The sequence below is a fragment of the Streptomyces sp. DvalAA-43 genome, assembly GCF_900091725.1.
Taxonomy (GTDB): Bacteria; Actinomycetota; Actinomycetes; order Streptomycetales; family Streptomycetaceae; genus Streptomyces; species Streptomyces pulveraceus.
Map to the genome: position 1 here is coordinate 1 of NZ_FMBW01000019.1, position 115,343 is coordinate 115,343.

The 115,343-nt window shown below is 71.0% G+C and carries 90 protein-coding genes, 5 pseudogenes and 1 riboswitch (1 of these 96 running past the window's edge); of the genes and pseudogenes, 46 read left to right on the forward strand and 49 right to left on the reverse strand.

Annotated features, from left to right (window positions below):
- On the reverse strand, window positions 1–2,924 hold a 2,924-nt coding region (locus GA0115234_RS03870; RefSeq protein WP_161275564.1), incomplete at its 3' end, for a non-ribosomal peptide synthetase.
- A 301-nt stretch (window positions 2,925–3,225) separates the two neighbouring features.
- A complete protein-coding gene (locus GA0115234_RS03875) occupies window positions 3,226–4,167 on the reverse strand; it encodes an amidohydrolase family protein (protein ID WP_093539417.1) in 942 nt (313 codons plus the stop codon).
- Between the two features lie 262 nt (window positions 4,168–4,429).
- Between GA0115234_RS03875 and GA0115234_RS03880 the strand changes: the two genes are divergently transcribed.
- The 9 genes from GA0115234_RS03880 to GA0115234_RS03920 all read left to right on the forward strand — a co-directional run bounded on the left by GA0115234_RS03880 (window position 4,430) and on the right by GA0115234_RS03920 (window position 16,547).
- Window positions 4,430–4,816, forward strand: a complete 387-nt coding sequence (locus GA0115234_RS03880; RefSeq protein ID WP_093539418.1) for a 2Fe-2S iron-sulfur cluster-binding protein — start codon at window positions 4,430–4,432, stop codon at window positions 4,814–4,816.
- Window positions 4,817–4,872: 56 nt separating this feature from the next.
- Entirely contained in the window at window positions 4,873–5,784 is a 912-nt protein-coding gene (locus tag GA0115234_RS03885) for a catechol 2,3-dioxygenase (protein ID WP_093539419.1), read from the forward strand.
- A 40-nt stretch (window positions 5,785–5,824) separates the two neighbouring features.
- A complete protein-coding gene (locus tag GA0115234_RS03890; protein ID WP_256088595.1) occupies window positions 5,825–11,194 on the forward strand; it encodes a type I polyketide synthase in 5,370 nt (1,789 codons plus the stop codon).
- Window positions 11,191–11,682, forward strand: a complete 492-nt coding sequence (locus GA0115234_RS03895; RefSeq protein WP_093539420.1) for a flavin reductase family protein — start codon at window positions 11,191–11,193, stop codon at window positions 11,680–11,682. The genes GA0115234_RS03890 and GA0115234_RS03895 overlap by 4 nt, the downstream gene beginning before the upstream one ends.
- 47 nt (window positions 11,683–11,729) lie before the next feature.
- Window positions 11,730–13,310: a 4-hydroxyphenylacetate 3-hydroxylase family protein gene (locus tag GA0115234_RS03900; protein WP_093539421.1), complete on the forward strand. Its 1,581-nt coding sequence runs from the start codon at window positions 11,730–11,732 to the stop codon at window positions 13,308–13,310.
- Entirely contained in the window at window positions 13,303–14,121 is an 819-nt protein-coding gene (locus GA0115234_RS03905) for a 2-keto-4-pentenoate hydratase (RefSeq protein ID WP_093539422.1), read from the forward strand. The genes GA0115234_RS03900 and GA0115234_RS03905 overlap by 8 nt, the downstream gene beginning before the upstream one ends.
- A 1-nt stretch (window position 14,122) precedes the next feature.
- The gene (locus GA0115234_RS03910) at window positions 14,123–14,356 is read left to right on the forward strand and encodes a tautomerase family protein (RefSeq protein WP_093539423.1); all 234 of its coding nucleotides are present in this window, start codon (window positions 14,123–14,125) and stop codon (window positions 14,354–14,356) included.
- Window positions 14,356–15,804 carry an aldehyde dehydrogenase gene (locus GA0115234_RS03915; protein ID WP_093539424.1) on the forward strand — a complete coding sequence of 483 codons (1,449 nt, stop codon included), beginning with the start codon at window positions 14,356–14,358 and terminating at the stop codon, window positions 15,802–15,804. Before GA0115234_RS03910 ends, GA0115234_RS03915 begins: the two co-directional genes overlap by 1 nt.
- 143 nt (window positions 15,805–15,947) lie before the next feature.
- On the forward strand, window positions 15,948–16,547 hold the full coding sequence (locus tag GA0115234_RS03920; protein ID WP_202553336.1) for a winged helix-turn-helix domain-containing protein: 600 nt from the start codon (window positions 15,948–15,950) through the stop codon (window positions 16,545–16,547).
- Between the two features lie 7 nt (window positions 16,548–16,554).
- Here the strand turns inward: GA0115234_RS03920 and GA0115234_RS03925 are convergent, their stop codons facing one another.
- Complete coding sequence (locus GA0115234_RS03925; protein WP_093539425.1) at window positions 16,555–20,418, reverse strand: non-ribosomal peptide synthetase; 3,864 nt, start codon at window positions 20,416–20,418, stop codon at window positions 16,555–16,557.
- A gap of 539 nt (window positions 20,419–20,957) precedes the next feature.
- On the opposite strand from GA0115234_RS03925, the gene GA0115234_RS03930 reads away from it, so the two are divergent.
- The 20 genes from GA0115234_RS03930 (at window position 20,958) to GA0115234_RS04025 (ending at window position 44,712) form a co-directional block, all read left to right on the forward strand.
- The gene (locus tag GA0115234_RS03930; RefSeq protein WP_161275565.1) at window positions 20,958–21,611 is read left to right on the forward strand and encodes an O-methyltransferase; all 654 of its coding nucleotides are present in this window, start codon (window positions 20,958–20,960) and stop codon (window positions 21,609–21,611) included.
- 7 nt (window positions 21,612–21,618) lie between these two features.
- Window positions 21,619–22,935, forward strand: coding sequence for an aminotransferase-like domain-containing protein (locus GA0115234_RS03935; RefSeq protein WP_093539427.1), 1,317 nt, complete (start codon window positions 21,619–21,621; stop codon window positions 22,933–22,935).
- A 6-nt stretch (window positions 22,936–22,941) separates the two neighbouring features.
- A complete protein-coding gene (locus GA0115234_RS03940) occupies window positions 22,942–24,486 on the forward strand; it encodes a 4-hydroxyphenylacetate 3-hydroxylase N-terminal domain-containing protein (RefSeq protein WP_093539428.1) in 1,545 nt (514 codons plus the stop codon).
- Between the two features lie 149 nt (window positions 24,487–24,635).
- Window positions 24,636–25,571 (forward strand): ArsR/SmtB family transcription factor, encoded by a 936-nt coding sequence (locus GA0115234_RS03945; RefSeq protein WP_093539429.1) that lies wholly within the window; start codon window positions 24,636–24,638, stop codon window positions 25,569–25,571.
- A gap of 128 nt (window positions 25,572–25,699) precedes the next feature.
- The gene (locus GA0115234_RS03950) at window positions 25,700–27,010 is read left to right on the forward strand and encodes an MFS transporter (RefSeq protein WP_093539430.1); all 1,311 of its coding nucleotides are present in this window, start codon (window positions 25,700–25,702) and stop codon (window positions 27,008–27,010) included.
- A 532-nt stretch (window positions 27,011–27,542) separates the two neighbouring features.
- Window positions 27,543–29,570, forward strand: a complete 2,028-nt coding sequence (locus GA0115234_RS03955) for a beta-ketoacyl synthase N-terminal-like domain-containing protein (protein ID WP_093539431.1) — start codon at window positions 27,543–27,545, stop codon at window positions 29,568–29,570.
- Window positions 29,567–30,322 (forward strand): thioesterase II family protein, encoded by a 756-nt coding sequence (locus GA0115234_RS03960; protein ID WP_161275566.1) that lies wholly within the window; start codon window positions 29,567–29,569, stop codon window positions 30,320–30,322. Before GA0115234_RS03955 ends, GA0115234_RS03960 begins: the two co-directional genes overlap by 4 nt.
- Window positions 30,310–31,179 (forward strand): 3-hydroxyacyl-CoA dehydrogenase family protein, encoded by an 870-nt coding sequence (locus GA0115234_RS03965; RefSeq protein WP_218107174.1) that lies wholly within the window; start codon window positions 30,310–30,312, stop codon window positions 31,177–31,179. Before GA0115234_RS03960 ends, GA0115234_RS03965 begins: the two co-directional genes overlap by 13 nt.
- Entirely contained in the window at window positions 31,172–31,441 is a 270-nt protein-coding gene (locus GA0115234_RS03970; protein ID WP_093539433.1) for a phosphopantetheine-binding protein, read from the forward strand. Before GA0115234_RS03965 ends, GA0115234_RS03970 begins: the two co-directional genes overlap by 8 nt.
- Complete coding sequence (locus GA0115234_RS03975) at window positions 31,438–32,622, forward strand: acyl-CoA dehydrogenase family protein (RefSeq protein ID WP_093539434.1); 1,185 nt, start codon at window positions 31,438–31,440, stop codon at window positions 32,620–32,622. The genes GA0115234_RS03970 and GA0115234_RS03975 overlap by 4 nt, the downstream gene beginning before the upstream one ends.
- Entirely contained in the window at window positions 32,619–33,821 is a 1,203-nt protein-coding gene (locus tag GA0115234_RS03980; protein WP_093539435.1) for a hypothetical protein, read from the forward strand. Before GA0115234_RS03975 ends, GA0115234_RS03980 begins: the two co-directional genes overlap by 4 nt.
- Window positions 33,818–35,200: an acyltransferase domain-containing protein gene (locus tag GA0115234_RS03985; protein WP_093539436.1), complete on the forward strand. Its 1,383-nt coding sequence runs from the start codon at window positions 33,818–33,820 to the stop codon at window positions 35,198–35,200. The genes GA0115234_RS03980 and GA0115234_RS03985 overlap by 4 nt, the downstream gene beginning before the upstream one ends.
- The gene (locus tag GA0115234_RS03990; protein WP_093539437.1) at window positions 35,197–36,606 is read left to right on the forward strand and encodes a condensation domain-containing protein; all 1,410 of its coding nucleotides are present in this window, start codon (window positions 35,197–35,199) and stop codon (window positions 36,604–36,606) included. Before GA0115234_RS03985 ends, GA0115234_RS03990 begins: the two co-directional genes overlap by 4 nt.
- The gene (locus tag GA0115234_RS42185) at window positions 36,603–36,842 is read left to right on the forward strand and encodes an acyl carrier protein (RefSeq protein ID WP_093539438.1); all 240 of its coding nucleotides are present in this window, start codon (window positions 36,603–36,605) and stop codon (window positions 36,840–36,842) included. The genes GA0115234_RS03990 and GA0115234_RS42185 overlap by 4 nt, the downstream gene beginning before the upstream one ends.
- Window positions 36,839–38,335 carry an AMP-binding protein gene (locus GA0115234_RS04000; RefSeq protein WP_093539439.1) on the forward strand — a complete coding sequence of 499 codons (1,497 nt, stop codon included), beginning with the start codon at window positions 36,839–36,841 and terminating at the stop codon, window positions 38,333–38,335. The genes GA0115234_RS42185 and GA0115234_RS04000 overlap by 4 nt, the downstream gene beginning before the upstream one ends.
- A 52-nt stretch (window positions 38,336–38,387) precedes the next feature.
- Window positions 38,388–39,416, forward strand: a complete 1,029-nt coding sequence (locus GA0115234_RS04005; RefSeq protein ID WP_093539514.1) for a MupA/Atu3671 family FMN-dependent luciferase-like monooxygenase — start codon at window positions 38,388–38,390, stop codon at window positions 39,414–39,416.
- Window positions 39,409–40,269, forward strand: a complete 861-nt coding sequence (locus GA0115234_RS04010; RefSeq protein ID WP_093539440.1) for a class I SAM-dependent methyltransferase — start codon at window positions 39,409–39,411, stop codon at window positions 40,267–40,269. The genes GA0115234_RS04005 and GA0115234_RS04010 overlap by 8 nt, the downstream gene beginning before the upstream one ends.
- Entirely contained in the window at window positions 40,266–42,053 is a 1,788-nt protein-coding gene (locus tag GA0115234_RS04015) for a non-ribosomal peptide synthetase (protein ID WP_093539441.1), read from the forward strand. Before GA0115234_RS04010 ends, GA0115234_RS04015 begins: the two co-directional genes overlap by 4 nt.
- Window positions 42,050–43,360, forward strand: a complete 1,311-nt coding sequence (locus GA0115234_RS04020; RefSeq protein ID WP_161275567.1) for a condensation domain-containing protein — start codon at window positions 42,050–42,052, stop codon at window positions 43,358–43,360. The genes GA0115234_RS04015 and GA0115234_RS04020 overlap by 4 nt, the downstream gene beginning before the upstream one ends.
- Entirely contained in the window at window positions 43,357–44,712 is a 1,356-nt protein-coding gene (locus GA0115234_RS04025; protein WP_093539443.1) for an MFS transporter, read from the forward strand. The genes GA0115234_RS04020 and GA0115234_RS04025 overlap by 4 nt, the downstream gene beginning before the upstream one ends.
- A gap of 207 nt (window positions 44,713–44,919) precedes the next feature.
- Here GA0115234_RS04025 and GA0115234_RS44265 read toward each other — a convergent pair.
- The 6 genes and pseudogenes from GA0115234_RS44265 to GA0115234_RS04055 form a co-directional block, all read right to left on the reverse strand.
- Window positions 44,920–45,693, reverse strand: a pseudogene (locus GA0115234_RS44265) (MFS transporter); the annotation flags it as partial.
- Complete coding sequence (locus GA0115234_RS04035) at window positions 45,687–46,001, reverse strand: MFS transporter (protein ID WP_141718387.1); 315 nt, start codon at window positions 45,999–46,001, stop codon at window positions 45,687–45,689. The gene GA0115234_RS04035 and the pseudogene GA0115234_RS44265, both read right to left, overlap by 7 nt.
- Window positions 46,002–46,274: 273 nt before the next feature.
- Window positions 46,275–47,780: a sensor histidine kinase gene (locus tag GA0115234_RS04040; RefSeq protein WP_343335930.1), complete on the reverse strand. Its 1,506-nt coding sequence runs from the start codon at window positions 47,778–47,780 to the stop codon at window positions 46,275–46,277.
- Between the two features lie 35 nt (window positions 47,781–47,815).
- Window positions 47,816–48,550, reverse strand: a complete 735-nt coding sequence (locus GA0115234_RS04045) for a response regulator transcription factor (RefSeq protein ID WP_176729064.1) — start codon at window positions 48,548–48,550, stop codon at window positions 47,816–47,818.
- A 31-nt stretch (window positions 48,551–48,581) separates the two neighbouring features.
- On the reverse strand, window positions 48,582–50,129 hold the full coding sequence (locus GA0115234_RS04050) for a streptophobe family protein (RefSeq protein WP_141718388.1): 1,548 nt from the start codon (window positions 50,127–50,129) through the stop codon (window positions 48,582–48,584).
- 91 nt (window positions 50,130–50,220) lie between these two features.
- Complete coding sequence (locus GA0115234_RS04055; protein ID WP_093539448.1) at window positions 50,221–52,440, reverse strand: MMPL family transporter; 2,220 nt, start codon at window positions 52,438–52,440, stop codon at window positions 50,221–50,223.
- Window positions 52,441–52,819: 379 nt separating this feature from the next.
- Here GA0115234_RS04055 and GA0115234_RS04060 point away from each other — a divergent pair, with 379 nt between their 5' ends.
- Window positions 52,820–54,307, forward strand: coding sequence for a sulfatase family protein (locus tag GA0115234_RS04060; RefSeq protein ID WP_370803777.1), 1,488 nt, complete (start codon window positions 52,820–52,822; stop codon window positions 54,305–54,307).
- Between the two features lie 524 nt (window positions 54,308–54,831).
- Here the strand turns inward: GA0115234_RS04060 and GA0115234_RS04065 are convergent.
- The gene (locus tag GA0115234_RS04065) at window positions 54,832–55,203 is read right to left on the reverse strand and encodes a hypothetical protein (RefSeq protein WP_343335931.1); all 372 of its coding nucleotides are present in this window, start codon (window positions 55,201–55,203) and stop codon (window positions 54,832–54,834) included.
- Between the two features lie 84 nt (window positions 55,204–55,287).
- On the opposite strand from GA0115234_RS04065, the pseudogene GA0115234_RS04070 reads away from it, so the two are divergent.
- The 4 genes and pseudogenes from GA0115234_RS04070 to GA0115234_RS04085 form a co-directional block, all read left to right on the forward strand.
- Window positions 55,288–55,645 (forward strand): annotated as a pseudogene (locus GA0115234_RS04070) (transposase family protein); the annotation flags it as partial.
- Between the two features lie 4 nt (window positions 55,646–55,649).
- Window positions 55,650–56,291 carry an RNase A-like domain-containing protein gene (locus GA0115234_RS04075; protein ID WP_237541073.1) on the forward strand — a complete coding sequence of 214 codons (642 nt, stop codon included), beginning with the start codon at window positions 55,650–55,652 and terminating at the stop codon, window positions 56,289–56,291.
- 403 nt (window positions 56,292–56,694) lie between these two features.
- Entirely contained in the window at window positions 56,695–56,898 is a 204-nt protein-coding gene (locus tag GA0115234_RS43215) for a hypothetical protein (RefSeq protein WP_237541074.1), read from the forward strand.
- 58 nt (window positions 56,899–56,956) lie between these two features.
- A pseudogene (locus GA0115234_RS04085) lies at window positions 56,957–57,136 on the forward strand (hypothetical protein); the annotation flags it as partial.
- 566 nt (window positions 57,137–57,702) lie between these two features.
- Here GA0115234_RS04085 and GA0115234_RS42190 read toward each other — a convergent pair.
- The 10 genes and pseudogenes from GA0115234_RS42190 to GA0115234_RS04135 all read right to left on the reverse strand — a co-directional run bounded on the left by GA0115234_RS42190 (window position 57,703) and on the right by GA0115234_RS04135 (window position 70,938).
- Window positions 57,703–57,843 carry a hypothetical protein gene (locus GA0115234_RS42190; protein WP_176729065.1) on the reverse strand — a complete coding sequence of 47 codons (141 nt, stop codon included), beginning with the start codon at window positions 57,841–57,843 and terminating at the stop codon, window positions 57,703–57,705.
- 123 nt (window positions 57,844–57,966) lie between these two features.
- Window positions 57,967–58,366: pseudogene (locus GA0115234_RS04095) on the reverse strand (transposase); the annotation flags it as partial.
- Window positions 58,367–58,520: 154 nt separating this feature from the next.
- Window positions 58,521–58,841 carry a hypothetical protein gene (locus GA0115234_RS04100; protein ID WP_093539453.1) on the reverse strand — a complete coding sequence of 107 codons (321 nt, stop codon included), beginning with the start codon at window positions 58,839–58,841 and terminating at the stop codon, window positions 58,521–58,523.
- Between the two features lie 17 nt (window positions 58,842–58,858).
- Entirely contained in the window at window positions 58,859–63,535 is a 4,677-nt protein-coding gene (locus GA0115234_RS04105; RefSeq protein ID WP_176729066.1) for a putative T7SS-secreted protein, read from the reverse strand.
- On the reverse strand, window positions 63,535–64,137 hold the full coding sequence (locus GA0115234_RS04110; RefSeq protein ID WP_093539454.1) for a hypothetical protein: 603 nt from the start codon (window positions 64,135–64,137) through the stop codon (window positions 63,535–63,537). Before GA0115234_RS04110 ends, GA0115234_RS04105 begins: the two co-directional genes overlap by 1 nt.
- Window positions 64,134–64,640, reverse strand: coding sequence for an SseB family protein (locus GA0115234_RS04115; protein ID WP_176729067.1), 507 nt, complete (start codon window positions 64,638–64,640; stop codon window positions 64,134–64,136). The genes GA0115234_RS04110 and GA0115234_RS04115 overlap by 4 nt, the downstream gene beginning before the upstream one ends.
- A gap of 748 nt (window positions 64,641–65,388) precedes the next feature.
- Window positions 65,389–66,717 carry a class I SAM-dependent RNA methyltransferase gene (locus GA0115234_RS04120; protein WP_093539455.1) on the reverse strand — a complete coding sequence of 443 codons (1,329 nt, stop codon included), beginning with the start codon at window positions 66,715–66,717 and terminating at the stop codon, window positions 65,389–65,391.
- A 120-nt stretch (window positions 66,718–66,837) separates the two neighbouring features.
- A complete protein-coding gene (locus GA0115234_RS04125; RefSeq protein WP_093539456.1) occupies window positions 66,838–68,886 on the reverse strand; it encodes an APC family permease in 2,049 nt (682 codons plus the stop codon).
- A 134-nt stretch (window positions 68,887–69,020) separates the two neighbouring features.
- Window positions 69,021–70,070: a 1-aminocyclopropane-1-carboxylate deaminase gene (locus tag GA0115234_RS04130; RefSeq protein ID WP_093539457.1), complete on the reverse strand. Its 1,050-nt coding sequence runs from the start codon at window positions 70,068–70,070 to the stop codon at window positions 69,021–69,023.
- 127 nt (window positions 70,071–70,197) lie between these two features.
- The gene (locus GA0115234_RS04135; protein ID WP_093539458.1) at window positions 70,198–70,938 is read right to left on the reverse strand and encodes a GntR family transcriptional regulator; all 741 of its coding nucleotides are present in this window, start codon (window positions 70,936–70,938) and stop codon (window positions 70,198–70,200) included.
- Window positions 70,939–71,234: 296 nt separating this feature from the next.
- Between GA0115234_RS04135 and GA0115234_RS04140 the strand changes: the two genes are divergently transcribed.
- Together GA0115234_RS04140 and GA0115234_RS04145 are read left to right on the forward strand one after the other, a co-directional pair.
- The gene (locus tag GA0115234_RS04140; RefSeq protein ID WP_093539459.1) at window positions 71,235–71,903 is read left to right on the forward strand and encodes a potassium channel family protein; all 669 of its coding nucleotides are present in this window, start codon (window positions 71,235–71,237) and stop codon (window positions 71,901–71,903) included.
- On the forward strand, window positions 71,903–72,580 hold the full coding sequence (locus tag GA0115234_RS04145; protein ID WP_093539460.1) for a potassium channel family protein: 678 nt from the start codon (window positions 71,903–71,905) through the stop codon (window positions 72,578–72,580). The genes GA0115234_RS04140 and GA0115234_RS04145 overlap by 1 nt, the downstream gene beginning before the upstream one ends.
- A 123-nt stretch (window positions 72,581–72,703) precedes the next feature.
- Here GA0115234_RS04145 and GA0115234_RS04150 read toward each other — a convergent pair whose 3' ends face one another.
- The 5 genes from GA0115234_RS04150 to GA0115234_RS04170 form a co-directional block, all read right to left on the reverse strand.
- Window positions 72,704–73,465, reverse strand: a complete 762-nt coding sequence (locus tag GA0115234_RS04150; RefSeq protein WP_093539461.1) for a DUF3159 domain-containing protein — start codon at window positions 73,463–73,465, stop codon at window positions 72,704–72,706.
- Window positions 73,466–73,468: 3 nt separating this feature from the next.
- A complete protein-coding gene (locus GA0115234_RS04155) occupies window positions 73,469–73,885 on the reverse strand; it encodes an OB-fold nucleic acid binding domain-containing protein (RefSeq protein WP_093539462.1) in 417 nt (138 codons plus the stop codon).
- Window positions 73,886–73,983: 98 nt separating this feature from the next.
- A complete protein-coding gene (locus GA0115234_RS04160; RefSeq protein ID WP_093539517.1) occupies window positions 73,984–74,676 on the reverse strand; it encodes a response regulator in 693 nt (230 codons plus the stop codon).
- Between the two features lie 136 nt (window positions 74,677–74,812).
- On the reverse strand, window positions 74,813–77,356 hold the full coding sequence (locus GA0115234_RS04165; protein ID WP_093539463.1) for a sensor histidine kinase: 2,544 nt from the start codon (window positions 77,354–77,356) through the stop codon (window positions 74,813–74,815).
- 199 nt (window positions 77,357–77,555) lie between these two features.
- A complete protein-coding gene (locus GA0115234_RS04170) occupies window positions 77,556–78,305 on the reverse strand; it encodes an ABC transporter ATP-binding protein (RefSeq protein ID WP_093539464.1) in 750 nt (249 codons plus the stop codon).
- 275 nt (window positions 78,306–78,580) lie between these two features.
- Between GA0115234_RS04170 and GA0115234_RS04175 the strand changes: the two genes are divergently transcribed.
- Together GA0115234_RS04175 and GA0115234_RS04180 are read left to right on the forward strand one after the other, a co-directional pair.
- Entirely contained in the window at window positions 78,581–79,489 is a 909-nt protein-coding gene (locus GA0115234_RS04175) for a M20/M25/M40 family metallo-hydrolase (protein WP_093539465.1), read from the forward strand.
- A gap of 23 nt (window positions 79,490–79,512) precedes the next feature.
- The gene (locus GA0115234_RS04180) at window positions 79,513–80,943 is read left to right on the forward strand and encodes a M1 family metallopeptidase (protein ID WP_093539466.1); all 1,431 of its coding nucleotides are present in this window, start codon (window positions 79,513–79,515) and stop codon (window positions 80,941–80,943) included.
- Window positions 80,944–81,007: 64 nt separating this feature from the next.
- Here GA0115234_RS04180 and GA0115234_RS04185 read toward each other — a convergent pair whose 3' ends face one another.
- From GA0115234_RS04185 to GA0115234_RS04215, 7 genes are all read right to left on the reverse strand, one after another.
- On the reverse strand, window positions 81,008–81,670 hold the full coding sequence (locus GA0115234_RS04185; RefSeq protein WP_093539467.1) for a potassium-transporting ATPase subunit C: 663 nt from the start codon (window positions 81,668–81,670) through the stop codon (window positions 81,008–81,010).
- A 23-nt stretch (window positions 81,671–81,693) separates the two neighbouring features.
- Window positions 81,694–83,790 carry a potassium-transporting ATPase subunit KdpB gene (kdpB, locus tag GA0115234_RS04190; protein WP_093539468.1) on the reverse strand — a complete coding sequence of 699 codons (2,097 nt, stop codon included), beginning with the start codon at window positions 83,788–83,790 and terminating at the stop codon, window positions 81,694–81,696.
- Window positions 83,791–83,816: 26 nt separating this feature from the next.
- Window positions 83,817–85,481 (reverse strand): potassium-transporting ATPase subunit KdpA, encoded by a 1,665-nt coding sequence (gene kdpA, locus GA0115234_RS04195; protein WP_093539469.1) that lies wholly within the window; start codon window positions 85,479–85,481, stop codon window positions 83,817–83,819.
- A gap of 7 nt (window positions 85,482–85,488) precedes the next feature.
- On the reverse strand, window positions 85,489–85,578 hold the full coding sequence (kdpF, locus tag GA0115234_RS04200) for a K(+)-transporting ATPase subunit F (RefSeq protein ID WP_078075662.1): 90 nt from the start codon (window positions 85,576–85,578) through the stop codon (window positions 85,489–85,491).
- 384 nt (window positions 85,579–85,962) lie between these two features.
- Window positions 85,963–86,736 carry a DUF3710 domain-containing protein gene (locus GA0115234_RS04205; protein ID WP_093539470.1) on the reverse strand — a complete coding sequence of 258 codons (774 nt, stop codon included), beginning with the start codon at window positions 86,734–86,736 and terminating at the stop codon, window positions 85,963–85,965.
- 1 nt (window position 86,737) lies between these two features.
- Window positions 86,738–87,271 (reverse strand): dUTP diphosphatase, encoded by a 534-nt coding sequence (dut, locus tag GA0115234_RS04210; protein ID WP_093539471.1) that lies wholly within the window; start codon window positions 87,269–87,271, stop codon window positions 86,738–86,740.
- Window positions 87,271–87,855, reverse strand: coding sequence for a PaaI family thioesterase (locus tag GA0115234_RS04215; protein WP_093539472.1), 585 nt, complete (start codon window positions 87,853–87,855; stop codon window positions 87,271–87,273). Before GA0115234_RS04215 ends, dut begins: the two co-directional genes overlap by 1 nt.
- Before the next feature lie 58 nt (window positions 87,856–87,913).
- Here GA0115234_RS04215 and GA0115234_RS04220 point away from each other — a divergent pair, with 58 nt between their 5' ends.
- Window positions 87,914–88,390, forward strand: a complete 477-nt coding sequence (locus GA0115234_RS04220; RefSeq protein WP_093539473.1) for a DUF3093 domain-containing protein — start codon at window positions 87,914–87,916, stop codon at window positions 88,388–88,390.
- 7 nt (window positions 88,391–88,397) lie between these two features.
- On the opposite strand, the gene GA0115234_RS04225 is transcribed toward GA0115234_RS04220, so the two are convergent.
- The 4 genes from GA0115234_RS04225 to GA0115234_RS04240 all read right to left on the reverse strand — a co-directional run bounded on the left by GA0115234_RS04225 (window position 88,398) and on the right by GA0115234_RS04240 (window position 91,958).
- Window positions 88,398–89,354: a hypothetical protein gene (locus tag GA0115234_RS04225; protein WP_093539474.1), complete on the reverse strand. Its 957-nt coding sequence runs from the start codon at window positions 89,352–89,354 to the stop codon at window positions 88,398–88,400.
- 12 nt (window positions 89,355–89,366) lie between these two features.
- Entirely contained in the window at window positions 89,367–89,663 is a 297-nt protein-coding gene (locus GA0115234_RS04230; protein WP_003965732.1) for a DUF4193 domain-containing protein, read from the reverse strand.
- 405 nt (window positions 89,664–90,068) lie between these two features.
- A complete protein-coding gene (locus GA0115234_RS04235) occupies window positions 90,069–91,298 on the reverse strand; it encodes a sensor histidine kinase (protein ID WP_093539475.1) in 1,230 nt (409 codons plus the stop codon).
- Window positions 91,299–91,304: 6 nt separating this feature from the next.
- Window positions 91,305–91,958, reverse strand: a complete 654-nt coding sequence (locus tag GA0115234_RS04240) for a response regulator transcription factor (RefSeq protein ID WP_093539476.1) — start codon at window positions 91,956–91,958, stop codon at window positions 91,305–91,307.
- 360 nt (window positions 91,959–92,318) lie between these two features.
- Here GA0115234_RS04240 and GA0115234_RS42195 point away from each other — a divergent pair, with 360 nt between their 5' ends.
- A complete protein-coding gene (locus GA0115234_RS42195; protein ID WP_176729069.1) occupies window positions 92,319–92,492 on the forward strand; it encodes a hypothetical protein in 174 nt (57 codons plus the stop codon).
- Between the two features lie 76 nt (window positions 92,493–92,568).
- Here GA0115234_RS42195 and GA0115234_RS04245 read toward each other — a convergent pair whose 3' ends face one another.
- Together GA0115234_RS04245 and GA0115234_RS04250 are read right to left on the reverse strand one after the other, a co-directional pair.
- Window positions 92,569–93,387 carry an inositol monophosphatase family protein gene (locus GA0115234_RS04245; protein ID WP_093539477.1) on the reverse strand — a complete coding sequence of 273 codons (819 nt, stop codon included), beginning with the start codon at window positions 93,385–93,387 and terminating at the stop codon, window positions 92,569–92,571.
- 37 nt (window positions 93,388–93,424) lie between these two features.
- Window positions 93,425–94,552, reverse strand: coding sequence for a ferrochelatase (locus GA0115234_RS04250; RefSeq protein ID WP_093539478.1), 1,128 nt, complete (start codon window positions 94,550–94,552; stop codon window positions 93,425–93,427).
- Window positions 94,553–94,705: 153 nt separating this feature from the next.
- On the opposite strand from GA0115234_RS04250, the gene GA0115234_RS04255 reads away from it, so the two are divergent.
- Together GA0115234_RS04255 and GA0115234_RS04260 are read left to right on the forward strand one after the other, a co-directional pair.
- Window positions 94,706–95,953 (forward strand): MFS transporter, encoded by a 1,248-nt coding sequence (locus GA0115234_RS04255; RefSeq protein ID WP_093539479.1) that lies wholly within the window; start codon window positions 94,706–94,708, stop codon window positions 95,951–95,953.
- On the forward strand, window positions 95,910–97,232 hold the full coding sequence (locus GA0115234_RS04260) for a D-arabinono-1,4-lactone oxidase (protein ID WP_093539480.1): 1,323 nt from the start codon (window positions 95,910–95,912) through the stop codon (window positions 97,230–97,232). The genes GA0115234_RS04255 and GA0115234_RS04260 overlap by 44 nt, the downstream gene beginning before the upstream one ends.
- A 79-nt stretch (window positions 97,233–97,311) precedes the next feature.
- Here GA0115234_RS04260 and GA0115234_RS04265 read toward each other — a convergent pair whose 3' ends face one another.
- Entirely contained in the window at window positions 97,312–98,328 is a 1,017-nt protein-coding gene (locus tag GA0115234_RS04265; protein ID WP_093539481.1) for a hypothetical protein, read from the reverse strand.
- A gap of 497 nt (window positions 98,329–98,825) precedes the next feature.
- Here GA0115234_RS04265 and sepH point away from each other — a divergent pair, with 497 nt between their 5' ends.
- Window positions 98,826–99,884: a septation protein SepH gene (gene sepH, locus GA0115234_RS04270; protein ID WP_093539482.1), complete on the forward strand. Its 1,059-nt coding sequence runs from the start codon at window positions 98,826–98,828 to the stop codon at window positions 99,882–99,884.
- Between the two features lie 124 nt (window positions 99,885–100,008).
- On the opposite strand, the gene GA0115234_RS04275 is transcribed toward sepH, so the two are convergent.
- On the reverse strand, window positions 100,009–100,836 hold the full coding sequence (locus tag GA0115234_RS04275) for a sulfurtransferase (protein ID WP_093539483.1): 828 nt from the start codon (window positions 100,834–100,836) through the stop codon (window positions 100,009–100,011).
- 233 nt (window positions 100,837–101,069) lie between these two features.
- On the opposite strand from GA0115234_RS04275, the gene GA0115234_RS04280 reads away from it, so the two are divergent.
- On the forward strand, window positions 101,070–101,846 hold the full coding sequence (locus GA0115234_RS04280) for a VOC family protein (RefSeq protein ID WP_093539484.1): 777 nt from the start codon (window positions 101,070–101,072) through the stop codon (window positions 101,844–101,846).
- A 4-nt stretch (window positions 101,847–101,850) separates the two neighbouring features.
- On the opposite strand, the gene GA0115234_RS04285 is transcribed toward GA0115234_RS04280, so the two are convergent.
- From GA0115234_RS04285 to GA0115234_RS44270, 5 genes and pseudogenes are all read right to left on the reverse strand, one after another.
- Window positions 101,851–102,723: a PaaX family transcriptional regulator gene (locus GA0115234_RS04285; RefSeq protein ID WP_256088599.1), complete on the reverse strand. Its 873-nt coding sequence runs from the start codon at window positions 102,721–102,723 to the stop codon at window positions 101,851–101,853.
- A gap of 43 nt (window positions 102,724–102,766) precedes the next feature.
- Window positions 102,767–103,417 carry a thymidine kinase gene (locus GA0115234_RS04290; RefSeq protein ID WP_093539485.1) on the reverse strand — a complete coding sequence of 217 codons (651 nt, stop codon included), beginning with the start codon at window positions 103,415–103,417 and terminating at the stop codon, window positions 102,767–102,769.
- Between the two features lie 54 nt (window positions 103,418–103,471).
- Window positions 103,472–104,659 carry an alkaline phosphatase family protein gene (locus GA0115234_RS04295; protein WP_093539486.1) on the reverse strand — a complete coding sequence of 396 codons (1,188 nt, stop codon included), beginning with the start codon at window positions 104,657–104,659 and terminating at the stop codon, window positions 103,472–103,474.
- Window positions 104,659–105,255, reverse strand: coding sequence for a DUF5998 family protein (locus tag GA0115234_RS04300; RefSeq protein ID WP_093539487.1), 597 nt, complete (start codon window positions 105,253–105,255; stop codon window positions 104,659–104,661). The genes GA0115234_RS04295 and GA0115234_RS04300 overlap by 1 nt, the downstream gene beginning before the upstream one ends.
- 103 nt (window positions 105,256–105,358) lie before the next feature.
- Window positions 105,359–108,308 (reverse strand): annotated as a pseudogene (locus GA0115234_RS44270) (GNAT family N-acetyltransferase).
- 172 nt (window positions 108,309–108,480) lie between these two features.
- On the opposite strand from GA0115234_RS44270, the gene GA0115234_RS04310 reads away from it, so the two are divergent.
- On the forward strand, window positions 108,481–108,762 hold the full coding sequence (locus GA0115234_RS04310; RefSeq protein WP_093539488.1) for an HPr family phosphocarrier protein: 282 nt from the start codon (window positions 108,481–108,483) through the stop codon (window positions 108,760–108,762).
- Window positions 108,763–108,962: 200 nt separating this feature from the next.
- Here the strand turns inward: GA0115234_RS04310 and GA0115234_RS04315 are convergent, their stop codons facing one another.
- The 4 genes from GA0115234_RS04315 to GA0115234_RS04330 all read right to left on the reverse strand — a co-directional run bounded on the left by GA0115234_RS04315 (window position 108,963) and on the right by GA0115234_RS04330 (window position 113,908).
- Window positions 108,963–109,658, reverse strand: a complete 696-nt coding sequence (locus tag GA0115234_RS04315; protein ID WP_093539489.1) for a GntR family transcriptional regulator — start codon at window positions 109,656–109,658, stop codon at window positions 108,963–108,965.
- A 223-nt stretch (window positions 109,659–109,881) separates the two neighbouring features.
- Window positions 109,882–110,685 carry a M23 family metallopeptidase gene (locus GA0115234_RS04320; protein ID WP_093539490.1) on the reverse strand — a complete coding sequence of 268 codons (804 nt, stop codon included), beginning with the start codon at window positions 110,683–110,685 and terminating at the stop codon, window positions 109,882–109,884.
- 12 nt (window positions 110,686–110,697) lie between these two features.
- Window positions 110,698–110,865, reverse strand: a riboswitch (cyclic di-AMP (ydaO/yuaA leader).
- A 251-nt stretch (window positions 110,866–111,116) separates the two neighbouring features.
- The gene (locus tag GA0115234_RS04325) at window positions 111,117–112,499 is read right to left on the reverse strand and encodes a M16 family metallopeptidase (protein ID WP_093539491.1); all 1,383 of its coding nucleotides are present in this window, start codon (window positions 112,497–112,499) and stop codon (window positions 111,117–111,119) included.
- 26 nt (window positions 112,500–112,525) lie between these two features.
- Entirely contained in the window at window positions 112,526–113,908 is a 1,383-nt protein-coding gene (locus tag GA0115234_RS04330; RefSeq protein ID WP_093539492.1) for a M16 family metallopeptidase, read from the reverse strand.
- A gap of 270 nt (window positions 113,909–114,178) precedes the next feature.
- Here GA0115234_RS04330 and GA0115234_RS04335 point away from each other — a divergent pair, with 270 nt between their 5' ends.
- Window positions 114,179–115,343, forward strand: partial view of a DNA gyrase/topoisomerase IV subunit A gene (locus GA0115234_RS04335; protein WP_093539493.1) — the beginning only. The gene runs 1,286 nt beyond the window's last position; 1,165 of the gene's 2,451 nt are visible here — the first part of the coding sequence; it begins with the start codon at window positions 114,179–114,181; its stop codon lies beyond the right edge, outside the window.

A 115,343-nucleotide genomic window follows, 5' to 3' on the forward strand; every position in this document is an offset into this window, starting at 1 on the left:
AACACCACGAACGCCGACGGCACCATGTACTCCGGCAACACCCCCGCCACCACCGACCGCAGCACCGCCGGATCCACAACCGCGTCCCCGTCCGGCACCACATACGCCACCAACCGCCGGTCACCCGGCACATCCTCACGCACCAGCACCGCCACCTGACCCACCCCAGGCACCGCCGAGACCCCCGCCTCCACCTCACCCAACTCAATACGGAAACCCCGCACCTTCACCTGGTCATCCACCCGGCCCACGAACTCCAACACCCCACCCGAAACCCAACGCACCAGATCACCCGTCCGGTACATCCGCTCACCCACCCCGAACGGACACGCCACAAACCGCCCAGCCGTCAACCCCGAACGCCCCAAATACCCACGCGCCAAACCCACCCCGGCCACATACAACTCCCCCACCACACCCACCGCCACCCGCGACAACCCACCATCCAGCACGAACACCCGCACATTCCCCACCGGACCACCGATGGGAGTGCGCTCGGCGGGATCGGCCGCAGCGGTGGCCGGGTCGGGGAAGTAGGCCGTGGAGTAGACGGTGGCCTCGGTCGGTCCGTAGATGTTCGCGAACCGTGTGCCGGGCGAGATGCGCCGCAGGCTGCGGACGAGCGTCCCGTTGAGTGCCTCGCCGGCGATCGCGAGGAAGGGGACATCGAGCGGTCGGCCCTGGGCGAGCAGCGCGGAGAGCGCGGACGGGACGATGCAGGCGAGCGTCGCCTCGCTGCCGACGGGGCGGTCCGCCAACGCCAGCGAGTTCTGGACCAGTTCGACCCGGCCGCCGACGAGCAGCGGCACGATCGTCTCGAAGACGGAGACGTCGAAGGTCAGCGCGGTGCCGGCGACGACCCGGTGCAGCCGGTCGGCGCCCAGTGTCTCCACCGCCCAGGCGGTGAGGCTGACGACGCCGGTGTGCGCGACGACGACGCCCTTGGGCTCTCCGGTGGAGCCCGAGGTGTAGATGACGTACGCGGGGTGGTCGGGAGTGAGCGGGCGGGTCCGCTCGGCCTGGTCCACCTCGTTGCCGGGGATGCGGGCCAGCCGGTCGGCGGTTTCTCCGGCGTCGAGGTCGATGCGGCCGAGGTCCTGCGGCAGACCGGTCACGGTGGTGTGGGTGAGGACGGTCCGCGGTCGGCTGTCGGCCGCCACCCGGGCGATGCGCTCCGGCGGGTGGCCGAGGTCGACGGGGACGTAAGCGGCGCCGGACTTCAGCACCGCCCAGACGGATATGAGCAGGTCCTCGGTACGCGGCAGCGCGAGCATCACCCGGTCCTCCGGGCCGATACCCTCGGCGATCAGCAGGCGGGCGAGCCGGTTCGCGCGGCCGTTGAGCTCGGCGTAGGTCAGCGTGGTGTCGCCGGCCAGTACGGCGGGCGCGTCCGGGGTGTCCCGTACCTGGCGGGCGATGGCGGCGGGCAGGGTCTGCGCGGTGACCGGCAGCCCGGTGGCGTTCCAGGAGTCCAGTAGCTTCCGCTCGGCCTCGGGAAGCAGGTCGAGGGTGCCGATGCGGCTGTCCGGGGCGGCGCAGGCGGCGGCCAGCAGGGCGGCGTAGAGGCCGGCCAGGCGCTCGGCGGTGGCGGGGTCGAAGAGATCGAGGGCGTACTCCAGTTCGCCGCGCAGGCACTCCACCGCGCTGTCGGCCGTGTCGGGGCCGTCGGCGCCCGCAGGGTCCGCGCTCAGCCGCAGGCAGAGGTCGAGTTCGCTCTCGCCGAGGCGGAGCCGTTCGACCGGGACCGGAGTACCGGTCAGATCGACGGTGGGCCGTGGGCCGTCGGACACGTCCAGCCCCACCTGGAAGAGCGGGTGGTGGGTGAGGGAGCGGGCCGGGTTGACCAGTTCGGCGATCCGCTCGAACGGCGCGTGTGCGTGGTCGTCGGCCTCGTCGGCCACCTCGGCCGCGTGCCGCACGAGATCGGTGAACCGCGGGTCGTCGCTGCTGCGGGTGCGCAGCACCACGGTGCGCCGCACGGGGCCCACCAGGTCCTGCTCGTCGGCGGTACGGCCGGAGTCCCAGGTGCCGATCAGTACATCGGGGTTACCGCCGACCCGGGTGAGCAGTGCGGCCAGGGCGGCGTGGGCGAGGGCCCGGGTACCGGTGCCGAGCCGGGCCGCGAGGGCGTGGAACCGTGCGGTGTCGGAGGCGGTCAGTGCGAAGGCTGCGCTGCCGGTGCGGTAGCTCGGGGTGGCCGCGAGGGCGCGGTCGCGGGGGAGTTCGGACAGCAGCGGGGCGTCCGAGAGGGCGCGGGCCCAGTGGTCGAGGTCGCGCCGGAGCGGTGTGCCGGGGTCGGACGGGTCGCCGAGCGACCGGAGGCGGTCCGTCAGGTGCTGGGGGAACTGGGCGGGCGGGTCGCCGAAGTCGGGGGCCCGGCCGGCTTCCCGGGCGCGGTAGGCGGTGGCGAGGTCGGCGGCCACCGTGTCCAGCGACGGGGCGTCGCAGAGGATTCCGGGGGCCGTGAGCAGGATCAGGCGCTCGTCGGTGCCGAGCGCGAACAGTGTCACGGCCAGGGGGTGTTCGTGGGCCGGGTCGAAGCGGTGGCGCGCGGCGGCGCGGACCTGGTCGGGGACGCCGTCGGCGTCGGTGGGGTCCGGTGTGCCGAGCGGTTCGTCGGTGAGGTCGGTGAAGGAGGGCCGGGCCTCGTCGTCGGCCGACTGCCGTGGGCCGTCGTCCGTCTCGACGATACGGGAGCGCAGCGCCTGGTGGCGTCCGGCGACGTCCGCCACCGCCGCGCGCAGCGCGCCCGGGTCCACCGGGGCGGGCACGCGGAGGACGGCCGCGGTGTTGGCGACCGGCCGGGCGCCTTCGAACTGCCCCAGCACGTGGACGCGGTACTGCGCGGCCGAGAGGGGGAGACTCGCGGCGGACCCGTCGGCCGCGAAGTCCGACGCGGTCGCGGATTCGGGGGACGTCGACACGTGGCACTCCCTTGACGAGACGGGCGAGGTCGTGGATCGGAGGTACGGGCCGGGGTGGCGTACCGGCCGGATGCACCGGGCCCGGATCCGGCCGGTGCTTTCACCGCGGAAATGTGCACGCGAATTCGCGGTCCACGGAAAAGAAAAGGAGCTGCGGGGTCGGAGGGATTCACCCGGACGACCTGGAAGGCCGCCCGGGTTTTCCGCACCGGACGGGCCGGGCGCAATCCCATTTGATCCGCGGTGGAGTCTTACAGAGGCTCCCCGGGGCTGGCAATGCATTTGATGCCGTTCAAAGCCTTTACGGTCGAAGGTCCTTCAGCCGGGGCAGGACGGCCTCGGCGTTGCCGTGATCCACCGCGGCGCGCGCGGCGGGGTCGATGGCCTGTTCGGCGTCCCAGGAGGCGGCGAAGTGGCGGACGGTGCGCACCGGGGCGTAGGGCCAGTCGCTGCCGAAGAGGACCCGGTCCGGCCGGGCGAACGCGCGCAGGCTGGGCAGTGCGGTGGGGCTGGTGGACAGGGCGGTGTCGAACCAGAAGCTCCGCAGCCCCTCCAGCACCCGCTCGGGTGCCGGGTCGTCGCCGGTCCGGGTGTAGGCGATGCGGTGGGCCGCGTAGGGCACGATGCCGCCGCCGTGCGACAGGATGATCTTCAGGTCCGGCCAGCGCTGCGGCGCGTCGGCGTGGACCAGGTTGATCGCGGCCCGCGTGGTGTCGAGGAGGAAGTCGGCGAGGAAGGGCGGGATGCCTTCCACCGGCGGGGCGTTGAGGTGCGAGGGGTGGACGAACACCACGGCTGAGCGCCGGTTCAGCTCGTCCATCAGTGGGTCGAAGCGGGCGTCGCCGAGGTAGTGGCCGGCGGAGTTGGCGAGCAGGACCACCCCGTCCGCGCCCAGGACGTCGAAGGCGTACGCGGCCTCGGCGAGCGCGCCGTCCACGTCCGGCAGGGTGAGGGTGGCGAACAGGCCGAAGCGCTCCGGGCGGTCCTTGACCTGTTCGGCGGCGAACTCGTTCACCTCACGGGCCATCCGGCGCGCGTCGGCGTCGTCGCCGAGGTGCACCCCCGGGGTGGACACGGACAGCACCGCGGTGCGGACCGCGAGCTCGTCCATCAGGGCCAGTGCGCCGGCCTGGGTCCAGGTGGGCAGCGGCATGCCGCCCGCGGTGATTCCGCGGGCACCGAGCCACTCGGCGTACTTCGGCGGAACGATGTGGTGGTGGGTGTCGACGCGATACTCGGACATGCCGTCTCCCGACTTTTTGAAGGATTTCGAATTACCCTCGGGCCGCCGCCCGGAACCCGGGGCGAAAGGACTTCGGCAAGGAAAGCCCGGACGGAAAGCCTAGACGGAAACCCTGGACAATGGCACGGCGCATTCATTACAGTCCCCTGGCATTACCCGACCAGGTGTGCGGGCCGAATCGCCGCCCCGTCGGACCGATTTTTTGATTTCCCTGAAATCCTCTACCGTCCTTCGAGGTCCGGCATGAACGCTGAGGTCCGGCATGAACGCTGAGGACTCGTCGTCGGTCACGGCCTCCCCCGACGACCCGTCGTCCGTCACGGCCTCCCCCGACGACTCGCCCACCGTCACGGTCTCCCCCGACCAGGTGGTGGTCCGCGCCGCTCCCGGGCAGACCATCATGAGCGCGCTCTCCACCGCCGGATTCGGCTACCGGGTCGGCTGCCGCCGCGGCGGCTGCGGCGTCTGCAAGATGGACGTGCTGTCCGGCCGGGTCGAGTACCGGACGCCCATCGCGGCGACCGTGCTGGACGACACCGAGATCGCCGCGGGCACCTGCCTGAGCTGCCGCGCCGTCCCCATCGGCGACGTGGTCGTCCGCCTGCGAAACCACCGGCTGCGCCGCCTCCACCACCTCTTCGGGCCCTGACCTTCCACCCGCCCCGACCCACCACGCGGCGATCCCGCGAGATCGAGGAGTGACCCATGGCTGTCATGCGGCTCGGGTACGTGCACGCACGCGTCACCGATCTGGACGCGTCCCGGTCGCACTACGCGCAGACCCTCGGGATGCGCGTGGTGCACGAGGGCGACGGCCGTCTGTACCTCAAGTCCTGGGACGAGTGGGACCACCACTCGGTCGTCCTGGAGGAGGGCGGCGTCGGCCTGGTGAAGCTCGGCTACAAGGTGGAAAGCCCCGCCGACCTGGATGTGTTCGAGCGGCGCGCCGAGCGGTTCGGCTGCACGACGAAGCGAATGAGCCGGGGCGACAACCTGGCGGTGGGCGACGGAGTACGGATCGTGCTGCCGTCGGAGCACGTCGTGGAGCTGTACCACGAGATCGAGTTCGCCGGCACCGAGACCGGCGCCCTCAACCCCGCGCCCTTCCCCCGCCACCTGGTGGGCGTCGGGGTGCCCCGGATCGACCACGCGCTGATCACCGCCGAGGAACCGGCACTGCTGGAGCGGTTCTTCGCCGAGTGCCTGGACTTCCGCCCCGCGGAGCGCCTGATCACCGACCACAGCACGGAGGAGCTGATCGGCTCCTGGATGTTCTGCGGCAACTCACCGCACGACATCGCCTTCATCAAGGGCCCTAACAGCAAACTGCACCACTTCGCGTACCAGTTGGAGGACTGGAACGCGATCCGGCACGCGGGGGACCTGTTCGCCATGGACGACGTGTCGGTGGACATCGGGCCGACCCGACACGGCATCACCCGCGGTCAGACCATCTACTTCTTCGACCCGTCGGGCAACCGCAACGAGGTGTTCTCCGGCGGCTACACCACCTTCCCGGACTTCCCCACGATCACCTGGACGGCCGACCAGCTCGCCACCGGGATCTTCTACATCGGGCGCGAGGTCAACGAGCGCTTCACCTCGGTTCTCACCTGAGCCGATTCGTCCCCAACCTGAACGCGGAGAGGAGAGACCGGTGACGGAGACTGACGGAGCGGGGCAGCACGACCCCGGCATGCCGGTGCCCCCGGAAGCCATCGCCATCGTCGGGATGAGCTGCCGGTTCGCCGGGGAGGTCAACTCGCCCGAAGAGTTCTGGCAGTTCCTCACGGACGGCGGCACCGCGGTCGGCGACCTGCCGGCGGACCGCTGGAAGGAGTACGAGACGGCGGGGGCCGACACCCGCCGGGCTCTGGCGGGCGCCACCCGCCGGGGCTCGTTCCGGTCCGACATCAAGGGCTTCGACGCCGCCTTCTTCGGGATATCCCCGCGCGAGGCCGAACTCATGGACCCCCAGCAGCGGATGATCCTGGAGCTCTCCTGGGAGGCCCTCGAACACGCCGGCATACCGCCGCACACCCTGGCCGGCACGGACGCCGGGGTGTACATCGGCGTCGGCGCGGACGACTACGGCCGCCTGATGCTGGAGGACCTTCCCGGCGTCGAGGCGCGCAGCGGCATCGGCGGGGCCTTCTGCGCGGTCGCCAACCGGGTGTCGTACACCCTGGACCTGCGCGGCCCCAGCATGGCCCTGGACACCGCCTGCTCGTCGTCGCTGGTGGCCCTGCACCACGCGTGCCAGGCCCTGCGGCTCGGTGAGGCCCCGCTGGCCCTGGCCGGTGGCGTCCTGCTGGTGGCCGCCCCTGGGCTGACCCTGGTGCTGGACTCGGCCGGGGCCACCTCGCCGGACGGCCGCTCCAAGTCCTTCGACGCCTCCGCCGACGGGTACGGACGCGGCGAGGGCGGCGGCGTCCTCGTCCTCAAGCGGCTCTCCGACGCGCAGCGGGACGGCGACCGCGTCCTCGCTCTGATCCGCGGCTCGGCCGTGCACCAGGACGGGAAGACCGAAGGGATCATGGCGCCCAGCGAGGAGGCGCAGCGGCACCTGCTGCGGCGGACCTACGCCCTGAACGGGATCGACCCGCTCTCGGTCGACTACGTGGAGGCCCACGGCACGGGCACCCGGGTCGGCGACCCGATCGAGGCCGGTGCGATGAGCAGCGTCCTCGGAGCGGGCCGCGAGCCCGGCCGGCCGTGCCTGATCGGATCGGTGAAGGCCAACATCGGGCACCTCGAAGCAGGCGCCGGGGTGGCCGGTGTGATCAAGACGGTGCTCGCGCTGACCCGCGAGCACCTGCCTCCGAGCGTGAACCTCACCACCCCCAACCCCGCTGTCCCGTGGGAGACTTCGGGCCTCGAACTGGTCACGGAGGCGCGCCCCTGGCTGGCCGGCGGACGGCTGCGCCGCGCAGGTGTGTCCGGCTACGGCTACGGCGGCACGCTCGCCCACGTCATCCTGGAGGAGGCGCCCGCCGGGCCCGACGCGAACTTCCCCGGGCCCGGCACCGACGCCGACCAGGCCGCCCCGGACACCCTCGTCCCCCTGTCGGCGCGCAGCGCGGCCGGGCTGGCCGCGGCCGCGGCGCGGCTGGCGGACTGGCTGGAGGGCGACGGCGCCGCGGTCCCCGTGGCCGCGGTGGGCCACACGCTCGCGCACCGCCGTTCCCACCTCACCCACCGCGCGGCCGTGGTGGCCGCCGACCGCGCCCGACTGGCGTCCCGGCTGCGGTCCTTGGCGGCCGGTGAGGGGGCGGACGGGGTCGTCACCGGGACGCCGGTGCCCGACGCCGCGCGCGGGCCGGTGTGGGTCTTCTCCGGACACGGCTCCCAATGGGCCGGCATGGGCCAGGACCTGCTGCGCACCGAACCGGTCTTCGGCAAGGTCCTCGACGAACTGCACGACACGTTCACCGCCGAGCTCGGCCTCTCCCCCCGGCAGGCCCTCCAGGACGGCGAGCTCGGCGGCGTCGACACCGTCCAGCCGCTGATCTTCGCCGTACAGGTGGCGCTCGCCGAGTGCTGGCGCTCCTACGGCGTCGAACCCGCCGCGGTCATCGGACACTCGGTGGGCGAGATCGCCGCGAACGTCACGGCGGGCGTGCTCACCCTGGACGAGGGCGCGCAGCTGGTCTGCCGACGCTCCCGGCTGCTGCGCCGGGTCGCGGGCGCCGGGGCGATGGCCATGGTCGGGCTCCCGTTCGCGGAGGCGGAGGAACGGCTGCGCGGCCGGACCGGCCTGGCCGCCGCGATCTGCGCCTCGCCCGGGAGTTCCGTGGTCGCGGGCGGTCCCGCCGCGATTGACGCCCTGGTGGCCGAGTGGCAGGCCGAGGGGATCATGGTGCGCCGGGTCGACAGCGATGTGGCCTTCCACAGCCCGCAGATGGACCCGCTCCTGGACGAACTGGCGGCGGCCGCCGCCGAACTGCGCCCGCGCCCCCCGCGGATCCCGGTCTACTCCACCGCGCTGGCCGACCCGCGCTCCGACGCCCCTCGGGACGGGACCTACTGGGCGGCCAATCTGCGCAACCCGGTGCGTCTGACCGCCGCGGTCGGTGCCGCGCTGGAGGACGGCCACCGGCTGTTCACGGAGATCTCCGCACACCCGGTGGTGGTCCACTCGGTGAACGAGACCATGGAGTCCGCCGGGGTCCGCGGCTGCGCGGTGACGGCGACCCTGCGCCGGAACCGGCCCGAGCAGCGGCTCCTGCTGGAGAACCTCGCCGCGGTGCACTGTGCCGGTGCCCGGGTGGCCTGGCACGCCCTCCAGCCCGACGGCGAGCTGGCCGACCTGCCGACCACGGCGTGGCAGCACGTCGGCTACTGGCTGGACGCGCCCCGGCGGTCCGGCGACGCCCAGGAACCGCACGACCCGCGGACCCACACCCTGCTCGGCGGCCGGTCCTCGGTCACCGCGGACACCACGATCGACCTGTGGCACACCACCCTGGACGAGGTCAGCCGCCCCTACCCGGGCCGGCACCCGGTCCGCGGGGTGGAGATCGTGCCCGCCGCCGTCCTCCTCAACACCTTCCTGACGGCGGCCCACGGCGACCCGTCCGTCGGTGGCCCGCACGCGCTGGCCGATGTCGATCTGCGGACACCGGTCACCGTCTCCGAGCCCAGCGAGGTACAGATCCTCCGGCAGTCGGGCACCCTTCGCCTCAACTCCCGCCCCCCGCAGGAGCGGGAGCCCGGCTCCGGCCGTTTCTGGCTCACCCACACCATGGCCCGGACGCCCGGCGACCACACGCCCACCGCCGCCCGGCGCGACCCCCGCGCGCTGTGGGCCGCCCATCCGCAGCCGCTGGACGCCGGTTTCCCGGTCGAGCGGCTGGCCGGCATCGGCGTGGCCGCCATGGGCTTCCCGTGGCACGTCGAGCGGCTGTCGGGTGGCGAAGGCGCGTCGCTCGCCGAGGTCACCGTCCCCGACGGTGCGGACGGCACCTGGGCGGCGCTGCTGGACGCGGCCCTCTCGATCGCCTCCGTGGTCTTCCCCGGCGAGGCGCTGCTGCGGATGCCCGCCGGTATCCGGCGCGTCGCCGTGACGGGCCCGCCGCCCGCCACCGCCCTGATCAGCACCCGTACGTCGGCGGGCCCGGCCGGTTCGGACACGGTGGACGTCGAGATCATCGCCCCGGACGGCACGGTCGTCGCCGAGCTGACCGGCCTGCGCTACGGCAGGCTGGACGGCGACCCCGGCGCACGGACCAGCCCCCGGCGGCTCGTCCACGAGCTGGGGTGGCGCCCGCTCGGCCCGGCCCGCCGTCCCGCCGCCGAGGTCACCACCGTGGCCGTACTGGGCGATCCCGAACTGGCCGGGCGCCTCGCGGACGCATGGCACACGGCCGCCGTCCGCGTCGTCGCGGCGACCGTCCCGGCGGACCTGGAGGACCACCGCAACGCCCTGGGCAGCGGCGGCGCCGTCCTGGTCTCCCCCGCCGTGCCCGCCGACGGCCGTCCGGACCCCGCGTCCGCGGCCTGGCTGCTCACCGAGGCGGCCGGCCGGCTGGCGGCCTGGGAGGAGGACTCCGTACCGCCCCGGCTGTGGGCGGTCACCCGTGGCGTGCGGGAGGCGAGCGGTCCGGCCGCGCTCCACCACGCACCCCTGTGGGGCCTGGGCCGGGTGTTCGGCACCGAGTACGCCGACACCTTCGGTGGCATCCTGGACCTCCCGGCCCAACAGCCGCACGCGGTCGCGGACGAGTTGCTGACCGTGCTCCGCGAACGGCACGGCGAGGACGTCCTCGCGCTGCGCCCCGGCGGGGCCGAGGTCGCCCGGCTCGCACTCGTCGAAGGCGGGGGCCGGGACGGGGGCGGCGAGCGCGACGCCCTGCAGTGCCGTCCGGACGGCACCTACCTGGTGACCGGTGGCCTCGGCGTCCTCGGTCTGCTGACGGCCGAATGGCTGGTCGGCCGGGGAGCACGGCGCATCCTGCTGGCCGGCCGCCGGCCGCTGCCGCCGCGCGCGGAGTGGCCGTCCGTCACCGATCCCGGTGACCTGGAGCGGATCGACGCGGTGCGGCGCATGGAGGAGGGCGGCGCGACCGTGTGGTCGGTCGGCCTGGACATCGCCGACCCCGCCGAGGCCCGGCGGGCGCTGGACACCGTGGCCCTGGGGCTGCCGCCCATCCGTGGCGTGGTGCACGCGGCCGGCGTGGTGGACAACAGGCCGGCCCGCGACACCGGCGAGGAGTCCCTGCGCCGGGTGATGCGGCCGAAGGCCGACGGTGCCCTGGTGCTCCACGAGCTGTTCCCGCCCGGCACCCTCGACTTCCTGGTGCTGTTCTCCTCGGCCGGCTATCTGTTCGGCCTGCCGGGGCAGACCAGTTACGCCGCGGGCAACGCCTTCCTCGACGCGCTGGCCGGTCACCGCCGGACCGACGGCCACCGGGACACCGTGAGCCTGGCCTGGACGTCCTGGCGGGGGCTCGGCATGTCGACCTCCTCCGAGGTGATCGACGGTGAACTGGCCGCCCGTGGCACCGGCGACATCACGGCCGCCGAGGCGTTCGGCGCCTGGGACGCCGCCGGGCGGCAGGGCCTCGGCCACGCGGCGGTGTTCCGTACGCTGCCGGCCGCGCCGGGGGTCGTCCGGCCGCCACTGCTTGCGGACCTCACCCCTCCCGAGCCGGACACCGACGGCCCGGGAGCCGCCGAACAGGTACTGCCGTGGGCGGCGCTGGCGCCGGACGAGCGGCCCGCCTACTTCGTCGGACAGGTACGCGAGCAGGCCGCCCAGGAGATGCGGCTGCCCGCGGACCAGCTGGACATCGACCGGCCGCTGGTCGAGCTGGGCCTCGACTCGATCATGACGGTGGCGATCCGGCTCCGGCTGCAGAAGCGGCTGGGCATGCCGCTCCCTTCCACGCTGTTGTGGAAACACCCGACGGTGGCCGCGATCGGCGGCTATCTGACCGAGCTGGCGAGCACGGCGGAGGCCGCCGAACCGGCCGGCCCGGACACCGGACCTTCGTCCGTCGCCGAGCAGCCCGTGGTGATGGCATGAGTGTCGACGGTCGCGCGCTGCGCGAGTGCCTCGCCCGCTTCACCAGCGGGGTCACGGTCGTCACCACCCGCACGCCCGACGGACCGCACGGGCTGACGGTGAGCGCCTTCACCTCGGTCTCCCTGGAGCCGCCGCTCGTCCTGGTCTCGGTCAACCGCACCAGCCGCGCCGCCGCCCATCTCGAGAACGAGCCGTTCTGCGTCAACATCCTCGGCGCCTCCCAGCTCGACACCGCACTGCACTTCGCCGGGCAGCGTCACGACGCGACCGCCGCGCTGTCCTGGGAGGAGCCCGGTGACGGCCCGCCGAGGCTGCGGGACTGCCTGGGGTACCTGTCCTGCACCCCGTGGGCCCGCTACGACGGCGGTGACCACCTGCTCTACCTCGGGGAGGTCCGGCGCCTGGACTTCCGTGACGACGACCCGCTGGTGCTCCACCGGCGGCAGTTCCACCGGCTCGACGACATCTCCCGCGTGACGCACATCTGACCGCCGCCCGGCCGGCTCCCACCCCTTCCACGGACGGACCACGCCACATGACCATCCCTCAGGAATCCACCCCCGCCGGGACCGGCTCCGCCGCCACCCGCCCGCTGACCGGCGACGAGTACCTGGAGAGTCTCCGGGACGACCGGCAGATCTACCTCTACGGCGAGCGGGTCAAGGACGTCACCCGGCATCCCGCCTTCGCCAACGCCGCCCGGATGGTGGCGCGCCTCTACGACGCACTGCACGACCCGGCCCGTCAGGCCGTCCTCACCGCCCCCACCGACGCGGGCACCGGTCTGACCCACAAGTTCTTCCGCACCCCCCGCACCGTCGAGGACATGGTGGGCGACCGCGAGGCGATCGCCGAATGGGCCCGCATGACGTACGGGTGGATGGGCCGCAGCCCCGACTACAAGGCCGCGTTCCTCGGCACGCTCGGCGCCAACTCGGACTTCTACGCGCCGTTCCAGGACAACGCCAAGCGCTGGTACCGGGAGTCGCAGGAGAAGGTCCTGTACTGGAACCACGCGATCGTCCACCCGCCGGTGGACCGGCACCGGCCCTCGGACGAGGTCGAGGACGTGTTCGTGCACGTCGAGAAGGAGACCGACGCCGGTCTGGTGGTGAGCGGCGCCAAGGTGGTCGCGACCGGTTCGGCGCTGACCCACTTCAACTTCGTCTCGCACTACGGGCTTCCGCTGAAGAAGAAGCGGTTCGCCCTGGTCGCCACGGTGCCGATGGCCTCTCCCGGGCTGAAACTGATCTGCCGCCCCTCCTACTCCGCCATGGCCACGGCCATGGGTTCGCCGTTCGACTACCCGCTCTCCAGCCGCCTCGACGAGAACGACACCATGTTCGTGATGGACAAGGTGTTCATCCCCTGGGAGAACGTCTTCCTCTACGGGGACCCGGAGCGGGTGAGCAACTTCGTGCCGCAGTCCGGGTTCCTGGAGCGGCTCACCTTCCAGGGCTCGATCCGGCTCGCCGTGAAGATCGACTTCATCGCCGGTCTGCTGCTGAAGGCGCTGGAGGTCACCGGCAGCAAGGACTTCCGCGGTGTCCAGGCCCGCGTCGGAGAGGTGCTGGCCTGGCGGAACATGTTCTGGGCGCTCAGCGACGCGGCGGCCCGCAACCCCCAGCCGTGGCACGACGGTTCCCTGCTGCCCCGGCTCGACTACGGCCTCGCGTACCGCTGGTTCATGACCATCGGCTATCCGCGGATCCAGGAGATCATCGAGCAGGACGTGGCGAGCGGCCTGATCTACGTCAACTCCGGCAGCGCGGACTTCTCCAACCCGGAGATCCGCCCCTACCTCGACAAGTACGTGCGCGGCTCCAACGGCTACCAGGCCGTCGACCGGGTGAAGCTGATGAAGCTGCTGTGGGACGCGGTGGGCACCGAGTTCGCCGGCCGCCACCGCCTCTACGAACGCAACTACGCGGGCAACCACGAGTCGGTGCGCACCGAGATCCTGATGATCCAGGGCGCCACCGGCCAGCTGGACGAGTACAAGGGCTTCGCGGAACGCTGCCTGGCCGAGTACGACCTGGACGGCTGGCGCGCCCCCGACATGCAGTCCTTCGAGCCGTTGCGCGGGGCCTTCGACGGCTGGACCCACCATGGCTGAACCGGACCTGGCGACCACCGCCCCGGCCGGTGCACCGGATGCCGGGCGGATCGACCGGGCGGCCGGCACCCTGCTCGACGCCGAGCGGCGGCGCACCGCCGTACGACAGCTCACCGAGGAGTGGCCGGACCTCGATCTGCCCACCGCGTACGCCGTCCAGGACGCCGCCCTGCGTCGCCGGACGGCCGACGGGGCGCGGCTCGTCGGCGTCAAGCTCGGTCTGACCTCGGTGGCGAAGCAGCGCAGTATCGGGATCGACGCCCCGGTCACGGCGTGGCTCACCGACGCGATGCGGTGGCCCGGGGACCGGCCGGTGCCGTACGGCCGGCTGATCCAGCCCCGGGCCGAACCGGAACTGGTGCTCGTGCTGGGCGAGCGGCTGCGCGGCCCCGGTGTGACGGCCGCGGCGGCGCTGGCCGCGGTGCGTGGCATCCGGGCCGGGATCGAGATCATCGACAGCCGCTACACCGGGTTCCGCTTCTCGCTGCCGGACGTGGTCGCCGACAACGCCTCCGCCGCGCTCTTCGTCCTCGGCGAGCGCGAACTCGCGCCCGACGCGATGGACCTGGTCGCCGAGGAGTGCCGACTGGAGGTCGACGGGGAGCCGGTCGCCGCTGCGACCGGTGCGGACGTGCTGGGCTCGCCCGCCGAGGCGCTGGCTCGGGCCGCCAATGAGCTGGCGGCCCGCGGGCTGGCCGTCGAAGCGGGGTCGTTGGTGCTGACCGGTGGTATGACGGCGGCGGTGCCGCTGCTCCCCGGCCGCCCGGTGACCGCGCGGTTCGGCCGGCTCGGGACCGTGGAGGTGAGGTGACATGCCACTCGTCGAGATCACCCTCGTGGAGGGCCGTCCGCCGCAGCTGTTGCGCGGTCTCATCCATGAGGTGCACGCCGCCGTCGAGCGGTCGTTGGGAGTACCGGCCGGTGCCGTCCGGGTCGTGGTCCGGGAGGTTCCGGCGACCCTGTGGGCCGCCGGTGACGTGACGATCGCGGAACGCGAGGCCGCGCGGAACGCCGCGCCCGCCGACGGACCCGGGGAGGCGTCCTGATGGAGTTCTTCGGCCATGTCGTCGACGGGCGGGAGTCGACGGAGGACGAGTGCGGGGCCTTCGCCGACTCGGTGGATCCGTGGACGCGCCGTCCGTGGGCGCGCTTCCCGCTCGGCGGGGAGGCGGATGCCGGGCGGGCGGTGGCCGCGGCCCGCAGGGCGTTCGACACCGGGCCGTGGCCCCGGATGGGTTTCGCCGAGCGCGGCGCGGCGCTGCACCGCCTCGCCGGCCTGATCGAGGCGCACGGGCAGGAACTCGGCCTGGCCGACACCCACGACATGGGCAAGCCGCTCACCCAGAGCCGGGATGCCGATGTGCCCAGGGCGGCGGCCAACTTCCGGTTCTTCGCCGACCACGCCCGACTGGCCACCGCCGAGGTGTTGCCGATGGACTCGGGCCACCACTGTTACGGCCGGTTCGAGGCGGCCGGTGTGGTGGCGGCGGTCGCCCCGTGGAATTTCCCGCTGATGCTGGCGAGTTGGAAGGTGGCCCCGGCGCTGGCCTGGGGGAACACCGTGGTGCTGAAACCGGCGGAGGGGTCACCGGCCTCGGCGACGCTGCTGGCCCGGCTGGCCCTGGAGGCCGGTCTGCCGGCCGGGGTGCTCAACGTCCTGCAAGGGCTCGGACCGGACGCCGGCGCCGCGCTGACCCGCGACCCGCGGGTGGACCGGATCACCTTCACCGGCTCGTCGCGGACCGGGCGCTCGGTGGCCGCCGCGGCGGCCTCCCATCTCGCGCCGGTCAGCCTGGAGTTGGGCGGGAAGGGCGCCAACCTCGTCTTCGCGGACGCCGATCTGGACCTGGCCGTCGACTGGGCGGTGAAGGCGGCCTTCTCCAACGCGGGCCAGATCTGCCTGGCCGGCAGCCGGGTCCTGGTGCAGCGCCCGGTGTACGAGGAGTTCACCGCGCGCTTCGTCCGGGCCGCCGAGGCGATGTCCGTCGGGGACCCGCTCGCCCCGGAGACGCAGATCGGTCCGCTCGCCTCCGAACAGCACTTCCGCAAGGTCTCCGGTCATCTGGCGGAGGCCGGGCCCGGCAGGGCGGCGACGCTGGCCACCGGTGGGCTGGGCGAGGGGTGGTCGGTCCGGCCGACGGTCCTGACCGAGGTGTCGGCCGACTCCCCGCTCTGGCGGGAGGAGATCTTCGGCCCGGTGGTGGCGGTGGCGCCCTTCGACGACGAGAAGCAGGCCGTCGTGGCGGCGAACGACACCCCGTACGGCCTCAACGCGATGCTGTTCACCGCCGATCTGGACCGCGCCCACCGGGTCTCGGCGGCCCTGCGCGCCGGGACGGTCTGGGTGAACTGTTTCTTCGTCCGCGATCTGCGCGCGCCGTTCGGCGGCGCCGGGGACTCCGGGATCGGCCGGGAGGGCGGGGCGTTCAGCCGCGAGTTCTTCACCGAGCCGAAGGCCGTGGTGATGCGGATCGGCGCGGAGCCACGGGACTGACCGGGAATCCCGGCCGGACGGAGCACCCCGCCGAACCGGCCGACGGACGCGGTGCGTGAGCCAGGGGCCGGCCTGCCCGCCAGGCCGGCCCACCGCCGTCCCTGCCTTTACGAAGGCATTTGCGTACGGGTAGCGTCCCGCCCATGGAGGACAGACCGACCGAGGCCATGATGCGACTCGACGCCCACTCCCTGCGCGGCCTCGCCCACCCCTTGCGGGTCCGCGTCCTCGAGGTGCTGCGCTCCGACGGTCCCGCCACCGCGACCATGCTGGCCAACCGGCTCGGCGAGGACAGCGGGAACATGAGCTGGCATCTGCGCCAGCTGGCCACGCACGGCTTCATCGCCGAGGACAAGGAACGCGGCACCAAGCGGGAACGCTGGTGGTTCGCGCTGCACAAGTACATCGGGGTGGAGCAGTCGGACTTCCTCTCCGAGCAGGAGCTGAGGGGGCTGCTCTCCACCCTCAAGAAGGCCGTCATCACCGAGCAGTTCCGCCGCGCCGAGGAGTTCACCGACCAGGACTGGCCGACGCGGTGGCAGGAGGCCGCAGCCGTGGGGTACTGGCGGTTCCGGCTGAGCTCCGCCGAACTCGGCGATCTGCGCACCGAGTTGGCCGCCCTCTTCGAACGCTGGGAGGCCCGGCGCGCCGAGGCCCCCGAGGGGTCGGACGGCGAGGACGTACAGGACGTGGAGGACGTCGTGCTCCAGTTCCAGGGATTCCCCTACCGCCCGGTCCCCTGATCCGGCCTCAGCCGCCCGTGGGCCGGTGCAGCGTCCGGTCGACCAGCGGGCCGAGCAGCCGTGCGGCGTCGGCGGAGACGATGCCCGCGTGATCGGTCGCCAGGGTGTGTGCCTCGACCGGCCCGGTCAGCAGCGGCGCCCAGGCGGCCGCGAGGCCCATCGGCTCGTGGCCCGGCGGGACGGCCTCCACGATCAGCGTCGGCGCCCCGACCCGCCCGGCACCGGCCTGTCCCCCGAGGCGCAGCGCGGCCCGGGTGGCCGCGGCCACCCGCTCGCGCCCCTGCCCGTCCAGTACCGAGGCGGGCTGACCGGCCAGCGCCAACTCCAGCAGTTCGTCCTCCTGTTCGGGAGCCTCGCGCGCAGGCCGGGCCACCGGTGCTTCCGGCAGCGCGTCGAGCAGGACCAGTCCGCTCACCCGCTCACCGGCGGCCTCCAGCCGGGCCGCCACGGCATGGGCGAGCGTCCCGCCGAGCGACCAGCCCAGGAGTGCGAGGGGGCCGGGGGGCCGGGCCTGCCGGATGCGCTCCGTGTAGACCTCGGCCAGTTCCTCGACCGTGCCGGGGGCCGGTGCGCCCAGCAGGACGGGCGACTGCAGGCCGTGCACCCTGGTCCCGGGGGCGAGGCGGTGCGCCAGCGGTGCGTAGCACCAGCTCAGGCCGCCCACCGGGTGGACACAGAACAGGTCGGTCCCGCCGGGCGGGGCCTCCCTCAGAAGCAGCAGCGGGTCCAGGTCGCGGCCGGCGTGCGCCGTGTCCCGGCCCGCGGCGGCCAGCCCTGCGGGGCTGGGGTGGGCGAACAGGTGACGGATGCCCAGGGCCGGGAACATGTCGCGGGCCCGGCCCACCACCCGGGCGGCGAGCAGTGAGTGGCCGCCCAGCAGGAAGAAGTCGTCGTCCGGGCCCACCTCGGGCAGCCCGAGGGCGTCCGCGAAGACTTCGCAGAGGAAGCGCTCGCCCGGCCCGTCGGCGGCCCGTCCGCCGACGGGGCGGGGCGCGTCGGCGATGTCCGGGGCGGGCAGCGCCTTCCGGTCGACCTTGCCGTTGGCGCTCAGCGGCAGCCGGTCCAGCACGGTGAACGCGGACGGCACCATGTATCCCGGCAGTCTCATCCGCGCGGCGTCGCGCAGCGCGGACACGTCCAGCGGCCCGGCGGCGCCCACATAGGCGACGAGCCGCTGGTCGCCCGGGTGGTCCTCGCGGACCAGTACGGCCGCCTCGGCCACCCCGGGCACCGCCGACAGAACGGCCTCGATCTCGCCCGCCTCGATGCGCAGTCCGCGCAGCTTCACCTGGGTGTCGGCGCGGCCGGCGAACTGGAGCTGACCGTCCGGCCGGATCCGTACGAGATCACCGGAGCGGTACATCCGGCGTCCGGGGTCGAAGGGGCACGCGACGAAGCGCTCTGCGGTCAGCCCCGGGCGGCGCAGGTACCCCCGTGCCAGACCGGCCCCCGTGATGTACAGCTCCCCCACGGTTCCGGCCGGTACGTGCCGGAGCGTCTCGTCCAGCACGTGCACGCCCACGTGGTCGAGGGCCCGGCCGATGGGCGGGCGTTCGGCGGAGGCGGTCAGCGGTGCGGTCAGCGTCGTGGTGACCGTGGCCTCGGTGGGCCCGTAGCAGTTGAGGAGCTCGGCCCGGTCCGCCCAGCGGGCGACGAAGTCGGGAGGGCACTCCTCGCCGCCGACCAGCATGCGGCGCAGCTCGGGGAGGGGGCCGTCCGGCATGCTCCGGAAGACCGCGGCCGGTGCCGAGGCATCGGTGATCCGCTCCGCGCGCAGCAGTTCGTGGAGGGCGTCGCCGAGCAGTGGGCCTTCGGGGGGCAGGACCAGGGCGGCTCCGGAGAGCAGGGCCATGCACAGTTCGGAGACGAACACGTCGAAGCCGGGCGGGACCAGCTGGAGCACCCGTCGCCCCGGCCCCGCGGCCAGCCGCCCGGCGAGGTTCCGCACGCCCGCGTGGGTGACCACCACGCCCTTGGGCGTGCCGGTGGAGCCGGAGGTGTAGATGACGTAGGCGGGGTGGGCGGGTGTCAGTGGCCGGAGCCGGTCGGCGTCGGTGAGGGCGGCGGACCGGGGGTCGTCGGCGGCCCCGTCCGGGTCCGGTGCCGGGTCGTCCACCCGTAGCACGGTGGGCGCGAGGGTGGTGATCCCGTCGGGCGGGTCGCCGGCGGTGAGCACCAGCCGTACTCCGGCGTCGTCGATCATGTGGCGGATGCGTGCGCGCGGGTGTGTGAGGTCGAGCGGCAGGTAGGCGGCTCCGGCCTTCTGCACCGCGAGGACGGCGATCACCAGCGCCGGAGAGCGGGGCAGCGCCAGCGCCACGGTGTCCTCCGGGCCCGCGCCGGCCGCGACGATCCGGCGGGCGAGCCGGTTCGCCCGCCGGTCGAGCTCCGCGTACTCCAGGGACACCGCACCGTGCACCAGGGCGGTCGCCGTGGGCGCGTGGCGGACCCGGGCCTCGAAGAGTTCGGGCAGGGTGCGGGGTTCGTAGCCGTCGGTGGAGGCCCGGCGGGCCTCGTCCGCCAGCCGGGCCCGTTCGGTGCCGGTGAGGACCCCGACCCGGCTGACGCGCAGCTCGGGCGTCGTGGCCAGCGCGGTGAGCACGTGGACGAGGCGTTCCCCGAGGGCCGCGCCGGTCCCCGGGGTGAACAGGTCGGTGGAGAACTCGACTTCGCCGCTCATTCCGGCGGGGCCGCGCTCGTCGGTGTGTTCCAGGAGGCTGAAGGAGAGGTCGCACTTGGCGGTGGTGACGGGAGGCGCTTCCGGGGTGGCTCCGAGCGCGGCGAAGGCGTTCTCCTCGCCGGGGTCGGGCTCGACGGACAGGGCGACCTGGAAGAGCGGGCCGTGGCCGAGTGAACGGCGCGGGTTGAGTACGCCGACGAGCCGGTCGAAGGGGATGTCCCGGTGATCGAGCGCGGCGAGGCTGCCGTCCCGCGCCCGGACGACCATCTCCTCCAGTGTCGGGTCGCCCGAGGTGTCGGTGCGCAGGACGAGCGTGTTGACGAAGAAGCCGATCAGGCCGTCCAGCGCCTCGTCGTCCCGGCCGGAGACCGCCATGCCGATCGGGATGTCCGTCCCGGAGCCGAGCCGTGTCAGCAGCACCGCCAGGGCCGCCTGGGCGAGCATGGACATCGACGCGCGGTGGCGGCGGGCCAGCGCGACCAGCCCGGTGTGCACGCTCCGGTCCACCGTGAACGGGGCCGAGCCGCCGTGCGGGGTGCGCCGGGCGGGGCGCGGGTGGTCGGCCGGCAGGGGCAGTGGCTCCGGGATCCCGTCCAGTACCCGTCGCCAGTGGGCGAGTTGGCTGCTCATCAGGCTGCCGGGGTCGGCCTCGCTGCCCAGCACCTTGCGCTGCCACGCCGCGTAGTCGGCGTACTGGACGGGCAGGGGCTCCCACGCGGGCGGGTGTCCGGCGGTCCGGGCCCGGTAGGCCGTGTCCAGATCACGAGCCAGTGGGCCCATCGACCAGGCATCGGTGGCGATGTGATGCAGGATCAGTACGAGGGTGTCGCTGCCCCCTTGTTCCCGGAGCAGCGTGGCCCGCAGCGGGGGTTCCCGGGTGAGGTCGAATCCCCGGGCCAGCAGCGTCTCCAGGGCCGCCTCCCGGCCACCGGCCGGTACCTCCCGGACGGTCATGCCCAGGGCTGCCGATCCAGGGTCCAGGACCCGGGTGCGCGGCTCGCCCCCCTCGTCGGGACAGACGGTGCGCAGTACCTCGTGGCGGCCGGTCAGATCGGTCAGGGCCGCGGCCAGGGCGGCGGCGTCCGGCCGGCGGGAGAAGCGCAGCACAAGCGGAACGTTGTATGCCGGGCCGACGTCCTCCAGCCGGTTCAGAAACCACAGCCGGAGTTGCGCGAACGACAGCGGAACCATGGTTCGGGGCCTCCACACGATCGGGCGGGATCCTCGCCGGCCAGGTGCGCGTACATTCTGGTCCGGCACGCCATGACCATCGCCGAGATTGTCCCAGGCATTGGGTATGCGCAATATTTTTGACAGTTTTCAAAGCGTTGGCGGAACGCATTTAGAGGAATGCACTCCGCAGTCGCCCCAGGCGAGCGGGAGGGTACGTGGGCGCCCCTTATCCAGCTACGGCGCTTCACCCGATCCGGCCCGGTCAACATGGGTCAAACACCCGCGAATGGCATCTGGACGCGCACCGACGAGGGCCGCCGTACGCCTGCCGACCGCTCGGCGGACGATGCTTGACGAAGGAGTCTTCGGGGTACTACGCTCCCGGCAAATAATTTCAAACAATCGGTCGCACAGAAAACTGCTAATCGGCCGGATAAAAAGCATCAATTGCACGAAGCGCTTCTCTTGTTCGCGCCCGATTCCGCACCTCCTTCATCCCGACTGCCGCATTCCGCATTCCGCTCCGGCCGGCCTGTATCGAACGAGGGGAATTCACTGTGCCTGCTCCCATCCCGCTCACCGCTCCGGGTGTCGAGGAGTACATCCTCGAACACACGACACCGGACACCGAGGAACTCCTGGAACTCGCCGAGGAAACGATCCACCGCTCCGACCGGCCCCACATGATGGTCGGCCCGGTGGAGGCCCGCTTCCTCCAGTTCCTGCTCTTCGCCCACCAGCCGAAGCGCGTGCTGGAGATCGGCACCTTCACCGGCTACTCGGCGCTCTCCATGGCCAAGGTGCTGCCCGGTGATGCCCGGATCACCACCTGCGAGCTCGACGAGGAATACGCGGCCATCGCACGCAAGCACATCGCCGCCGGCCCGTACCACGACCGCATCGACGTCCGGACCGGACCCGCCCTGGACACCCTCGAACGTCTCGACGGGCCATACGACTTCATCCTGCTCGACGCCGACCAGCCGCATTTCCCGGACTACCTGGACCCGCTCGTCGCACTGCTCTCCGAGCGCGGAATCCTCGCCGCGGACAACACCCTCTGGAGCGGCTCCGTACTGGACCCCACGGACGACCGCCCCGGCGCGGCGGGGATGCGCCGCTTCAACGACCTGGTGAGCGCACGGACGGACCTGGAATCCGTCCTGCTCTCCGTACGCGACGGTCTGCGTCTCATCCGCCGAAAGTCGTGAGCCGGACATGTATCTCTCCCACGACGAGCTGAGCCCCGCGCTCGGCCACCCCGTCATGCGGTCGGCGGTCTTCCTCAACGAGATCGCCGCGCGCCACCCCAAGGCGCTCAGCCTCGCGGCGGGCAGGCCCTTCGACGACTTCTTCGACCCCGCCGACATCACCGGCCACCTCGCCGCGTTCGAGCAGTACCTGACCGCGGAGGGCCTGGACCGGAGCGAGATCACCCGTCGGCTCTTCCAGTACGGACGCACCGCGGGCCACATCCACGAACTGATCGCCCGGCTGCTCCTCAACGACGAGTCCATGGAAGTCGATCCGGCCGCCGTCGTGGTGACCGTCGGCGCGCAGGAGGGCATGTTCATCACGCTGCGCGCCCTGTGCCACCGGCCCGAGGACGTCCTGCTCGTCACGGCGCCGTGCTACATCGGCATGCTCGGCGTCGCCGAACTCCTGGGCGTCACCGTCGTGCCGGTCCCCGAGGGCGAGCACGGCCTCGACCCGGCCGAGGTCGCGCGGGTGGCCGCCGAGGTCCGGGCGGACGGCCGTACGCCCCGTGCGCTGTACGTCGTCCCCACCGCGTCCAACCCGTCCGGTCTGACCATGCCCGAACACCAGCGGCGCCGGCTGCTCGATGTCGCCGAAGCCGCCGATTTCCTGGTGATCGAGGACGACCCCTACGGATTCCTGGCCGACGGCCCGGACCGGGTGCCGACCCTGAAGACGCTGGACACCCGCCGACGGGTGATCCACATCGGCACGTTCGCCAAGACCTGCTTCCCCGGTGCGCGCGTCGGATACGTCGTCGCCGACCAGGAGGTACGCCATCCGGACGGCCGGCGCAGTCTGCTCGCCGACGAACTGGCCCTGATCCGCAGCATGATCACGGTCAACACCTCCGCGGTCTCGCAGGCCGTGATCGGCGGGATGCTGGTGCGGTGCGACTGCCGGCTCAGACAGGCCAACGCCGAACGGATCGCGCACTACCGGGACAACCTCGCCCTTCTCCTGTCGTGCCTCGACCACGGTCTGCCCGAGGCCCGGCGCCGCGCCCTGGGCATCTCCTGGAACACCCCGGACACCGGCTTCTTCGTCGTCGTCCGCGTCCCGTTCGCCGCGGACGAGGCGCTGCTGGCACGCTCCGCCGAGGAGTACGGCGTGCTCTGGACGCCGATGTCGTACTTCCACCCCGGCCAGGGCGGCACCAACGAGCTGCGGGTGTGCTGCAGTTCGCTCGCGCCGGCCGATCTGGAGGAAGCGACGCGACGGCTCCTGCTCCTCCTCACGGACACCGCTTCAGCTTCCAGTGCCGCAACGAAGGGATGACCCACCGTGCCCACCCACGACAGCGACGCCACCCTGCCCTTCACGGGGTCCGAGTACCTGAACAGCCTGCGCGACGGCCGGTCCGTATGGATCTACGGCGAGCAGGTCAAGGACGTCACCGAGCACCCGGCCTTCCGTAACAGCGCCCGTTCCATCGCCGGGCTCTACGACGCCCTCTGGGACTCCCCGGAGCGGGATCAGCTGATCACCGGGACGGACACCGGCAACGGCGGCTTCACCCACCGGTTCTTCCGCGCCCCGCGGGACCGGGAGGACCTGGCCGCCTCCCGCGACGCCATCGCGGCCTGGCAGCGCCGCTGCTACGGCTGGCTGGGACGCTCCCCCGACTACAAGGCATCCTTCATGGCCACGCTCGGGGCCAACGCCGAGTTCTACGAGCCCTTCGCGGACAACGCCCGCAGCTGGTACCGCCGCGCCCAGGAACGGGTGCTGCACATCAACCACGCCCTGGTGCACCCGCCCATCGACCGGCAGCGGCCGATCGAGGACTCCTCGGACGTCTTCGTCCACGTCGAACGGGAGACGGACGCCGGCATCGTGGTCAGCGGCGCCAAGATGGTGGCCACGGGCTCCGCCCTGACGCACTACAACTTCATCGCCCACCACGGAGTGCCGGTGAAGGACCGGCGGTTCGGCGTGGTCTTCATGACCCCGATGGACGCCCCGGGCGTGAAGCTGTTCTGCCGTACCTCCTACGAGATGGCCACGGCGCGGGTCGGATCACCGTTCGACTACCCGCTCAGCAGCCGCTTCGACGAGAACGACGCCATCATCGTCTTCGACCAGGCCTTCATCCCGTGGGAGAACGTCCTGGTCTACGGCGACACCGAGAAGGCGAACACCTTCTTCCACGAATCGGGTTTCCTCCCCCGCTTCGCCCTGCACGGGGTGACCCGTCTGGCCGTGAAGCTCGACTTCATCTGCGGACTGATGCTGAAGGCCGCCGAGATCAGCGGGATCGACGAGTTTCGCAGCGTCCAGGCGAACGTCGGTGAACTCATGGTCTGGCGCCACCTGCTCTGGGCCCTCTCCGACGGCATGGTCCAGTCCGCACGGCCCTGGCGGCACGAGTACGTCCAGCCCTGCGAGGAGTACGCGCTCACCTACCGCGTCATCGCCCCGATGGTCTACGGGAAGATGAAGGAGCTGGTCCAGCACACCGCGGGCGGCAGCCTCATCTACCTCAACTCCGGTGCTGCCGACTGGCGGAGCGAGGACGTCCGCCCCTATCTCGAACGCTATCTGCGTGGCTCGAACGGCCAGAGCGCCGAGCAGCGGGTGAAGATCATGAAGCTGCTCTGGGACGCGGTCGGCACGGAGTTCGGCGGCCGGCACGAGCTGTACGAACGCAGCTACGCCGGCAACGCCGAGGGAAACCGCGTCCAAACCCTCGCGAAAGCACGGACGTCCGGCGTCGCGGCGTCGATGCTGGACCTCGTGGACAACTGTCTCGCAGAGTACGACCTGGACGGCTGGGTCACACCGAACCTGGTGGATCCCGGGGAGTTCTCGCTCTTCAACGCGCGCTGAGACCCGGGCGGTGCCGGACCGGCAGGTCCGTCCGCCCGATCGGGGTCTCGGCTCGACGGCCCACCGCAACAAGTTCATACAACGGGGGAGTCAGATTGGAATCGCATTCAGACGTGGACCTTGGAAAACTCGGGGCCCTACACATCCGCGTGCTCAAGAATCCCGGCGCGACCGTCCTGTCTCTCGTGGCCGATGCCCTGGGCGGACGCTTCCAGGGCGTTCCCGCACCGACCCGCGCCTTGATCCAGGCCGCAGCGCCCTCGAACTGCACCGCCCTGCTGCGACCGCTCTTCAACCATCCGTACGCGCTGGTCCCGGACTGCCTCGCGCCGCCCGTGGCCGCCTCCGACAATTCGGCCGACGCCTATGTGGAGCAGCTGTCCGACATCAGGCCCGACGACCTCCTGACCGAGCTGGAAGCGGAGTTCCCGCAGCACGTCCCGTCGGCCTGGCAGCCGGTGGTCAGCCAGCCCCGGGCCTGGGCCCGGTCCTACGCGCACGTGATGCGGAGCGTCTGGGAAGCGATCCGTCCCACCTGGCACCGCCACGACACGCTCTTCGAGCGCGAGTACGAGCGCATCGGCGCTTCCACGGTCAACGGCACACTCGATCTGGCGCTCGCCCAGCTCGGCCCGCGCTTCCAGCTCGCCGGGAACTCGCTGCGGATTCCCGACCGGCGGCCGGGCTCGTACCGGCTGGACGAGAGCCGCCCGCTCACGCTCATCCCGGTCGCCTCGGGCATCGGGGCCTCCATGTTCTCGCACCAGGGCGACACCGTGGAGTGGATCGCCTATCCGCTGTCCAGCCTGTCACCGGCCGGGGAGCGCGAGGACCGCACCCGCGACAAGGACCGCGATCCGCTCGCGCTGGTGCTCGGCGAACCCCGGGCGGCTGTCCTCCGGGCGCTGCGACGTCCTCTCACCATGGGCGAGTTGTCGAGCCTGCTCCAGTGCTCGCCCGGCACCACGACCCACCACTGCAGCCGGCTGGAGGCGGCCGGGCTGCTCAACCGGAACAGACAGGGGCAGCATGTGCGCATCGCGCTGACCGACCGGGGCAACGAGCTGGTCGGCTTACTCGTCTGAGCACCGCCTCGCGCGGGCCGGATCCCGCCAACTCCCGTCAGCTTACGAAGAGTTCTTCGGAAGAGGCCTTTCCGAAGGACTCTTCGGAAGTTAGTCTGACCGGACCTTCCCCTGCCTATGAGGTGACCATGAGCAGCGATCAGGACACCGCACCCCCCGCACCCCGCCCGGGTGGGAACCTGCTGCGCCATCACGACTTCCGGTTGTTGTGGGTCGGCGAGACCGCCAGCAAGGTGGGCACCGCGATCACCACCGTCGCGCTGCCGATGGTCGCGGTGAACGTCCTGCACGCCGGAACGTTCGCCGTCGCCGCCCTCTCCGCCGCGGTCTGGCTGCCCTGGCTGGTGCTCGGCCTGCCGGCCGGGGCCTGGGTGGACCGGCTGCCGCACCGGCGCCTGATGATCGCCTGCGACCTGGTGTCCGCCGCACTGCTGCTGAGCGTCCCCGCGGCCTACGCACTCGACGTCCTGACCATCCAGTACCTGCTCGGAGCCGCGATGGGGATCGGCGCGGTCAGCGTCTTCTTCACCACCGCCTGCCAGGTCCTCCTCCCGGCCGTGGTGCCGCGCGACGACGTCCCGGAGGGCAATGCGAAGCTCCAAGGCAGCGAATCCACCGCACAGTTGGTCGGACCGAGCCTCGGCGGCCTGCTGGCGCAGTGGTTCGGAGCGGTGTTCGGACTGCTCCTCGACGGGGCGAGCTTCCTGGTCTCCGCGGTCTGCCTGGCACGGATGCGGCCCACCGGGAAGCCCGGGGACGAACCCGGGAAGGCGCCCGGCCCACCGCAACCGCGCAGCAGCAGCCTCGCCCAGGAGATCGCCACCGGCCTGCGCTTCCTGTTCACCAACCCGTATCTCCGACCGCTCACCCTCTACACCGCGGTCGCCAACCTCGCGGCGGGCGGATTCGAGGCGATCATCGTCCTCTTCCTGCTGCGCGATGTCGGCGCCACCCCTGGTGCGGTCGGCATCATGATCGGCGTCACCAGCGCCGGCGGCCTGCTCGGCGCACTCGTCACCACCCGCTTCGCCCGGCGCTTCGGCACCGCACGCGGCACCCTGATCTCCGAGTTCGTGGCCATGCCCTTCGCTCTTCTCATCCCCCTGACCACCCACGGATACGGCCTCGCCCTCTTCCTGGTCGGCGGGCTCGTCATCAATGCCGGAACGGTGGTCTCCTCCATTCTCACCATGGGTTTCCGGCAGACCTACTGCCCGCCCGAACTCCTCGGCCGGGTCACCTCCGCGTCACGCTTCCTGGCCTTCGGCACGCTGCCCGTCGGGGCGTTTCTGGCCGGTATCGTCGCCAGTTCCATGTCGACCCGCTCGGCCATCTGGATTTCCTGCATCACGCTCGCCCTGTCCGGGCTGATCCTGTTGGCCAGCCCCTTGCGGAAATGCCGGGACTTCCCCACGGAAACCGCCCGTTACGTCGCCTGACGGCGCACCGGCAGCCCACTCTCGATAGTTATCAAAATGTCCGGCCGCTATTGATGGCGCACCCTCGCGGAACTATGGTCGAAGCACCGAATCGCCGATGGAATCCGACCACGGCGAAAGGTGTATCAGGAGAGGGGAATTCCGATGCAGTCCTCCGCTGAGGAAATGGTCGCTTTCGAGGAGCTCGACCTGGACGAGTACGCCGTCACCCAGGCCTGTCAGATCCCCCCGACCGCCCGCTGACGTACCCGCCCCTTCCACTCCAGGGACTCCGGCAGCGCACGGCGGGGTCCCTGGAGTTCGGCATGGGCGCCGCAGGGAATCGACGGAATGGAACGCCACCGATCCCGGAAGAGGAATCGGAACACACCATTCCCTGATCGCGCGATTCATCGGCACCCTTCGCCGGTGATCCGTGGCGAAAGGATTCGTCCTCGGTGTGGAAAAACCGCTCTCTTCTCTTTCCCTCGCTGGTCCGGGCGGCGCGGCCGCCCGTTGATCACGCATCGAAACGGGGGCTTTCGTGACAGCGATGGACAGACGTGTCGCCGTAGTCGGTCTGGCTTGCCGGTTTCCCGGCGCGGAGAATCCCGACGAATTCTGGCGGAATCTGCTCGACGGAAAGGACTCGATCACTCGGGTCACCGGCCCCGACGGCGTCGCCGCGCGCGGGCTGATGGACTCCCCCGAGTGGTTCGACGCGGGCTATTTCGGCATCTCGCCACGCGAGGCCAGGCTGATCAATCCTCAGCACCGGGTGTTCCTGGAGTGCGCCGTGGCCGCGTTCGAGGACGCCGGTTTCGAACCGACGCGTCGGACCGGTGCCGTCGGCGTGTACGCGGGCAGTGGTGAGAACACGTACGCCCAGCTGCTCAAGGCGAACCGGGCATCGCTGCCATCGGTGTCCGACTGGGAGATACGGGTCGCGAACGGGCCCGACTTCCTGTGCGGCCGGGTCGCCCACCGGCTGGGACTGCGCGGCCCGACGGTGACGGTGCAGGCCGCCTGCGCCACCTCGCTGGTCGCCGTGCACCTCGCGGTCCAGGGGCTGTTGACCGGCGACTGCGACCTGGCCCTGGCCGGGGGTGTCAGCGTGCGGGTCCCGGCCGGGGTGGGCGGGCCCGACGAGGTGGGGATCCAGGCGCCGGACGGGGTGCTGCGGGCCTTCGACGCCGGCGCCCGTGGTCTGGTCGGCGGGGACGGCGTCGGCGTCGTGGTGCTGAAACGATGCGCGGACGCGGTGGCCGACGGCGACCGGATCGACGCCGTGATCCTCGGCTCCGCCGTCAACAACGACGGCGCCGACCGCATGGGGTTCACCGCCCCGGGCATCGCGGGGCAGGCCGCGGTCGTCGAACGGGCGCAGCGGGTGGCGGGCATCGCGCCGGAGTCGTGCACCTACGTGGAGACCCACGGCACCGGCACCCGGCTCGGCGACCCGGTCGAGATCGCCGCGCTCACCAAGGCGTTCCGCCGGGACGACCGCGACAACCGCGACGACGGCCACGGCGCCGGGCGCCGGGGCTTCTGCGGGATCGGCTCGGTGAAGACCAACATCGGGCACACGGACGCGGCGGCGAGCGTGGCCGGTCTGATCAAGACCGTCCTGGCGCTGAAGCACGGCATCATCCCGCCGAGCCTGCACTTCACGGAACCCAATCCGGAGATCGACTTCGAGGCGAGCCCGTTCCGGGTGGTCGCCCGGGTGGAGGACTGGCAGCCGGACGGGATTCCGCGGCGTGCCGGAGTGAGCTCCTTCAGCATCGGCGGGACCAACGCCCATGTCGTGCTCGAAGAGCCGCCGTCGGAGCAGGAGCCGGGCGACGCGCCGAGCGCGGGCGGCCCGTACGCGCTGCCGCTGTCGGCGAAGACCCCGGCGGCCCTGGAGGCCGTCACCGCGCGGCTCGCCGAGCACCTGCGCCGGGCGCCGGGAACGCCGCTCGCCGATGTGGCCTGGACGCTCCAGACCGGTCGGTGGGAGCACCCGTACCGGCGGTTCGCGCTCGTGCGGGACACCGCGGACGCCGTGCGCGTGCTGACCGGCGAGGAGCCGGACCGACTGGTCACCGCGGTCGGCGCGGTCCGGGCTCCGGCACAGGACTCAGGGGCGCCGCAGGACGGTCCCGAGGCCGCGGGCAGGCTCTGGCTGAGCGGCGCCGCCGTCGACTGGGGAGCGCTGCACCGGGGCCGGCGGCCGCGCCGGGTCGCCCTGCCCACCTACCCCTTCGAACGCCGGCTGTTCACCGTGGAGCCGTCCGTCAGCAGCGCCCCGGCGCCCGTGCCCGCCGCGCCCGCCGAGCCGCCGCCACCGCCGACAGGGCTTGCCACGTACGACCTGGTCGCGAAGCTCTTCGCCGAGATCCTCGATCTGCCCGAGGTCGAGCCGGACGAGAGCTTCTTCGACCTCGGCGGCGATTCCCTCACCGCGACCCGGCTGGTCGCCTGGGTCCGCGAGCGCTATCCGGTGGAGCTCTCCCCCAAGGAGCTGTTCGCGGCGCCCACCGCCGAGGAGTTCGCCGCGCTGATCGACGTGCGGCTCGCCCAGGGCCGTACGCCGTGACGGGGTGGACCGTCCGCCGGCGCCGCCGCCCGGACGCCGCCGCCTCCCTCTACTGTTTCCCGCACGCCGGCGGGCTGCCGGGCGAGTACCTGCGCTGGTCCGACGACCTGCCCGGGATCCAGGTCTGGGGCGTGCACCTGCCCGGCCGGACCACCCGCCGGGCGGAGCCCCCGTACACCCGGATGGACGAGCTGGTGGACGCCCTGGTGTCGGCGGTCGACTTCGGCCGGGACCGGCCGTTCGCGTTCTTCGGGCACAGCCTCGGCGCCCTGGTGGCCTTCGAGGTGGCGAAGGAACTGCGCGGCAGGGGCCGGGAGGTGCCGGGGCGGCTGCTGGTGTCCTCGTGCCCGGCCCCGCCCCTGCCGCCCGCCGTGCGGCGGGTGCACGAGCTGTCGGACGACGAGCTGCTCGACGCGATCGAGCGGGGCACCGGCGAGCCCCTGGCCCATCTGCGGGAGGACGTCGGGCTCCGGGAGCACGCGCTCGCGAGCTTCCGGGCCGACTACACCCTGCTCGACCAGTACCGCCCCCGGCGGGCCGAGCCGCTGGACTGTCCGGTCACCGTCCTCGCCGGCAGCGAGGAGCCGTGGTCGTCCTGGCGGGACGGCTGGGCCGCGCACACGCGCGCGGGGACCGAGCTGCGGGTGGTGCCCGGGGGCCACTTCCACTTCCGCGAGAGAAAGGCCGAAGTCCTGTGTGTGCTGCGGGATTCCGTACCGACGACGAGGGGAGAGTGCGGGTGGACCGCATAGGGGTGGTGGGCGCGGGCACGATGGGGCGCGGGGTGGCGCAGCTGTTCGCGGAGCACGGGCACGAGGTCGTGCTGGTGGACGTGGCGGAACGCGCCTTGTCGTCCGCGCGGGACGAGATCGCCAGGAACGTACGGTTCGCTCCGCTGGTCCGCCCGGGGACGCCCGCGCGGGACCCGGGGGAGGTGACCGGCCGGATCGAGTTCACCGTGGACCCGGAGCGGCTGCGCCGGGTGGACTTCCTGGTCGAGAACGTCACCGAGGACTGGGAGATCAAGCGGCCGCTGTACGGCGAGCTGGATGCCGTCTGCCGCCCCGGGGTCCCCTTCGGCGTGAACACGTCCGCGATCCCGATCACCCGGGTCGCCGCGCTCACCGGCCGGGCCGGGCACGTCATCGGGATGCACTTCATGAACCCGGCGCACCTCAAGCCCACCGTCGAGCTGATCCGCGGCCACCACACCTCGGACGGGACCATCGCCCGCACCCGCGCGCTGCTCGACGGCGTCGGCAAGGGACATGTCCTGGTGGAGGACTCCTCGGGCTTCGTGACCAACCGCGTCGCGATGCTCACCATCAACGAGGCGGTCTTCCTGCTCCACGAGGGGGTCTCCACCGCGGCGGACGTGGACCGCCTGTTCAAGGAGTGCTTCGGGCACGCGATGGGGCCGCTGGAGACCGCGGACCTCATCGGCCTGGACACCGTCCTGCTGTCCCTGAAGGTGCTGTCCGACCACTTCGGCGATCCCAAGTACCGGCCCTGTCCGCTCCTCACCCGCCTGGTCGACGCCGGTCTGCACGGGCGCAAGACGGGACAGGGCTTCCATTCCTACGAGTCGGGAGAACGACGCAATGGCTGACGCGCCGACTGACGAAGACAAGGTTCTGATCCGGGATTTCCTCGACGGGCATGTGCACGGCGTGGTGGTGGAGGACGACGAGGACCTGTTCGCCTCGGGTCTGGTGAACTCGCTGTTCGCCGTGCAGCTGGTGATGTGGGTCGAGCGGACCTATGGACTGCGGGCCTCGGGCGAGGACCTCGACTTCGCCAACTTCCGGTCGATCGACGCCATCGCGGGGTTCGTGGCACGCAAGAAGGCCCTCGTCGGAGGCGACGCGTGATCGTCGAGCCCTCCCCCGAGCAGCTCGCGCTGCGCCGGGAGATCATCGCGTTCGCCCGGACGGAGCTCGGCCGTGACGCGGCCGGGGCCGACCGCGAGGCCCGCTTCCCCCGGGAGGACTGGCGACGCTGCGCCGACTTCGGTGTGCTGGGGTGGCCGGTGCCCGAGGAGTACGGCGGACGCGGCTTCGATCCGCTGACCACCGTCATGGCCCTGGAGGCACTGGGCTACGCCTGCCCGGACAACGGCCTGGTGTTCGCGGTCGACAACCACCTCTGGGGTTGTGTGATCTATCTGCTGCTGCACGGCACCGAGGAGCAGAAGCGGCGCTTCCTGCCCGGTCTGTGCGACGGCACACTGGTCGGCGCCCACGCCCTGTCGGAGCCGGAGGCGGGCTCCGACGTCCTCGGCATGACCACCACCGCGGAGCGCGACGGCGACGGCTACCGGCTGACCGGCACCAAGTGCTTCATCAGCAACGGTCCGGTGGCGGACGTCTTCGTCACCCTCGCCCGGACCGGTACGGCCACGGACCCGGGTCGGCAGGACCGGCTGTCGGCGTTCCTGGTCACCGCCGATCTGCCCGGCGTGATCAAGAAGCGCGAGCTGCCGAAGATGGGGCTGCGGACCACCCCGATGGGCGTAGTCGAGTTCGACGGCACCCCGGTGCCCGCGGCGAATCTGCTCGGCCGGGAGGGGACCGGCTACCCGGTCTTCTCCTCGACCATCGAGTGGGAGCGGTCCTTCATGTTCGCCTCGAAGGTGGGCGCCATGGAACGGCTCCTGGAGACCTGTGTCCGGCATGCCAACACCCGTCGCCAGTTCGGCCGGACGCTCGGTTCCCACCAGGCGGTGTCGCACCCGATCGCCGACATGAAGATCCGCCTCGATCTGGCGAAGCTGCTGCTCTACCGCGTGGGCTGGCTGAAGCGGGAGGGGCGGATCGCCCTCCAGGAGGCCACCATGGCCAAGATCTTCATCAGCGAGGGCCTGGTCGACACGGCGAGGGCCGCCGTGGAACTGCACGGAGCCCGGGGCTATCTGGAGGAGTACGGCATCGAACGCGAGCTGCGCGACGCCCTCGGAGGCCCGATCTACGCCGGGGCGAACGCGGTACAGCGCGGCATCCTCGCCGAACTCATCGGCGTGCGCGGGGCGTTGTCGGGGGGCGAGCCGCGATGACCACGAGGACCACCACGGTCAGGCTCCCGCTGGAACCGGCGCTGCCCGTCGAGCTCGCCCAGGAGCTCTCCCAGCGGGTCTACTTCGTCTCGGACACGATCACCGGCTTCTCGCTCGTCCGCTCGGCGGACGGGATCACGGCGGTGGACGTCGACGTCGACACGGAGACGGCGGTCGATCCGGCCGGACTCGCGCGCCGGATCAATCTGATGACGGCGAACGACCTGATCGGCCAGCGGATCACGGAGCCCAAGGTGGTCTGGCGCGCCGCCGGCTCCGGGCCGGTGACGGACGCGTTCGACGAGCTGGTGGCCCGGGGTGGCGCCGTGGAGGCGGGCGAGGGCCTGATCGGCGTCGGTGAGCCCGTGCTGTCGCTGATGGACCACCTGGACTCGCTCCTGCGCGCCCTGGTCGTCGAGGAGTTCGGCGCCCGGGAGTACCGCTACCCGACGCTGGTCTCCGCCGATGTGCTGCGGCGCACCGGCTACTTCGAGTCCTTCCCGCAGATGGTGATGTCGGTGTCCCGGCTGCACGGCGACATCGACAGCTACCGCGGCTTCCTCGACGCCCTCGCGGACGGCGGTGACCTCCAGGAGGCGCTGAGCGCGCACAGCGGCGGCTTCGATCACTGTCTGCCGCCCACCATGTGCTTCCACACGTACCACCAGTTCGCGGACGGCCCGCTGCCGGCGCCGTCGATGGTGGTGACCGCGCGGGGGAAGTCGTTCCGCAACGAGTCCCGCTACCGGCGCTCCCTGGAGCGGCTGTGGGACTTCACCATCCGCGAGATCGTCTTCCTGGGGACGCCGGAGTTCGTGCTCGACGCACGCGGGCGCCTGATGGAGCGGGCGTACGAGCTGGTGGACGCGCTCGGTCTGGGCGGGCGGTGCGAGGTGGCCGGTGATCCGTTCTTCCTCAACGACACGACCGCGGCGCGCGCCTGGTCGCAGCGGCTGCTGGAGCTGAAGTACGAGCTCCGGCTTCCGCTGGACGGGGAGCGCGATGTGTCCGTCGGCTCGTTCAACTACCACGAGCAGTTCTTCGGCAGGTCCTTCGGGATCGGCGGCGCGAAGGGCGAGCCCGTCTTCACGGGGTGCGCCGGGTTCGGGCTGGAGCGTTTCGCCTACGCGTTCCTGTGCCGCCACGGCCTGGACCCCGCGCACTGGCCGGATGCCGTACGGACGGCGGTGGCGCCGTGACCGTACGCGTACCCGGCCCCGTGTCCGTACCCCCTCGTCTTCTGACGCTCTCCGCGCCGACCCCGGACCTGCTCGAACGGGCCACGGACGACCTCGCGGACCGGCTCGACGCGATGGGCGGGGCGGGCTTCGCACGGCTGCCCGCCGTACCCGATCCGCCGGTGACGCCGGGCGCGGTACGGCGTGCCGTGCTCGCCGACTCGGCGGAACGCGCGGCACGTTGGCTGCGCAGAAGGGATGTCCGGCGGGTCTTCACCGGTGGCCCCGAGGACGGGGCCTCCCGGGTCTTCCTCTTCTCCGGGGTGGGCGACCAGTACCCGGGGCTCGGCGCGGGTCTGTACCGGTGCCTGCCGGTGTTCCGCGAGGAACTGGACCGCTGCTTCCGGATGCTCGCCGACGAGCACGGCCTGGACCTGCGCCCCGTCCTCTTCCCGCCGGAGGTCCCCGAGGGCTCCTGCGGCACTCCGGGCCCCGGCCCGGCGGAGGTCTTCGACCGGCGCCCGGAGCCGCAGGGGATCCACCGCACGGTCGTGGCACAGCCCCTGCTGTTCGCGCTCCAGTACGCGCTGGCCCGCGCCCTGACGGGGCTGGGCGCCGGGCCGTCCGCCCTGGCGGGCTACAGCGTCGGCGAGTACACGGCCGCCTGTGTCGCCGGGGTGTTCCCGCTGGGGCACGCCCTGCGTCTGGTGACCGAGCGGGCAGGGCTCGTCGGCGAACTGCCGCCGGGCGCGATGCTCGCGGTCGCGGCCGGACCGGAGGCGCTGGACGTACCGCTGGGCCCGGCTCCGGGCCGGGCGCTGTCGCTCGCCGCGCTCAACGGTCCGCAGCAGACCGTGCTGTCCGGGTCCGTCGAGGCGGTCGAGGAGGCCGCCGCGCTGCTGACCGAGGCGGGTGTGCCCTGCCGGCGGCTCGCCACCGCGCACGCCTACCACTCGGCCATGACCCGGGCGCTGACCGGTCCGCTGGAAGAGCTGCTCGCCACCGTGCCGCTCGCCGCACCGGCCGTCCCCCTCCTGTCGAACGTGACCGGCACCTGGCTGCGGGACGAGGAGGCGACGAGCCCGGCCCACTGGGCGCGGCAGCTGTCCCGGACCATCCGGTTCTCGGACGAGCTGGCGGAGATCTGGCGCCTGCCCGATCCGCTGCTCATCGAGTTCGGCCCCGGCCAGGCACTCGCCCGGCTCGCCCTGGGGCACCCGGACCGTCCGGCGGACGCGGTGGCATCGGTCGTCCAGACCCTGCCGGGCCGTCTGGAGACCCGTACGGAACGGGAGGTGCTGCTCGCCGCGGCCGGGCGGCTGTGGGCGGCGGGCGCGGCGGTCGACTGGGCCGCCCTGGCCGGGGAGCCGGCCGACGCACTCACCGAGGAGCTCGGATGAACGATGTCACCGCCATCCGTCCGGTACCCCGCGACGGTTCCGTACCGCTGCCGCTGTCCAGCGCACAGGAGCGGCTCTGGTTCATGCAGCGGCTGCACCCCGGCATGCTCGCCTACCAGTTCCAGGCGGTGCTCGACCTCACCGGGACGCTCGACCCCGGGGTGCTCGCCGCCGCCCTGACCGAGGTGGTCCGGCGGCACGAGGTCTACCGCACGACCTTCGCCGACGGCCCGGACGGCCCGGTCCAGGTGGTGCACCCGCCGTTCGCGGTGGACCTGCCGGTCGAGGACCTGCGCGGGACGGGGCGGGACGCCGCGGAGGTGGTACGCGAGGCGGTGCGGGCCGAGATCCCGGTCGACCGGCTGCCGCTGGTGTGCTGGCGGCTGCTGCGGACCGCCGACGACCGCTGGACCCTGCTCCACCGGGAACACCATCTCGTCCACGACGGCTGGGCGTTCAACCTCTTCGTCGACGAACTCTGCGCCCTGTACCGGGCATACGCCGCGGGCGAGCCGTCGCCGCTTCCCGAACCGGCCGTCCAGTTCGCCGACTTCGCGGTCTGGCAGCGGTCCTGGCTGGACGGTCCGGCCGCCGAGGCGCAGCTCGCGTACTGGCGCGAACAGCTCGACGGCGTGCCGTACTGCCTCGATCTGGCCACCGACCGGCCGCGCACCCCGGTGCGCCGGTTCGCCGGTGACGCGCCGCGCTTCACGGTCCCGGCCGAACTGGCCACCGCCGTACGCGCGTTGGCCGCGCGCGAGCGGGTGCCCCTGTTCACGGTGATGCTCGCCGCGTTCGAGGTGCTGCTCACCGGCTGGTCGGGCCAGGACGACTTCTGCGTCGCCACGGGCATGGCGGCCCGCACCCGGCCCGAGGCCGACGGTCTGTTCGGCATGCTGGTCAACACCGTGGCGCTCCGGGCCGATCTGCGCGGCGACCCGTCGTTCCGGGAGCTGCTCGGGCGGGTGCGGACGACGACCTTCGGCGCTCTGGAGAACCAGGAGCTGCCCTTCGACCGGGTGGTCGCGGCGCTGCGCCCGCCCCGGGTACGGGGGCGCCAGCCGCTGTGCGAGGTGCTGTTCGCCTTCCACGACTCGCCGTCGCGCACGGCCAGGATCCCCGGGCTCGACGTCCGGGTGACGCCCGGCGTCACCAATGGCAGCGCCAAGTTCGATCTCAATGTCATCGCGATCCCCCGGGCCGAGCAGACGATCGGGCAGGGGGACCGGGCGGAGACCCGGGCGATCGAGTTCATCTGGGAGTACGACCAGGACCTCTTCGACGCGGCGACCGTGGCCCGCGCCGCCGGACGGTACGAGGAGTTGCTCACCGCGGTGACCGCGGATCCGGAAACCAGGATCTCAGCACTGACCGGCGACGGCCGGCAGGGGGAGGACATGACGTGAGCGACGAGGACGAGCTGATCGGCCCGATCCGGGACCTGTGGGCCGAGACCCTGGGCGCCGACGCCGAGGAGATCCCGCTCGACGTGGGCTTCTTCGACGCCGGTGGCAACTCGCTGCTGCTGCTGTTGCTGTGGGAGCAGCTCAACGAACTGACGCCCGGCGAGCTGCGCGCCACCGACCTCTTCGAGCACCCGACCGTACGGGGGCAGGCGGCGTTCCTGCGGAGCGGCGCATGACCCGCGGACTGTGGGAGGTGTTCGCGGCCTCCGCGGAGCGGTACCCGGACAACGCCGCCGTCGAGTTCCCGGACGGGCCGGGCGGCGGCACGGTCGGCTACCGCGAGCTGCGACGGGGCGCGGAGGCGGTCGCGGAGCGGATCGCCGCCGCGCACGGCCCGGTGGCGCGGGTCGGGCTCCTCGCCGCCCGCGGCCGGGTCGCGTACACCGGCTATCTCGCGGCGCTGCGGCTCGGCGCCGCGGTCGTGCCGCTGGGCCCCGACTACCCCGCGGCGCGGAACCGGGGCATCTGCGAGGCGGCCGGGGTCGACGTGGTGGTGGCCGACGCCGCCGTCGGGCGCGGCGGGACCGGGTGGGCCGCAGGCCGTCCCGTACTGCGGTTCACGGACGACGAGATCCGGGTGGCCGAGCCGGACGGGCGGCTCGCGCCGCACGAGGCCGATCCGGAACGGCTCGCCTATCTGCTGTTCACCTCGGGCACGACCGGCAGGCCCAAGGGCATCCCGATCCGCCACCGCCAGGTGCTGCCGTTCCTCGCGCACAACATCGCGCGTTACGGGGTCGGCCCGGACTGCCGGATGTCGCACACCTTCGAGCTGACCTTCGATCTGTCGGTGTACGACCTCTTCGTCACCTGGGGCGGCGGGGCGACGCTGGTGGTGCCGTCCCGCACCGAGCTGTTCGCCCCGGTCGACTATCTGACCGGCCGGGGGCTCACCCACTGGTTCTCGGTGCCCTCGGCCGTCTCGGTGGGCGCGGGCTTCGGGCGGCTCACCACCGGGCGGCCCTCGGCGCTGCGCCACAGCGTCTTCTGCGGCGAGCAGCTCACCCTGGACCAGGCGCGGGCATGGCACGCCGTGGCACCGGAATCGACGCTCGACAATCTCTACGGCCCCACCGAACTGACCATCGCCTGCAGCGAGTTCAGGCTGCCCGAGGTCACCGCACGGTGGCCGGTGACGTCCAACGGGACCGTTCCGATCGGCCGGGTGTACGAGGGTCTGGAGTACCGGATCGCCGGGGAGACGGGTGAGCTCCTGGTACGCGGGGCCCAGCGGTTCGACGGCTATCTGGCCCCGGGCGACGACGAGGGCCGGTTCACGGACGACGGGTACTTCCGCACCGGTGACCGGGTCCGGGCCGAGGGCGGGCAGCTGGTCCACCTGGGCCGGCTCGACGACCAGGTGAAGATCCGCGGGTACCGGGTCGAGCCGGGCGAGGTGGAGGCCGCGCTGCGCCGTCTGGACGCGGTGGCCGAGGCCGTGGTGCTCGGCGTCGCACGGGACGGCGTCACCGACCTGGTGGCCTGCTACACGGGGCGGGCGACCGGCCGGCTCGAACTGATCCGCGCGCTGCGCGGGACGCTGCCGATCCATCTGGTGCCCCGCCGCTTCGAACACCTCGACTCCCTGCCCCGCAACGCCAACGGCAAGGTGGACCGGGGCGCGCTCCGCAGAATCGTCAGTGAGGTCAACGATGACGCACTCGCCTGAGCCCGGAACCCGGCCCCTTCAGCCCGCCGCCGGGCCCTTTCCGTCCCGCGGCATGGACTTCGGCCTCTTCTACTTCGCCAGCGACAGCGCGGAGATCACCGGGCCCCGGTACCGGCTCCTGCTGGACGGGGCGCGGTTCGCCGACGCCCACGGCCTGGCCGCGGTGTGGACGCCGGAACGGCACTTCCACCCCTTCGGCGGCCTGTACCCGAACCCGGCGGTGACCGGGGCGGCGGTCGCCGCCGTCACGGAACGCGTGGCGATCCGCGCGGGCAGCGTCGTGGCGCCGCTGCACCATCCGCTGCGCATCGCCGAGGAGTGGGCCGTCGTGGACAACCTCTCCGCCGGGCGGGTCGGGGTGTCCTTCGCGTCCGGCTGGCACGCGGCGGACTTCGCGCTGCGCCCGGAGGCGTACGCGGACCGCAGGAAGCTGATGACGGACCAGGTGCGGCTGGTGCGGGAGCTGTGGCGGGGCGCGTCGCTCACCCTGCCGGACGGGACCGGAACCGAGCGGAAGGTGTCCGTCCATCCCCGGCCGGTGCAGCCGGAGCTGCCGACCTGGATCACCAGCGCGGGCGGTGTGGAGACCTTCCGGGCCGCCGGGGCCATGGGGGCGGGCATCCTGACCCACCTCCTCGGCCAGGACCTGGACGACCTCGCGTACAAGATCGGCGAGTACCGCGCGGCGGGCGGCCGCCATGTGGCCCTGATGGTGCACACCTATCTGGACGACGACGAGGAGCAGGTCAGGGAGCTGGTGCGGGAACCGCTGCTGCGCTATCTGCGCGGCTCGCTCGGGCTGTTGCTCGGCTCGGGGCTGGACGGCAGACGCCGGATCGATCCCGCGAAGCTGCACCCGGCCGACCTGGAGTTCCTGGTACAGCGCTCCTTCGACCGCTACGTGGACGACTGCGGCCTGCTCGGCTCACCGGCGACGGCGGCGCGCGGGATCGAGCGGCTGCGCGGGATCGGGGTGGACGAGATCGCCTGTCTGATCGACTTCGGGCTGCCGGCCGGGACCGTCCTGAAGGGTCTCGAACGGATAGCCGACCTCAACGCCCGGGAGCAGGCCCATGGCTGACCACGTCGAGAAGACCGTGCGGCTGGACGACCCCGGCTTCGCCGCGGCGGTCGGCCGGCTGCGGGTGCCGGGCATGGGCACCGAGGCGGTCGCCCCCTTCCTCGCCGGACTGATCAGGATGACGCGGCCCCGCCGGGTCCTGGAGGTCGGGATGGGCTACACCACCCCGTTCCTGGCGGCGGCGCTGGCCGGGGCCCGGGAGGAGGCCGACCAGGAGTCACGGCTGCTCGCCGCCAAGACCCGGCCGTATCTGAGCGGTGGAACACCGCTGGACGACGACTGGCTGCGCGCCGAGCCGGCGCTCGCGGCCCCGGCCGCCCATCTGGAGCCGTACCGGCCGCGGTTCGTGGCGGTGGACGACCGGTCGATCCCCGAGTCCTCCGCGGACCGGGTCGAGGACGTGCTGGACGGACTCGGGCTCGCCGGGCAGGTCACCGTCGTGGACGCGCCGCTGCGCGAGGCGGACGCCGCGCTGCCGCCGGACTTCGAGCCGATCGACCTGGCGTGGGTCGACGCGTGGGACTGCCTGTACTTCCTGGACCACTTCCTCGACCGGATCGATCCGGCGGGCGGGGTCGTGGTGCTGCACTACCTGATGACCTATCCGGAGGGCGAGGCGATCCTGCGCTATCTCGCCGGACTCCAGCGGGCACGGCCGGGCGAGCTGGAGGTCATGAACCTCCTGGAGTCGCACAAGCTCCGGCAGAACAGCGTCACGATGATCCGCCGGACCGCCGTCGCCGCACCGCGGCTGGCCGGTCCCGGCGGCCGGATCCGGTACGACGGCGAGCTGCGCGCGTGCGCCGCGGCGCACGCCGAGTCCCTCGACAGAGAAGCGGAGAACGACGAATGAGCATCCTGCGCGGCGCCACGACCCCCTATCCGCACGACGCCTCCATCCCCGCGGTCTTCGCCGAACAGGTGCGGGCCCGGCCGGACGCACCGGCCGTCGTGGACGGCGACCACAGCCTCACGTACGCGGAGCTCGACGTCCGGTCCGACCGGCTGGCGCGGCTGCTGCGCGGCCGGGGTGTGACCGACGGCGCCCCGGTGGGCGTGCGGCTGGAACGCGGGCACGGCCTCGTCACGGCGGTGCTCGGGATCCTGAAGGCCGGCGGCGCCTACGTACCCGTCGGCCCCGGCCACCCCCGGGAGCGCCAGGAAGGCATGCTGGCCGCCGCCGGGGCGGCCGTGGTGGTCACGGCCGACGAACTGTCCCTGGCGGAGCGGGCGGACACGGGGGCCGCGGCCGGCCCGCCGCGGCCCGCGACGGGCTCCCGCCTTGCCGCGTACGTCCTGTTCACCTCCGGCTCCACCGGCCGGCCCAAGGGCGTCGTCGTCGAGCACCGCTCGGTGCTGCGTCTGGTCCGCGGCGCCGACTACATGGAGTTCGGCCCGGACGAGCGCATCGCCCAGGTGGCCGACTCCTCCTTCGACGCCTTCACCTTCGAGGTGTGGGGAGCGCTCCTGAACGGCGGCACGGTCGTCGTGATCCCGACCGCGACGGTGCTGACACCAGGAGCACTGGGCAAGGCCCTCGCGGAGCACCGGATCAGCTCGATGTTCCTCACCTCAGCCCTCTTCACCACCGTGATGGCCGACCGGCCCGACAGCTTCGCCGGCCTGCGCAACCTCCTGGTCGGCGGCGATGTCCTGAACGTCGCCGCGGTGCGCCGCCTGCTCGACGCGGAACCGTCCGCCCGCCCGGCCCGGTTCGTCAACGCCTACGGTCCGACCGAGACCACCACCTTCGCCGTCTGCGGCAGCGTGACCACGCTTCCCGAGGACGCCCGCTCGGTGCCGATCGGCCGGCCCGTCGCCCATGCCGACTGCTACGTCCTCGGCGAGGACCTGGAGCCGGTCGAGGAGGGGTCGACCGGCGAGCTGTTCATCGGCGGGCCGGGCGTGGCCCGGGGCTACACGGGCCGGCCGGAGCAGACCGAGGAACGTTTCCTGCCGGATCCGTACGCGACGGAGGACGGCGCCCGCATGTACCGCACCGGGGACCTGGTGCGCGTCCTGGCGGACGGGCGGCTCGACTTCCTCGGGCGGGTCGACGACCAGGTGAAGATCCGCGGCTACCGGGTCGAGCCGGGCGAGGTGACGGCGGCCCTGAGCCTGCACCCGGAGGTCCGCGAGGTGGCGGTGGTCGCCGACGACTCGGCGGGCGAACGGCGGCTCGTGGCCCATCTGGCCCCGGCCGTCCCCGGCGGGTCACCGACCGGGCTGCGGGAGTTCCTGGCCGGCCGGCTCCCGGAGTGGATGATCCCGTCCGCCTTCGTGGTCGTCCCCGCGCTGCCGCTGACGACCAGCGGCAAGGTGGACCGGGCGGCGCTGGCGGCGGTCCCGGCGGGCGGCGAGGGCGGGGCCGCGGTGTCGCCCCGGAGCGGTCTGGAGCGGGACCTGGCGGCGCTCGCCGCCGAACTGCTCGGCCTGGCCTCGGTCGGCGTGACCGACGACTTCTTCGCGCTGGGCGGCCACTCGCTGCTCGCGATGCGGCTGCTGTCCCGGACCAACGACGCCTTCGGGGTGCAGGTGGGGCTGGGCGAGTTCCTCTACGACCCGACGGTCGTCCGGCTCGCGGCCGAGGTGTCCGCGCAGCTCCCGGCCGGGGCCTGCGACGGGGTGTCCCCGTGACCGGTGACCACCCGGTCTCCTGCGCGCAGAAACGGCTGTGGATCCTGGACCGGCTCCATCCGGACTGCCCGGCCTACACCGTTCCGCTCGTCTACCGGATCAGCGGGCGGCCGGACGTCCGGGCCCTGGAGGGGGCGCTGACCGAGCTGGTCCGGCGGCACGAGGTGCTGCGGACCGGCTACCGCACGGCCCGGGGCGCCGTGCGCCAGACCGTCCGGCCCGCGGAGCCGGTGGCGGTCCCCCTCGTGGACCTGACCGGACACGAGGACCCGGCGGCCGAGGCGGAACGGCTCGGCGGAGGCGAAGCCCTCCGGCCGTTCGACCTGAGCGACGGCCCGGTGCTCCGGCCCCTGCTCCTCACAACGGCCCCCGACCGTCACACACTCCTTCTGACACTCCATCACATCGCCTGCGACGGCTGGTCGCTCGCCGTGCTGGAGAACGAGCTCTCGACCTGCTACGAGGCTCTCACGACAAACCGGACCCCCGAACTGCCGCCGCTGACCGAGCAGTACACGGACTTCGCCCGGTGGCAGACGGACCGGGTCGCGGGCAACGCCCTGAACCGCTCCCGCGACCACTGGAGCAAGCACCTCGACGGCATCCCGGCGTCGGCGGGCCTGCCGTCCGACCACCCCCGCCCGGCGGTGTGGAGCTTCGCCGGCGCCCATGTGCCGTTCACGGTCGGCCCGGAGGTGGTCGAGCAGGTCGCTCTGCTGGCCCGCGCCTGCGGCACCACCCCGTACGCCGTGCTGCTCGCCACGTTCGCCGCCCTGGTCCGCGAGGAGGGCGGTGGTCCGGAGGCCGTGGTCGGCGCTCCGGTGGCCCTGCGGGAACGGGAGAGCCACTTCTCGCTCATCGGCATGTTCGGCAACACGGTCGTCCACCGGCTGGCGGTGCCGGACGGGACGGCCTTCCGCGACCTGGTACTGCGGGCGCGCGACGAGAGCCGCGGCGCCCTCGCCCACCAGGCGCTGCCGTTCGAGCTCCTGGTGGAGGAGCTGAACCCGGCACGGGACCCCGGCGCCAATCCGCTGTTCCAGCTGATGTTCAGCTACCAGCCGGCGGCGCCGCCCGGCCTGCGGCTCGCAGACTGCCGGGTCACCCGCCGGTTCGGGGACACCCGGACCGCCAAGGTCGACCTGTCCCTGTCGCTCACCCGGGAAGGCGCGGGCTGCACCGGACGCCTGGAGTACAGCACCGACCTGTTCGAGGAAACCACCGCGCGACGCCTCGCCGCGCGATACCTCACCCTGCTCACCGAGTTCACCTCCCAGCCCCTACGAGCCATCGGATCGATACTGTGACCGCGACCCCACCCGACACCGGGCCCCCGTCCCTGCTGCGCCACCGCGACTTCATGCTGCTGTGGAGCGGCCAGACGGTCAGCGAGATCGGCTCGACGATCACCCCGTTCGCGCTGCCGTTCATCGCCGTCACCGCGCTCGACGCCTCGAACTTCCAGGCCGGTCTGCTCACGGCGCTCGGTTCACTGGCGTTCCTGCTCGTCGCGCTGCCCGCGGGCGTGGTGGTGGACCGGGTCGCCCGGCACCGGCTGATGATGTGGTGCGACGTACTGCGCGCCGTGGTCATCGCGACGGTGCCGGTGGCCTGGTACCTGGACACACTGACGCTGACCCACCTCTGTGCGGTGGCGCTCGTCACGGGCTCCCTGACGGTGTTCTTCGACGTGGCGTACCAGAGCTATCTGCCCGTCCTGGTCGAAACGGATTCACTGATCGACGCCAACGGCAAACTGGGCACGACCAGTTCGTCGGCGGCCACGCTCGGCCCCACCGTGGCGGGCGTCCTGGTGGCGGCCTTCGGCGGGGCCCGAGCGCTGGCCGCCGACGCGGTGTCGTTCCTCGTCAGCGCGGTGTCGCTGTTCCTGATCCGGACACCGGAACCGAAACCGGCCCGCCCGGAGGGCCCGCGGCCGTCGTTCCGTCAGGACATGGGCGAGGGACTCGGGTTCGTACTCCACCATCCGGTGCTGCGCCGGATCGTCGCCTGCACCGGAACGGTGAACCTGTTCGCACACATGGCCCTGGCGATGGAGATGCCGTTCCTGATCAGAGTCCTCGGGCTCTCCCCCGGCCGGGCCGGTCTGCTCCTCGCCCTCGGGCCCGTCGGCGGCGTGGTGGGCGGACTGCTCGCGGGCCGGCTCGCCCGCGCCGTCGGCTCGGCCCGGATCATCTGGCTGGCACCACTGGCACTCGGCCTGCCCTCCTTCCTCACCCCGCTCGCGTACCCGGGTTGGCGGGTGGTCCTGTACGGGATCGGCTGGTTCTCCTTCACCTTCGGCGCCGTCGTCTACAACACCGCGCAGGTCACCTACCGCCAGCGAATCTGCCCGCCGGAGCTGCTCGGCCGGATGAACGCGGCGGTGCGCTGGATCGTCTGGGGCACCATCCCGCTGGGCGCCCTCCTCGGCGGCACGTTCGCGACCTGGTACGGCCTGCGCGCCACCCTGTGGATCGGCCTCATCGGTTCGAGCCTCGGCGGACTCTGGGTGCTCTTCTCCCCCCTGCGCAACCTGCGCGATGTGGAGCCCGCTCCGGCCGGGGCGGAGACCAATACCGAGGCCGACACCGAGATCGAAGCCGGGACCGAGGCCGGGTCCGAGTCCACGGCCGGGTCCGGAACCGAGGCCGGTTGACCCCACCACGCCCCACAGCTGGACCGGGCGGGGTCGCTCCGCCCATCGGACCGTGCGGGGTACCACCAGCCCGACACAGAGGAAGAGCCCTCCCAGCGGAAGCCAGCCAGGTGTGCCCGCCTTGAGGCAGGCCCAGGCCAGAAGCGAGGGTGCGGCAACACTCGTCAGTCCACTGCCGAAGCGGAAGACACCCGAGTACTGCCCCTGGGCATGCGCGGGGGCCAGGTTGTAGCGCGGCTCGAACGAGCCTGCCGGGTACAGGAGTTCACCCAGGGTGTGGACGCCCACTCCGAGCAGGATCAGCAGCACCGCACCCCACGCGGGCAGGCCGGAGGCGAAGCCGATCAGGGCCAGCCCGGCCAGGAAGGCCCAGCCCGCACGGCGCCAGGCGCGTGCGGCGGAAGCGTTGCTGTCGACGTCCCGGCTCGCCCTGACCTGAAGGACGACCACCATGATGGTGTTGACCAGGACACTGGTTCCGACGAACCAGCGGGGCGCGTGGGTGTGTCCGACGATCCACAGGGGCAGGGCGAAGACCAGGACGGAGCCGTGCATCGCCATGATGCCGTCCAGTGCGGTGACCGCCATGTAGCGGTAGTCCTTCAACGCCGACCAGCGTCCGGCACCGGCAGGGGTCGGAACAGGAGGCAGGAAAGGAAGACGGGCCACGACGAAAGCCGTTGCCAGAAAGCTCAGGGCGTTGCCCAGGACCAGGCACAGATACGCGGCATGCGTATCCAACTGCACGACCAGCGCGGCCGGCAGGGCGCCGATGCTGGAGGCCAGGTTCACGGCAGAGCGCAGATAGGCGCGGAACCGGGCGGGTCGCTCACCGGCCAGGCCCCGCACAATGGGCCCGCGGGCCGCCTGGCCGGCCGAACTGGCGAGTTCGGTCAGGCAGACCACCGCCGTGAACAGCCAGAAGGTGTGGACGAGCACCAGCACCGCCATGGCGACGGCCCGCGCGGTCAGGGTCAGCATGTAGATCTCACGCGGCCCGCGACGATCGGCGATCCCCCGACCGGGACCCCGGACAGCAGTCCCACCAGGGCGCCCAGGCCCATGCCCAGGCCGACTTGGGACACCGGCAGTCCGACGGAGCGGGTGAAGAACACCGCCGCACTGAGCGTGAACACACCACTGCCGAGCATATTGATGAAGCTGGCGGTCGCCAGCGTGCGCCGCGGACCACGCTCAAGCAGAACGCCATGCGCAACGAGCCAGGACGCCTTGTCTCCCCGGCTTTCGTCGGACGGTTCCTCGGACACACGATTCGCCGCATCTGCCATCGGCATTCCCCCAACGCCCGATCACCGTCTCCTGCAACACGTGGGCAGCGCACACGACTTCTGCAAACCGACACCGCCACCGACGAGCGAGTACGAAAAGGCGAGGACATTCAGGGAAAGGCTTCAGGCCCCGGGGAAGAGTCACACGAAGACCGGGAACAACCCCCACGGCAAACGGCGTTCACATTGATGAGAACGTCACCGAGAACAGGTCGCAACCAGCACGATTACCCCCAGCCCGCAGCCTCGGACACGCGTGCGACCCACATCAGGTCAGGGTCCGATGCGCAGCTGGGGCAGCAGCACTCTGAAACGGCAGCCTTCGCCCGGTGCTGAGCGCAGTTCTATCCGGCCGCCGTGCGCGGTGACGAGCGCGTAGACGATGGCGAGCCCGAGCCCGGAGCCCCCGCCGGCCACGCGGCTTCGGGAGTTGTCCGCCCGGTAGAAGCGCTCGAAGACTCGCTCCTGTTCGTCCGGCGTCAGGCCCGGTCCACCGTCCTCGATCTCCAGTACGGCATGGCCGTCGAGGGAGCCGACGCCGATGCGTATGTCGCTGTCGGGCGGTGTGTGGTTCAGCGCGTTGCCGACCAGGTTGCTGACCACTTGGCGCAGCCGCGCCTCGTCCGCGAGCGCCGGAGCCGAGGTGGCCTTCCCCGCGTCGGGACCGGTCAGACCGACGGACCGGTTCGGGGCCATGGCCCGGATGTCGTGCAGGGCGTCGACGGCGAGGGTGCGCAGGTCCATGGGGGCCAGGTCCAGCGGGTACGGAGTGGGGGTTCGCGGTGCCGACCGCGTCAGGAAGTTGCTCTCGTCGAGTTTCGCGAGCAGCAGCATGTCCTGGACGAGCCTGCCCAGGCGTTCGGACTCCCGGGCGATGCGTTCCATGGTCTCGTCGACATTCTTCCGGGTGGGCAGGGCGCCCATGCGGTAGAGGTCCGTGTAGCCCTTGATACCGACCAGCGGGGTGCGCATTTCGTGACTGGCGTCGGCCACGAACCGACGCATCCGCGCCTCCGCTTCCTCCCTGGCCTGAAAGGCGGTCTCGATCTGGACGAGCATCCCGTTGAGCGAGGCCGTGAGCCGTCCCGTTTCCGTACGCGGTCCGGCCAGTGCGGGCACGCGGCGGGACAGGTCGCCGTGGGCGATGGCCGTGGCGGTCTCCTCGATACGGGTGAGGGGGCGGAGTCCCGATCGCACGGCGAGCCAGCCGACCGCCGTGAGGAGGCAGACCAGGACGCTGCCGACCGTGGCGGAGATGCTCCGGATCTCGTTCACGGTGTCGTCCACTTGGCTGAGAGAGGCCGCCACGATCACATTGCCGGGTCCTTCGTAGGCGTCGGAGGGGCCGTTGGGAGCCCGGTGAGGCACCGCGATGGCCCGCCACCGCCCCGAACCGTCCTGGGAGTCGACGGTGAACGGTCTGCCCTGGCGCGCGACCACGGCATCGGTGTCGAGAACCGGCAGATCAGGACCACCGCCGGGCGGCGCCTTCTCCGGGCGGAGCGTGTCCAGGGCTTCCCCCTGATCGTCCGCGTACAGGACCACGAGGCCACTGAACTGATTCCACTGCGAGGGGAGCGGTTGGCCCTCCAGGGGTTCCAGGGCGGTGGCGGGGAGCCGGGCGCAGATCTCCGTGGTGATCCTGAGCCGGGAATCGGCCTGCTTCATCAGGTAGCCGTCCAGCGCGTTGATCACGAAGAAACTGTTGGTCAGCAGGCCGACGGCGAGCAGCGTCGCCGAGAGGAACAACAGGCGGGCACGGAGGGAATACCGATTCACGGCCAGACGGACCCTGGAACTCGCCATACGCAGGATCACGCGCGAGGGCCGCGCATGACGTAGCCGATCCCGTGGACCGTGTGGATGAGCTTCGGACCCCCGTTGTCGATCTTGCGCCGCAGATAGCTGATGTAGTTGTCCACGATGCTGGGGTCTCCGCCGAAGTCGTAGCGCCAGACGTGTTCCAGAATCTGCGGCTTGGTCACGGTGCTCCCCGGGTTCGAGAGGAGGAAGTGCAGGAGCCGGAATTCGGTGGGAGAAAGCCGGATCGGGACTCCCGCTCTGGTGACCTGATGCCCCTCCGGGTCGAGTTCGAGGTCGGCGATCATCAAGGTCGCCCGGGGGTTTCCCTTGGTTCTGCGCAGGATGGCCTGGATGCGGGCGATCAGCTCTTCGAGGTCGAACGGCTTGGTGACGTAGTCGTCGCCACCCAGGAGGAGTCCGTTGACCTTGTCCTGGGTGGCTTCCCGGGCGGTGAGGAAGATGACGGGAATGGGGCCGAGGCGGTCGGTGGCCGCCGGGTTCGGCTGCTCCCGCAGGCGCCGGATGACTTCGAAGCCGTCCATGTCGGGCAGCATGACATCGAGCAGCACCAGGTCCGGCGGGTGCTGCGCCGCTCTGTCCAGGGCCTGCTCGCCGTTGGCGGCGGTGTCCACGGTGAAGCCCGCGTAGCGCAGGGCGGTCGGCAGCAGCTCGCGGACGGTCTGTTCGTCGTCGACGACGAGCAGATTCCCGCCGGTGGCCGGAAGGGGAGTGGTCATCCTCGGCATCCTGGACAGCAGTGGTCGCCTCGCGGCGCGGTCATGAGTTCTTGGCTGCGGCGTCCCGGGGCCGTGGACGCTCCGGATCCGATGACGGACCCGGACGGTTCTTCGCCCCGGATACCGCGGGGGATCGCCGCATCCGGCGGAGCCGGCAAAGACGGTGGAGATGGCTTCCGGCGTACCCCGCGGCGCCGCCGAGGATGCTGCCGGTGAGACAGGCCAAGAGCCAGTCCCCGCCCAGGTCTGCCTCGGCACCGCCCATCTGCATGCCCATGATACTGATGCCGAAGGTGCCGGAGGCTGTGGTGAGCCAGGAGAACAGCACGGTGCACAGGGATGTGATGACCCCGATGCGCATCGCGATCCGCAGATGGAAGCCGAGCAGGGCGTTCGCCGCCGCGCGTGCGGTGGGGACAGGCGTGCGGGCTGTGGTCCGGTAGCCGCAGACGAGCAGCACGGTGAGCAGCAGGGCAAGGCCGATGGCCCACAGGGGAATGCCCGCGACCGCGATGTCCATGACGTTCTTGACGCGGGGCGGGGGCGAGGGGGCGGCCCCGCCCTGGCCGAACATGGCCCCCATTCCCCCACCCTGGCCTTGTTGCCTCTGCATGGTGCCCTGCCAGGCGGAACCTGCCCCGGCGGTCAGGAGGACGGTCAGGAGGTTGGGCGCGAGGAGCAGGAGCGCTCCGCCGGCCTTCGCAGCGGCGCCCGGCATCTCGCGGCCGGTGAGCGGCAGGGCGACCAGCACGGCGGACAGCGCCGACGGGATGAGAACCAGGACCAGGAGGACTCCGGAGACCGCCGAGGTGGCGGGGTTCCATCTGCGCCGGATCCCGGACATCGCCAAGGAGCGCGGCAGGCAGGTGCGGCGGGCGGCGACGCAGCCGATGCCCAGGACGGCGAGCATCCAGACGAGCCCCTGGACGGCCACCGTGGCGGTGTCGACATCGACGGCGATGTCCTTGATGGCGTCGCTGAGGACCTGCCCGCCACGGCCGCCGCCTCCTCTGCCCTGCCCGAGCTTCTCGGTCACGGATTCCGGTAGCCGCAGCTTCCCGGAGGCCTGGGAGGAGGCCACGGCGAACGCCGTCACCCCGGCGACCACCGCTCCGCCGAACCGGGCCCCGAACAGCGCCCCGCCGGGCCTGCCGCGCCCCTTGAGCGGCCGGAAGAAGAGCGTGGCGAGCACCACGGAGCCGACGAGCGTGAGCGTCAGCGGCATGAGGTCGATGCCGCCGGCCACCTCCAGCTTCATGCCCCCGGCCCCTCCCCCGCCGCCCAGGAGACCGGCCAGGCCGCCGCCGGGGGCATCACCCCCGCCCACGGCGCCGCCGCCTCCCGACGACAGCGTCAACGTGCCGCCCACAGCCATGCTGACGATCATCGGCACCAGCAGGCTCAGCGACCCGGCCGATTCGGCGTGCAGGCCCTTCAGCGCCGCGTACGCGAGTAGCGTCATCACGGCGACGGCGGCTGTGGCGGCGGCCGCTCCTTCCAGGATGTGGCGGGTGACGGTGCCCGGGGCCTTCGGAACGGACGCCTTTTCAGAAACCGTCGCTTCCGCTGCCGCCTTCGTCGCTCTCATCGTCTTCGCATTTCTCGTAGTCTTCGCCGTCTTCGCTGTCTTCGCCGTCTTTGTCGGGGCAGCCATCGCAGGCTCTCTCCGTCCCGGGCCGTCAGGAATGGGCGCCGGGATGAGCGGCGATCTCGTCGTGTGCGTCCTCGGCCCGCAGGTCGTCCCCCTCGATGTCCACACGGGGCAGTACGGCTTCGAGGCGAAGCGGCAGCCACCACGACGTGTCGCCCATGAGGGCGAGTACGGCGGGGACAAGGGTCATCCGTACGACGAAGGCGTCGATGAACACCGCGGTGGCCAGGCCGAACCCGATGGTCTTCACCATCTGTTCGTCGGACCCGACGAATCCCGCGAACACGGCGATCATGATCAGCGCCGCGGCCGTGACCACCCGCGCGCTGTGGCGGAATCCGGTGACGATCGCCTCGTGAGCCGTGTGGCCGCCGATGTACGCCTCGCGGATACGGGTCACCAGGAACACCTCGTAGTCCATGGCAAGGCCGAAGACGATTCCGACCATGAAGATCGGCATCATCGACATCACGGGCCCGGGGTCGGTGACCCCGATCAGCGAGGAGAGCCAGCCCCACTGGAAGACCGCGACGACGGCCCCGAGCGAGGCGGCGACGGAGAACAGGAACCCCAGGGCGGCCTTGAGCGGCACCGCGAGGGAGCGGAAGACCATGATGAGGAGCAGGAAGGCGAGGCCGACGACAAGAGCCAGGTAGGGCAGGAGCGCGTCGTCCAGCTTCTGAGACACGTCGATGTTCATCGCCGTGCTGCCGGACACCATCAGCCGGCCGCCGGACTCGCCCATGACGTCGCCGCCTTCGTCACGGATGGCATGGACCACGCCCTCGGTCTCGGCGCTGCCCGGCCGGGACTCCGGGATGACGGTGATCATCGCCGTGTCACCGGCCTCGTTGAAGCGGGGCGGGCTGACGGCGGAGACGCCGTCGACGTCCTTCAGGACGGCGGACACCTCACTGACGGCCTGCTTCGGGTTGTCGCTGTCCTCCACGTCCGCGACGGCGAGCAACGGCCCGTTGAAGCCGGGGCCGAAGTTCTCCGAGATCAGGTCGTACGCCCTGCGCTGCGTGGTGCTCTCCGGCTGGGAGCCCTCGTCGGGCAGCCCGAGCTGGAGGGACGCCGCGGGGACAGCCAGTGCGCACAGCGCGATCACCCCGACGACGAGCACGGCCACGGGGCGGCGGATGACGAATGCCGCCCAGCGGCTGCCCATGTTCCGTACTGCCGCGGCGCTCCCCGCGTCCTCGACGGCCTCGGCGCGTGCTGCCTCGTGCCGAACCCGGGGCGCTGTGATCCGGCGTCCGGCGATACCGAGGAGCGCGGGCACCAGGGTCAGTGCGACGAGCACGGCCAGGACGACGGTCCCCGCCGCCGCGATGCCCATCTTCGTCAGCAGCGGGATGTTGACCACGGCCAGACCGGCGAGTGCGATCACCACGGTCAGACCGGCGAAGACGACCGTCGATCCCGCGGTGCCGAGCGCCCGCCCGGCCGCGTCCTCCGGGCGCCGGCCCTCTGCCAGTTCGCTGCGGTAGCGCGACACGATGAACAGCGCGTAGTCGATGCCCACGGCCAGGCCCAGCATCATGGCGAGCACGGAGGTGGTGGAGTCCAACTGGAGCGTCGAGGCCAGTGCGGTGATGGAGCACACGCCGATGGCGACACCGACGAGCGCGGTGACCAGCGGCAGCCCGGCGGCGAGCAGCGAGCCCAGGGTGAGCAGCAGGACGACGGCCGCGACGGCGAGACCGATGGCTTCGGCGGCGTGCGAACCCTTGCCGCCCTTCTGCGTCGCGCCTCCGACCTCGACCGTCATCCCCGACCGCGAGGCTTCGCCCACCGCGTCGCCGAGCTCGCCACGGGAGACCTCCGACAGTTCGGCCGCGGAGACCCGGTAGCTCACCTGCGCGTACGCGGCGGCCTGGTTGGCGCTGACGGCCTTCGCCTTGAACGGGTCGGTGACCTGGGCGACTTCGGCCCCGGAGGCGAGTGCCTCGACCGCGGTCCCGATCGCTTCACGCAGGGCCGGTTCAGTGATCCTGTGGCCCTCGGGGGCCTTGAAGACAACCCGTGCCGTTGCTCCGTCGGCCTTCTGTCCCTCGAAGCGCTCGTCGATCAGATCGTAGGCGCGCTGGGATTCGGTGCCGGGCATGGCAAAGCTCGTGGGACCGGAAGCGGGGGCCTGCGCGGCGGCCATGCCGCCCAGGGTGAGAAGCGAGATCCACAACAGGACCACGAGATAGCGGTACCGGAAGGCGAACCGGCCGAGTTTGTAGAGAGTGGCTGCCACACGTGGCTCCTGGAAGGGGAATGGGGCGATCTGGGGACTGCCGGAACGAATGACCGTGCGGGCGCTGCTCGTCGGGTCCTTGCCCTGCACGTGGAGTCCCCGGCGAGCGGCACGTGCTCGAAGCGGCCCATGCCGCGCCGGGGTGTCGTCATCCGTCGGCGTGGCTGCACTCTCGCAACCCCACATGGCTGCTTCCGGGGAATTCCTGGGAGTTTCCTGGAAATCGCAGGTCACTCCTGTCCCGAATTGAGCTGGTTACCGGATGATTTCACCGTCACCGCCGGCCGAGAACTCCCAGAGAACGCACAGAACCTGGCGACGCCGAATGAAACGGCGCCGTCCACCGCGACCAGACTCTTTCCCAGCACCACATAGCGTCTTGCCCGGTAGACCGGTAGAGGAGCGAACTGTGTCCCAGCCTGAACAGAAGCTGTCCCGCCGAGCGTTCGGCGGCGCCGTCGGAGCGGGAGCGGCTGTCGCGATAGCCGGTCTGCCCGCCACCGAGGCCCAGGCCGCGGCGAGCACGCGGTCCGCCGCCGAGGAACGGCCCTTCCGGGCCTCGCCTGACCGCAAGTCCAAGAGGCCGAACCTGCTCTACGTCCTCGCCGACGATCTCGGTTGGGCCGATCTCTCCTGCTACGGCTCGCCCCACATCAAGACCCCGAATCTCGACCGACTCGCCGCGCAGGGCGTGCGGTTCACCGATGGCTACGCCGGGTCGTCCACCTGCTCGCCCACCCGGCTCAGTCTCTACACCGGTCGCTATCCGGGGCGTACGGAGGCCGGGTTGGAGGAGCCGATCATCGAGAAGTCCACCGTCGGTCTCGAACCCACCCATCCCACGCTGGCCTCGCTCCTGGGCGGAGCCGGGTACACGACGGCGATGATCGGCAAGTGGCACTGCGGCTTCCTGCCCGAGTACTCCCCCACCAGGTCGGGCTGGGACGAGTTCTTCGGGAGTTTCGGGGGCGCCCTGGAGTACTACTCGAAGCTCACCAGCGACAGGCGGTACGACCTCTACGAGGGCGAGACGCCCTACAAGGACCTGCGCTACTACACCCGGATCCTCACCGAGCGGGCGAGCGAGTTCATCGGGCGCGACCACGACAGGCCGTGGCTGCTCAACCTCAACTACACGACCGCCCACTGGCCTTGGATCGCCGAGGGCGACACGGAGGAGGCCGCGCGGCTGGAGAAGCTCGTCCTCGAACTGCCGCTGGAACAGGCTCAGCTGGCCCTCGCGCACATGGACGGCGGTTCCCTGGACAAGTACCGGCAGATGGTCGAGAGCCTGGACCGTTCCGTCGGCGAGGTCATGCGGGCCCTCAAACGGTCGGGGCAGGACCGCGACACGGTCGTCGTCTTCTCCAGCGACAACGGCGGCGAACGGTACTCCAACAGCTGGCCGCTCAGCGGCAGCAAGTACGCGCTGCAGGAAGGCGGAATCCGGGTGCCGACCATCATGCGGTGGCCGGCCCGGATCCACGGGCACCAGATCAGTCACATCCCCGTGTTCACTCCGGACTGGACCGCCACCTTCCTCGACACCGCCGGGGCTCGCCCCGACCCGGCCACCCCTCTGGACGGCGTCAGCCTCACCGGATACCTGCTGCGCAACGAGCAGGCACCCGAGCGGGACCTCTTCTGGCGCACCCGTGAAGAGCGGGCGCTACGTCGCGGCAAGTGGAAGTACTACCGCGCGACGAAAGCCAAGTTCCCGCACAAGAACGGCAAGGACGCGCTCTACGACCTGGAGCAGGACCAGCGGGAGTGCGCCGACCGGTCGGCGCACGAACCGGAACTGGTGGCCGAGCTCGCAGCGGCCTGGGAGAAGATCGACGCGGGCCTTCTTCCCTACCCCGCATAGGAGTTGGAGACGTCCTTCCTCACAGAGGACACCACCGCCCTCTGCCACTCCGACGGCGACGGCGCGCTGCCGCGCAGCAAGCAGCACCGCCACGCCTTCGAGGGCCGCGACCGGAGTGGACGAACGCTACGACATGGCCCGCATCCTCCACGCCGGCCGCCACCACCATCTACGCAACTCCCCCCTCGCCACCCCTGGGTGGGCACTCACCGGCGACAAGCACCATCCGCCCGAGTTCACTGGCCTGTTGAACGACGGCAACGAAGGCGTGCGCCACGGGGCGGCGCAAGGACTCCTCCCTCTCGGACACGATGCGGCCCCACTCCGAACCGGACATGCAGCAGCACGTATTCATCAACGGACCATCGCTGCTTCCGGAAGCCCCTGAGCGACCGCCCCGCCCGAGTGCCGATCTCCGCCAGGTCTCCGCAATGACAGCCCTCGGGAACTGCCCTCTTCACTTCACATGGCCTGCATGGTCGGCTAAGGACTGTCCGTAACTGCTGGGAGACAGCTCGCGGCGGTCAGCAGAAGATGAGCTCGACTTCCTTCTCCAAGCAGTACTTCATGACCGTGACCAGTTGGCGCACGTCGTCGATGCGTCGCTCAAGGACGGGGTCCCCGTCCTCGTGTCGCCGCTGGTCGGTGATTGCTTCCAGCCTGGGCAGCATGGCCGCGCATTGAGCGGGCCCGAGAGAGCCGTTGTCGTCCGGATGGTCGAGTAGCGGTGCCAGCGTGGTGGAGACGCTGCTCCACATGCGGTCTCCACCGAATCCGTTCATCTCCGCAAGCGTGAACCCTTCCGCCTGGGCCAGCCACTCCCTGAACACGTTGAAGCCGGTGTAGGACCAGGAGACGTCTGGGCTGGTCACGTCGTCGTCTCCGGGGGAAAGCATGAGCCCCATCCTGTTCCTCCTTGCTTGCCCGGTGCCCAGGATCAGTCGCGGGAAGACGTGTCGGCAACTGAAATGATCTGTCGTATGGCTGGTGTGATCACGGCGTCGGAGCCCTCGTGGATAGCCCCGTTCACCGGGCTGAGCCCGCGCGCCTTTGCCAAGCTGATGACGGTTCTGCGGCGCGAGGGTGCAGACGCGGTCCGCAGGAGCCGGCCGTGGAGCCTGCCATTGGAGGACCGGGCCCCGCTGGTCGCGACGTACCGGCGCACGAACCTGACCATGCGCCAACTGGCGGCCCTCTTCGGGGTTTCCAAATCGGTGGCGGACCGAATCATCGTTCACCTCGGGCCAATGCTCGCCCTCCAGCCCCGCGAGCGGTTCGCGAAGGACACCGTGCTGATCGTCGACGGCCCTGGTGCCCACCCGGGATCACGCTGTCGCCGCGCATGGAGGCGCTGAGGGAGCCACTGGACGAGGCTTTCCGGAGCGCACCCAAGTTCGAGGCCGGCGTAGCCCGTTCGCACGGCTTCGGTACCCGGGCGCTAGAGGATTTCAAGGACTCGAAGGTCTGGCTGAAGGTCGATTCAAACGGCAACTACGACCTGAACCTCGCCGCCAACGAATACATGGCGAACGTCCATACTTTGGACAAGCACGTCGGCAAGACGGACGAGCAGCTGGCGCAGCGCCTGCGTGACCAGCAGTCGGGCGGCCCGACAACGGCCTGGCCACACGGCAGGCCGATGCCCAGCGGCTCCTCCGCCTTCCCGAACTACCAGCGCGCCGAGGAATCGACCGAGCGTAACCTCAACACGAACAGGGCCGCCATCAAGGCATGGATCAAGGGGCCTCCGCCGGCCTCCGACGGCGACGTCAAGTCGTTCTACGACACGGTGCCGAGCGGCGAGACCAGCGGGCGCAGCGTGAGCAAGCAGCCGGTGGACCCCAACGACCCGCTGTCCGGGTACAAGCAGGGCGGTCTGAATGCCAAGGCGTACGACGTGAGCGGCGTCGACACGCGTCTCCGCTACGACAGCAGCCGCAACCCTCCGTTCACCGTCATGACGTCGATGCCCTCCAAGTCCTAACGAAAGCCGAGAAAGGCCAGCACCACATGTCAGTCGACCAGACGTCCTGGGAAGCCGCGGTACGCCACTTGCACGAGGACGCCTATCCGTACGACGCCACGGGCTCGCGTCGCCACGAGAACTGGGTCCTCGATGTCCTTGCTCTGATGGCACGGGTCCCGGACCCCCGCGGCTGGGCCGGCCTCGATGCGGCTGGGCTGGCCTCGATAACGCAGCTCGGAGCCCGGAGCGCGAGGCGTCCCCCACGTATCCCTTCGTCGCTCACCCGCCGGAGTACATCGCGAGGCGTCTCCAGGATATCGATCGGGACAGTGCCGAGAACCTGCTCCTCGCCCTTACGGACGACGGCTGCGCCCTGTCCAACCTGAGTCGCTTCACCGAAGGCGAGGAGGAGCTTCGGGCGATGGCGCGCACGATCCTCGCGCGCTACGGGGACACCGCCAGTTTCCACACCAACATCAACAAGCCCGGTTACGTGAGCGGCACACTCGACTTCACATCGTCGGGCTGGGCATACAGCCCGCTGAGCGTGTACTCGGAGGACTACGGCCTGATCGTGGTCTCGGACACCGAGGTGGGCATGTTCTGGAACTTCTCCGACTACTGAACCGTCTGCCACCCGTAGGAGCCCGGCTCCTGACGAGGTGATTTGAGAGGATGCCCCCGTGCTGACCCGTTCCGCCTCCTGTCCCGACCGGGAAACCGCCCAGTGGGCCACCCAGCAGGTGGTGACCGTCGACAAACAAGCCGTCCACCGCTGGCTCGCCCAGAACACCCGAGTCCGCCTCACCCGTGAGGCAGCCTGGCCGTCCCCTGAGGAGCCCGTGGGTCGGGTCCAGCTGGAGGAGACGCCGACGCAGGCGATCCGCAGTGCGGCAGGAGTGACATAGGCCGTCCGGGAGCGCTTCGGACGGCCTGGGCGACCGTATTCTCGGTGCGCTCATAGGCCCAACGGGCCATCAAAGCCAGTGTCACTTGAGCGTCAAGAGCGTTCGCCAGACAGTCACCGCGACAACCTTCGATACTGCCCTCACTCCAAAAGCGCAGGTCACAGCGGTTCGGGCTGACCGACCTGTTACTCAGGGGGAAACAGGTCGAGAAACGACCCTGATACAGAAAGCCGCAGGTCAGGCCTCCTTCTTCACCGGCTCCAGAATCGCCACGCACTCCACATGATGCGTCATCGAAATCACGTCATGGAAGGCGAGTGCCGACATAAGCACAGGTCAGCACTGGTTTCGGCCACCTTGATCAGCCTGGCGAACACCCCAGAGCGTCAAACGAGCGTCACGACCATACCCATCAGCGTTTCCATCGGGCCGACCGGGCGGACAGCGACCACAGCCTCCTCGCCGGCCTCCGCCGCGCCTGCCTGCAGACAACCGCCGGCAGGTCCACCACGGTTCTGGCATCACAGGTTTCCGTAGTCCTCCACCAGGTAGCCGATGAGCGAGAGCAGGGCGTCGATACGGTGCCGGTCCTCGCGCTGGGCACGCAGGGCCTGATGGACCTCCCGGAGCCGGGCCGGCGCGGCAGGCTCGCGGTCCTGCACCTCTTCGAGCAGTGGATCGGTGGATCAGGTCCAGGCAGGAACTGAGCAGCCTGCGGGTGGCCGGGGACGGCGGGGCGGGGAGCAGCATAGGCGTCCGTCAGATGGCGCGCGGGATCAGTGAGGCTCCGCTGTCTGCGACCAGCCCGGCCGCCTGGCAGCGCTCGGGTCGGCAGCCCAGGTGCGCGGAATGTACAACTCCCGATCCACCGCCGTGTGCCCGCGGGCGCTAGCGTAGACGAGGTAGACGGCGACCTCGGAGTTCTCGATCAGGCCGGCGGGGCCGGTGTACTGGCGCTGGCCTCCGACGGTGCGGGCGCCCTTCTTCACGTCGCCGGTCTCGCCCACGACCAGTACCCGCCGCCTCGTCGTGGAGATGCTCGACGACGTATTCGCACACGTCATCGCGCACCGCATCGGCGTCCCAGGATGCCCGGCACAACAGATGCTGCATGCCGTGCGGGGTCTTCTTCCCGGCCCGCAGCTGGGGCTCGACCCTGGCGAACCGGCCCGCGATGCGGCCCATGGCCACCTCGAACGCCTCCCGCCAACAGCCGGTAACGTACTCAAACGCCTCTTCGTCACCGGGTCATGGATCCCACATTCCCTCGCCTCGGACACAGCAGTAGCCTGACCACGCCGCCCAGCCTCGCTGAACAGCTCATCCTCCGGGACCCTGCTCAGCTTTCAATCAAGTCGTCGATGTATTCGCGGAGTTCAGATGGCAGCCCCCCGAGTCGGATCTCCCGCAGCTGTGCTACATGGTCAACGCCGACATGACCGGTTGACATCAATTCGAGGATGGCGTGGAGCTCGGCCTCCAGGGTCGAGTTCTCCTTCTCGGAAGCCGCAGCCGCCGCCAGCAGCGTAGCCAACGAGGAAGCCTGAGCGGGCAAATAGGTGCTCAAATGATCGGTGACTTCGTCGGCCGCGCGTTCACGCACCGCTGATTCCGCGTCCAGGACCTTGCGCGCCATGTCGATAAATTCACGGGGTTCCATGTGCCCAACCTGTTTGATCAATACGGCAGTGGATACTGACTCGGCCAGGGGATATGCGTACCGTTGGCCGCATCCGGATTGTGATGCGGACTATTCGGGTTGTGGACTTGTCGATGGTACAAACTTCCTGCCTCATCTTGGTATTTTCCACCGATCGAGATCCGGTAGACGTCCCCATTCGCTGCATTCGAGCCCGCCGGGGCAGTTCCGTCCTTGTCATGCACCCGGAGTCGAACGGTGTTTCCCGTCTCAGGGTCTTTCCACTTGTATTCGACTCCCTTTTGCGCGCCACCGTTGGCGTCCGGTGTGAGTACTCGCTTTTCGGCGTCACCAGGAACGATATCAAGCGGGTTGTGATTCCTCAGGTCCCAGCCGCCGTCCTTGATACGAGGCGGGCAGGGACTCAGACCGAGCGGATCGACCCATGCATGCGGGTTGAGCACGTATGCGACGGGATTGGGCGAGGGCTCCAGGCCGAGCGGGTCCGAGGTCAGGTACCGGGCTGTCGCAGGGTCGTAGTGACGGAAATAGTTGTAATGCAAGCCCGTTTCGGGGTCGTAGTACTGCCCTGGGAAGCGTAGCGGCGTGTAGGTGGTGCTGTTCGCGGCCCAGGTGGTCATGCCCCAGAGCGTGCTCTGTGTGCGCCACGCGATCCGGCCCTCGTCGTCGACGAGTTCGCTGGGTGTGCCCGTCAGATCCGTGACGATGGCGAAGAAGCGCGAGTCGATCTGTTCCTGCGGGGCATCGGCGGTGGTGATGCGTTCTCTCTGAGCCAGGGGCTGCAGGCCCTGGTGGTCCCAGGTGAGGGTGACCGGGCGGGGCAACTCGGTGGACATGGTGGTCTGCTCGCACAAGGTCGTTTCGTCCCAGGTGAACACCACCCGTTCGACGACGGTTTCACCGTCTTCCGCCAGGCGGAGTTTCGCGGTGCGGCGTCCCAGCGGGTCGTAGGTGTAGCGCCAGCGGGTGCCGTCTGGGGTGACGACCGAGGTGAGGCGGTCCTCGGCGTCCCACTCGTAGCGCCAAGTGTCCGGTTTGCGGGACAGTCGGGTCTTCTGCCTGAGGGTGATGCGGCCGAGGGTGTCGTGTTCGTAGCGGACATCGCCTGCACGGGTGATGCGGGTTCCAACGTAGGTGCGAGCGCCCACTGCCTCCTGGCCAGGGTGGCCCGGCGGCCAGGTTGCCTGGATTTGATTGTTGGCCTCATCGTAGGCGTAGGTCTCAGTCCAGTTGGCTGCGTGGACCGCCGTCACCCGGCCGATCGCGTCGAGGTCGAAGCGGCGGGAGCCGGAGAGATGATCGAGGATGCTGAGGAGGTGACCGTCAGCGCGGTAGGTGTACGCGCGCTGTTGGACCAGGCTGCCGTCCACCCCCGCCATCGCCTGGGTGGTCAGGCGGCCCAGGGTGTCGAAGGTGTGCTCCAGAGTCAGCGTCTCACCGATGCGGCGGGTCAGCTCGCGGCCGGCCTCGTCGTAGGCGAAGTCGATGGCCCAGCCGGAGGCCAGCATGCCGGTGCGGCGTCCGGCTGCGTCGTATGACCAGGTCGTTGATGCGCCGGACGGTGTCCTACGGCCCGTACGACGCCCCAACTCGTCGTAGCAGTAGGTCATCAGGCGGCCGTCGACTGTCTCCTCGCGCACCCGGCCGAATCGATCTCGCAGTACCGTCAGCGTGCTGCCGCTCGGTCCGGTGGCCTGCGCCACTTGATCGGTCAGATCGTAGATGTAGGTGGTGACCTCACCAGCCGCGTCCTTACGGAGCACCTGGCCCAGCTCGTTGCGTTCGAGCCGCACCGTCTGGCCCAGGGCGTTGGTACGGGAGACCAGTCTGCCCATGGCATCGCGGGTGTAGGTCAGAGTGCGGCCGTCGAAGTCGGTCTCGGAGGCCAGGCGCCCGGCCGCGTCGTACTTGTAATTCCACTTCAACCCCTGAGTGTTGACAACCTTCGTCAGCCGCAGCTCGGTGTCGTGCTCGAACTCGTGGCGCATCCCGTCCGCTCCGGTGCGGGCGGCGAGCAGATCGAAGTGGGTGTACTCGAACCGGGAGACACCACCCATGGGATCGGTGTGACCGGTGCAGTTGCCCTCACCGTCATACGTCCACGCCTCGCTCGCGCCGTCCGGGGCTGTACGGCGGGAGAGCCGGCCTTCCACGGTCCATTCCAAATGGATCGTGGCACCGGTCGGATCGGTGATGGCGACGGGACAGCCGAAGGCGTCGCGCTTGTAGCGGGTCACTGCGCCCAGCGGGTCGGTGACCACCGACGGCAGTCCGGCCCGGTCCCAGACAATGTGGGTGGTGTGGCCGAGCGGCTCGGTCACGGCCGTCAGGTGTCCGGCCTCGTTGTACGTGAAGCGGGTGGTCATGCCTGCCGGATCGGTCACCGAGGTTCGGTTGCCGCGCTCGTCGTAGGTCTGTCGGGTGATCGTCCCGTCCGCGCTTTTGACCCGCACCGGCAGGCCCAGGGCGTTGTAGTCGGCGGTCAGTTCCCGGCCGTCCGGGCGGATCACCGAGGTGAGGCGGCCGTACTCGTCGTAGGTGGAGCGGGTGATGTGTCCGAGGGGATCGGTGACGGACAGCAGCCGGTGGTAGCGGTCGTACTCGAAGCGGGTGACGGCCCCCAGCGCGTCGATTTCGGCTACCACTTGCGAGCGGTCGTTGATCACATACCGCTTGGTGTGGCCGAGGCCGTCAGTCATGGACGTCATGCGCAGGCCGGTGTCGGGGTCTGTATCGTCCCAGGTGAAGTGGGCTTCGAGGTGTCCGTTGGTTCCTGTCTGGTGCACGCAGCGGTCGTGTTCGTCGTAGACGTACTCGTAGCGGCTGCCGTTGGTGTCCGTCCATGACGTGATGCGGCCCAGTTCGTCGCAGCCGAAGCGCAGGGGTTTGCCGGAAGAGTTGGTGACTTCGGTGAGGTGGCCGTTGGTGTAGCCGTAGCGGAGGATTTCCTGGTCGGTGCCGTCGGGCGCGGCGCCCGCCAGGTGCAGGGCGGTGATCCTGCCGTCGTTCGTGGTGAGTTTCAGGTGGTAGCCGCCGTGGTGCACGATAGATGTCGGGGCACCTGACTCGTCGTACTCGAATGTGATCCAACGGCCGTTGCGGTCGTCGATCTGGACCAGGAGTGCCAACTCGCCATTGGGTTGGTCGACGAAGTGCCGGACGTGTCCGGTTTCCGGGTCGGTGATGGTGTAGCCGTCGACCACCCTGTCCAAAGGCCAGCGTCGACCATGTGTGGGCATGACGGGAACGCCGGGCGCGGGGTGCGGATAGGCCAGCAGGCTGCCCTCGTTGCAGCTGAACACCACGCCTTCCGGATCGATCTCGAGGCGCTGGTCAACTGTGCTCGACCAGCCGGATCCGAACCAGTGGCCGGCCCGGTATGAAGAGTCGAAGACGCGCTCGACGACAAGGGGCAGCGAGCCCGGGAGCACAATGTCCGTCTGAAGCAGCAGCATGCGCCCGGTCGCGACGTCGACCGGGTCTCCGGCGCACTTGACCTTGCTGCACTGCTGGGAGTTGAAGTCCGGGCCCTTCTCATGTCCGTGCCGGTTCTTGCCCTTCGGGCGTTCGAGGAGGTCCCTCATCCCGGCCCGCAGGCCGCCCCTGGCCAGGCCGCCGCCTTTGGTGCCGGCCAGTTCGGGGACGAGGCGGCCGATGAATTCGGTCGGGTCGCTCTTGGCGGAGTCCCAGGCATTCTTGAGTGCACGGTCGGGGTTGGCTCCGGCGGAGACGAGTCCGGCGAGCGTCATGTTGACGCCCTTGTAGTAGTCGGCCGGGTGGGTCAGGTTGTATGGGTCCGTCGGGCTCATCGAGCGGAGGAAGTTGACCAGCCCCGCGCCGCCCTTGATGACGCCGCCGCCGAAGTGGGCGAGTTCGATGCCCTGTCCCACGGCGTGGTCGTAGACCTCCTGCTTGAGCCGGTCCAGGCCGGTGGGCTCTTTCGGCGCGTGTGCCATCGCCGCGGTGACCGCGCCCTTGGCCGACTCGGCCGCCTCGTTGCGCGCCTGCCTCGCAAGCTGCAGCATCTCCTGCGCATGCTGCCGCTTGGCCAGCCCCGGATCGGAGAACTTCCCCGGATGCGGCAGCGGATGATCGGTGTTGCGGACCGCGTTGTACGCCGCCGCCTTCTCCCGGAACTCAGCGGCAGCCCTCTCGTAGTCCTGCTTGCCCTCCTTGTACAGGGCGATGGCCTCCCGGGCCTTGCCCTGAGCACTGGTCACCGTCCGCGCATACGTCTCCAGCGCCCTGGCCGCGTCCTCGAACGCATCCGCCGCACGCAGCCAGTCCGTCGGCAGGGCCTCGAACGCCCTCCGAAACGCGTCGGCGGCCTCACCTTTCCAGTGGCCGGAGTCGAGCTTCTTCATCCCGCCGCCGACAAGATCGAACGCCCGCTGGAAGTCCCGGAGGTTCTTCACCGTGGCAGCGATCTTCTCCGGCCTGCCATGGATTAGCTCGTCCGCGTCCTCACTCTGCCCGAGCTGCTTCTCACCGACTTCCGCACCCAGCGAGGACGCGGTCTCGTCGCCCCAGTCCTCGACCCCGTCGGCCCAGCCGTGCGCCCCGACCTTGTCCAGGCCCGCACCCAACATGTCAGTACCGGTGTCGACAACCTCGCCGGCGAACTCCTTGCCCTTGTCGAGCACACGGCCGGCCCCGTCGACCAGCCCGTCCCCGAGCCTCCCCCAGTCCACCATCAGTCCCCCTGCCCCCGCTCCGACCGCTCGGCCTCAAGGACCGCCTCACGCAACGCCGGATTAACCGTCCATGCATTCCCCGTGGGGTCCGGCCCCCCGATCCCCATCTCAGCGCCGGTGTCCCGCCAGACCTGGCTGACCTCCTCGGACGCCGCCAGCGCCGACCCCACACTGAAGTCCGGGTTGTCGTACATCGACTGGCTCCGGATCGTGTCCCAACTCATCTGCTTGACCTCGTCCTCGGACAGGTGCGGATTGCCGTTCAGCGAATTCACACCGATCTTGAACGAGTCTTTGACGTACTGCTCATGCTCCGCGAAGGAACCCGCCGACAGCCCGACCCCCACAGCGAAGTTGTTGCCCTTCTGCGTCAGAGCCCGCACACCCCACTCCCAACGCCCACAGAACGTCTCGAACTCCGCAGCCAGCCCGCCATGCCCCAACTCCAGCCCCGACAAGCCGAGATCCGAAAAACCACGACCCGCCGACGCCTCACCGACCATCCCGAGATCCTTCAGCTCGGCATGCGCCAGATCGATTCCCTTCGCAATCGCAGCCAACGCGTCAGGCGGCACATGAAGATCGGAACCGTCCCCGCTCACCCCACACCTCCGAGATCCACCGCCACCGAATCCGGCACGATCCCCGCCACCGGCGGGAACAACATGCCGTCCTCACTGCCCGCATCCAGCGCCACCCCCGCCGGCCCCGGCAGCATCGGCACCATCACATCCAGCAACCGCGCACCCAACACCGCCTGGTATGTCCACTCCCGCTCGGCATCCCCCCGGGCCTGCGCGAACCGGGCCAGCGCTTCCTCGTCCGAGAACGCACAGATCCAGCGCACCCCGCCCTGCGCCGCCGACCACAGATCCCCCGCCGCATCCAGCGGCACCAGCACCGTCGTACGCCGGAACTCCCCCAGCAACACTGCAAACTCACGCCGAGCCGCCGCTGTCCGACTTCCCTCCAGCGTCACGGCAGAGACCGGCTCCAATGCCTCACGCGGTGCCGTCGGCGCCTCGGGAGCAGGCCAGTCGGCCAAGTCAGCGATCTTCGAACGCCGAACAAGCGGCTCTGCTACGCCATCCCCGTCATCGAACACCCGCCGAATGCTGTCACGGCACGCTTCCCCCGAGCAACGAGCAAAAATGGCCAGCCAGTCATGACCCGGACCCGGCCAAGTCCACGCACTCCGAGACGGGTCCGAAAACGCCCCTGAGTAATGCTTCACCGATCCCTCGGCTCACCTTCACCCCGAAACCAGGCAGAAAGTGACGCCCCCGAGCCCCAGGATCGCGCCCGGGCCATTGTGGTCTTCCGGGCTCAGGCCGCTGAGGTCGGGCTGGAGGGTGGGGGACTTCGGCGACGGCTTCGCGCAAGGGTCGAAGATACCCTTCGAGTTCCTCGGCAACGTCTACTACGCCATCACCGGCCAGAACGGCGGCGCAGGACGCCTTCGTCGACAAGTACCTCCCCATTCGCGCCACCTAGCGCCTCTACCAAGCCCACCCGCCACAACGTCCACGAACCCGCTACGCGGCACGGCTCACCGGCTGCCCGGCCCGAAGCATCAAGGGCACCGAAAACCGAGCAGCCCGCCATGGCCCGAGATACCGAAATCGCCTCGTAACCGCCCCGGTGACCACAGCCATGCGGCTCAGCCAGAGCCTCAGGGCCAGCGTCATCCGAGCGTCAAGAATCTTCAAACGAGGCCCTGAAATCGACGCCGCTGCGTTTGCCTCCGTCATGAAAGCGCAGGTCAAACCGCCTCCAGGAGGCGGTCTGTCCGCTCAACCCGCTGCACGGAGGAAAACAGGTCGAGCGATCACCACGCGCCACTAAACCGCAGGTCAAACGCCCTTGTCCGCAAGCTCCAGAATCGCCACGCACTCCACGTGTGACGTCATCGGAAACAGATCGAACGCCCGCAACGTCCGCACCCGGTACCCGCCCTCCCGGAAGTAAGCCAGGTCCCGGGCCAGGGCCGCCGGGTCGCAGGCCACGTAGGCGATGCGGCGGGCGCCGAGGGCGGAGAGGTGGGTGACGACCTGCTTGCCGGCGCCCGCGCGGGGCGGGTCGAGGACGATCAGGTCGCATTCGGTGATGCCGGTGCGCGGGAGGATCTGGTCGACCTTGCCGTGTTCGATGCGGACGCGGTCCAGGTCCTTCAGGTTGTGCCGGGCGTCCTCCACCGCGCGCTTGCCGGACTCGATGCCGAGGACGGCGCCCTTTTCGCCGATGCGCTGGCCGATGGCGCCGGCGAACAGGCCGACGCCGCAGTAGAGGTCGAGGGCCATGTCGTTCTTGCGGGGCAGGAGGCCTTGCATGACCGCGCGGACCAGGGTGTTGGCGGCCTGCGGGTGGACCTGCCAGAAGCCGCCGGAGCCGACGCGGTAGGTGCGGTCGTCGGCGCGCTCGCGGACGAAGGCGCGGCCGTGCACCCGGTGGACGCCGCCGTCGCGCTCGTCGACGCGCATCACCGAGACGGGCTTGTCGAGCTCGACCAGGGGCAGCCGGCCGCCGGGCCTCGGGGTGAGGATGACCTGGCGGTCGTGGGAACCCGTGGCGGCGATGGCCTCCACCGTGGCCATGCCGGGCCAGTCCCGCTTCTCGATGCCGAGCTCCGTGACGCCGGGGGCCGCGATCAGGCAGCGCTCGACGGGCTCCACGTCGTGCGACCGGTGCTTGCGCAGGCCTACCTTGCCGTCCTCGTCGATGGCGTACTGGACACGGGTGCGCCAGGCGGGTACCTCGCCCGCCGGGAGCTTGTCGCCCTCGGCCGGCATGACCGTGCCGTCCCAGCCCGCCTCCTCGGGTGTGAGGCCCGCGAGGCGCTGGAGCTGTTCGGCGATCACTTCGCCCTTGAGCCGGCGCTGGGCGCCGGGCTTGGCGTGCTGCCAGTCGCAGCCGCCGCACTTGCCGGGGCCGGCGTACGGGCAGGGCGCCTCGACGCGGTCCTTGGACGCCTCGATGATCCGTACCGCGTCGGCGCGCAGGAAGCGGGAGTCGCTCTCGCCGTCCGTGATCCTGGCGACGACCTTCTCGCCGGGCAGGGTGTGCCGTACGAAGAGGACCCGGCCTTCCGAGGTACGGGCGATGCAGTGGCCGCCGTGTGCGACGGGCCCGACCTCGACCTCGTACTCCTCCCCGACCAGCGACGACGTGGGTTCGTTCTGCATGAGGGGGTGGCTCCAGAGATCAAGGGAAAAACGGCCGGACAACAACCCACGAGTCTACGTGGATGTCGTCCGGCCGCTTACCACGAGCGGGACACGAGCGGAAGCGGACAAGAGGGGTGGTCAGCTCTTGCCGCTGGGTTCCTTGGGCCTGCGCTCCACGGGGCCGCGGCGCACCGAGCCCGGCGCGTTCCATTCGGCGCGCTTCCTGGCACGCTTCTTGGCCGCCTCGGAGGACTCCAGCTGATACGGCACGGAGGTCACCATGACGCCCGGGGTGAACAGCAGCCGCCCCTTCAGGCGCAGGGCGCTCTGGTTGTGGAGCAGGTGCTCGTACCAGTGGCCGACCACGTACTCCGGGATGTACACGCTCACGACGTCGCGCGGGCTCTCCCGGCGCAGGCCCTTCACGTAGTCGATGACCGGACGGGTCACCTCGCGGTACGGGGAGTCGAGGATCTTCAGGGGGATGTCGATGCCGCGCCGCTCCCAGTCGTCCTTGAGCGCCTTGGTCTCGGCCGGGTCGACGCTGATGGAGAGAGCCTCCAACTGGTCGGAGCGGATCAGCTTGGCGTAGGCGAGGGCGCGCAGGGTGGGCCGGTGGAGCTTGGAGACCAGGACGATCGAGTGGACCCTGGAGGGCCGGATCGTCTCGTCGGACGGGGTCTCGTCGGCGGCGATCTCCTCGGCGACCCGGTCGTAGTGCTTACGGATCGCGGTCATCGTCCCGTAGAAGATCACCATGCCGAGGAGCGCGACCCAGGCGCCGTGGGTGAACTTGGTCGCGAGCACGACGACGAGCACCAGGCCGGTGAAGAAGGCGCCGAAGGTGTTGATCGCGCGGGAACGCATCATGTGACGGCGCTTGGCCGGGTCCTTCTCCGTCTTCAGATGACGGTTCCAGTGCCGGACCATGCCGGTCTGGCTGAGCGTGAAGGAGACGAACACGCCGACGATGTAGAGCTGGATCAGCCGGGTCGAGTCGGCCCCGTAGATCCAGACCAGCAGGATCGCCGCGCCAGCCAGCAGCACGATGCCGTTGGAGAAGGCGAGCCGGTCGCCGCGGGTGTGGAGCTGGCGGGGCAGGTAGCGGTCCTGCGCGAGGATCGAGCCGAGCAGCGGGAAGCCGTTGTACGCGGTGTTGGCGGCCAGGAAGAGGACGAGTGCGGTGGCCGCCGCGAGAATGACGAAGAAGAACGTGCCGTCGCCGAAGACCGCGGCCGCGACCTGCGAGATCACCGGGTCCTGGACGAAGGAGGAGCCGACCGGGACGCCGTGGTTGATCAGGTCCTTGGCCGGGTTCTCGGCCATCTTCACATCGGTGGCCATGGCCAGGCCGATGATGCCGCAGAACATGGTGACGGCCAGCAGGCCCATCATCGCGAGAGTGGTCGCGGCGTTCTTGCTCTTCGGCTTGCGGAAGGCGGGCACGCCATTGCTGATCGCCTCGACGCCGGTGAGGGCGGCGCAGCCGGAGGAGAAGGCCCTCAGCAGCAGGAAGACCAGCGCGAATCCGGCGAGTCCCTGGTGCTCGGCCTTGATCTGGTAGCCCGAGGTCGGGGCGTGCATGGTGTCGCCGAGGACCAGACCCCGGAACGCACCCCAGATGATCATGATGAAGACGCCGGCCACGAAGAGGTACGTGGGAATGGCGAAGAGCTTGCCGGATTCCTTGACGCCGCGCAGATTCATCAGGGTCAGCAGCACGATGGCGACGATCGCGCACACCGTCTTGTGCTCGACGACGAACGGGATCGCCGATCCGAGGTTCTCCACCCCGGAGGCGATCGACACCGCGACGGTCAGCACGTAGTCGACCAGCAGCGCACTGGCCACGGTCAGGCCGGCCTTGGGGCCGAGGTTGGTGGTGGCGACCTCGTAGTCGCCACCACCGCTCGGGTAGGCGTGCACGTTCTGCCGGTACGAGGCGACGACCGTGAACATCAGGACCACCACGGCCAGCGCGATCCAGGGGCTGAAGTGGTAGGCCGACACGCCCGCGACGGAGAGCACCAGGAGAACTTCTCCTGGTGCGTACGCCACCGAGGACAGCGGGTCGGATGCGAAGACGGGAAGGGCGATGCGCTTGGGGAGGAGCGTTTCTCCCAGCTTGTCGCTGCGCAACGCCCGTCCGATCAGAATCCGTTTGGGCACGTCGGTCAGTTTGGACACGCAGAGGATCGTAAGCGTTCTGTATGCAAGCCGCAGACGCACCACCCCCGTGGCCCTGCAATCTCCTGCGCCCGGCCGAAAAGGCCACGGAATCCTTAACGAAATCCTTGCGCCGGAGATCGGAATCCTTACGCTCAGGCGTCCGCGAAAAGGGCGCTGTACCCATTGAGCGCGGGCTGGCCGCCGAGATGTGCGTAAAGGACGGTGGAATCGCGGGTGATCTCTCCGCGTGCCACGAGGTCGATCATTCCGGCCATCGACTTCCCCTCGTAGACGGGATCGGTGACCATGCCCTCGGTACGGGCGGCGAGCCGCATCGCGTCGAGTGTCGTGTCGTCGGGGATGCCGTAGGTGCCCGCGTGGTAGCGCTCGTCGAGTTCGATGTCGTCCGCGGTGAGTTCCCGGCGCACCCCGATGAGCCGTGCGGTGGCGGCCGCGATCCGGGCGATCTGTGCGCGGGTACGCGCGGGCTCGGCGGAGGCGTCGATGCCGAGCACGCGTCGCGGGCGGGCGCCCGCCTCTTCGAGCGCGGCGAAGCCCGCGACCATGCCGGCCTGGGTGGAGCCGGTCACCGAGCAGACCACCACGGTGTCGAAGAACACGCCGAGCGCGCGTTCCTGCTCGGCGACCTCGTACGCCCAGCCGGCGAAGCCGAGCCCGCCCAGCGGGTGGTCGGAGGCGCCCGCGGGGATGGCGTACGGCTTGCCGCCGCCCTCCTCCACCTCGCTCAGCGCCTGCTCCCAGCTCTCCTTGACCCCGATGCCGAACCCGGCGCGCACCAGGCGGACGTCGGCGCCGGCCAGGCGGCTGATCAGGATGTTGCCGACCTTGTCGTAGACGGCGTCGGGCCACTCGACCCAGCTCTCCTGGATGAGTACGCACTTCAGACCGGCGCGGGCGGCGACCGCCGCGACCTGGCGGGTGTGGTTGGACTGCACCCCGCCGATGGACACGAGGGTGTCGCAGCCCTTCGCCAGGGCGTCGGCGACGAGGTATTCGAGCTTGCGGGTCTTGTTGCCGCCGTAGGCGATGCCGGAGTTGCAGTCCTCCCGCTTGGCCCAGACCGCGGCGCCGCCGAGGTGCTCGGTGAGCCGGTCGAGCCGGTGCACGGGCGAGGGGCCGAAGAGGAGGGGGTAGCGGTCGTAGGAGGAGAGGGAAGGGGAGGCTGGCGTTGCGGTGGTCACGGGGGCTCCCTGGCTCGGTGATGGGGTGGGCGCTGTGACGGGGTGGGTGCGGTGGCGCGGTGAGAACGCGGTGAGAAGTGGGGCTGTGGGAGGTGAGGGGTGAGGGCTTTGACGGGTGTGCGTCGGTCTACTCGGGCGATTCGACGGAGCGCTCCGGCGTCTCGTCGGGCGACTCCGGCGTCTCGTCGGGCGACTCCGGCGTCTCGTCGGGCGACTCCGGTGTCTCGTCGGCGAGCTCTTCGAGCCTCTGCCAGATCGCGGCGGTGATCCGGGCCACGGCTTCGGCATCGCGCTCCGCGCACGCCTCGATCAGCCGCTCGTGCAGTTCCGCGGAGCCGTGCGCGGAGCCGGCCGTACCGAACTGCCGCCACTCCAGGCGCCGGATCAGGGGGGTGTAGCGCTCCACGGTGGCGGCCACGGCGCGGTTGCCGCAGGCGGTGACGAGGATGTCGTGGAGCCGGTCGTCGGCGTGCAGCGCTTCCGCCACGTCGCCGCGACGGGTCGCGTCCCGGAAGCGGTCGTTGGCCGCGCGCATGGCGGTGATGTCCGCGTCCGTGAGCCGGGGCACGGCGGTCCTGGCGGCCAGTTCCTGCATGGCCCGCACGACGGCCGCCGCGTCCCGGACATCGCGCGGTACCAGCCGGGTCACCCGGGTGTAGCTCTGTGGCTTGGATTCGACGAGGCCCTCGCCGGAGAGCCTGGACAGCGCGTCGCGGACCGGGGCCCGGGAGAGCCCGAGGCGTTCGGCGAGGTCGGCGTCGCGGACGGGGGCACCGGGCGGGAGGTCACCGCGGACGATGGCGTCGCGGATCGCCTCGTAGGCGGTGTCCCGCAGCAGGGTCCGTCGGACGGGGCGCAAGGTCTCCATGAACTGACATGTTAGATGTCTGTGGTCTCGGTGCTCAAGGGTCCGTACGGCACCGGTCGCGATCGGCACCCTTCGCCGTCCGGCAAGGGCCGTGATCGGCGGCCCGCGCCGTCCACCGGGCGGGGGCGCGGCGAAAGCGCACTCGGATGAGGCTTCGCATTCCCGGCCGCATAAGCTCATCCTGGGCAACGGGACAGACCGTTGCCCCGTTGTTTGCCCGGCAAGCTGAGAAAGAAGTGTGAGCAGGGTGTTTTCGCAGGTCAGCCGGACGACCAGGACTGCGAGGTAGGCGCAAGGTGCACATCGTCATCATGGGCTGCGGGCGAGTGGGGGCCGCTCTCGCGCAGACCCTGGAGCAGCAGGGGCACTCGGTCGCCGTCATCGATCAGGACCCCACGGCGTTCCGTCGCCTCGGGTCCGGATTCGGCGGGCGGCGCGTCACGGGTGTCGGCTTCGACCAGGACACCCTCCGCGAGGCCGGTATCGAGGAGGCCGGTGCGTTCGCCGCGGTGAGCAGCGGCGACAACTCGAACATCATCGCCGCCCGGGTGGCCCGCGAGATGTTCGGCATCGAGAATGTCGCGGCGCGGATCTACGACCCCCGCCGGGCCGAGGTCTACCAGCGTCTCGGGATCCCCACGGTCGCCACCGTGCGCTGGACCGCGGACCAGATGCTGCGGCGGCTGCTGCCTTCCGGCGCGGAGCCGCTGTGGCGGGATCCGAGCGGTGGTGTGCAGCTCGCGGAGGTGCACACCACACCGTCCTGGATCGGCCACAAGATCAGCACGCTGCAGGAGGAGACGGGCGTCCGCGTGGCGTTCCTCACCCGGCTGGGCGAAGCCATACTGCCCACCTCGCAGACGGTGCTGCAGGAGGGCGACCTGGTCCACGTGATGATGCGTACGGACGAGATCGCGAAGGTCGAGGCGGCCTTCGCCGAGGGTCCTGAGGAGGGCGGTCACTGATGCGTGTCGCGATTGCCGGGGCCGGTGCGGTGGGCCGTTCCATCGCGGGCGAGCTGCTGGAGAACGGGCACGAGGTGCTGCTCGTCGACAAGGCGCCGACGGCCATCTCGGTGGAGCGGGTGCCGATGGCCGAGTGGCTGCTGGCGGACGCCTGCGAGATCACCTCGCTCGACGAGGCGGCGCTCCAGCGCTGCAGCGTCGTGATCGCCGCGACCGGCGACGACAAGGTGAATCTGGTCGTGTCGCTGCTCGCCAAGACCGAGTACGGCGTGCCGAGGGTCGTCGCCCGGGTCAACAACCCGAAGAACGAGTGGCTGTTCAACGAGGCCTGGGGCGTCGATGTGGCGGTCTCGACGCCGCGTCTGATGTCGGCGCTGGTCGAGGAGGCGGTGAGCGTCGGCGATCTGGTCCGGCTGCTGCGCTTCAGCCACGGTGACGCCAACCTGGTCGAGCTGACGCTTCCCCCGGAGTCGGCGCTGGCCGGCACCCGGGTCGGCGAGGTGGCCTGGCCCGAGGACACCTCGCTGGTCACCATCATCCGTGGTCAGCGCGTTCTGACACCGAGCACCGAGGAGACCCTGGAGGCCGGTGACGAGTTGCTGTTCGTGGCCGCGCAGGCGCGCGAGGAACAGCTGGAGGACCTGCTGTCGGTACGCCGGGGCGACTCGGACGACTGAGCCGGGGCGCATCGGACGACTGATCTGATCTCATCCGATCTGCGGGGCGGACGTACGGAAGGGGCCTGGAACCGTGTGACACGGTTCCAGGCCCCTTCCGCATGTCGGGCGACGGCCCGGTGCTCAGTGCTCCTGGTTGCGCACCGCGGCGGCCGCGGCCGCCTTGCGCTCCTTCTCGGCCTGTTCCTCGGCCTCCATCTCGGCGAAGACGTCGATGGGCGGCGGCGCCTTGGCGAGGAAGACCCAGGTCAGATAGACCGCGAGGAGGAACGGGGGGATCTTCAGGGCGACCAGGACCCAGCCGAACTGGGTGGTGTCGGCCCACCAGTACAGCGGGAAGAGGATCGCGCACTTGGCGAGCAGGATCAGCCCCCAGGCGTAGCTGGCCTTGGCGTACGCCTTCTTGCGGCCGGGGTTCCTGGTGCGCCAGGAGAGGTTCTCCTTGAACACCGGCCCCAGGATCAGACCGATCAGCGGCAACCCGGCGAGGGTGGTGATCAGGTAAGCGAGGGCCAGGCCGAGCGTGTAGAGCATGCCCGGCAGGTAGAAGTCCTTGGCGTTGCCCGTCATCTTCGCGAAGACCACACCGAAGGCCACACCGAAGACGCCGCTGAAGGCGTGCTTGACGGTGTCCTTCCGGATCAGTCGCACGGCGACGAGGATCAGGGACACCGCCAGGGCCGCGAGGGCCGAGCTGTTCAGATCCTTGTTGATCGTGAAGATGGTGACGAACAGCAGCCCGGGGACGACTGTCTCCACCATGCCCCGGACACCGCCGAACGCCTCGAAGAGCGCGGCCTCGGTGACCGCCTTCGCGTCGGTCGCCTCCTGATCGGTACGGGTGGTGCGGTCCGTTTCGGACGTCGGCTTGTCGAGAGACGTCACCGGCTACTCCTTGCCGAGCGGTCGGAGTTCATATTTGGGGTTGAACAGCACCCGGCGCCCGTGACTCATGGCGATCCGGCCCGAGGCGATGAGCTTGCGGCCCGGCTCTATGCCCACGATGGAGCGCCGGCCCAGCCAGACAACGTCCAGCGGCGCGGTGCCGTCGAAGAGCTCGGCCTCCAGGGCGGGCACTCCGGCGCGCGGTCGCAGGGTGACGGTCCGCAAGGTACCAGTCACCTTCACGATCTGGCGGTCGGTGCACTCGGAGATCCGCGTGCAACCCGAGGCCTGCGCGTCCTCCTGCAGCTCCTCGGACTCCAGGTCCTCCTGGGAGCTGGACAGCCGGTCGAGCATCCGCCGGAAGCGGCCGGACGGCTTTTCCGCCCTGCCGGGCTTGTCGGGTCGGGGAACAGCACTCATACCCGAAGGGTACCGGTCCCGGCTGCTCCGGGCGGGTGGTCCCGGTCTCACTCGAACGGGTGAGCTGGGCACGGTACGGAGGAGGGCCCGGCGCCCGTTCAGCCGCGCTCGAAGCGGTATCCCATGCCCGGCTCGGTGACGAAGTGCCGGGGGTGCGAGGGGTCGGCCTCCAGCTTGCGCCTGAGCTGGGCCATGTAGACCCGCAGATAGTTGGTCTCGGTGCCGTACGAGGGCCCCCAGACCTCCTGGAGCAGCTGCTTCTGGCTGACCAGCCGCCCGCTGTTGCGGACCAGGACCTCCAGCAGATGCCACTCGGTGGGGGTGAGGCGTACGTCGCGTCCCGCGCGATGGACCTTCTTCGCCGCGAGGTCGACGGTGAACCCCTCGGTCTCGACCATCACGATGTCGTCGGAGCCCTGCTGCCCGACGGGTTCGGCGCGGCGGACCGAGGCGCGCAGCCGGGCCAGCAGCTCGTCCATGCCGAACGGCTTGGTGACGTAGTCGTCGGCGCCGGCGTCCAGCGCCTCCACCTTCTCGTCGGAGGTGTGGCGGGCGGAGAGCACCAGGATCGGCACCCGGGTCCAGCCGCGCAGCCCCTTGATCACCTCGACACCGTCCATGTCCGGCAGCCCGAGGTCGAGGACGACGACATCGGGGTGGCGGGCGGCGGCGAGCTGGAGGGCGGTCGCGCCGTCGGGCGCGGCGTCCACCTCGTACTTGCGCGCCTTCAGGTTGATCACGAGGGCGCGTACGATCTGCGGCTCGTCGTCGACCACAAGCACCCGGGTCATGGGGGCCCTGCCTTTCTGCTGTGCGGCGATCTTCCGGGACGTACCGGAGATCATGAGGTGACCTGTGCGGTCATGGGGTGTCCCGCGTGGTGCGGTGTCCGGCCGGTCACCGTGTGGTGGTGCGGCGTCCGGGCGGTCATGAGGTGACCCGTGCGGGCAGGTCGGGGCTGACCGGAACGTATCCCGATGCCGCCTTGAGCGTCAGCACCATGGTGAGGCCGCCACCGGGGGTGTCCTCGGCGTCCAGGGTGCCGCCCATGGACTCGACGAAGCCGCGGGCCACCGCGAGTCCCAGCCCGACGCCCGCGCCGCGCGGGGCGTCGCCGTAGCGCTGGAAGGGCTCGAAGATGCGCTCCTTGGCGTCGTCGGGGACGCCGGGGCCGCGGTCGGCCACCCGTAGCTCGACGCGTTCGCCGAGGGCGCTGGCGGCCACGGTGACGCGTTCCGCGTAGCGGCTGTACTTCACGGCGTTCTCGACGATGTTGGCGACGGCCCGCTCCAGCAGTCCGGGGTCGACCTCGACCATCGGCAGGGTCTCGGGGATGTCCAGGTCGACGCTGTCCTCGGGGACGCCGCCGAGCGCCATCGGGACCACCTCGTCGAGGTCGATCTCGCGGATCAGCGGGGTGACCGTGCCGGTCTGGAGCCTGGACATGTCCAGGAGGTTGCCCACGAGGTGGTCGAGCCGGTCGGCGCCGTTCTCGATGCCCTCCAGGAGCTCCGCCTGGTCCTCGTCGGACCAGGCGACGTCGTCGGAGCGCAGGGAGCTGACGGCGGCCTTGATGGCGGCGAGCGGGGTGCGCAGGTCGTGGCTGACGGCGGCGAGGAGCGCCGTCCTGATCCGGTTGCCCTCGGCGAGCCGCCGGGCCTCCTCCGCCTCGCCGACCAGGCGCTGCCGGTCCAGTACGACGGCGGCCTGCGCGGCGAAGGCGCCCAGCACCCGGCGGTCCTCGGCGGGCAGGACCCGGCCGGAGAGGGCGAGGGCCATGTGGTCGCCGACGGGCATGTCCACATCGGCGTCCTCGGGCCGGGCCACCGGGCCCGGCCCGACGCTCCCGGCGCAGGTCCACGGATCGACGTCGCTGCTGCGCTCCAGCAGCGCGACGGACTCCATGCCGAAGGTCTCGCGGACCCGGTCCAGGAGCGCGTCCAGCGTCGTCTCGCCGCGCAGCACGCTGCCGGCCAGGAAGGAGAGGATCTCCGACTCGGCGCGCAGCCGGGCCGCCTGGTGGGTGCGCCGGGCCGCGAGGTCGACGACCGAGGCGACCGAGACCGCCACCGCGAAGAAGATCACGATGGCGACGAAGTTCTCCGGGTCCTGCACGGTCAGGGTGTGGGTGGGCGGGGTGAACCAGTAGTTCAGCAGCATCGAGCCGACGGCGGCCGACGCGAGGGCCGGCAGCAGTCCGCCGAGCAGCGCGGCGCCCACGGTCAGGAAGAGGAAGAGCAGGACGTCGTTGGCGAGTCCGGGGCCGCTGTCCAGGCCGGCCAGGAGCAGGGTGAGGAGGGCCGGCCCGCCGACCCCGACCAGCCAGCCCCAGATGATCCGGACCCGGCCCAGCCGGGCGCCGCGGGCGATGGGCAGGCCGCGCCCCTTGGCGACCTCTTCGTGGGTGACGATGTGGACGTCGAGGTCGGGTCCGGACTCCCGGGCGACGGTGGCGCCCACGCCGGGCCCGTAGATGTACTGCCAGGCCTTGCGGCGGCTGGAGCCGAGGACGATCTGCGTGGCGTTCACCCCACGGGAGAATTCGAGGAGCGCCGACGGTATGTCGTCGCCTATGACGTGGTGGAACGTGCCGCCGAGGTCCTCCACGAGGGTGCGCTGGACGGTGAGTTCCTTGGGGGACGCGGAGGTCAGCCCGTCGCTGCGGGCGATGTAGACGGCGAGGATCTCGCTGCCCGAGCCCTTGGCCGCCATGCGGGACGCGCGGCGGATGAGCGTACGGCCCTCGGGACCGCCGGTGAGTCCGACGACGATGCGTTCGCGGGCCTGCCAGGTGGTGCGGATGTTGTGCTCGCCGCGGTACTGCTGGAGGTATTCGTCGACCCGGTCGGCGACCCAGAGGAGGGCCAGTTCGCGCAGGGCGGTCAGGTTGCCGGGGCGGAAGTAGTTGGAGAGCGAGGCGTCGATCCGGTCCGGCTTGTAGATGTTGCCGTGGGCCATCCGGCGGCGCAGTGCCTGGGGCGACATGTCGACCAGTTCGAGCTGGTCGGCCCGGCGTACGACCTCGTCGGGGACGGTCTCGCGCTGGCGCACCCCGGTTATCGCCTCGACGACGTCGCCGAGCGACTCCAGGTGCTGGATGTTGACGGTGGACACCACGTCGATGCCGGCCTGGAGGAGTTCTTCGACGTCCTGCCAGCGTTTGGCGTTGCGGGAGCCCGGCACATTGGTGTGGGCCAGTTCGTCCACCAGGGCCACGGCGGGGGCGCGCTCCAGGACCGCGTCGACGTCCATCTCGGTGAAGACGGCGGAGCGGTACTCGATCTCGCGGCGCCGGACCTGCTCCAGGCCGTGCAGCATGACCTCGGTGCGCGGGCGGTCGTGGTGCTCGACGAAGGCGACGACGCAGTCGGTGCCCCGCTCCACCCGTCGATGGGCCTCGGAGAGCATCGCGTACGTCTTGCCGACACCGGGCGCCGCACCCAGGTAGATCCGAAGCTTGCCGCGTCCCATGGCCCCATTGTCTTCTCTTGAACCGGCTGCGTCCGATGCGGCAGCCGGTTCGAAGCTACCCCGAGAATTGTCGACAAATGGAACCGGGGGCCGGTCGGGGGACCGAATTGACAGGATTCTGACGCCGCGGGCGGGGCGCGGAGGGCCCGTTCGGGGCAGAAGAGCGCTCCCGGGCGGGCCCTCCCCCGTCCGTGCTCGACTACGCGTGCTCGACGATGTGCCCGTCGCTCAGTTCCAGCACCCGGTCCGCCAGCCCCAGCAGCTGTGCGTCGTGCGTCGCCACCAGCGCGGTGACGCCCTCGCTGCGGACCACCGCCCGCAGCAGCTCCATCACCGCGAGACCGGTCTCCGCGTCGAGCTGCCCCGTCGGCTCGTCCGCGATCAGCAGCGCGGGCCGGTTGGCGAGTGCGCGGGCGATCGCGACGCGCTGCTGCTGACCTCCGGAGAGCTCACCGGGGCGCTGCGCGGCGTGGTCGGCGAGACCGACCAGCGAGAGCAGCAGCGCCACCCGGTCCTCGCGCTCGCGCGGGTCCGCCTTGCGCAGCCGCATGGGCACGCCGACGTTCTCCGCCGCGGTCAGGATCGGGATCAGGCCGAACGACTGGAAGATGAAGCCGATCCGGTCCCGGCGCAGCTCCAGGAGCCCGTTCTCGCCGAGCTCGGCGAGGTCCGTGCCGTCGACGGTGATCCGGCCGCTGTCGGGGCTGTCGAGCCCGCCGAGCAGATTGAGCAGGGTGGTCTTGCCCGAGCCCGAGCGCCCCTTGAGCGCGACGAGCTCGCCGCGCGGCACGTCGAAGGAGACCCCGCGCAGCGCGTGCACCGCTCCCGCGCCGGAGCCGTACGAGCGGTGCAGGTCCTCCACCCGGACCATGGGCCCGGCCGCCGGCTCCTCGGCGATCGCGGTGCCGCCCTGCCCCTCGGTGCCCGTCCGGCCGGTGCTCTCGGTCATGTCTCTCCCCGTGCGTGCTCGAACCCGTCGGCCGCCAGTATGTGCAATGCGTACAGGTCTGGACAATGCCTGGCGGCTCTCGGAGCCCGTCGGGTGACCTCCGACAGGCTCTCGGGCGTACGGGCGGGTGCCGGCATGGCGGCGGCCCGGCCGGTCACGCCCCTCTCCGGAGTGCTACCGCTTTCCGACAACTTCCCGACAACTTCCTGACACCGGCGGACCAGCCTGACCAAGGTCCACCGGGGCGCATCGCCCCCGTCCTCGAAAGGGTGCGCATGACATCACGCAGGAGCCTTCCCCGGTCGGCGGCCGCGGTTGTCGGGTTGTCCCTGACCCTGACCGCGGTCCCCGCCGCCGCGGACGCGCGGCCCCCCGCCGCCCCCAACGCCCCGACCGTCTCCGAGCAGCAGGTGATGCCCCACCTGCGCGCCCTGCAACGCATCGCGGACCGCAACGGCGGCAACCGCGCGCACGGCACGAAGGGGTACGCGCACTCCGTGGCGTATGTGCGCAGCGCCCTGGACCGGGCCGGATTCCGCACGAAGCTGGTGCCCTTCACCCACGACGGCGCCACCGGCTACAACCTGATCGCCGACTGGCCGGGCGGCGACCCGGACCATGTGCTGATGACCGGCGCCCACCTCGACAGCGTGAAGGAGGGCCCGGGGATCAATGACAACGGCTCGGGTTCGGTCGCGGTCCTGGCCGCCGCCCTCCAGGTGGCCGAGTCCGGCCTGAAGCCCCGGCGGCACCTGCGGTTCGCGTGGTGGGGCGCGGAGGAGCAGGGGCTGATCGGCTCGGCGAACTACGTCGGCAAGCTCTCCGCGGCCGACCGCCGCAAGATCGACGTCTATCTCAACTTCGACCAGGCGGGCAGCAAGAACACCCGGCAGTGGCTCGTGGTCCACGACGACGAACACGGCGAGACCGAGGCCCAGCAGGCGTTCGAGGCGTGGTTCGCCGAGCGGGACATCCCCACGTTCGACATCGGTGTCGGCGGTTCGGACCACGAGTCGTTCGGCAACGCGGGCATCCCCTCGTCCGGATTCAGCACCGGCATCTCGGACTGCATCCACGAGGCGTGCGACAACCTCGCCAACGTGGATCCGAAGACGGAGAAGACCAGCACCGACGCCATCGTCGGCGTGCTGTGGAAGCTCGCCGCCACCGCGCCCCGGCACTGACCCCGACCCCCCAGGAACGAGACATGCGCAGCATCCCCGACCGACGCCGCAGGACCGTCGCCGCCCTGGTGGCCGCGGTCGTGAGCGGCTCCGTACTGGCCACCGTCCCCGCCTCCGCCGCCATCGGCGGCCCGGGGGTCGGCGACCCGTACTTCCCCGACGACGGCAATTCCGGCTACGACGTCTCCCACTACGACGTCCGCATCTCCTACGATCCGGCGCACACCGACCACCTCGACGGGGACACCACCGTCACCGCCCGCGCCCTGACCGGCCTGGACCGGTTCAGCCTTGACCTCAAGGGCTTCACCGTCGCGTCGGTCGAGGTGGACGGCGTCCCGGCGAAGAAGTTCTCCCGGGCGGGCGCCCACGAACTGGTCATCACCCCGGCCCGCCCGGTGGCGAAGGGGGCGAAGTTCGGCGTCCGGGTGAAGTACGCGGGGCGGCCCGACCCCGAGGGCTGGCACACCCTGGAGACCGGCGGCGCGAACGTGGCGGGCGAACCCCACTCCGCGACCTCCTGGTACCCCGCCAACGACCACCCGTCCGACAAGGCCACCTTCGCCCTCACCGCGACGGTCCCCGACGGCTGGACGGCGATCGGCAACGGCCTGCCCGGCCCCGAGAGCGTCAAGGACGGCCGAAGGACCTTCCGCTGGTTCGAGAACAGGCCGATGGCCACCTACCTCAGCACGGTCGCCATCGACCGGTTCACCGTCCACCGCGGCCGGACGGCCGCCGGGACACCGGTCATCACGGCGTACAGCCCGGACGCCGTCATCGACCCCGGGGCGGAGGCCGAGCAGACGGAGATCCTGGACTTCCTGACCACGAAGTTCGGCCCGTACCCCTTCTCCTCCGCGGGGGCCATCGTCGTCGGGGCCTCGAAGGAGCCCAACGACGGCCCACTGGCCCTGGAGACACAGAGCCGCCCCACCTACGGCTCCATGCTCTTCGACGGCTCGGTGGTCCATGAGAACACCCACCAGTGGTTCGGTGACAGCGTCTCGTTCAAGGACTGGCGGGACGGCTGCATCGCCGAGTGCTTCGCCCAGTACGCGGGGCAGTTGTGGGAGGAGCACAAGGGCTCCGACCTGGACCAGGACTACTACCGGTCCGAGGTGGAGCAGTACCGGAACGATCCGTCGTTCTGGGCCGTCAAGCTCTACGACCCGGGACCGGGCAAGGAACTGGACGGGGCACTGTACTTCAAGGGCTCGATGATGCTGCACGCCTTGCGCCGCACGGTGGGCGACGAGGCGTTCTTCCGTACGCTGCGGACCTGGACCCGCGACCACGCGTACGGCAACGCTTCGTTCCGGCAGTTCGAGGCGCTGGCGGCGAAGGTCTCGGGCAAGGACCTCAAGGGCTTCTTCGCGGCGTGGGTGGACGGCACGGTGATCCCGCCTCACAAGTACCTGTACCCGGGCACCCTGGGCACCCCGGCGCGGTGAACAGACGTGGCGGGGCGCCGGGTCGGCCCCGGCGCCCCGCCACGCGGGCCTGCTCAGACCCTGCTCACTTCACCAACTCCTTCAGGGCGATGTTGAGCTGGAGGACATTGACCCTCGGCTCCCCCACGAAGCCCAGGATCCGGCCGTCCGTGTGCTGTTCGACGAGCTTCTCCACCCGGTCGACGGAGAGGTGGTTGCGCTCGGCCACCCGGCGGACCTGGAGCTGTGCGTACGCCGGGGAGATGGCCGGGTCCAGGCCGGAGCCGGAGGAGGTGACGGCATCGGCCGGCACGTCCGAGGGGCTGACCGGGTGGCCGGGGACGGAGTTGTCCTTGACCACGGCGGCCTTGGCGGCGGTGACCCAGGCGATCAGTTCCTTGTTGTCGCCGGAGCGGTTGGTGGCGCCGGAGAGGATCAGCTTGTACTGGGTGTTGACGCTGTTGGTGCCCAGGCCGTTGGAGGGGCGCGGCTGGAACCACTTGAGGTCCGGGGCCGCGGTCTCCTGCCCCTTCTTCAGCGGCAGGTCGTAGCGCTGGCCGATGAGTTCGGAGCCGACGACCTTGCCGTTCGCGGATATCTCGGAGCCATTGGCCTGGTGGGGGAAGACGCCCTGGGCGACGCCGGTGACGGCGAGCGGGTAGAGCACGCCGCAGACGACGGTGAGGACGAGCAGGGCCCGCAGCCCGGCCCAGAGCAGCCGGGCGGTGTTTCCTACGGAGTTGTTCATGGCAGGTCAGCCGATTCCTAGATTCAGTTCAGCCCGGGTACGAGGGAGATGACCATGTCGATGATCTTGATGCCGATGAACGGGGCGACCAGACCGCCGAGTCCGTAGATCCCGAGGTTGCGCCGGAGCATCGAGTCGGCGCTGCTGGGCCGGTAGCGCACGCCCTTCAGGGCGAGCGGCACCAGCGCGATGATGATCAGCGCGTTGAAGACGACCGCCGACAGGATCGCGGACTGGGGCGAGGACAGCTGCATGATGTTCAGCTTGTCCAGGCCGGGATAGACCACGGCGAACATCGCGGGGATGATCGCGAAGTACTTCGCGACGTCGTTGGCGATCGAGAACGTGGTCAGGGCTCCCCGGGTGATGAGCAGCTGCTTGCCGATCTCGACGATCTCGATCAGCTTGGTGGGGTTGGAGTCCAGGTCCACCATGTTCCCGGCCTCCTTGGCGGCCGAGGTGCCGGTGTTCATGGCCACGCCGACATCCGCCTGGGCGAGCGCCGGCGCGTCGTTGGTGCCGTCCCCGGTCATCGCGACGAGTTTGCCCCCCGCCTGCTCCCGCTTGATGAGGGCCATCTTGTCCTCGGGAGTGGCCTCGGCCAGGAAGTCGTCCACGCCTGCCTCCTCGGCGATGGCCTTCGCGGTCAGCGGGTTGTCGCCGGTGATCATCACCGTACGGATACCCATCCGGCGCAGCTCGTCGAACCGCTCCCGCATCCCCTCCTTGACGACGTCCTTGAGATGGATGACACCGAGGACCCGGGCACCGTGCTCGTCCTCCAGGGCCACCAGCAGCGGCGTGCCGCCCGCCCCGGAGATCGTGTCGGTGAGCGACTGGGCGTCCTGCGAGACGCTGCCGCCGCGCTCCTTCACCCAGGCGACGACCGAACCGGTGGCGCCCTTGCGGACCTTGCGTCCGTCCACGTCGACGCCGGACATGCGCGTCTGGGCGGTGAAGGCGACCCACGCGGCACCGGACAGTTCGCCCTGGTGGCGTTCGCGCAGCCCGTACTTCTCCTTGGCGAGCACGACGATCGAGCGGCCCTCGGGCGTCTCGTCGGCCAGCGAGGAGAGCTGGGCCGCGTCCGCAAGTTCGGCCTCGGTCGTGCCCTTCACAGGGACGAACTCGGCGGCCTGCCGGTTGCCCAGGGTGATGGTGCCGGTCTTGTCGAGCAGCAGGGTCGACACGTCTCCTGCGGCCTCGACGGCACGCCCCGACATCGCGAGCACATTGCGCTGCACGAGGCGGTCCATCCCGGCGATGCCGATCGCGGAGAGCAGGGCGCCGATGGTCGTCGGGATCAGGCAGACCAGCAGTGCGGTCAGCACGATCATCGACTGCCCCTGCCCGGCGTATATCGCGAAGGGCTGGAGGGTGACGACGGCGAGCAGGAAGACGATGGTGAGGGACGCGAGGAGGATGTTCAGCGCGATCTCGTTGGGTGTCTTCTGCCGGGCGGCGCCCTCGACCAGGGAGATCATCCGGTCGATGAACGTCTCGCCGGGCTTGGTGGTGATCTTGACGACGATGCGGTCGGAGAGCACCTTCGTCCCCCCGGTGACGGCGCTCCGGTCGCCTCCGGACTCCCGGATGACCGGGGCGGACTCGCCCGTGATCGCGGACTCGTCCACGCTGGCGACGCCCTCGACGACATCTCCGTCGCCGGGGATGATGTCACCGGCCTCGCAGACCACCAGATCGCCGATGCGCAGCTCGGTGCCGGGCACCCGCTCCTCGCTCCCGCCGGTCAGCCGCCGCGCGACGGTGTCGGTCTTGGCCCTGCGCAGCGTGTCGGCCTGCGCCTTGCCGCGTCCCTCGGCGACCGCCTCCGCCAGGTTGGCGAAGACCGTGGTCAGCCAGAGCCAGGCGGCGATCGCCCAGCCGAACCACTCGCCCGGGTCCAGGCACGCCAGCACGGTCGTGAACACCGAGCCGATCAGCACCACGAACATCACCGGGGACTTGACCATCACCCGGGGGTCGAGCTTGCGTACCGCGTCCGGGAAGGACCGGACCAGCTGCGCGGGGTCGAACAGGCCCCCGCCGACGCGTCCTTCGCTCCGGTGCCCCGTGGGCGTGTCCGGGTGCGGTGCCCGGGTGGGGGTGACAGTGGACATCGAGTCCTCTTGCTCCGTACGAGTGGTCATGACGCCAGCCCTTCGGCCAGCGGCCCCAGCGCGAGGGCCGGGAAGTAGGTCAGCCCGGTGATGATCAGGACCGTGCCGACCAGCAGTCCGCTGAAGAGCGGCTTGTGCGTGCCCAGGGTGCCCACGGTCGCCGGTACGGGCTTCTGCCCGGCGAGCGAGCCGGCGAGCGCGAGGACGAACACCATCGGCAGGAACCGGCCGAGCAGCATCGCGAGACCGATCGTGGTGTTGAACCACTGGGTGTCCGCGTTGAGCCCGGCGAACGCCGAACCGTTGTTGTTCGCACCCGAGGTGTAGGCGTAGAGGATCTCGGAGAATCCGTGGGCGCCGGTGTTGGTCATCGAGTGGGGCGGGGTGGGCAGCGCCATCGCGGCGGCGGTGAAGCAGAGCACCAGCGCCGGGGTGATCAGGATGTAGCAGGCCGCGAGCTTGATCTCGCGGGTGCCGATCTTCTTGCCGAGGTACTCCGGTGTACGGCCGACCATCAGCCCGGCGATGAACACCGCGATGATCGCCATGATCAGCATGCCGTAGAGGCCGGAACCCACACCGCCGGGCGCGATCTCGCCGAGCTGCATGCCCAGCATCGTGATGCCGCCGCCGAAGCCCGTGTACGAGGAGTGGAAGGAGTTCACCGCACCGGTGGAGGTGAGGGTCGTGGCCACGGCGAAGATCGACGAGCCGGCGATCCCGAACCGGGTCTCCTTGCCCTCCATCGACCCGCCCGCGATGTCGAACGCGGGCCCGTGGTGGGCGAATTCGGTCCACATCATCAGGGTGGTGAAGCCCAGCCAGATGACGCCCATCGCCGCGAGGATCGCGTAACCCTGCTTGAGCGAGCCGACCATCCGGCCGAAGGTCCGCGTCAGCGCGAACGGAATCACCAGGATCAGGAAGATCTCAAGAAGATTGGACAGCCCGTTGGGGTTCTCGAACGGGTGGGACGAGTTGGCGTTGAAGTAGCCGCCGCCGTTCGTACCCAGCTCCTTGATGGCCTCCTGGGAGGCCACGGCGCCGCCGTTCCACTGCTGCGCACCGCCCGTGAACTGCCCGACCTCGTGGATGCCGGCGAAGTTCTGGATCGCGCCGCAGGCCACGAGCAACAACGCGCCGACCACGGCGATCGGCAGCAGGATCCGTACGGTGCCACGCACCAGGTCGGACCAGAAGTTGCCGAGTTCGCCGGTGCGGGAGCGGGCGAAGCCCCGTACGAGGGCCACCGCGACGGCCATGCCGACGGCGGCCGAGACGAAGTTCTGCACCGCGAGGCCGCCGGTCTGCACGACATGGCCCATGGCCTGTTCGCCGTAGTACGACTGCCAGTTGGTGTTGGCGACGAAGGACGCCGCCGTGTTGAACGCCTGGTCCGGATCGATCGAGGCGAAGCCGAGCGAGCCGGGCAGCGCGCCCTGGAGCCGCTGCAGCAGATAGAGGAAGAGGACGCTCACCGCGGAGAAGGCGAGCACTCCCCGCAGATACGCGGGCCAGCGCATCTGCGTGTTCGGGTCGGCGCCTACGGCCTTGTACATCCACTTCTCGACGCGCAGGTGCTTGTCCGAGGAGTAGACGCCGGCCATGTAGTCGCCGAGCGGGCGGTACGCCAGCCCCAGCGCCACGAGGAGCGCGAGGACCTGGAGCACACCGGCGAGGACGGGGCTCATATCGCGCTCAGAACCTCTCCGGGTAGAGAAGGGCGAGGACGAGGTAGCCCAGCAGGGCGACTGCCACGACCAGGCCGACGATGTTCTCGGCGGTCACAGCTTCGCCACCCCCTTGGCGACGAGAGCCACCAACGCGAACACCGCGATCGTGGTGACGACGAAGGCCACATCGGCCATCGTGTGCTCCTAGATGAGGTACGGATTTTTCGGACCTCTTGAGCAAACCTCTCGCCAAGGCCGTCCTGGCCTGCGTTGATGGCTTCCTTACGGGGAACGGCGGGCCTTTGACGGCGCACATACGTGCCCTGTACGCGCCCCATACGCGCCCCTTTCGCGCGCTTGTCCGGAACTCGCCTTGCGCACGGCCCGAAACCCTCCCGGGGACTCTTCTCCGGACGCGGAACGGCCGGTGGGCCGCACCCCCTCACAAGGGGATGCGGCCCACCGGCCGAAGCTCTGCCGGGCGGTCGCCCGTGCCCGCTCAGCGCACCTCGGTGATCTCGGGTCCGCGCTGGAGCTGGCCCATGCCGCCGGAGAACTTCGAGCCCTCCTGGCTCTCCTGCTGGACGCCCTCGGGCACCATCTGGGCATCGTTGGGCAGCTTGAGGACGATCGGGTCGCGCGGAGCCATCGGGCCCTCGCCACGGACGACCACGGTGTCCCGGAAGATCGTCTCCAGCAGTCCGGCGGCCTCCGGCTGCACGGCGCCCTGGCCGGAGATCACACCGCGCAGGAACCAGCGCGGTCCGTCGACCCCGACGAAGCGCACCAACTGCACTCCGTTCGTCCCGTCCGGGAGCTGTACGGGGACCTGGGCACGCAGCTCCCAGCCCAGCGGGCCCTCGACCTCGTCGATGATCCCGCCCTGCGCGGTGATCCCGGAGGCGATCTCCTCGCGGACCTCGCCCCAGATGCCTTCCTTCCTGGGTGCGGCGAACGCCTGGAGCTGGATGGCGCTGTCGCGCAGCACCACGGTCGCGGCGACGATCGCGTCACCGGCCACCTCGACGCGCAGCTCCATGCCCTCGACTCCGGGCACGAAGACGCCGCCCAGGTCGACCCGGCCCTCGCCGGGCTGGGAGACCTCGGAGACGTCCCACGGCCCGTCCGGCCGGGGCGCCGGCGGGAGATTCACCCGACGCGTGCCGCTGCCTGCGCCGTCTGCGTCATCGAGCTCGTCGACGACCTGCTCGGCCTCGCGCGCTTCGTCCGCCACGTCCTCGGCGGAACCACTCTTCTTGCGACGTCCGAACACGTCACTGTCCTTCCCGGTCGGGTACGACCGAAGCGTAGCTGTTCCCGCCCTGGGTGATCCCGCCCCTGACGCCGTCAACATCACCGGAAGCATGCCCTCCGGTGGATCCGAAGCCTCCCTCGCCGCGGGCCGAGCCGGGCAGCTCGGCCACCTCGTGGAAGCTCACCTTCTCGACCTGCTGGACGACCAGTTGGGCAATCCGGTCGAACCGCTCGAACCGCACGGGCTCACGCGGGTCGAGGTTGATGACGATCACCTTGATCTCTCCACGGTACCCGGCATCAACCGTCCCCGGGGCATTCACCAGGGCGACTCCGCAGCGTGCGGCGAGCCCGGACCGCGGGTGCACGAACGCGGCGTATCCGTCGGGCAGCGCGATCGACACCCCGGTGGGCAGGACCGCCCGCTCGCCCGGAGCGAGCTCGACGGCCTCGGTGGTCACCAGATCGGCCCCGGCGTCGCCCGGGTGCCCGTAGGCCGGAATCGGCACGTCCGGGTCGACCCGGCGGATCAGTACGTCCACGGGACGGCGCATCAGGGGTTCACCTCGAAGGCTCGGGCACGCCGGACCTGATCCGGGTCGGCCATCGCCGCCCGGATCTCGGCCGGGCGGCCGTTCTCGATGAAGTGGTCGACCGCGACCTCGACGAAGAGGGCCTCGGCCCGTACCGCCACGGGCCCGTCCGGGCCGCCGATCCGGCCGGTCGCCCGGGAGTAGATCTTCCGGCCGTGCACCGCGGTGATCTCGGCGTCGAGGTGCAGCACCGTGTCCACCGGCACCGGACGCACGAAGTCGGTCTCCAGCCGTCCGGTCACGGCGATCACCCGCAGGAGCCAGTTCAGCGAGCCGAGCGTCTCGTCCAGCGCGGTGGTCAGGATGCCGCCGTGCGCGAGGCCCGGGGCGCCCTGGTGGGCGGCCTTCACGGTGAACTCGGCGGTGACGCTGACACCGTCACCGGCCCGCGCCTGGAGGTGCAGCCCGTGCTGCTGTCCTTCGCCGCAGCCGAAACAGTGCTCGTAGTGCGCGCCGAGGAGTTCGCCGGGGGCCGGGGCGTCGGGGTGCCGGACCGGTTTCACCGCGTCGGCCGGGGGCTTCAGAGCCGCAGATGTTCCACTCACAGGCGCAGACCTTACCCGCGCGGCCACCCGCGGGTCGCGCCGTGCCAAGCTTGGGTTCATGCAGCCTTCCACCCCGCCTTTCGACGAACGACTGACCGCGCCCCGTTCGTGGTGGCTCATCGCCTTCCTGGTCGGCATCGCCTGCGCGCTGATGCTGCTGCCGCTCGGCACCCTTCCGCTGCTGGCCGGCCTGGTGGGCGGCACCGCCCTGGCGGCGGTCGCGGTGAGCTCCTACGGCTCGGCCAGGATCCGGGTCGTGGCGGGCGCCCTGGTCGCCGGCGACGCCCGGATCCCGGTGACGGCGCTCGGCGAGGCCGAGGTGCTGGACGCGGAGGAGGCGCGCGCGTGGCGCTCGTACAAGGCGGACACCCGGGCGTTCATGCTGCTGCGCAGCTACATCCCGACGGCGGTCCGGGTGGAGATCACCGACCCGCAGGACCCGACTCCGTACGCCTATCTGTCGACCCGCGAGCCGCAGGCCCTGGTGGCGGCGCTCACGGCCGGACGAGCCCAGTCCCCTTCCGCGGGGGTCTGACGGCCCCCTAGGCCTCCAGCTCACCCGGCAGGGCCTTGCGGGGGCCCACCTGGCGCTCCAGCGGGGGCAGCTCGGGAAGCCGGTCCCAGGGGATCTGGCGCTTGCGCAGGTCCTTCCTGACCCGTTCGGCGAGCTTTCGGGTGTCGCGCCGGTTCATCATCGCGCCGACGGCGGCGCCGACCATGAACGGGACCAGGTTCGGCAGATCGCGCACGGTGCGCTTCATGATCTGCTGGCGCAGCTCGCGCTTCATCTGGCCGCCCAGCGCGGCGTTGACCGTCGTGGGGTGGGCCACGTCGATTCCGCGCTCCTCCGTCCAGGACGTGAGGTAGGCGGTGGAACGCTGGCCGAGGCCGCCCGGCGGGCGCTGCCCGTAGACCTCGTGCAGCTCGGCGACGAGCTTCATCTCGATCGCGGCCACGCCGGTGATCTCCGCCGCCAGCTCGGCGAGCATGGCGGGCGGTACGGGCATCATGGCCGCCGCGCCGATTCCGGCGCCCACGGCGGCGGTGCCCTTGCTCGCGCCTGCGATGAGCTTGTCGGCGAGCTCCTCCGGGCCGAGGCCGGGGAACTGCTTGCGCAGGGTGGCGAGGTCGCGCACAGGGACGCGGGGAGCGTTCTCGATGATCAGGTCGGCGATATGACCGATCGCTGCCTTGGCGCTCTCCCCGCCCTTGCGTACGCCCCGTTTCACTGAACTCAGACGGCCTGCCCCGGTCACGGGCTCCGTCCTGTCGACCTGTCCGGCCCCATCGGCCGCGTCGACTCCTTCGGTGGCCGCGACCACCGCTTCGAGCGAGGCCGACCGGCCCCGCTCGTCGTCCCGCTCGTCCGGGGAGGGTGGCAGGGCGGACCGCTCGGCAGACGCTGCTACGCCTTCTGCCGGGCCTGTGCCGCCCTGATACGCCTCCGACGACCTCTTGCGCCGCAAGCGCCGCTTCCGGAACGGTGTGTCGCCTGCCACGGTCGGTACGACCTAGTCGCAGTCGCGGCAGATCGGCTGGCCGTTCTTCTCGCGCGCCAGCTGGCTCCTGTGGTGTACGAGGAAGCAGCTCATGCACGTGAACTCGTCGGCCTGCTTGGGCAGGACCCTGACGGCCAGCTCTTCGTTGGACAGGTCTGCGCCGGGCAGCTCCAGTCCTTCGGCCGCGTCGAATTCGTCGACGTCGACGGCGGACGCCGTCTTGTCGCTCCGGCGAGCCTTGAGTTCTTCGAGGCTGTCCTGGTCGACGTCGTCATCGGTCTTGCGTGGGGTGTCGTAATCCGTTGCCATAGTCGCTCTCCCCCTCTGGGTGTCTGCGGTGTCTCAGCGCACGTAACGCGTGAGAGGCCGGACTTGTGCCCGACCCGAGGCGGAGATTTTGCCTCACATCAAGGTCTGTTACTCAATCGACACCCAAGAGGACCGCTCGGGAGCGGTCGGCTTGGGTGGCGATGGGGACCGTACACGGTCCCGGTGTCGCGCTTCACGGGCGCCACCCCGTGTACTTCCCGTGATATCGGGCCCCGAAAACCCCGACTTTTGCGGGTTTTCCGGTGGCGGCCCTGGTCACGGAGCGTTGACGGCCGGAAATTCGCTTCTGTGATCGATCACACACGGACGATCCGGGCACAGGTCCCGAAAATTCCGCTCAAAGCGAACAAACTCATGAGTGCGCGGATCGCTCCGTCCGGACCGTCAGACCGGCAGTGAGACGCGCATCACAAGACCACCGCCTTCGCGGGGCTCCGCGATGATACGGCCCCCGTGGGCGCGCGCCACGGAGCGCGCGATCGACAGGCCGAGCCCGACCCCCTTGTCGCTGCCCGTTCGCTCCGTACGCAGCCGTCTGAAGGGCTCGAAGAGGTTGTCGATCTCGTAGGCGGGAACCACGGGACCGGTGTTCGAGACCACCAGCAGGGCCTGACCGCCCTGCAGCTCGGTGGTGACCTCCACCCAGCCGTCCTCGGGAACGTTGTAGCGCACGGCGTTCTGTACGAGGTTCAGCGCGATCCGCTCCAGCAGGACGCCGTTGCCCTGGACGACGGCGGGGGCCCGCTCGCCGCGGATCTCCACACCGCGCTCCACGGCCTCGCCGCGCGTCTGGTCGATCGCGCGCGAGGCGACCTCCGCGAGGTCGACCGGTTTTCGCTCGACGATCTGGTTGTCGCTGCGGGCCAGCAGCAGCAGGCCCTCGACCAGCTGCTCACTGCGCTCATTGGTGGCCAGCAGGGTCTTGCCGAGCTGCTTCAGCTCCGGCGGGGCCTGCGGGTCGGACAGATGGACCTCCAGCAGCGTGCGGTTGATCGCGAGCGGCGTACGCAGCTCGTGCGAGGCGTTGCCGACGAACCTCTGCTGGGCGGTGAAGGCCCGCTCCAGGCGGTCGAGCATCTCGTCGAAGGTGTCGGCGAGCTCCTTCAGCTCGTCGTCCGGGCCGTCCAGCTCGATCCGGCGGGACAGATCGGTTCCGGCCACCCGGCGGGCGGTGCGGGTGATCCGGCCCAGCGGCGAGAGCACGCGCCCGGCCATCGCGTAGCCGAAGGCGAAGGCGATGACGCTCAGGCCCACCAGGGCCAGCAGCGACCGGTTGAGGAGCGTGTCGAGTGCCTGCTGCCGCTGATGGTTGACGCAGGAGTTCATCGCCGCGTTGAAGGCGTCCGGCGTCGACTTGTCGTTGAAGTTGCACACGTCACTGCGGACCTGACCGCTCACGATCTTGAACGGCAGCTCGCTGCCCACGTGCAGGGCCTGCGCGGCCAGCATGTAGATGATCGACAGCAGCAGGATGCCCGCGATCAGGAACATGCCGCCGTACAGCAGCGTGAGCCTTATCCGGATGGTCGGCCGCAGCCAGTAGGGCGGCTCCTGCTGTTTGGGCTCCCAGGTGGGCTTCGGAGGCGCCGTCGGCGGCGCGGGGGCGGAGGGCATCGGCCGTCAGATCCGGTAGCCGGAGCCGGGCACGGTGACGATCACGGGCGGCTCGCCGAGTTTGCGGCGCAGCGTCATGACCGTCACCCGGACGACGTTGGTGAACGGGTCGGTGTTCTCGTCCCAGGCCTTCTCCAGCAGCTGCTCGGCCGAGACGACCGCGCCCTCGCTGCGCATCAGGACCTCCAGCACGGCGAACTCCTTCGGCGCGAGCTGCACCTCCGTCTCGCCCCGGAAGACCTCGCGCCGGTTGGGGTCGAGCTTGATCCCGGCCCGCTCCAGGACGGGCGGCAGGGCCACCGTCGTACGCCGGCCGAGCGCCCGCACCCGGGCGGTGAGCTCGCTGAAGGCGAACGGCTTGGGCAGATAGTCGTCGGCACCCAGCTCCAGGCCCTCGACGCGGTCGCTGACGTCCCCGGAGGCGGTGAGCATGAGCACCCGGGTGGGGATGCCCAGCTCGACGATCCGCCGGCAGACGTCGTCGCCGTGCACCAGCGGGAGGTCCCGGTCCAGCACCACGACGTCGTAGTCGTTGACCTCGACGCGCTCCAGGGCCGCCGCACCGTCGTACACGACATCGACGGCCATGGCCTCCCGGCGCAATCCGGTGGCCACCGCATCGGCGAGCAGTTGCTCGTCCTCCACGACGAGTACGCGCACGGCGCTGTCCTTCCTTAGAAACTTCAGAACGTCTCGGAGTGCCCACGGTCCGTGATCCGGATACCCGTCGGCACTGGTCTGTGCGGCTCCATCCTGCCCGCAACGCGCATAAACCGGCGGTAAGACGACGCTGCCCCACCTGGGACGCAACGGAATCCGCCGGATTTACCGACCAGTTGAGGTTTCTCCGGTACCGGGCCCGGGGAGGACGAATTCACACCCGCGATCACGCCTTGAATGTGGCGTACCACTGGCCACTCCGTCCCCGGAGAGCGCGTGATCACCCGCCCTACCGCCTCCGCGCGGAGGGAAACCCCGGGCACACCCCCGTGCCACCGACCCACGATGAGGGGGCGCATTATGGACGCTTTCACCGCAGGTCTGCTGCAGCGGATCAGGACCACCGAGTACGACCTCACCCGAGCTCGGGAGACGGGCGACGACTTCCTCGCGGATGTCGAGCAGAGCGAGCTGGAGGACCTTCACCGCCTCGCCGCCGAACACGGTGTCGAGATCGGCGCCACCAGCGTCTGAGCACATCGACGAGTAAGGGCCCCCGATGCCGTGACCGGCGTCGGGGGCCCTTACTCGTGCCGTGTCCCGCCATCCCTCAGTCGTGCCAGGCGCCGAAGTCCTCCAGGAGGGCCTGGAGCGGCTCGAAGACGCCCGGTGTCGCGGCGATGGTCAGATCTCCGTCGGCGGGCAGCCCGGGGCGGCCGCCGGTGTACGCGCCCGCCTCGCGGGCGATGAGGTCGCCGGCCGCCAGGTCCCAGGGGTGGAGCCCGCGCTCGTAGTAGCCGTCGAGGCGGCCCGCGGCCACGTCGCAGAGGTCCACGGCGGCGGAGCCGCCGCGCCGGATGTCACGGAGGCGCGGGATCAGCTTCTGGGCCACGTCCGCCTGGTGCGTACGGACCTCGCCGACGTAGTTGAAACCGGTCGAGACGAGCGCCTGGTCGAGCGGGGGCGCGGGACGGCAGCGCAGCGCGGCGCCGTCGCCGTACGGGCCGCCCCGGGCGTGGGCACCGCCGCCGAGCACCGCCCGGTAGGTCTCGCGGCGCATCGGGGCCTCCACCACGCCCACGACCCGCACGCCGTCCCGTTCGGCGGCGATCGAGACGGCCCAGGTGGGCAGTCCGTACAGGTAGTTCACGGTGCCGTCGAGCGGGTCGATGACCCAGCGGATACCGCTGCTGCCCTCGGCGCTGGCCCCTTCCTCGCCGAGGACGCCGTCCTGCGGGCGCCGGTCGCTCAGGAAGCCGGTGATCAGCTTCTCGGCGGCGATGTCCATCTCGGTGACGACATCGATCGGGCTGGACTTGGTCGCGGCCACGCCCAGATCGGCCGGGCGGCCGTCGCGGAGCAGCGCGCCCGCGCGGCCCGCGGCCTCCAGTGCGAGGTCGAGCAGTTCGGACAGGGTCGGGTCGGTCACGGCTCTCCAGGGGGTCTGTGGGCGTACGGCAGGGCTCTTACGCGTACGGGCTGTCGGCACCCGCGGCGGCGGGCCTGGGAGCGCGGGCCGGGCAGCAGCCGACCGGGCAGAGGTCGTGGCCCGGTCCGAGCGCGCCCAGCGCGCACCGCTCCCGGCCCTGTCCCCGCTCGGTGGCGGCGCGCTCCAGCACCAGTTCGCGCACGGCCGCGGCGAACCGGGGGTCGGCGCCCACGGTCGCCGACCGGCGCACCGGCAGCCCCAGCTCGGCAGCCTTCGCGGTGGCCTCCGTGTCGAGGTCGTACAGGACCTCCATGTGGTCCGAGACGAATCCGATGGGGGCCATCACCACGGCGGGCACGCCGTCCGCGTGCAGCGCCTCCAGGTGGTCGCAGATGTCGGGCTCCAGCCAGGGGATGTGCGGGGCGCCGCTGCGTGACTGGTAGACGAGCTGCCAGGGGTACTCGACGCCGGTCTCCTCGCGCACCGCGTCGACGATCAGCCGGGCGACGTCGAGATGCTCGGCGACATAGGCGCCGCCGTCGCCGTGCGCCTCCACGGGGCCGGAGGTGTCGGCGGCCGAGGTGGGGATGGAGTGCGTGGTGAAGGCGAGGTGTGCCCCGGCCCGTACGTCCTCGGGGAGGTCGGCCAGCGAGGCGAGCACGCCGTCCACCATGGGCGTCACGAACCCGGGGTGGTTGAAGTAGTGCCGGAGCTTGTCCACCCGGGGCACCGGCAGCCCCTCCGCCTCCAGGGCGGCCAGCGACTCGGCGAGGTTCTCGCGGTACTGCCGGCAGCCGGAGTAGGAGGCGTAGGCGCTGGTGGCGAGGACGGCGATGCGGCGATGCCCGGCGGCGGTCAGCTCGCGCAGGGTGTCGGTGAGGTACGGCGCCCAGTTGCGGTTGCCCCAGTACACCGGCAGGTCCAGTCCGTGCTCGGCGAAGTCCTTGCGCAGGGCGTCCAGCAGGGCCCTGTTCTGGGCGTTGATCGGGCTGACGCCGCCGAACAGGAAGTAGTGCTTGCCGACCTCCTTCAGCCGCTCCTCGGGGATGCCCCGGCCACGGGTCACGTTCGCCAGGAACGGGACCACGTCGTCCGGGCCTTCGGGGCCGCCGAAGGAGAGCAGCAGCAGGGCGTCGTAGGGAGCGGGATCGCGCAGATCGGACATGACACCGATCCTGCCACTCGCCTCCGACGGCCCTCCCACCGACATCGGCTCCCGGGCCCATCCAGCGGCCGGACCGGCCGCCCCGGCCGTAAGCTGTGTCGGCTGAGTTCACGCATGACAGGCGTGTGTGATCACGCCGTTCCGGAGCCCTTCTTGTCCAGTCCCTATCGCGCGATATTCGCCGCCCCCGGCACCAAGGGGTTCTCGGCGGCCGGATTCCTCGGCCGGATGCCGCTGTCCATGATGGGCATCGGTGTGGTGACCATGATTTCCCAGCTCACCGGCCGTTACGGACTCGCCGGCGCGCTCTCCGCGACGCTGGCGATGTCGGCGGCGGTGCTCGGGCCGCTGATCTCCCGGCTCGTCGACCGGCACGGGCAGCGCCGCGTCCTGCGGCCCGCCACCCTCGTCGCGCTGGCGGCGGTGACCGGACTCCTGATCTGCGCGCAGCAGCGGCTGCCCGACTGGACGCTCTTCGTCTTCGCGGCGGGTGTCGGCTCCGTCCCCAGCGTGGGTTCGATGATCCGGGCCCGCTGGGCGGAGATCTACCGCGGTTCGCCGCGGGAGCTGCACACCGCGTACGCGTGGGAGTCGATCGTCGACGAGGTGTGCTTCATCTTCGGGCCGATCATCTCGATCGGGCTGTCCACCGCCTGGTTCCCGGAGGCGGGGCCGCTCCTGGCGGCCGGATTCCTGCTGGTCGGCGTCGTCTGGCTGACCTCGCAGCGGGCCACCGAGCCGGTTCCGCATCCGCGCGCGCAGCACACCAGGGGCTCCGCGCTGCGCTCCCGGGGTCTCCAGGTGCTCGTGGCGACCTTCGTGGCCGTCGGCGCGATCTTCGGCTCCATCGACGTGGTCACGGTGGCCTTCGCCGAGGAACAGGGCCACAAGGCCTCGGCGAGTCTCGTACTGGCCGTGTACGCGCTGGGGTCCTGCCTGGCCGGAGCGGTCTTCGGCCTGCTCCACCTCAAGGGGCGGACGTCCACCCGGTGGCTGGTGGGCATGTGCGCGATGGCCGTGAGTATGATCCCCCTCCAACTGGCCGGGAGCCTGCCGTTCCTGGCCGTGGCGCTCTTTGTCGCGGGTCTCGCCATCGCACCGACGATGGTCTCCACCATGGCCCTCGTCGAACAGCACGTACCGCGCACCGAACTGACCGAGGGCATGACCTGGACCAGCACCGGGCTCGCCGTCGGGGTGGCGCTCGGCTCCTCGGCCGCCGGCTGGGTGGTCGACGCGTCGGGGGCCGAGGCGGGGTACGTGGTACCCGTCGTGGCGGGAGCGCTCGCGGCCGCGGTGGCGTTCCTGGGGTATCGCCGGCTCAGCGGGCCGGTCCCCGAGAAAGGGCGCGCGGAAGATGACCGACACCGACGCACGGACGACGACGAACGCGTGGCGTAACTGGGCGGGGAACGTCAGCGCCCGTCCGGTACGGGCCGTGTCCCCCGCCTCCGTGCCGGAGCTCGCCGAGGTGCTGCGCCGGGCGTCCGAGGACGGTCTGCGGGTGAAGCCGGTCGGCACCGGGCACTCCTTCACCGCGGCGGCGGCCACCGACGGCGTGCTCATCCGCCCGGACCTGCTCACCGGCATCCGGAGCATCGACCGCGAGGCGATGACGGTGACCGTCGAGGCCGGCACCCCGCTGAAGCGGCTGAACGCCGCCCTGGCCCGCGAGGGCCTCTCGCTCACCAACATGGGCGACATCATGGAGCAGACGGTCGCCGGCGCCACCTCGACCGGCACCCATGGCACCGGCCGCGACTCGGCGTCCATATCGGCGCAGATCCGCGCCCTCGAACTGGTCACCGCCGACGGCACGGTGCTGACCTGTTCGGAGAAGGAGAACGCCGATGTCTTCGCCGTCGCCCGGATCGGGCTCGGCGCGCTGGGTGTCGTCACGGCGATCACCTTCGCCGTGGAGCCGGTCTTCCTGCTGACCGCCCGCGAGGAGCCGATGGCCTTCGACCGGGTCCTGGGCGACTTCGACGAGCTGGTCGCCGAGAACGAGCACTTCGAGTTCTACTGGTTCCCGCACACCGGGAACTGCAACACCAAGCGCAACAACCGCAGCGCGGGCCCCGCCGCGCCGCCCGGGAAGGTCAGCGGCTGGATCGAGGACGAGCTCCTCTCCAACGGGATCTTCCAGGTGGCCTGTTCGCTCGGCCGGGCGGTCCCCGCCACCATTCCGTCGATCGCCAAGCTCTCCAGCCGCGCCCTGTCGGCCCGTACCTACACCGACATCCCGTACAAGGTCTTCACCAGTCCGCGCCGGGTCCGCTTCGTGGAGATGGAGTACGCGCTGCCGCGCGAGGCCGCCGTGGAGGCGCTGCGCGAGGTGAAGGCGATGGTGGAGCGTTCGCCGCTGCGGATCAGCTTCCCGGTGGAGGTCCGCACCGCCCCCGCGGACGACATCGCGCTCTCCACGGCCTCGGGCCGCGAGAGCGCGTACATCGCCGTCCACCTCTACAAGGGCACGCCCTACCAGGCGTACTTCACGGCGGTGGAGCGGATCATGACCGCCCACGCCGGGCGCCCGCACTGGGGCAAGGTCAACACCCGCGACGCCGAGTATCTCGCCGGGGTGTACCCGCGGTTCGGCGAGTTCACCGCCGTACGCGACCGGCTGGACCCGGACCGCCTCTTCGGCAACGACTACCTGCGCCGGGTCCTGGGCGAGTAGGTCCTCCCGGGCGGCGGACGGCCCCGGCTCCCGGGCAGACCGCCCGAGGCGCCGGGGCCGTCCGCCGCTCGGTGTCCGGTCACCGGCCGGTGTCCGTGCCCGCGGTGAGGCCGTCGCCCTGTGCCGGGGCCTCGCCCCCGCCCGCGGAGTCCGTGCCCGTGGTGGTGCCGTCGCCGGACGCCGCCGGGGACGGAGTGGTCGACGGGGACGGGCTCGTACGGTCGCCGGTGTCGCCGGACGGAGTGGGGCCGGTCGTCGGGTCGGCCGAGGACCCGTCGCCCCGACCGGTGTCCGGGCTCTGGCTCCGGCCGCCCTGCGGGTCCGTACCGGGTGTCGCGCCGTTCTCCTGGCCCGGCGTGCCGCCCCCACCGGAATCGGTGCTCGTCGAGGGCGCGGGATCCTCCGCCCCGGAGCCCCGCTCCCCGCCGCGCACCACGGACCCGACGGTCGTGCCCCGGCCACCGCTCAGGTCGTTGCCGGAGATCAGCTCGAATGTGGTGATTCCGGCCATCGTGAGGACGAAGACCACGGCCGCCCCGAGCGCCGACCGCTTCCAGCCGCGGATCCGGGTGCCGTGCGTGGTGGCTTCGGAGAACTCCTCGTCCGGGTCCGGGCGCGCGGTGGTGAGCAGTTGGGTCGCGTCCAGGGGCCGCAGCATCCGTGTGCGCTCCGGATCGTCCGCCGGGTGACGCGGCGCCTGCCCGTCGCCCGCTCCGCGCAGCACGGTGGTGGCGTCCGCGGCGCTGGCGGGGTTCTCGGTCGGAGTTCCGGCCGGTGGCCGGCGCCGACCCTTCGCCGTACGCGCACCGCTCGTCTCACGCGTATGCACCGTCACCTCGCGGTCCGGGTGCTTCACCTGGACCGTGACCTCGCGGATCTGCTCGCCCGTGCGGCGGAAGAAGTGCTGGAAGACCGAACCGCCGCAGGTGGCGACGACGCTCATCACTCCGGCACCGAGGATCGTTCCGTACACACCCAGCTGGGAGGCCGCCACCGCTGCCGCGACGGCTGCCACGGCGCTGCCCGCCACCTGCGGCAGGCTCAGATCGATACGCCTTTCCTTGGGTTCTATGTCACTTTCCGGCTTCTGCACCATTTCCAGCCCTTGATTGACATCTCTCCCACCATGCAACAGGAAGGGACATATGAGCGAAGTGATTAGTTCCGTTTCTGTGGGTTCTGTGAAGCAGGACACGCGCGAAGGGCGCACCACCCCCGGCCCGGCGACCCGGCTCCCGCACCTCACGAGAACTTCGACGGCGCGGCGGTCCACCCCGGTGGCCCGAATGGAGTACTGTGGCGAGCCCTGGGGCCGGACTCCCGTACGGGTGTCCGGGATCTTCGGGAGGGGGCCGAAGGAGGCACTCGATCCGGCGGCGCCACGGCATCGCACGGGGACTGGCCACAAGAGGTGACCAACAGTCACTTTCTGTTGCAGAATAGGTCACCGTGTCATACCGGCGATCAAGGGCTCACGCCCGACACGCCGGGCAACACGGCAATGTTGTGGCAGGCTGCACCCGGGCAGGCCACACTCGACTAGCGGAAGCAGCGACGCACGTGACGTCGGCAGGCACCACCCGGGAGGTCCCCATGCCCGAACTGCGTGTCGTGGCCGTCTCCAACGACGGCACACGACTGGTGCTCAAGTCTGCGGACAGCACGGAGTACACGCTTCCCATCGACGAGCGGCTGCGAGCCGCCGTGCGCAACGACCGCGCGCGACTCGGCCAGATCGAGATCGAGGTGGAGAGCCACCTCCGCCCCCGCGACATCCAGGCCCGGATACGAGCCGGTGCCTCCGCGGAGGAGGTCGCCCAGTTCGCCGGGATCCCCGTCGACCGTGTCCGCCGCTTCGAGGGCCCCGTGCTCGCGGAGCGCGCTTTCATGGCCGAGCGGGCCCGGAAGACCCCCGTGCGCCGTCCCGGCGAGAACACCGGGCCCCAGCTCGGCGAGGCGGTGCAGGAACGACTGCTGCTGCGGGGCGCCGACAAGGAGACCGTCCAGTGGGACTCCTGGCGCCGGGATGACGGCACCTGGGAAGTCCTCCTGGTCTACCGGGTCGCGGGCGAGCCCCACTCGGCGAGCTGGACGTACGACGCGCCGCGCCGCCTGGTCCAGGCCGTGGACGACGAGGCGCGCTCGCTGATCGGCGAGACCGACGATGTCGCCGCGCCCGAGCCGAGCTTCCCGTTCGTGCCCCGGATCGCCCGGCTGCCGCGTGACCGGCCACTGGACCGCGCCCTGGACCGCCAGATGGAGCGGCCCACGGCCCCGCCGCCCCCGCCCGAGCCCGAGGACCACATCTCGGCCGGTGAGCGCGATTCGCTGACCAGCCTGCTGGAAGCGGTGCCGAGTTTCCGCGGCGACATGGTGGTGCCGGAACGCCCGGCTCCGCCGGAGCCGCCCGCGATCGAGCCCGCCGCACAGGGGCCGGAGGCCGACGAGTCGCCGGCCGCGGCAGCCTCCGCGGGCGCCGGTTCCGCCTATGCGGATGTGCTGATGCCGCGCGCGGTGGCCGGTCATCGCGACCGGCTGACCGGTACGACGGACCGCCAGGCAGAGGCGGACGGTGTCCGGCCCGGCCGCCGGGCCGCCGTACCGACCTGGGACGAGATCGTCTTCGGTACCCGCCGCAAGAAGCAGGACTGAGCGGGGTGGCCGCAGCGTGACGAGGGCCCGTACGCCCCTGCGTGCGGGCCCTCGTGCCGTCTGCGTCCGGCGCGCCTCGCGCTTACGGGGCCGGGCGCGGCGGCCGGGGCCGGCGCCCGTCCGATTACTGGGGCTCGGGCCCCGTGGCCACCGGGCGGGACGCGTCGCCGGACCACTCGGACCAGGAGCCCGCGTACAGCGCCGCCGGGATGCCCGCGACGGCCAGGGCCAGCACCTCATGGGCGCCGGAGACCCCGGAGCCGCAGTAGACACCGATCTCATCCGCCCGGTCGGCGCCGAGCCCCTCGAAGCGCGCCGCCAGCGCCTCCGCGTCCAGGAACCGGCCGTCCTCCCCCGTGTTCTCGGAGGTCGGGGCCGAGACGGCGCCCGGGATATGGCCGCCCACCCGGTCGATCGGCTCCACATCGCCCCTGTAGCGCTCGGCGGCGCGGGCGTCGAGCAGCAGACCCGAGCGGGCCAGCGCCGCCGCCCCGTCCGCGTCCAGCAGCGGCAGCGCGCCGGGAACGGGCCGGAAATCGCCCTCGGCCGGGGCCGGGACCTCCTTCTGGATCTCCCCCGGCCAGGCGGCCAGACCGCCGTCCAGGACCCGGACGTCCTCGTGGCCCGTCCAGCGCAGCAGCCACCAGGCACGGGCCGCCGCCCAGCCCTGGCCGCCGTCGTACACGACCACCGGAGTGTCCCGGGAGACACCGGCCCGGCGCATCACCGCCCCGAACTCCTCCGGATCGGGCAGGGGATGGCGTCCGCCGCTGCCTGCCGGACCGGCGAGTTCCGCGTCCAGATCGACGAAGACCGCACCGGGGAGGTGTCCGGCCTCGTAGTCGGGCCGCCCGTGCGGGCCACCCAGTTGCCAACGTACGTCCAGGAGCACCGGCGGACGTGGCCCCGCCGACTCGCTCGCGTATTCGGATGCGGTGATGATGGGCTTCATGGGTGCCATCCTCGCGCAGGAGCCGCCCCACCCGTGACACCTCCGAAAAGGACGTACCACCTCAATTCGACCTCCCTCGGTCGAGATCCCGGAAAGTGCGGCGCGGCCGGAGCGTTTCGCACGCCGGGTGGTGCAAACATCTGCACGGGGCGTACACATCCCGTACCGCGTGGCGGCACGCCGGCCCCGTTCCCCCCGTACGGCCACCCCGATGGTCCGAGGAGAGAGTGACGATGACCGAGGCTGCCACGCCGCGTACGCCCGGAACACCCTGCTGGGTGAGTCTGATCGTGCATGGCCTGAGCACCACCCAGGACTTCTACGCCGATCTGTTCGGCTGGGAATTCGTGCCGGGTCCGGACCAACTGGGCCCGTACGTCCGGGCACTGATCGACGGGAAAGTGGTGGCGGGCGTCGGACAGCTGCCGCCCGACCGGCATCTGCCGGTCGCCTGGACGACCTATCTGGCCACCGACGACGCGGACCTCACGGCGGAGACCATCCGGTCCTGCGGCGGCACGGTCGCCGTGGGTCCGCTCGACGCGGGCGAGGCGGGGCGGCTCGCCATCGCCTCCGACCCCAGCGGTGCCGTCTTCGGGATCTGGCAGGCCGCCGCGCATGTCGGCACGGCACTCGCCGGGGCTCCCGGCACACCGGTCTGGAACGAGCTGGTGACCCGTGAGACCGCCACGGTCTGCAAGTTCTACCAGACGGTTTTCGGCTACGAGGCGGAGGCGGTCGTCTCGGCCGACTTCGACTACCAGACCCTGCATCTGGAGGGCCGTCCGGTGGCCTCGCTGCACGGCGTCGGCCATGCCCTGCCGCGCGACCGGGGCCCGCACTGGATGACGTACTTCGAGGTCTCCGACACCGACGAGGCGGCGCGGCGCGTGGTGGAGCTCGGCGGATACATTCTGCAGCCGCCCCGGGAGGGGTCGGGCGGCCGGGTGGCGACCGTGGCGGACCCGGAGGGCGCGGTGTTCACGATCGTGCGGTCGGCCGGCCGCTGAGGCGTCAGAGCGCCCGGACCCGTGCGACATGGCGGCGGGCGGGGCCGGCCAGCCGGGCGTGCATCTCGTCGAAGAGCTCGGAGGCGTGCGTTCCGCTCCATGCGTCGGGCAGCAGCTCACGCGCGAGACCGGGATCGAGGTAGACGAGCCTGCGCCAGTCGGTGAGGACCCCGATGTACGTCGTGAACGCCTGGCGGTCCGTCACCGGGGCGCCGTTCGCGATCCGCTCGGCCACCGGGCCGTGCGTGGCGAGGAATTCGGCGTACAGCCGCTCCAGCCGGTCGGTATCCCACCAGGAACGGACCTTCGCGGCGAGTTCGTCGCCGTCGCCCCCGCCCGCCGACAGGTAGCCGGCCCGGAAGAGGTCGGCGTACGCGCGCAGCCCGTGCCTGGCCAGCATGGACTCCGCCTCGCCGTGCACATGTCCCGGGGCGATCCACACTCCGGCGGACACGGAGCCGAAGCCGAGCCGGGTGAGCTGGGTGCGCAGGGTGTGCCGCCTGGCGCGCTCGGACTCGGGCACCGAGAAGACGACCAGCACCCAGCCCTCGTCCACGGTGGCCCGCCGGGCGGCGAAGATGCGCGGATCGCCGTCGCGCAGGATCCTCTCGGTCTCGGGCGAGATCCGGTACCCGGCCGCCCCGGACACCGACTGGGCCTCCAGCAGCCCGGCCCGCTTCAGCCGGGAGACGCTGGAGCGTACGGTCGGGGCCTCGATGTCGAGGTCGGCGAGCAGCTGGATCAGCGAGGCCACCGACATCCAGCCGTCGGTGTCGCGCGCGTACAGCCCGTAGACGGTCACGATCAGCTGTCGGGGCTGCACCTTGCCCAGCGGGCCCGGTCCGGACCCGGCATCTGCTCCGCTCACCGTGTTCACAGCGTCATCCTAAGCAGCCCCGCGCGGACGGCGACGGGGCGGCTCAGGCGGAGGAGACCGGCAGCACGTCCGGCGAGAGCGCTCCCGCCCTGGCGCTCGCGCTGGTTGTCCTGCGCTGATGGTGGCGGCGGCACAACACCTCGTAACCGACCTCGCCCGCCTGCTGGTTGACGTCGCCGACGACCACTTGGGCGCCTTCGACGACCATCTCGCCGCCGACCGTCCGGGCGTTGTGCGTGGCGCGTGCGCCGCACCAGCAGAGCGCCTCGACCTGGAGCGTCTCCACCCGGTCGGCGAGCTCGATCAGCCGCTGGGATCCGGGGAACAGCTTGGTCCGGAAGTCGGTGGTGATGCCGAACGCGAAGACGTCCAGGTCGAGGTCGTCGACGATGCGGGCGAGCTGGTCGATCTGGACGGGGGCCAGGAACTGCGCCTCGTCCACGATCACGTAGTCCGCCCGGCCGCCCCGGCTTATCCGGTCGACGAGATGGGCGTACAGGTCCATGCCCTCATCGGCCTCGACGGCCTCGGTGACCAGCCCCAGACGCGAGGACAACTTCCCCTCCCCCGCCCGGTCGTCACGGGTGAAGATCACGCCTTGCAGGCCGCGTGCCGAACGGTTGTGGCCGATCTGCAGGGCCAGCGTGCTCTTTCCGCAGTCCATCGTTCCGGAGAAGAACACAAGCTCGGGCATGAGGGGTTGAGCACCTTTCGGGCGGGGCAGCGGTGGTGGGCGGAGAAAACGCGGTTACGAGCGTACTTCGAGGAGCGGGACGAGTTGCTCGACGGGGGTCATCGAGCCGTGCAGGCCCACCATCGCGGACTCGTGCGGCTCCTGGACGGAGGCGGTGATCGCCACATCGTCGTGGGCGGCCGCGACGACGTCGCCGATCCTGCCGTACACGCGTTCGTCGATCGTCGGCCCGAACCAGCCGCCCGCGATCGCCTCGTCCCTGCTCGCCACCCAGAACTGCTCGCCGAGCACTTCCCGCCAGACGGTCAGCACGTCGCTCTCGGCTCCCGGGACCGCGTACACATGGCGGGCCCGGCCCTCGCCGGCGAGCAGGGCGACGCCTGCGCGGAGCTCCCAGTCCTCGTCGAAGTCGATCCGGGACTGCTCGTCGAACGGGATGTCGATCATGCCGTGGTCGGCGGTGATGTACAGCGCCGAGCGGGGCGGGAGCTGTTCGGCCAGGCGCCGGGCCAGTCCGTCCACGTACATCAGCTGTCCGCGCCAGGCGTCGGAGTCGACGCCGAAGCGGTGCCCCTTGCCGTCGACCTCGCTGTAGTACGTGTAGACGAGCGAGCGGTCGCCCGCGGCAAGCCGTTCGGCGGCGGTGTCCATCCGCTCCTCGCCGGAGAGCCGGCCCAGGAACGAGCCGCCGCTGAGCGCGACCTTGGTGAGCGGGGTCACCTCGAAGGCGGGGGCGGAGACCTGGGCGGTGCGCACGCCCGCGGCGTCGGCGCGCGTGAAGACGGTGGGGTACGGCTGCCAGGCCTTCGGGGAGGTCCAGGGCTTCCAGCGGAGCTGGTTCATCAGCTCGCCGGTCTCCGGATTGCGTGCGGAGTAGCCGGGAAGGCCGTGGGCGCCGGGCGGCAGCCCGGTGCCCACGGAGGCCAGGGAGGTCGCCGTGGTGGCCGGGAAGCCCGCCGTGATCGGACGGCCGGTGCCGCCGCGCGAGGTGGGAAGCAGGGAGTGCAGAAACGGTGCCTCGTCGGGGTGGGCCTTGATCTGCTCCCAGCCGAGGCCGTCGATCAGGAACACGCAGTTCCGGTCGGCGGGGGTGAGTTCGGGGATCGCCGCGGTGAAGCCGGGCACGCCCTGCCCGGCGACGAGCGTGGGCAGCAGGTCGGCGAGCGATCCGCTGCCGTACTCCGGGACCGGGGCGCTCTCGACGGTGAGCGGATCGGGCTCCTGCCAGGCCGGCTGCGCCATCAGCGGCCGGTCGCCGCGGTCGCGGCCGTGGCCTCGGAGAGCGACTGGGCGAAGGCGAGGGTCTGGCGCACGGTGTCCGGGCCGTCGCCGGCCTCGCTGACCCGCAGGCTCAGGTCGTCGGCGGTGGAGTTGCCGGTGTAGCCGTGGTCGGCCTCGCAGTTGGGGTCGCCGCAGGCGGCGGGCTCCAGGTCGATCCGGGAGACCGCGCCCCAGCCGATGGTGAGGACGACCTCGCGCGGCAGCGTGCCCGGTACGTACTTCTCGGGGTTGGCCACGACACGGCTGACCACGACCGACGAGATCCGGTCGAGCTTGACCGACTCCGTCGAGGTGGTGGCGTACGGGGTCGGGGAGCTGGTGTCGGCGTTCTGCTCGTCGGTGTGGCTGACGATGAAACGGTTGTCCGTCAGGACCAGGACCGTGACGTGGCGGCGCACCTCGTTGGAGTCGAACGTGGTCTCCTGGTGCACCAGGTACGAAGCGACCGGCTCACCGCCCACGGCGGCCTCCACCGCCTCGGCCACGAGGGCCGGGTAGTAGCCACTGCGCTCGATCGCCGCGCGCAGCCCCTGGGTCGTCGTACCGGTCTTAGCCATGAGGACCATCCTACGGGGGGCGGATGACTGCCGGGGACGTTGTGCGGCACGGCGGACCGGGACCCCGGGCGGGACGGCGCCCGGGGCCTCGGTGCCGCCGGGGTCAGTAGTTGGGGAGGCGGCGGGGGCCGAGATCGGTGCGGGCCGGGGGCGGCGAGAGGCGGACGCTCGCGCCGAGGACGGTCAGCCCCTGGGTGGCGACCACGACCGGTTCCAGGGCGACGGAGACCACCTCGGGGTGGTCGTCGACCAGCCGGGAGACCCGGAGCAGCAGCTCTTCGAGGGCCGCGGTGTCCACGGGCGCCGCGCCGCGCCAGCCGAACAGCACCGGGGCCGCCCGGATGGACCGGATCAGTTCGGCGGCGTCGCGGTCGGTGGCCGGGACGAGACGGTGGGCGGTGTCGCCGAGCAGTTCGGAGGGCGCGCCCGCGAGGCCGAAGGAGAGGACGGCGCCCGCCGCCGGGTCGATCGCGGCCCGTACGACGGTGTCGACACCGCGCGGCGCCATGGCCTGGACGACGGGCTGCAGTTCGGCGGGCCCGCCGAGCAGCTCGGTCAGCTCGCCGTACGCCCGGCGCAGCGCGGTCTCGTTGGCGAGGTCCAGCCGGACCCCGCCGAGATCGGCCCGGTGGCGCAGGTGCGGCGCGGTGGTCTTGAGCGCCACGGGATAGCCGAGCCGGGCCGCCGCGGCGACAGCGGCGTCCGGGTCGGGCGCCGGGAGCGTCGGCCGTACGGTGATGCCGTAGTGGCCCAGCAGCTCGCGGGCCTCCTCGTGGGCGAGCGGTCGGCCGCGCGGGTCGGGGTCGGGGCCGAGGAGGGTCTCGATGAGGTGGGCGGCGCCCTGCTCGTCGATGGTGTCGTCGAGGAACTCGGGCACCTTGCCGGGCACGGCGGCCTGGCGTCGCCACTGCGCGTACCGCACCGCTTCGGCGAGAGCGCGCACCGCGCGTTCGGCGGCGGGGTAGGCGGGGATCCGGCCTGCGCGGGTACCGGGGGCGTCGGGGGCGGGAGCGTCGGTGCCGGTGCCGTCGTCGGTACCGGGGGCGTCGGCGCCGTTGCTGTTGGCGTTGGTATCCGCGTCGGTGAGGGGGGCCGTCGGGTCGCGGTCGGTCGTGGTGGCTCCGGTGCGCGTGGCGGTCGCGGCCGAGGGGGGCTGGTGCCGGGGGGCGCGGCTGCGCGACCGTGCTGGTGGCCGCGGCAAGGGCCTCCGCCAGCCCGCCGATCTCGACGTGCACGACGGCCACCGGCTTGGCTGGACCCGCCGCGGCGGCCGTGTGCAGCGCGGCCGCGAGGACCTCGCCGTCGCCCGCTTCCGCCTCGCCGTCCTCGCCGACCCACGGGATCGCCGTCACGACCACCGAGTCGCAGCCGTCGTCGGCGAGCGCCTCGGCCAGGGCGTTCCTGAAGTCCTGCGGGGTGGCGGCGGTGGTGAGGTCGAGGGGCGGACGCGGACGCAGCCCCTCGGCGAGGCAGGCGTCGTACGTGAGGAGGCCGAGCGATTCGGAGTTGCCGAGGATGGCGACCCGGGGGCCGGCCGGCAGCGGCTGGTCGGCGAGGAGGAGCCCGGCGTCGACCATCTCCGTCACCGTGTCGACCCGGATCACGCCCGCCTGGCGCATGAGCGCCGAGACCGTCGCGTCCGGGATCCGGCTGACCGGCACGGCGTGGCCGGGCGGCGTGGAGCCGCTGTGCCGGGCCCCCTTCACCACGACCACCGGCTTGACGGCCGCGGTGCGCCGCGCGAGTCGGGTGAACTTGCGGGGGTTGCCGAGCGATTCGAGGTACAGCAGGGCGACATCGGTGTCGGGGTCCTCGTACCAGTACTGGAGGAAGTCGTTGCCCGAGATGTCGGCGCGGTTGCCCGCGGAGATGAAGGTGGACAGGCCCGCGCCGCGCCGGTAGAGCCCGGAGAGCAGCGCGATGCCGATCGCTCCGGACTGGGTGAAGAGGCCGATGCGTCCGGGGGCGGGCGGTTCGGGGGCCAGTGAGGCGTTCAGCCGGACCGTTTCCGCGTTGTTGATGAGGCCGAAGGCGTTCGGGCCGATGATCCGCATTCCGTACGAGCGGGCCTGGCGGACCAGTTCACGCTGCCGCTCCCTGCCCTCGGCGCCCCATTCGGCGTATCCGGCCGAGAGGACGACCAGTCCCTGGACGCCGTGCTCACCGCAGTCCGCGACGGCTTCCGGAACCCGGTCGGCGGGGACGGCGACGACCGCGAGGTCGACCGGTTCGCCGATCTCGCCGATCGAGCGGTGGGCGGGGACGCCGTCGACCGTGGCCTGGTCGGCGGCGAAGGAGCGGTTCACGGCGTAGGCGCGGCCGGTGAACCCGGCGCCGAGGACGTTGCGCAGGACCGTGCGGCCGACGCCGCCGGGGGTCCGGCCGACGCCGATGACGGCGACGGAGCCGGGGGCCAGCAGGCGCTGCACGGACCGCGCCTCCGCCCGCTGCTCACGGCCGCGCTGGACGGCGAGGGACTCGGCGGTCGGTTCGAGGTCCAGGGTGAGATGGACGGACCCGTCCTCGAAGCTGCGCTGCTGGGTGTATCCGGCGTCCCGGAACACCTTGATCATCTTGTTGTTGGCGGGCAGCACCTCGGCGGCGAAGCGGCGGATGCCGCGCTCGCGGGCGACGGCCGCGATGTGTTCGAGCAGCGCCGAGGCCACGCCCCGGCCCTGGTGCGCGTCCTGGACGAGGAAGGCGACCTCGGCCTCGTCGGCGGGCGCGGAGGCGGGCCTGCCGCGCTCGTCGATCCGGTCGTAGCGGACGGTCGCGATGAACTCGCCGCCGACCGTGACGGCGAGGCCCACCCGGTCGACGTAGTCGTGATGGGTGAAGCGGTGCACGTCCCGGTCGGACAGCCGCGGGTACGGGGCGAAGAACCGGTAGTACTTCGACTCGTCGGAGACCTGCTCGTAGAAGCTGACCAGCCGTTCGGCATCATCCGTGGTGATGGGCCTGATGCGCGCGGTGCCCCCGTCGCGGAGCACCACGTCCGCTTCCCAGTGGTCGGGATAAGCGTGATGCTGGCTCTGCTCCGGCACGGGCTCCATGGGCAAAGACTACGGCTCCGTCAGCGGTCGCGTAGGTCCCGGGGCCGGGGCAGTCTGAGAGGGCCGATCGGCGGTGCACCAGGCGTTTACCGGCGTTCACCGGTCGGCCGGAGCACTGCGCACCGCGTGAGAGACTGGTCTAGACAACTGTTGATTCGTGAAGGGCAGAACCATGGCTGAGCGCCGCGTCAACGTCGGTTGGGCCGAGGGCCTGCACGCCCGCCCCGCTTCCATCTTCGTCCGTGCCGCCACGGCTTCCGGCGTCCCCGTGACGATCGCCAAGGCCGACGGCAACCCGGTGAACGCCGCCTCCATGCTCGCGGTCCTCGGCCTCGGCGCACAGGGTGGCGAGGAGATCGTGCTCGCGTCCGAGGCCGACGACTCCGAGGCCGCCCTGGACCGCCTGGCGAAGCTGGTCGCCGAGGGTCTCGAGGAGCTTCCGGAGACCGTCTGAACCACGCTTTCCGAAAGAGCCGCGGCACCCGCCTGAACCGGAGCCGCGGCTCTTTGCGTTGACCCACAGATCTCCGCATTCGCCTGCGGCCCTTTACGTTCGTCCCGAATTCCGGCACGCGAAAGCCAGTCGAGGCGGAATAGACCCCTGCCGGAATCACATCTCTGCACGGGCGACGTCATGTTTATACGGCGTAATTGTTAATGCCGGACGCCTGCGGTGTTTACGGAATGTTGCGAGGTCCTCACCCGGCCGGTGCGGGGAGCGGTGGACGGCCGGCGCAGCCGGTGCGCGGCCGCGGCCCGTTCCACGTGACGGGCGGCCAGTGCCCTGGCCCGGTCCGCGTCGCCGCGTGCCACCGCGTCCACGATGGCCCCGCGCTCGGCCCAGGAATCCACCGGCCGGGCCGGCTGCTCGACCACGTACATCCAGGCGATCTTGTGGCGCAGCTGGGCGAGCAGGGCGATCAGGCCAGGACTGCCGGAGGCCTGCGCCAGCGTCTCGTGGAACCAGCCGCCCAGCGAGCGCAGATCCTCGTCCTCACCCCGTCCGGCCCGCTCCTGGCCGAGCCGGACGAGACCGCGCAGCACCTTGAGGTGAGCCTCGGTGCGGCGTTGCGCGGCGCGCGCGGCACCGAGCGGCTCCAGCAGCGTCCGGACCTCCAGGAGGTCGGCCGCCTCCCGCTCGGTGGGCTCGGCGACGCAGGCGCCCGCGTGCCGGCGGGTGACCACGAAGCCCTCGGACTCCAGGGTGCGCAGCGCTTCCCGGACCGGCACGCGGGAGACCCCGTAACGGCGGGCCAGCAGTTCCTCCGTGAGACGGCTGCCGCGCCCGAAGACACCGGAGACGATGTCGTCGCGTATTGCCGTGCATACCGATTGCGCCGGAATGCGCATGTCCGAACCTCCGCCTCAATCCCCGCGAAACGCGGACGGCCGACGCCTGCTCTGCGACTCTATGGCAATAGGGCCGCATTTCCGATGCCGGGCGGGAATTCATGAATATCTTTTGGCCACGGGCGGTTCGGCGGACAGTCGCGGCCCGGAGCACGCTGCGGGCATGCCGAAGGCCCCGGCATGCCGCCGGGGCCTTCGACGAGGTGCTACGAGGCGGCGTCGGTCAGACGTTGACACCGTGGGCACGCAGATACGCGACCGGGTCCATGTCGGAGCCGTACGACGGGGTCGTCCGGGCCTCGAAGTGGAGGTGCGGCCCGGTGGAGTTGCCGGTCGAGCCGGAGAGGCCGATCCGCTGGCCCGCGCCGACGCTCTGGCCGACGGAGACACCGATCGAGGAGAGGTGGCCGTACTGCGTGTACGTGCCGTCCGTCATCCGGAGCACGATGTTGTTGCCGTACGCGCCGCCCCAGCCGGCCTCGACGACCGTACCGGCGCCGACGGCGACGACGGAGCTGCCGGACGCGGCGTGGAAGTCGATGCCCGAGTGGCTGCCGGAGGACCAGAGCGAGCCGCTGGACTTGTAACCGGTGCTGACGTAGGAACCGGCGACCGGGAGCTGGAAGGAGCCCAGCCGGGTGCGCTCGGCGGACCGGGCGGCGCGCACCTTCTCGGCGCGGGCCTCGGCCGCTCGCTTCGCGTCCGCCTCGGCCTTCGCATCCGCCTTCTTCTTGGCCTCGGCCTTGCGCTGGGCCTCCGCCTTCACCTTCGCCGCGGCGTCGGCCTGGTGCTTCTGCGCGTCGGCCTGGGCGTCGATCCGCTCGGCGAGGGTCTTGTCGATGGCGATGACCTGGTTGAGGCCGGTATCGGCCATGGCGGCGCCCTCGGAGTCCGCGGCGAGGGCGGGAGTGGCCAGGCCGCCGATGACGCCGGTGGTGGCCAGAGCCGCGACGCCGACGGCCTTCGCGCTCCTGCGCGTCAGTCGGCTCGGGGCACGGTGCTTCCCGGTGGCACGGGTGAACGCCATGAAGTGGCTGGTCCTTTCCTTCCTTCTCGCCTACCGGGTTAGCTGACGGGTTCGGAGCAGGAAGGTCTCCTACGGACGCCCCGGCCTCATCGAGAGTCGGGCGTCCGATTCACCCCAGGGACTGCGTGGGTCCCCGGCTCCCCAGGCTCGCGCCTGACGGGGACTCGGCGATGACTGTCCGGTACGTCACGGATGCGGCATACGAGTGGCGGACAGTCGAGCCGACGCTAAGCGGGGCCACTTTCATTCACCAAACGGACAGGCCGTTTTGTAGCGCATCCCACAGGGCAGACAGGCAACCTCCCCATCAGAACGGACAAAAGGGAAGACCCCGGCGGGATCCTGCCCGCAGGGGTCTTCTCTTTGCATCACTATGTGGCGATATGCCGGATCACTTCGACCGACAGGTGCGCGTCGGGCCGTGCCGGTCGTCAGCCGGTGACCACCGAGACGTCCCCGATGCCCAGAGCCCGGACCGGCTCCTCGATCCGCGCCGCGTCACCGACGAGGATCGTGACCAGCCGGTCACCCGGGAAGGCGTTGACCACCGCGGCGGTCGCCTCGACCGTGCCGGTCTCGGCGAGCCGGGCGTACAGGTGCGCCTGGTAGTCGTCGGGAAGGTGCTGCTCGACCTGGTCGGCGAGGGTGCCCGCGACCGAGGCCGCCGTCTCGAACTTCAGGGGCGCGACACCCACGAGGTTCTGCACGGCCGTCTCGCGCTCCTCGTCGGTCAGTCCCTCGGCCGCCAGCGTCCGCAGGACCGTCCACAGGTCCTTGAGCGCCGGTTCGGTGGACTCCGTGTCCACCGAACCGCTGATGGCCAGCATCGCGGCGCCGGTCGCGCCCGAGGCGGAGCCCGGAGCCGAGGACCGCAGCACCTGGGCGAAGGCCCGTACGCCGTACGTGTAGCCCTTCTCCTCGCGCAGCACACGGTCCAGGCGGGAGGTGAGCGTGCCGCCCAGGCAGTACGTGCCGAGCACCTGGGCGGGCCACACGCTGTCGTGGCGGTCGGCGCCGATCCGGCCGATCAGCAGCTGCGTCTGCACCGCGCCCGGACGGTCGACGATCACCACACGCCCGGTGTCGTCGGCCGTGATCGGCGGGACGGGGCGGGACTCGGCGGCCTCGCCCGACCAGTCGCCGAGGGTGTCGGCGAGCAGGGCGTCCAGGTCGATGCCGGTGAGGTCGCCCACGACCACGGCGGTCGCCGTGGACGGCCGTACGTGGGCGTCGAAGAAGGCACGCACGGCCGCCGAGTCGATCCGCTCCACCGTCTCCTCGGTGCCCTGGCGCGGACGCGACATCCGCGACGTGGCCGGGAAGAGCTCCTTGGAGAGCTGCTTGGCGGCACGCCGGGCCGGATTGGCCTGCTCGTGCGGGATCTCGTCGAGCCGGTTGCTCACCAGCCGCTCGATCTCGCTGTCGGCGAAGGCGGGCGCCCGCAGCGCCTCGGCGACCAGCCCCAGTGCCTTGGCCAGCCGGGAGGCCGGAACCTCCAGGGAGACCCGGACGCCCGGGTGGTCGGCGTGCGCGTCGAGGGTGGCGCCGCAGCGCTCCAGCTCGGCGGCGAACTCCTCGGCGGTGTGCTTGTCGGTGCCCTCGGACAGCGCCCGCGACATGATCGTGGCCACGCCGTCCAGACCCTCGGGCTCGGCGTCCAGCGGAGCGTCGAGGAAGATCTCGACCGCCACGACCTGCTGGCCGGGGCGGTGGCAGCGCAGCACCGTGAGGCCGTTGGGCAGGGCGCCGCGATCCGGCGCGGGGAAGGCCCAGGGCCGGGCGGTGCCGGGGGCCGGCTGCGGGTGGTACTGCATCGAAACTCCAGTCGCGGCAGCGTCGGTCACTTGCCCGCTCCTTCGTGCGCGTCGGTGTCGTCGGCGTCGGTCTCGTCGGTGTCCGCCGCGTCCGCGGGCTCGGCCGATTCGACCGGCTCGTAGACCAGCACCGCCCGGTTGTCGGGGCGCAGCTGGGCCTTGGCGACGGCCTGGACCTCCTCCGCGGTGACGTCGAGCACCCGCCGCACGGCGGTCAGGGCAAGCTGCGGGTCACCGAACAGCACGGCGAACCGGCACAGTTCGTCGGCGCGGCCTGCGACCGTGCCGAGCCGGTCCAGCCACTCGCGCTCCAACTGGGCCTGCGCACGCTCCATTTCCTCGGGCGTGGGACCCTCGGCGGCGAACCGGGCGAGCTCCTCGTCGACCGCGGCCTCGATCTCCGGCACCTCCACGCCGCCTGACGTCTTGACGTCCAGCCAGCCGAGCGAGGGCGCGCCGGCCAGCCGCAGCAGCCCGAATCCGGCCGCCACGGCCGTGCGGTCGCGGCGGACCAGGCGGTTGTGCAGCCGCGAGGACTCGCCGCCGCCGAGCACGGTCAGCGCGAGGTCCGCCGCGTCGCACGCGCGGGTGCCGTCGTGCGGCAGCCGGTAGGCGGCCATCAGCGCCCGCGCCGGGACCTCCTCGTGCACCTCCTCGCGCAGCTGCTCGCCGATGATCTCGGGGAGCGTGCCGTCGCGCGGCGGCTGCTTGCCGTCGTGGGACGGGATGGAGCCGAAGTACTTCTCGACCCAGGCGAGGGTCTGCTCGGGGTCGATGTCGCCGACGACCGAGAGCACCGCGTTGTTGGGCGCGTAGTACGTACGGAAGAAGGTGCGGGCGTCCTCGAGCGTCGCGGCGTCCAGGTCGGCCATCGAGCCGATCGGGGTGTGGTGGTACGGGTGGCCCTCGGGGTAGGCCAGCGCCGTCAGCTTCTCGAACGCCGTGCCGTACGGGACGTTGTCGTAGCGCTGGCGGCGCTCGTTCTTGACGACGTCGCGCTGGTTCTCCATGGACTCCTCGTCGAGCGCGGCGAGCAGCGAGCCCATGCGGTCGGCCTCAAGCCAGAGGGCCAGCTCCAGCTGGTGCGTGGGCATGGTCTCGAAGTAGTTGGTGCGCTCGAAGCTGGTGGTGCCGTTGAGTGAACCGCCGGCCCCCTGCACCAGCTCGAAGTGGCCGTTCCCCTTGACCTGGCCGGAGCCCTGGAACATCAGGTGCTCGAAGAGGTGAGCCAGGCCGGTGCGCCCCTCGACCTCGTGGCGCGAACCGACGTCGTACCAGAGGCAGACCGCGGCGACCGGGGTCAGATGGTCCTCGGAGAGCACCACGCGCAGGCCGTTGGCCAGGCGGTGCTCGGTCGCTGTCAAGCCGCCGGAGCCGGCCTGAGCGGTGGCCGTGTGACCCATGGGCATGTACGTCCCTTCGATCGCGATACTGGATTTCCTGCGAGACCTGCCACTTTAAGCAAGCGGACGGACACCTGGCGAAGTTCCCGTACGGCGGAAGTTCGCGTGAAAGGGGGGCGCGCGCCCCGCGCGACCGGTCGGAAAACCGCCCCGGCCGGGGCCGGGAACGCCCTTTGGGACGGGTCGAGGTCGGCGATGTCAGCGCGGCGGTCCACAATGGTCCGCGTCAGAACCTGAGGTTGCCCGAACAGAATCCGTGAAGGAGTCGCAGCAGCGATGGCCCGCCGCAGCACGAAGACCCCGCCGCCGGACGACTTCGAGGAGAAGATCCTTGACATCGACGTCGTCGACGAAATGCAGGGCTCCTTCCTCGAGTACGCGTACTCGGTGATCTACTCGCGGGCCCTGCCCGACGCCCGCGACGGCATGAAGCCGGTGCACCGCCGCATCGTGTACCAGATGAACGAGATGGGCCTGCGCCCCGACCGGGGCTTCGTGAAGTGCGCCCGTGTCGTCGGCGAGGTCATGGGCAAGTTGCACCCGCACGGGGACGCGTCGATCTACGACGCGCTGGTCCGTCTGGCGCAGCCGTTCTCCATGCGCCTCCCCCTGGTCGACGGCCACGGCAACTTCGGCTCGCTCGGAAACGACGACCCGCCGGCCGCCATGCGGTACACCGAATGCCGGATGGCCGACGCGACGTCACTGATGACGGAGTCGATCGACGAGGACACCGTCGCTTTCCAGTCGAATTACGACGGCCAGGAGACGGAACCGACCGTTCTCCCCGCCGCGTACCCGAACCTCCTGGTCAACGGGTCGTCCGGGATCGCGGTCGGCATGGCGACGAACATGCCGCCGCACAATCTGGGCGAGGTCATCGCCGCCGCCCGTCATCTCATCAAGCATCCGGGCGCGGACCTGGAGACCCTGATGCGGTTCGTGCCGGGTCCCGATCTGCCCACCGGTGGCCGGATCGTGGGCCTGGGCGGCATCAAGGACGCGTACGCCCGCGGGCGCGGCACGTTCAAGATCCGCGCGACCGTCTCGGTGGAGAACGTGACGGCCCGCCGCAAGGGTCTGGTCGTCACCGAACTGCCCTTCAGCGTCGGTCCGGAGAAGGTGATCGCCAAGATCAAGGATCTGGTCTCGGCGAAGAAGCTCCAGGGCATCGCGGACGTGAAGGACCTGACCGACCGCGAGCACGGCCTTCGCCTGGTCATCGAGGTGAAGAACGGCTTCGTGCCGGAGGCCGTTCTGGAGCAGCTCTACAAGCTCACGCCGATGGAGGAGTCCTTCGGCATCAACAATGTGGCGCTGGTCGACGGACAGCCGCTCACCCTGGGGCTCAAGGAGCTCCTGGAGGTCTATCTCGACCACCGCTTCGACGTGGTGCGCCGGCGCAGCGAGTTCCGCCGGGGCAAGCGCCGCGACCGGCTGC

Bases quoted from the DNA above. Each gene is read 5' to 3' on its own strand.
- GA0115234_RS04315 (WP_093539489.1), bottom strand. From the start codon at position 109,658: ATGCGCATTCCGGCGCAATCGGTATGCACGGCAATACGCGACGACATC.
- kdpB (WP_093539468.1), bottom strand. From the start codon at position 83,790: ATGTCCACTGTCACCCCCACCCGGGCACCGCACCCGGACACGCCCACG.
- GA0115234_RS04300 (WP_093539487.1), bottom strand. From the start codon at position 105,255: ATGGCTAAGACCGGTACGACGACCCAGGGGCTGCGCGCGGCGATCGAG.
- GA0115234_RS04010 (WP_093539440.1), top strand. From the start codon at position 39,409: ATGGCTGACCACGTCGAGAAGACCGTGCGGCTGGACGACCCCGGCTTC.
- GA0115234_RS04290 (WP_093539485.1), bottom strand. From the start codon at position 103,417: ATGCCCGAGCTTGTGTTCTTCTCCGGAACGATGGACTGCGGAAAGAGC.
- GA0115234_RS04135 (WP_093539458.1), bottom strand. From the start codon at position 70,938: ATGGAGACCTTGCGCCCCGTCCGACGGACCCTGCTGCGGGACACCGCC.
- GA0115234_RS04075 (WP_237541073.1), top strand. From the start codon at position 55,650: ATGGAGGCGCTGAGGGAGCCACTGGACGAGGCTTTCCGGAGCGCACCC.
- GA0115234_RS03915 (WP_093539424.1), top strand. From the start codon at position 14,356: ATGGAGTTCTTCGGCCATGTCGTCGACGGGCGGGAGTCGACGGAGGAC.
- GA0115234_RS04045 (WP_176729064.1), bottom strand. From the start codon at position 48,550: ATGCCGAGGATGACCACTCCCCTTCCGGCCACCGGCGGGAATCTGCTC.
- GA0115234_RS04000 (WP_093539439.1), top strand. From the start codon at position 36,839: ATGACCCGCGGACTGTGGGAGGTGTTCGCGGCCTCCGCGGAGCGGTAC.
- dut (WP_093539471.1), bottom strand. From the start codon at position 87,271: ATGCGCCGTCCCGTGGACGTACTGATCCGCCGGGTCGACCCGGACGTG.
- GA0115234_RS04220 (WP_093539473.1), top strand. From the start codon at position 87,914: ATGCAGCCTTCCACCCCGCCTTTCGACGAACGACTGACCGCGCCCCGT.
- GA0115234_RS03950 (WP_093539430.1), top strand. From the start codon at position 25,700: ATGAGCAGCGATCAGGACACCGCACCCCCCGCACCCCGCCCGGGTGGG.
- GA0115234_RS04235 (WP_093539475.1), bottom strand. From the start codon at position 91,298: ATGCCCTCCGCCCCCGCGCCGCCGACGGCGCCTCCGAAGCCCACCTGG.
- GA0115234_RS04260 (WP_093539480.1), top strand. From the start codon at position 95,910: ATGACCGACACCGACGCACGGACGACGACGAACGCGTGGCGTAACTGG.
- GA0115234_RS03935 (WP_093539427.1), top strand. From the start codon at position 21,619: ATGTATCTCTCCCACGACGAGCTGAGCCCCGCGCTCGGCCACCCCGTC.
- GA0115234_RS04105 (WP_176729066.1), bottom strand. From the start codon at position 63,535: ATGGTGGACTGGGGGAGGCTCGGGGACGGGCTGGTCGACGGGGCCGGC.
- GA0115234_RS04250 (WP_093539478.1), bottom strand. From the start codon at position 94,552: ATGTCCGATCTGCGCGATCCCGCTCCCTACGACGCCCTGCTGCTGCTC.
- GA0115234_RS04165 (WP_093539463.1), bottom strand. From the start codon at position 77,356: ATGGGACGCGGCAAGCTTCGGATCTACCTGGGTGCGGCGCCCGGTGTC.
- GA0115234_RS04145 (WP_093539460.1), top strand. From the start codon at position 71,903: ATGCGTGTCGCGATTGCCGGGGCCGGTGCGGTGGGCCGTTCCATCGCG.
- GA0115234_RS03880 (WP_093539418.1), top strand. From the start codon at position 4,430: ATGAACGCTGAGGACTCGTCGTCGGTCACGGCCTCCCCCGACGACCCG.
- GA0115234_RS04170 (WP_093539464.1), bottom strand. From the start codon at position 78,305: ATGACCGAGAGCACCGGCCGGACGGGCACCGAGGGGCAGGGCGGCACC.
- GA0115234_RS04310 (WP_093539488.1), top strand. From the start codon at position 108,481: ATGGCTGAGCGCCGCGTCAACGTCGGTTGGGCCGAGGGCCTGCACGCC.
- GA0115234_RS04050 (WP_141718388.1), bottom strand. From the start codon at position 50,129: ATGAGAGCGACGAAGGCGGCAGCGGAAGCGACGGTTTCTGAAAAGGCG.
- GA0115234_RS04275 (WP_093539483.1), bottom strand. From the start codon at position 100,836: ATGAAGCCCATCATCACCGCATCCGAATACGCGAGCGAGTCGGCGGGG.
- GA0115234_RS04180 (WP_093539466.1), top strand. From the start codon at position 79,513: ATGCGCAGCATCCCCGACCGACGCCGCAGGACCGTCGCCGCCCTGGTG.
- GA0115234_RS04155 (WP_093539462.1), bottom strand. From the start codon at position 73,885: ATGAGTGCTGTTCCCCGACCCGACAAGCCCGGCAGGGCGGAAAAGCCG.
- GA0115234_RS04295 (WP_093539486.1), bottom strand. From the start codon at position 104,659: ATGGCGCAGCCGGCCTGGCAGGAGCCCGATCCGCTCACCGTCGAGAGC.
- GA0115234_RS04100 (WP_093539453.1), bottom strand. From the start codon at position 58,841: ATGGAACCCCGTGAATTTATCGACATGGCGCGCAAGGTCCTGGACGCG.
- GA0115234_RS03925 (WP_093539425.1), bottom strand. From the start codon at position 20,418: ATGGTTCCGCTGTCGTTCGCGCAACTCCGGCTGTGGTTTCTGAACCGG.
- GA0115234_RS04280 (WP_093539484.1), top strand. From the start codon at position 101,070: ATGACCGAGGCTGCCACGCCGCGTACGCCCGGAACACCCTGCTGGGTG.
- GA0115234_RS03980 (WP_093539435.1), top strand. From the start codon at position 32,619: ATGACCACGAGGACCACCACGGTCAGGCTCCCGCTGGAACCGGCGCTG.
- GA0115234_RS03895 (WP_093539420.1), top strand. From the start codon at position 11,191: ATGAGTGTCGACGGTCGCGCGCTGCGCGAGTGCCTCGCCCGCTTCACC.
- GA0115234_RS43215 (WP_237541074.1), top strand. From the start codon at position 56,695: ATGGCGCGCACGATCCTCGCGCGCTACGGGGACACCGCCAGTTTCCAC.
- GA0115234_RS03970 (WP_093539433.1), top strand. From the start codon at position 31,172: ATGGCTGACGCGCCGACTGACGAAGACAAGGTTCTGATCCGGGATTTC.
- GA0115234_RS04005 (WP_093539514.1), top strand. From the start codon at position 38,388: ATGGACTTCGGCCTCTTCTACTTCGCCAGCGACAGCGCGGAGATCACC.
- GA0115234_RS03875 (WP_093539417.1), bottom strand. From the start codon at position 4,167: ATGTCCGAGTATCGCGTCGACACCCACCACCACATCGTTCCGCCGAAG.
- GA0115234_RS04120 (WP_093539455.1), bottom strand. From the start codon at position 66,717: ATGCAGAACGAACCCACGTCGTCGCTGGTCGGGGAGGAGTACGAGGTC.
- GA0115234_RS03910 (WP_093539423.1), top strand. From the start codon at position 14,123: ATGCCACTCGTCGAGATCACCCTCGTGGAGGGCCGTCCGCCGCAGCTG.
- GA0115234_RS04325 (WP_093539491.1), bottom strand. From the start codon at position 112,499: ATGCAGTACCACCCGCAGCCGGCCCCCGGCACCGCCCGGCCCTGGGCC.
- GA0115234_RS04065 (WP_343335931.1), bottom strand. From the start codon at position 55,203: ATGCTTTCCCCCGGAGACGACGACGTGACCAGCCCAGACGTCTCCTGG.
- GA0115234_RS03955 (WP_093539431.1), top strand. From the start codon at position 27,543: ATGGACAGACGTGTCGCCGTAGTCGGTCTGGCTTGCCGGTTTCCCGGC.
- GA0115234_RS04175 (WP_093539465.1), top strand. From the start codon at position 78,581: ATGACATCACGCAGGAGCCTTCCCCGGTCGGCGGCCGCGGTTGTCGGG.
- sepH (WP_093539482.1), top strand. From the start codon at position 98,826: ATGCCCGAACTGCGTGTCGTGGCCGTCTCCAACGACGGCACACGACTG.
- GA0115234_RS03920 (WP_202553336.1), top strand. From the start codon at position 15,948: ATGGAGGACAGACCGACCGAGGCCATGATGCGACTCGACGCCCACTCC.
- GA0115234_RS03905 (WP_093539422.1), top strand. From the start codon at position 13,303: ATGGCTGAACCGGACCTGGCGACCACCGCCCCGGCCGGTGCACCGGAT.
- GA0115234_RS04265 (WP_093539481.1), bottom strand. From the start codon at position 98,328: ATGGTGCAGAAGCCGGAAAGTGACATAGAACCCAAGGAAAGGCGTATC.
- GA0115234_RS04230 (WP_003965732.1), bottom strand. From the start codon at position 89,663: ATGGCAACGGATTACGACACCCCACGCAAGACCGATGACGACGTCGAC.
- GA0115234_RS04185 (WP_093539467.1), bottom strand. From the start codon at position 81,670: ATGAACAACTCCGTAGGAAACACCGCCCGGCTGCTCTGGGCCGGGCTG.
- GA0115234_RS04160 (WP_093539517.1), bottom strand. From the start codon at position 74,676: ATGACCCGGGTGCTTGTGGTCGACGACGAGCCGCAGATCGTACGCGCC.
- kdpA (WP_093539469.1), bottom strand. From the start codon at position 85,481: ATGAGCCCCGTCCTCGCCGGTGTGCTCCAGGTCCTCGCGCTCCTCGTG.
- GA0115234_RS04320 (WP_093539490.1), bottom strand. From the start codon at position 110,685: ATGGCGTTCACCCGTGCCACCGGGAAGCACCGTGCCCCGAGCCGACTG.
- GA0115234_RS03990 (WP_093539437.1), top strand. From the start codon at position 35,197: ATGAACGATGTCACCGCCATCCGTCCGGTACCCCGCGACGGTTCCGTA.
- GA0115234_RS04035 (WP_141718387.1), bottom strand. From the start codon at position 46,001: ATGGCAGATGCGGCGAATCGTGTGTCCGAGGAACCGTCCGACGAAAGC.
- GA0115234_RS03885 (WP_093539419.1), top strand. From the start codon at position 4,873: ATGGCTGTCATGCGGCTCGGGTACGTGCACGCACGCGTCACCGATCTG.
- GA0115234_RS04330 (WP_093539492.1), bottom strand. From the start codon at position 113,908: ATGCCCATGGGTCACACGGCCACCGCTCAGGCCGGCTCCGGCGGCTTG.
- GA0115234_RS03900 (WP_093539421.1), top strand. From the start codon at position 11,730: ATGACCATCCCTCAGGAATCCACCCCCGCCGGGACCGGCTCCGCCGCC.
- GA0115234_RS42195 (WP_176729069.1), top strand. From the start codon at position 92,319: ATGGACGCTTTCACCGCAGGTCTGCTGCAGCGGATCAGGACCACCGAG.
- GA0115234_RS04015 (WP_093539441.1), top strand. From the start codon at position 40,266: ATGAGCATCCTGCGCGGCGCCACGACCCCCTATCCGCACGACGCCTCC.